A 113,684-nucleotide genomic window follows, 5' to 3' on the forward strand; every position below is an offset into this window, starting at 1 on the left:
GTTCAAGCGCAAGGGGTGATGCAGCCAGCGGCGCAGCAAACGGCTGCCCATGGGGGTCTGGCAATGATCCAGCGTGGAGAACAGGGTTGGGCTGGTTTCACCGCTAATGGTTTCGGTAATTTCCAGATTCTTGCGCGTGACGGCATCCAGCACCAGAAAGTCCGAGCTGTGTTGAACACGGATAGCGGTGATGTGGACCAGGGACTGAGATTGTGTGCTGCCGACATAACGCAGCAGGGCTCCGGCTGCCGCCGTCGCCGCAGGCAGATCGTCCAGACCAAAGCTGGCCAAAGAATCCAGGTCAAAATGGTCCAGCAAGGTTTCGCGTGAACCGTCCTGTGCAAAGTGCCAATCCGGCAGGGTGTGGCAGCTGGCTTGCGGCAGTTCCGGCGCAGGGCGCAGCGATTCGGGATAGACCAGTTCTACAGGGCCGATACGGTTCAGCTCCGTATCCAGCATGTCCGGTTCGCACTGGCTGACCAGAAACTCGCCACTGGCCAGGTTCATCCAGGCCAGCCCCACCATTTCCTGACGTTGCACCTTGATCAGTGTGCAGGCGGCAATCAGGCGGTCTGCCTTGGGAGGCAACAAGGCGTCATCCGTCAGTGTGCCGGGGGTGACCACACGCATGATCTTGCGCTCGACCGGACCTTTGCTGGTCGCCGGGTCACCGACTTGCTCACAGATGGCGACGGACTCGCCCAAGGCCACCAGACGCGCCAGATAACCTTCCATGGCGTGAAAAGGCACACCAGCCATGGGGATAGGCTCGCCGTTGGAGGAACCGCGCTTGGTCAGCGTCAGGTTCAGCAGGCGTGCGCCGCGTTCGGCATCGGCGTAGAACATCTCATAGAAGTCCCCCATCCGATAGAACAGCAGATGCGAGCCAGCCTCCGCTTTGAGCTGAAGGTATTGACGCATCATGGGCGTGTGGGCGGACAGATCGGCAGCAGAAGTCATAGCGCAGTACAGGTCAGGGAATTCAACAACAAGGCCGCCCAGAAGGCGGCTGAGTCGATATTGTAGCGAGGGCAGTCAAGTGGGGGATAGGGAAGCGGCTGATTTAGTCCCGCGTGTTTCTCCTTAAGGTGCAGGGATATCCCGATTTTGAGCATGGAAGTGCTTAATGCAATAATACAAATGATAATCACTTCTATTTTTAACACGGGATATTGAAATGTTCACACGTCGCCTTGCTTTGTCTGTCTTGTCTGCCGCTGTGCTAAGTGCCGGATCTTTTGCCCATGCACAGCCGTCCGAGTCGGTCTCGCTGCCCTTGACGCCGGAGCTGGCGCAAAAGACGTCAATTACGGCAGAAGGGGCTTTACGCAAGGATCTAGCTTACGGGGTTTATCAAACGGTTTACAGCCCGTTTGATAAGTCCTTGTATGTGGCCTCGGCAGAGCGTGCGCCTTCGGTTCGGGGAGGTGTGATCTATAAATTGGACCCGATCACCCTGGATGTGAAGGGGACGATTTATACCGATGAAAGTAACTTCGGCCTGGCGACGAACGCGTCGGGCGACACCCTGTACGTCACCAATAGTCTGGCTGCTGCCGTCTCCAAAGTTGAGCTGAAAGAGGACGGGAGCCTGGAGCGAGTCCGCTTTAGCAATACCAGTTTTGATGACACCAAAATGGGGCCGCGCACGATTCGTCACGACCCCCAGCAAGGCCGTGTATATGTGGGGGCCGTAGGTGCGCCGGCCGTGATCTGGGTGCTGGATGATCGTAATCTGGAACTGATCGACACCATTGAAAACGCAGGAAAATGGGTGACCGGTCTGCTGATAGATTCGGGATCGCATCGTCTGTATGCCGCCAATGGCGACGGCGAAGTGATGGTGATCAATACCCAAACCAACAAGATCGAACAGCGCTGGAAACCGGCTGGCGCCAAACCCGCCTTGCTCTTGAATTTTGCGCTGGATTCCAGGCGCAATCGTCTTTACGTGACCGAGACCAAAGACCAGAAAACCGTGTATGTGCTGGATGCCCGCAACGGCAAATTGCTGCAGGAACTGCCGGTGGGGGATGCCATGGATGTTTTGTATAACGCTGATCGCGACGAGCTGTATTTGACTCACCGCGAGCAAGGCAAAGTGTCTGTGCTGGATGGCGGCAGCTATGCGATCAAGGCGCAATACAACTTGCCTGATAACCCCAACAGCCTGGAGCTGGGCCCGGACAGCCAGTTGTACGTCACCGTTAAAGCTCCTTCCACTCCGCAGTACAAAGCCAGCAAGCGCGAAAGTGTGGTGCGTATTGACCTGAAGAACATCAAGGCTTGATAGGTAATCGTGATGACCAGCTTATTCAAGCCTTGCCTGGGACGCTCTCTTGTCCTGTCTCTGTTTGCTCTTCATTGTCAGGCTCAGGCGCAAGACCAGAGGGATGTTGCCCAGCCGCAGGAGTTGTCCACCATTACCGTTAATGCCAGTGCGGATGCGTCGCGTCAGGGCTTGTTGCCGGAGTATGCGGGCGGTCAGGTCGCCAGCGGCGGGCGAGTGGGGATATTGGGTTCTCTTGAAAACATGGACTCGCCTTTCAGCGTCAATAGCTACACCAGCCGCTATATCGAGCAATTGCAGGCGTCGACCGTAGCCGATGTGGTGCGCCATGATCCTTCCGTGCGCGTGGCCCGTGGTTTTGGCAATTTTCAGGAAAGTTTTTTCATTCGGGGCTTTTTGACGGCGTCCGATGATATTGCCTACAACGGTTTGTTTGGTTTGCTGCCCCGGCAAGCGACGGCTGCCGAACTGGCCGAGCGTATTGAAGTGCTGCATGGCGCAGGTGGCTTTCTGTACGGTGCCGCGCCTTCCGGCGGTGGTATTGGGGGCACGATCAATGTGCTGCCCAAACGGGCTGGCGAGAGCCCGCTGACCAAGGTCGGTGCAGGTTATGGTAGTGGCGGGCAAAGCCAGATCAAGGCGGATATTGCGCGTCGTTTTGCCGATGATGCGGCAGGCATTCGCATCAATGCCATCAAACGCAGTGGTGATACGGCGGTCGACAATGAGCACACCAGTCTGGACCTGTACACGGTAGGGGTGGATTGGCGTGGTGAGCGTGTACGTTTGTCGGCGGACTTGGGCTATCAAGAACATAAGCTGCGTGAAGTCCGGCCTAATGTGGCTTTAAAGGCGGGCTTGTCCGCTTTGCCGGGCTTGCCTTCGCACACGCGCAACTTCGCCCAGCCCTGGACCTACTCTAATGAGAAAACCATTTTTGGGACGGTACGCGGGGAATATGATCTGAATGATTCCATGACCCTGTGGGCTGCTTTCGGTATGAAAGATGGCAAGGAAAAAAATCAGCTTGCGACTCAGACGGTAACGGATGCCGTTTCTGGAAAAACCACCTTCTCGCGTTTCAACAATTCCCGACGTGATGACGTGAAAACAGGCGAGTTGGGTTTGCGAGCCAGTTTTGAGACCGGGCCTGTGTTGCATGAGCTGGTCGCTGCTGCTTCTTTGTATGACCACAAAGAGAAAAATGCCTGGGCTATGGGTAGCGTGCAGGAAAGTAATCTTTATGATCCTGTGAATCACGCCTTGTCACCCTTCGCTTATACCGGGGGAGATTTGGGTTCACCCGCTTTGGTGGGACGCACCAAACTGACCAGTTATACCCTGGGCGACCTGATGTATCTCTGGGACGACAGGCTGGAAGTCATGTTGGGGCTGCGCCATCAAATCATGGAAACGCGCAGCTATGACTATGGCACCCAGGCCTTGCAGCGCAAAGATCGTCAGCAACATACCAGCCCTGCTGCGGGTGTGGTGTTCAAGCTGACTGATGAATGGGCTTTGTACGGCAACTACACGGAAAGCCTGGCGCAAGGCGATCTGGCACCGACTCGCTTTAACAATCAGCCGGTTCAAAACGCCGGGCAGCGCTTGTCGGCCTTTGTGGCCCAGCAAAAAGAGCTGGGAATCAAGTACGACAACGGTTCCTTGGGGGGCGGGCTGACCTTCTTCACCACGACCAAACCGCGTGGTGTGGTGAACGACGATCTGCGTTTTGTGGAAGCGGGCAAGGATCGCCATAACGGGTTGGAGCTGAGCTTCTACGGCCAGTTGACGGACTCCCTGCGCATTCTGGGTGGGGTGACCGCCTTGGACACCAAGCAGAAAAACACGGGTGACCCGCTGAGCGAAGGTCAGCGCGTGATTGGCGTGCCGCGTTGGCAAGGCAGTCTGGGCCTAACCTGGGATGTGCCGCAGGTGACAGGCTTGTCGCTGGATACGCAGTTGCTGGCAACCGGTGCCCGTTACGCGGATTCGGCCAATGCGATCCGTGTGCCAGGTTGGGTGCGTTGGGATCTGGGGGCCAGCTATCAGCGCAAGATTTCCGGTGTGCCCATGACGTTCAGGGCCAGTGTCGAGAATGTGGCCGATACGGCGTATTGGGCTTCGGTCGGTGGCTATCCCAATAATGGCTATCTGGTCTTGTCGCAGCCACGCACGTTCATGCTGAGTGTCTCGGCGGAGTTTTAAGGAAAGGACCGGGCAGGGGGCACAGTCCTGCCTGTTCTCCACCACATAGGGCGTCCAGCAAATGTTTGACGCCCTTATCTCAAGCCCATCGCTATAACTTTTACAAAATAAATGTCCGGAAAGTGGGCTCTCAAACGTCTTTATAAGGAAGGCCTGAAAAAGGACCTCTTGCCCTGTCCGCTTGAATGCACCGTTTAGGTGGGAACCTCCTTGTCTGCTAAGTAGCGTGGAGCCGGTTTTGGTCTAAGCAAGTACCTGCCTTCTTGACCACTTTTGTTTTTTTGATCACCTGCCGCGCATGATACGGCGGGTGCAGATCTACGGTTTTTTGGGATTAGTTATGAAGTCCAATGCAGTAAAGCGCCGCTGGGCGTTGGCCCTGGTGGCGGTGCTGGTGCTGGGGGCGCTTGCCGCACAGGCCGGGCGTTCTTCAGAGCAGTTTGAAACGGTGGCCGTGGAGCAAAGTGATATACGCGCTACCGTTGCTGCGGTGGGAACTTTGAAGCCCAGCCGCTATGTGGACGTGGGTGCGCAGGTGTCCGGGCAGATTACGGCTTTGCCGGTTGCGCCGGGCGATCAGCTTGAGCAGGGCCAGTTGCTGGTGGAAATCGATCCCAGTGTGCAGCAAGCCACCGTCGATGCAGGCCGCGCTTCCTTGGCCGCGTTCCGGGCCCAGTTGGCCGAGCAGCAGGCTCAGCTTTTATTGGCGCGTCAGCAATTGGCTCGCCAGCGTCAACTGGAGCGCCAGCAGGCCAGCCGTCAGGAAGATATTCAGATTGCCCAAGCCAATCTGGCGACTGCGCAGGCTCGGGTAGCGCATGTACAAGCGCAGATGGAGCAGACTCAGGCCACGCTGAAAGCCGATGAGGCACGCTTGGGCTATACGCGCATTTACGCGCCCATGAGTGGCACGGTCATTGGCGTGCAGGCGCGTGAAGGCCAGACGCTGAATGCCACGTATCAAACTCCCAACATTCTGCGCATTGCAGACCTGAGCACCATGACAGTGTGGACCAGCGTGTCCGAGGCCGATATTCGTCGTATCAAGCCCGGTATGACCGTCACCTTCACGACTCTGGGAGAGCAGGGCGAAACGCGGGCGCGTCAATGGCAGGCCAAGGTTCGCCAAATCATGCCTGCGCCAGAGGGCAGCACTCAGGATGAAAGCACGGCGGCGGCACCGACTGCCACACAGGCCATCATGTATACGGTGCTGTTTGATGTGGCCAATGAAGACGGCGAATTGATGCCGCAGATGACGGCGCAGGTGCTGTTTGAGATTGATCGTGCTGACCAGGCCTTACTGGTACCCCTGGTGGCTTTACGCCCAGACCCTGATCGTGGTCCTGATGCTTTTACGGTGCCGGTGCTGGAGCGGGGCAAGGTGCAGGAAAAGCCGGTCGACCTGGGAGTGCGTAATCGTCACCAGGTACAAGTCGTGAACGGGCTGGCTAAAGGGGAGCACGTTGTTCTGGCGGTGCTCACTCCTGAGCGTGGCTGGCGGTGGCTGCAATGGTAGGGGCTGCACCTCCTTTGATTGAGCTCCGGGACATTAACCGTATCTATGGCGGCCCGCCCAGCACTAAGCCTGCTGTGCAGGTTCTGTTCGATGTCAGCTTGAGTATTGAGCCGGGCGAGTTTGTGGCGATTGTGGGGGCCTCGGGGTCCGGTAAATCGACACTGATGAATCTGCTGGGTTGTCTGGATAAGCCCAGCAGCGGCACCTATCTTTTTCAAGGTCGGGATGTCGCGCAGCTCAGTCCTGATGAACTGGCCCAGTTGCGCCGTGAGACCTTTGGTTTTGTCTTTCAGGGCTATCACCTGATTCCGACTGAAAGCGCCAGTGAAAATGTCCAGATGCCTGCCATTTACGCGGGAATGGATGAGGGCGCGCGCGTGGCACGTGCCGCAGAGTTACTCAGTAGCCTAGGTCTGGCGGACAAGCTGGATAACCGGCCCAATCAGTTGTCCGGCGGCCAGCAGCAGCGGGTGTCTATTGCTCGTGCCTTGATGAATGGTGGCCGTGTCATTCTGGCCGACGAACCCACGGGTGCGCTGGACTCGCGTAGTGGTGCAGAAGTGATGGCCTTGCTGCGCAAGCTCTCGAACTCTGGTCACACCATTATCCTGATTACGCACGATCATGAAGTCGCGGCGATGGCAGACCGGATTATTGAAATTCGTGACGGCTGCATTCTCTCGGATAGCCGCCCAGAAACGGCCACCGAGCCCACGCTTGAACAGCCTTTACTACCGCCCGAGCACCGCCGCTCGCCCTGGGTTTCGGAGATCAAGGATGCTACCCGCAGCGCCTTGCGCAGCATGTTCATTAACCGTCATCGCACGGCCTTGACCTTGTTAGGCGTGATCATCGGGGTGGCCTCGGTCATCGTGATGCTGGCGGTGGGCGAAGGTGCCCGCCAACGTGTCATGGATCAGATGGGCACGATGGGGACCACGATCATTTACTTGAGCAGTTCATCACCGCCCAATGGGGTCGCCAAGGGACAGCTGACAGAAGAGGATCTGGAGGCGATTGGCGAGCTGCCGTTGATACGACGTGTCATGCCGGTGATTGGAGATCCGATTACCGTGCGGCGTGGCAGCGTGGACCGCCAGGTGTATGTGTTTGCCGCCAATGAAACCATGCCGGATATTCATCGCTGGCAGCTGGCACAAGGTCGCTACTATACCGATGCCGAGGACCGGGATCTGGCTCCCCTGGTTGTGTTGGGACATCGTGCCGCCAAGCAATTCTTCCCCGATATGGACGTGCCGTTGGGGCAGCAGCTCCTGATCGGCAATTCACCTTTTGAGGTGGTCGGGGTAATGCAGGAGCGCGGTGCCGATTCGGGCGCGCAGGCTTACGACGATATGGTGTTTGTGCCTTATCACGCGGCGCGTGCCCGTGTGTATCAGGCCCAGACGCAGCCCGACTATGTGGTGATTGATGCGCAGGACAGTTCCACCGTTCTGGAAGCGGAACAAGACATGCGTCAGTTGCTGACACAGCGTCATGGCGGGCGAGAAGACTTTTCAATCGGGAATGCAGCGGCTCGCTTGCAGGCTGAAGCGTCCACGCGTCAGGCCATGAGCATGATGCTGGGCCTGATTGCCGCCGTGTCTTTGGTGGTAGGCGGCATTGGTGTCATGAATGTGATGTTGATGACGGTGCGTGAACGTACACGGGAAATTGGCATACGCATGGCAACCGGTGCACGGCAAAGTGACATCATGCGCCAGTTTCTGACTGAGGCGGTTCTGTTGACGATTACAGGCGGCTGCCTGGGCGTGCTGGCTGGTGCTGTGGTGGGTATCGGCCTGATTTTTGGTGGGGTGGATGTGGTGTTTTCCTTGCGGGCGGCCTTGGGCGCCTTTGGCTGCGCCGTGGTGACGGGCATGGTTTTTGGCTATATGCCAGCACGAACGGCGGCCGCGCTGGACCCCGTTCAGGCTTTGGCAGGGGAGTAAGCATGGCTCATTACCGATGGATAGCAGGGGCCATGAGCACGCTTGTGCTGCAAGCGTGCGGCTCCTTGTCCTCTGATCTGGACAAGACCCCGCCGACGCTGCCCCAGGCGTACCAACAGCAAGCCAAGGCGACACCCAGTCCTGTACTGGCCCAGGTAGAGCCGGAGTGGTGGCGTGCTTATAACAGCCCCGCCTTGAACAGCCTGATGCAGGAAGCCTTGAAGGACGTGGCGGTGCTGCGTCAGGCACAGGCCCGGATCTTGCAGGCGCAGGCTCAGGCACGCATGGCCGGAGCCAGTTTGCTGCCGGAATTGCAGGGCAATCTGTCTGCGCAAAGAGATGCGCCGTTTTCTTCCTCGCATGGAGACACTCGCTCGCAATATGTGGCCGGTGTATTCATGAGCTACGAGCTGGATGTGTGGGGGCGCAATCGTGCTCAGGCCGACAGCGCCGTGTTCCTGGCTCAGGCGGCGAATTACGAGCTGGATGTGCTGCGTGTCAGCGTGCAGGCGCAGGTGGTGCATTTAAGCCTGCAAGCCTTGGGCGACAAACAGCGCGTGGCCATTGCCCGTCAAAACCTGGCCGTTGCGCAACGCTTGTTGAGCCTGCTGGAAGCACGCTTGCAGGCGGGGGCGGCTTCGCCTTTGGAGCTGGCACAGCAACGCCAATTGCTGGCTTCGCAACAGCGCAAATTGTTTGTGATTGAAGAACAGGCCATTCGCACGCGGGTGGAGCTGGCGACCTTGTTGGGCCGTACTGAAATCATGCCCGAGCCCCAGGAAGATATTGCCAGCTTGCACGTGCCGGAGCTGGAAGCAGGTCTGCCTTCACAGCTCTTGTCGCAGCGCCCTGATATTGCGCGCATCGAGGCCCAGTTGTCAGCGGCTCATGCCGATGTGCATGTGGCGCGCGCTGCCATGTATCCCAGCCTGACCTTGGGGGCGCGGGCAGGGGCATCGGGCAATCATTGGGAAGAAAGCTTGCGCCATCCGGTCTACAGCCTGATCAGCGGGCTGGTGGCGCCTATCTTCAATGCCGGTCGTCTGGAGGCGGGCAAGGATTTGAGCGACGCCCGTTTGCAGGAATGGCTGGCGCAGTATCGGCAGACCACTGTGCAGGCTTATATGGATGTGGAAGGCGTGCTGGCACAACTGCATAGCCTTGATGCCCAGGCGCAGACTATGGAGCTGGAGTGGGAGCAAGCCAGGCTGGCGTTTGAACTGGCCGAAGCACGTTATCGCTCCGGCTCGGAAACCTTGCTGTCTTTACTGGATGCGCAGCGTACCTTGTACGCCGCTCAGGATGTGCGCGTCAGTTTGATGCAGGCACGTCTGCAATCCCGCGCGGCGCTCTTTCGAGCACTGGGCGGGGGCTGGCAAGCTGGCTCAGGCAGCCTGGCTGATCAGGGGACGGTGGCAGAGGCTGGGGTCTAGCAGGCTGGCAGCCGCCTCATCCAGCAGGATGTGGGTGTTGGCGTGTTGCTTCAAGGCTGTGAAAGGCAGCTCGGGCGTGACACCGCCTTCCTGGTAATTGAGCATGGTGCGAGCCTTGTGCTCGCCGGTGACCACCAGGGCAATTTCACGGGCGCTCAGAATATCGGCAATCCCCATGGTGATGGCCGATGCAGGCACTTCGTCCATGGAATCAAAAAAGCGGCTGTTGTCGATACGGGTGCGCTCGGACAGGGCCACCACATGGGTGCGGCTGTCAAAAGGGGTGCCCGGTTCGTTAAAGCCGATGTGGCCGTTGGTGCCTACGCCCAGCAATTGCAAGGCGACACCACCACTGGCCGCAATCGCGGCGGAGTAGTCCTGGCAGTGCTGCTCCAGCTCTTTGGTCAGGCCATTGGGCAGATGCAAACGGGCAGCCTCAAAAGGCAGTTGGCCGAACAGGTGCTGGCGCATGTAGTAGGCGTAACTTTGCTCGTGCTCTGCCGCCAGACCCACATACTCATCCAGATTGAAGCTGTTGATCTTGGAGACATCCAGCCCATTGGCACGTACGTCCTGTACGAAACGGGCGTAGACGGGTTCCATGGTCCCCCCGGTTGCCAGACCCAGAGTCGCTTGTGGATCCTGACGAATAATTTCCTGAAGACGGGCGCTCAGGTGTGCCGCAATGGCGGCGGAATCGGGGAAGACTAAAAACATAATCTTGTTCTATGTATGGGCTGAATAAGTTGAAAAAAAACTTCGCCGCAAGCACGGCGAAGTTTGATCTTTCGAAATTCTAATGGGACAAAGATGTAACGTCAGTTTTTTTTTGCAAGCAAGTGACACGTTTTAACTATCTTGTTTGCCAGTCTCTCCCAGGAAGCCACCACTTTGACGTGCCCACAAACGAGCATACAAACCACCTTTTTCCAGCAATTCCTGGTGGCTGCCTTGCTCGATGATGCGGCCCTGATCCAGCACAATCAAGCGGTCCAGTGCCGCAATGGTGGACAGGCGGTGGGCAATGGCAATTACCGTCTTGCCGTGCATCAGGGTATTGAGGCTTTCCTGAATGGCGGCTTCCACTTCCGAGTCCAGCGCGCTGGTGGCTTCATCCAGTAACAGGATGGGGGCGTCTTTCAGCATGACGCGGGCAATTGCCACACGCTGACGCTGGCCGCCAGACAGTTTCACACCGCGCTCGCCCACATGTGCCTCCAGGCCCTCACGACCCTGGCGGTCATGCAGTTGCGGGATGAAGTCGGCAGCAGCGGCACGCTCTACCGCCATATGAAGCAGCTCGTCGTTGGCATCCGGGCGGCCATACAAAATGTTGTCGCGCATGGAACGGTGCAGCAAGGAGGTATCCTGCGTCACCATGCCAATGGCGGCACGCAAACTGTCCTGCGTGACATGGGCAATGTCCTGGCCATCAATGCGGATGGTGCCGCTATCCACATCATGGAAACGCAGCAGCAGGTTGACCAGCGTGGACTTGCCCGCGCCAGAACGGCCAATCAGACCAACGCGCTCGCCCGGCTTGATCACCAGATTGAGCTTGTCGATCACCTGACGGCTTTTATCGCGGTAGGCAAAGCTCACGTCCTGGAATTCGATGCGACCTTGCTCGATTTGCAGGGACTTGGCATCGGGAGCATCTACCACCGTGGGTTTTTGCGTCAAGGTATTGATGCCGTCCTGAATCGTGCCTACGTTCTCGAACAGATTGGTCAGCTCCCACATCAGCCAATGGGAATGGCCGGACAGACGCAGTGCCATGGCAATGACGGCCGCCACTACACCGGCTGTGGATTGATCAATCGACCACAAGTACAAGGCCAGGCCTGCCGAACTGATCAGCAAGACAGTAGCCAGCACATGGTTGGTCACTTCAAACATGCTGATCAGACGCATCTGGGCATGGCCGGTTTCCTGGAAGCGGCGCATCGCGTTCTTGGCATGGTCTGCTTCACGGCGTGTGTGGGCAAACAGCTTGACCGTGTTGATATTGGTGTAGGCGTCGGTAATACGGCCCGTCATCAGCGCACGGGCGTCGGCCTGTTCAGCCCCGACTTTGCCCAGACGGGGCACAAAGTACACGCAGGCCAAAGCGTAGCCTACCAGCCAGAGCAGGAAGGGCAGGATCAGCAGGCGGTCAAAGCTGCCCGCCAGAATCAGAATACCGATCAGGTAGGCGCTCATGCCCACGACCACTTCCACGGCCATGAACAGCGTTTCACGCACCGCCAGAGCGGTTTGCATGATCTTGGTGGTGATGCGACCAGCAAACTCGTCCGCGTAAAAGGACATGCTCTGATTCAGCATCAGCTTGTGAAACAGCCAACGCAGGCGCATGGGGAAGTTGATGGCCAGCACCTGGTGCATGACCAGCGTATGCAGGCTGATCAGCACGACGCTGCCCAGCAGAACAGCGGCAATGGTCAACAGCGTGCCACCCTGCTGGCTCCAGAACTGGGCAGGTTCAATCGAGGGCAGCCAGTCCACGATATAGCTGAGCAGGGCAAACAGCATGGCCTCGTAGGCCGACAGGCCAATCGAGGTTACGGTCATCAGGCCAATCCAGCCGCGTGAATTTTTCGTACAGGCCCAGATGAAGGGGAAAAATCCTTTGGGAGGAGGGGCGACGTGTTGTTCGGGATAGGGATCTAATCGACGTTCAAAGAATGACAGCACCGAATGGGCTCCAGCGTACGGCCCTCTGGATGACAGGGCCGTTTAGACAAATAGAAAACCGCTTCCGGGGTATGAAGCGGCAATTTTTGATGGTACAGCAGTCATTCTGTCTGGCTGAAGAAAACCTGATAAAAACACAGTCTTTGTGTTGTAGGAGCGTCAAATAGACTGATAAATAGGTTTTTTACTTCGGACGAAGGTTGTTTGAGAGTGTCGAGCCTCGGATGAGACTAGCCGCTGTATTCTGAAGTTTTGCTCCTGCAGCAAGAGCTTCAGGGATGATTATCTCATTGATAATCGAGATTAGCGTGTTGATGCTAGTAGCTGTTATTTGAAATTGTGCGCTTGAGTATTGGCTCGAGGATATAGGGCCAGTTGGGCTTATATGGAAAGTATGGGCTTTTTTAATTGCAACTTCTAATTTTTTGTTATTTTCCCAGAAATTTTTAGGGAGTGATAAAAGTGTTGTTGGAGAATCTCGCATTGCTGCAACACCAATTTCACTATTCCCATGGCGATAGTAGTAGAGCAATGTATTGCTGTTTCTAGGGCCTTTAAATTTTAGCCCTGAGTCGACTAGAGCTTTATGAATTTTATCGACACCACCAGATTTATCATTATCGGAGAGAGATTTAAGTAAATCTTCTTTTGCTGACATGGATTGCCTCCTATTTGATTTCAGGAACTGGTTTTTAATTCTTATTGTAATTAAAATTATTTTTTTTGCATTCGAGAAGGCGTGGGAAATATTAGATTTTTAGCTGTTATCTGTTCACTTGATAACCTTTAATTAGATAGGGCTGACGTATAGTCAGCCCTAGGGGGTGGAGGGTGTTACTAACTAGTAAGCCACCACCTGACCATCTTTACGTGGGTCGGAGCCGCCCACGTAATGATTGCCCTGACGCAGAATCAGTTGTGCACCGCCAAAGGCGAACACACCGCTGCCGGGTTCAACGACGACTTCATGACCGCGCTCGCGCAAGGCCTGAACCAGCGCCGGATCGAAAGTGGGTTCTACTGCCACCCCACGGCCACCCGTCACGCGCCAGCGTGGGGCATCGGCAGCGGCCTGCGGGTTCTGACCGTACAGCAGAACACGCAGTGCCATTTGCATATGGCCTTGCGACTGGAATGGGCCACCCATCACACCAAAAGACATTTGAGGGGTGCCATCGGCATTCATGGCAAAGGCCGGAATAATGGTGTGCGAAGGGCGCTTGCCACCGGCCACTTCATTCACATGACCGGGGCGCAGGGTAAAGCCATGACCACGGTTCTGCATGCTGATGCCGGTGCCGGGAACGACCACGCCGGAACCAAAACCCATGTAGTTGGACTGGATCAGGGACACCATCATGCCGCTGGAGTCGGCGGCGGTGACATAGACCGTGCCGGAGGGGCCAGGCAGGCCGTGCTTGGGGTCGCCTGCCTTGTCCATCTGAATCAGGGCGGCGCGCTCGCGCAGATAGGCCGGGTCCAGCAAATGCTCGGGATGATGAATCATGTGCTCCAGATCTGCGTGGTGCTCGTACAGATCGGCAAAAGCCAGCTTCATGGCTTCAATGCTCAAATGCACCGTGTCGATATGGTCCAGCGGCTGCTGGCCCACACCAGCTTGTTCCATGATGCCCAAGGCCATCAAGGCCGCCAGACCTTGTCCATTGGGCGGGATTTCGTGAATCACGGACTGGGCAAAAGGATGGCTGATGGTGCCGCACCAGTTCGCGCGGTGCTCGGCCAGATCCTGCTCGTCCATGGCGCCGCCATGCTGGCGGGAGAAGTCGGCAATGCGTTTGGCCAGCTCGCCGGTGTAGAAGTCCTGACCCTGGGTGGCCGCAATGCGTTCCAGCGTATTGGCCTGGTCCTGGTTCTGATACCACTGGCCAGCGACAGGGGCTTTGCCATCACGTAAAAAGGCTTCGGCAAAACCGGGTTGATCGCCCAGACGCTGACGGCCTAGCTCCCACAAGCGCGCGATTACGGGCGAGACCGGGAAGCCTTCTCGGGCGTAATGAATCGCGGGGGCGGCCACTTGCTCCAGACTCAGACGGCCCAGCTTGCTGGATAGCTCGGCCCAGGCAGAGACCGCACCGGGAACGGAGACACTTTCCCAACCCTTGTCGGGGATGGCATCGTGACCTTTGAAACGATCCGGCGACCAGCCACGGGGAGAGCGCCCGGAGGCGTTCAAGCCATGCAGTTCTTTGCCGTCCCAGACGATGGCAAAGGCATCACTGCCTATCCCGCAACCCGTGGGTTCGACCACAGTCAGTGTGATGGCGGCCGCCAGGGCGGCATCGACGGCATTGCCACCAGCCTGCAACATGCGCAGGCCCGCTTGCGCGGCCAAGGGGTGGGAGGTGCTGACCATGTTCTGGCCAAGTACCGCAGAGCGGGCGGACGGGTAGGGGTTGTTCCAGTCCAGACAGGTGTCAGTCTTGTTCATTGAATCTGTATTCCAGTCAGTTGGATCAGGCCTTGCCAGCGTGCGCTGTCCTCGCGGACCAGAGAGATAAACTCTTCTCGGCTGGTGCTGCGGGGTTGGTCCACGCCCAATGTTTGCAGGCGCGAGCGTACTTTGGGGTCCTGAACGGCATGTGAAAAAGCCTCATAAGCCTTGTCACGAATTTCGTCGGGCAAGCCTGCGGGGGCGTACAGGCCAAACCAGGTCACCGACTCATAGCCCGGCAGGCCGGACTCCTGAAAGGTGGGCAAATCGGGTGCCAGCGGCGAGCGCTGCTGGCCGGTTACCGCCAGGGCGCGCAACTGGCCGCTGTTCACATAGGGCATCCCGGTGGGGATGGCGTCCAGTAAAACATGAATGGAGCCGCCCAGCATATCGTTAATGGCCTGACCGGTTCCGCGGTATGGAACGTGGGACATGACGATATTGGCCTGATTCAAAAAGGCTTCGGTGCCCAGGTGCACGATGGTGCCATTGCCACTGCTGGCGTAGTTCAACTCATCAGGATGGGCGCGAGCGTAGTCAATCAGCTCTGGCAGCGTTTGTACGGGTACGGACGGGTTCACCAGCAGGACGCTGGCGGCATCGCCCAAGTGAGCGATAGGGGTGAAGTCTTTTTCTGCATCGTAGGGCAGGGACTTGTACAGGTGCGGAGCAATCGCGTGGGTGCTGCTGGTGGTGAACAGGAGGGTGTAGCCATCGGGCTTGCTGCGAGCGACTTCGCCTGAACCAATTGTGCCGCCCGCGCCCGTGCGGTTGTCCACAATGATGTTGGCGTTCATCGCTTTGGCCGCGCTTTCGGCAATCAGGCGGCTGATGACGTCGGTGGCACCGCCAGTGGGGAAGGGTACGATCAGGCGAATGGGACGATCAGGCCAATCGCTGGCATGGGCCGCCACGCTGCTGACGGCCAGAACAGCACCTAATAAGGTTTGGGCAAGACGCCGCCAGGGGCGACGGGTCGATGGGGGCTGCGCGTTGCTTGCGGCGTTGCTGGGTCTTGTCATGGCTATCTCCTCAATCAAGAGATGATAGGAAAGGCGATGATGCCGAACCAGCAACAAATAAGCAGGTCAGTGTTGCTATTTTGGCAAGGCTAGAGGGTCGACCTCAAGCTGTGGCAGCAACTCGTCCAGAAAGCGGCGAACAATAGAGGGCAAGCGGCGGCCAGCCAGGGCCTGCACTTCAATTTGGCGGTTCAACAGGCCGCGTTCATGAATGAAACTGGCTTGCAGCAAACCTTGCTCAATCAGGTGACGAGCCGAGAGCAAGGCCGACACCGTCACGCCTGCGCCGGACAAGGCAAATTGATGCAGAGACTGCATGTGATTGCTGCTGAATACCGGGTCCAGACTCAGGTTCTGTGCGCTGCAGGCCACATCCATCATTTGCCGCACGGTGGTGTCGGGGCCGGGCAAGGCCAGGGGGTGTGCCAGAAGGCTTTTCAGGCTGATGCGTTCGGTACGGGTTACCGGGTGGCCGGGAACCGCCAGAGCCATGACGGGCGCATCGCGGCGGAACAAGGTCTTGATGTCTTTTTCAGCCGTCTGGGTGAATTTGATGCCTATATCAATCTGGCCGCTTAGCAGCAGCATGGTGATGCGGTGTGGCGGCAGTACGTCCAGTTGAAAACGTATGCCCTGATGCTTTTCACGAAACTGTGCAATGCATTGCGGCAGTAGCTGGGCGGCCAAACCTTCAGAGGAGGCGATGCGTATCAGGCCGGTTTGCAGCCCTTGCAAGGTGGCAATATCGTGCAAGGTTCGCTCGGCATCCATGGCGCTGCGACGAGCATGGGCCAGCAGCAGCTCTCCCGCAGCGGTCAGGTTCATGCCACGGGCATGGCGCTCGAACAAGGCCATACCCAGGTTTTCTTCCAGTCCGCTGATCTGGCGGCTGATGGCCGATGTGGCCACATGCAGATTGCAGGCCGCCTGCGAGATAGAGCCACAACGCGCTACTTCCTGGAAGTAGCGCAGTGCGGTCTCCTGAAGATGGCGTGGGTTCATACCAGACTGCCGCGCAGCTCGGCGGCAATCTCGTAGGAGCGCAAGCGCTTGTTATGGTCAAAGATATTGGCGTTCAGCATCAGTTCGTTGGCGCCGGTCAGTTGAATGAAGCCTTTCATCTGCTCAAGCACTTGTTCCGGATTGCCAATGGCCGTACAGCTGAGCAAGGAGTCCAGCAGATGCTGGGCCGGTGGGCTGCATTGCTCGTAGTAATCACGCACGGGGGGTGGCAACTGGCCTGGACGACCACTGCGCAGGTTCACAAAAGACTGTTGCCAGGAGGAGGCCAGCAGCTTGGCTTCGTCTTCCGTGTCGGCGGCAAAGACGTTGTAGCCCAGCATGACATACGGTTTTTCCAGATGCACGGAAGGCTGGAACTGACGGCGGTAAACCTCAATAGCGTCCATCAATTGAGCAGGTGCAAAATGCGAAGCAAAGGCGTAGGGCAAGCCCAAGGCGGCGGCCAGTTGAGCACCAAACAGGCTGGAGCCCAGAATCCAGACCGGCACATTCAGTCCGCGACCGGGCACGGCCATGATGCGGTTGCGCGGCTCGTCGGACATATAGTCCATCAGTTCCAGCACGTCGCGCGGAAACTGGTCGGGGTCGCTGTTCAGATTGCGGCGCAAGGCGCGGGCGGTTTCGGGGTCGGAGCCAGGGGCACGACCCAGGCCCAAGTCAATACGGCCGGGGTACAGGGAGGCCAGCGTTCCAAACTGCTCAGCAATCACCAAAGGGGAATGGTTGGGCAACATGATGCCGCCCGCGCCCACACGAATGCGGCTGGTTTGACCGGCAATGTGCCCGATCAGAACTGAAGTGGCAGCACTGGCAATACCGGGCATGCCGTGGTGTTCGGCCAGCCAGTAACGGTGATAGCCCCACTGCTCGGCATGACGGGCAATGTCCGCCGAACAGCGAAAGGACTGGGCCGGTGTGGAGCCCTGAACAATAGGGGACAGGTCTAGGACGGAGAGCGGATAGCTTGGTTTCATGGCATCAGATTCAAATTGGACTCAGGATATAGTCGATCCATCGTTAGGCAGCGTCAAGTAAACCCATAGCATAGGCAAGGATGTTCAGATGAAAGAAACCAGTCGTCGCACCGTCAATCATTACCAGGACCATGCGCAGGCTTATCGGGACGGCACGTGGGACCATGATGTCAGCCAGAATCGTGATGCTTTGCTGGCGGCCATCGGCTTGCCGGGGCCCGTGGATATTCTGGATCTGGGCTGTGGACCGGGGCGGGATCTGGTCGCGTTTCAGGCCATGGGCCATCGTCCGGTGGGGCTGGATGGCTGTGCGGTTTTTGTGGAGATGGCTCGTCAGCAAACTGGCTTGCCGGTGCTGCATCAGGACTTTCTGGATTTGAATTTGCCCGCTGCGGCTTTTGATGGCGTGTTTGCCAATGCGGTTCTATTCCATATACCCAGCGCGGAGCTGCCTGCGGTTTTGACTGCTTTGCGACACAGTCTGCGACCGGGCGGCGTGCTGTTCTCCTCCAATCCGCGTGGTCAGGGGCAAGAAGGCTGGAATGGTCAGCGCTATGGTTGTTACTACAGTTGGGAGCAGTGGTCAGAGCGTCTGGAGCAAGCGGGCTTTGAGTATATCGATCACTTTTATCGCCCCACAGACAGGCCGCCGCAGGAGCAGCATTGGCTGGCTTCCCTGTGGCGCGTACCGGCTTGAACAGGTGCAAAATGGTGAATCCCTGACCTGGCTACTTAGGTGATTGTTTTATAAGCCTATTTTTTGCTAATACAGGGGTTTTCCCTATTTTTATGCACATCTTTTGTGGATAAGCCGGTTTTCAACAAGCAAAGGCTTGCCCGAGGAAAAAAATGGTAAAGAATTGTCGATTCTCTGCTCGCCATTTCTAAGTGCTTGATTGCACGGGGATAAGTGCAGTGATTCACGGTTTATCCTGTGACTTGTCCACATTTTATGGGGATAAGCTGGCGTCTGTTTCCGGATTTGGATGTTTTCTGTTCGTGGTTTTCAAGTGGCTGATACTACGGAAGGTTTTTCTGATTTGCCCAGTTTTTCCTATGAGCTATCCACAGTTTTCGGGGATAAGATGGTGGGCTTGCTCAACTTGGGTTCAGACCCGTCCCAAGGCTATGATGCGCACTAGCAATGTTTACCCTTGGCGGCCAGTCCCTTCGGTGCTTTGCCTTTTAATTGAGGAGATTGAAACGTGGAAAAATTGCAAGCCTGGATGACAGAGTTTCCAGCCGTTGTCGCGATTGCGCTCAACGTCGTGATCGCTTTGTTGATTCTGATTATTGGCTGGTGGCTATCGTCCGTCGCTGGTCGTGCCATCAAGCGGATGGCGGCCCGTTCCCCCCGAGTGGATCCGACGATTGTACCCATGGCCCAGTCCGTAACGGTCTGGACAATCCGCATCTTTGTGCTGATTGCCGTGTTGGCCCGTTTTGGTGTGCAGACCGCCAGCATTATCGCGGTACTGGGTGCCGCCGGTTTGGCGGTGGGCTTGGCCTTGCAGAACACACTGCAAAATATCGCCGCCGGCATCATGTTGCTGATGCTGCGTCCTTTGCGTGCGGGCGAGTTTGTGTCGGTTGTTGGTAAAGGTGACGGCACTGTGCAGGAAGTGGGTTTGTTCCTGACCCGCTTTGAGCAAGTGGATGGCATTCAATTCACGCTGCCCAACAGCCTGATCTGGGGCAACCCTATCATCAACTACAGCCGTAACACCACTCGTCGTTTGGACTTCGGGGTGGGCGTACGTTATGGCGATGATCTGGACCTGGCCATCAAGCTGCTGCAAGACCTGCTCAATGAACATCCTCAGGTGCTGAAAGACCCGGCTCCTTTGGTCATGGTCATGGAGTACAAGGACAGCGTAATCACCGTCAATCTGCGTGCGTGGATCAATGCTGCTGACTTCTGGGATGCCCGTTTTGATCTGTTCCGCCGTGCGGTCCAAGTGCTGAATCAGGCTGGTTTGCAGACGCCCGTTCCAGTACGTGAAATCGTGCAAACGGGTGGCGAGAAAAAGGCTGCTTAAGCCTTGGGTTCAGGGCCTGATTTCCAGATCCTGAATACGATTTTGCCGGGTTCAAGCCCGTGCTGTTCTGACCTGACATGGGAATGCCCCAAGCCTTGCTTTTAGCGGCTTGGGGCATTTTTTTCGGGTTAGCCTGCATTGGTCTTACTGCGGGCTTCTCCCATACTGTACTCTTTGCTCTGGCGCTGTTTTTCCACCTGCCCTCACGATGTTTCTGATCGACGAAAAAATCACGGTACGACGCTTGGAAGTTCTGCTGGCTTTTCTGGAAGCTGGCACGATTGCCCGTGCCGCTGAACAATTGGGCACCAGTGCGGTGAGCGTGCATCGGGCCTTGAAAAGCCTGGAGGAAGGGTTGCGCTGCCCGCTGTTCTTGCAGGAGGGCCGCAATCTGGTGCCACAGGAGTCGGCGCGCGAGCTGGCCGAAGCGGCCAAGGAAACCATACGCACCTTGCAGCACGGCATTGATGCTGCCCGCGAAGCCGGGGGGTATTCGTCGGATCAGTTGCGCATAGGTTCCATGTACTCGCTGACGATACGTTTGGTGCCGCGCCTTTTGGTAGAGCTGAAGGTTCACAAGCCTTTATTGCAGATTGATCTGGTGCTGGACTCCAACGAGAAGCTGTTGCAAAAGTTGCGGGGCGGTCATATTGACGCAGCCCTGATCGAGTTGCCACAGGAGCAACCGGATGATCTGGAAGTGCTGCCCATTTTTGATGATGAGCTGATGTTTGCTGCTCCCATGGATTGGCAAGGATCGGACTCGTCCGTGGTGGATCTGGAGCGTTGTTCCAAGGAACGTTTTGTGTCGCTGACCGATGATTTTGCAACGGGGCGGGACATGCAGCGCATGTTGGCCAAAGCCGGGTTTGATGCCGATATTGTGATGCGCACCGGAGACATCTTTTCCTTGATGAGTCTGGTTAGTGGTGGTGTGGGATGCTCCCTTTTACCTGCGCGAGCCAAAGCGGTTTTTTCTGACAAGATTCAGTGGCTGAGCCTGGAGCAGAAGTATCGACATTCACAGCGTATCGGCCTGGTGTGCATGAAGTCGCGCGAGCGCAGCCCGAATGTGTTGAGCTTGTTACGGGCCTGCCGGATCGTGCGTACTCAGTTGGAAAAAGAAGGGCCGACGTCGGGCTGATACGGGTCTGCGCAAGCCGCTGTCTTGCGTTTATCCAGCCCAGCGAGATAGCCAGCGCTGCAAGCCATCCAGGGTTTGGAACTCGTCCACACTGCGCGCAGGAATCTCCGGATAGCGTTGATTCCACATGGTCGCCAGACTGCGGCCCGGACCAATCTCCAGCACCACATTGGGCTGTCGCTCTTCAATCTGTTCCATGCAGGAGTCCCATTGCACAGTTTGCATCAACTGCGCTGATAAGGCCTGGGCAGCGGTAGTGGCGTTATGCACCCATAGACCGGCATTGGTGGGCCAAGGCAAGGTTGGGGCAGTCAGTTCGCTTTGATTCAGTTGCTCTTGAAAGGCCTGGGCCGCGCTGCTCATCCAATGGGTATGGGAGGCAATATTCACGGCCAGGGGTGTGCAACGTGCCCCTTGTTCTTGAGCGAATTTTTCCAGGGCAGCAAGCTTGTCACGTGGTCCCGCACAGACAGCACTATCAGGACCATTGCGTATCGCCAGGGCAGCGCCGTGCGCTTGGCACCATTGCTCAATCGTTCGGATTGAAACCCCACTTATCGCCAGCATGCTGCTGTCCTGTCCGGCCCCGGCTTTATCCATCAAGGCGGCTCTTAGTCCGGCGAGCTGGATGGTATTGCTGGCATATAACACACCCGCTACACAAGCGGCTGCCAGTTCACCAATGCTGTAGCCCGCCACGGCCACCAAAGATCGCCTGGAGGTTTGCAGAGCAGGGACGTGCTCCTGCAATTCCTGCCAAGCGGCCAAGGCGCAAGCTGTCAGCAGAACTTGGGCATGGGCATTGGTGCTGGCCCAACGGGTATCGCGCATGGCAGCGCGCCAATCGGGAACGTGCAACTGTTCCTGCATTTGCAGCAGCGAGGGGTTTGCCGGGTTCATCCAGGGCAGCATGTCTGCGTATTGCATGCCTTGCCCGGAAAACAGCAGGGCGATTTTCATAGTCAGGCTCCAGTAGGGCGACGCTGGCTGGCACTGCCGGGTGCATAGGCTTGCAAGCGATCCAGCCAGCAGCAGGCCGACAAGGTGTCGGCTGCGCCGCCGGGGGACAGGCGACGTTTCATGAAGGCTTGATGCAAGGCTTGCGCGCGCTGCACCGCATCGGGGCTGAACGCACTGCCTGCTTGCAAGTATTGTGTGGCGCAGTGGCGCGCGTAGTGTAGCCCCTCCAGTCCGCCACGATGGGCCAGATTACTATCGTCAAGGACCGCCATAACAGAAAAAAAGGTATGCAAACCCACGGTTTGCAACTGCTCTTCTGCCACTGGTGTGCTGTGCGGAGACAAAGTTTTGACAGCGACTTGCCAGGCGGGCCAGGCCGTTTCAAACAAGGTGGGAAAGCCCTGGGCTGCTTCCTGGTTCGCGCCTTGCAAGCCATAGCGGCGTACCGCCCGTCCGCCCGGCAGTGCGGACGAAGCTTGCAGGCTGCGGGCCTGTAAAGCCGCCCCCCATAATGTTTGAAGTTGGTCCCGAATCGTGGCGGGAGTCAGGGTGCGAAAAGGTAGGCAAGCGCCTGCGGCTGCGCACAACAGACCCAGCATGAAGATGGCGCCACGGTGGGTATTGATGCCCCCGGTTGCCGCCTGCATGCGAGCCTCCGCTGCAATCCCGCGAGTTTGCAGCTGGCTGAATGGAACACGCTGTTGGCCCAGAGCCGCCATGTCAGAAAAATAATGGCGCAGGGCAAACAGACTGCGATAAAAAGTGCTGGCATCCATATCGTCATGGCTGCCGCTGTCGAGCAAGGAAACCAGCCCCGGTTTGGGGGCCAGAATCAGCTCGTCATACAGCGCTAGAACCGCCGCACGGCCTATGGCCGCACAACTCCAGGAACGAGATGGATCCATGAAGTCGGCGGCAGTGGGGCGATGCGCCAATGTTCTGGTTTCAATTGCATCAAGCAGCATGAGAGGACTCCGGAGCAGGAGCGTGCTCGGGCCAGTCCGAGTGCGCCTGAATACGTACACCATGAGTGCGTTTGATCATGACTTTGCTGCTGGCACCGCTGCGCCATTGCTGCCATTCACGCCAGGCAATGGCGGCGTCATCGGGGAACAGCAGCTCGCCATCCAGGCGGGGCAAACCGGACAATTCGCTGATTGCACTTAATAGCTCCACCAGACGATCTGCTTGCGTGGCGCTCTGCACGGGTAGCAGCAAATCCAGGTCTGAACCTTCACGCACATAGCCCTGTCCTGTGATCAGCTCCCAGCCATAACTGCCATAGACCTGAGCCGTGCAGCCATGTGCTTGCATACGCTGACATAAGCTCAGCCAGTCTTGCGCCAAGGAGGCTGGCAATAAGGTTTGGGCTTCATGGGCGGGGGGAAAACTGCCCCAAGACAGGCTCTGGTTTTGGGAAACGATCAGGGACAGACGTTGCCGCCCCCAATCGGTCGGTAAAGGAATGCCCACTTGCAACTGTCCGCTATGCAGTTCGCCTGGCTGACGGCTGACGACCAGCGGCCAGCCTCGAGCCTGCCATTGATGCAGGCTCTGGCAGACGTGGCTGGTCAGCTCCAGATCAGTCAGCACCTGATCCCAGGCTGTGTTGTCCAGCGTGATCAGGTGGTGACGGCGAGCGGGCAGCTGGGCGTTCATCAGGATGCCTGCAAGACCTGTTCAATGATCTGGGCAGCCAGGCGGCGGCCACCACGTTCGGCACCATCGCTGGCGCGGCGATCCTGATCATTGGATTGAGCCAGTGCTGCCCGCAAGGAAGCACGCAGTTGCTCTGGCGAGCTGCTGTCCCAGACAGACTGAATGCCTCCCATGGCCACGTAGTTGCCTACGCCGGGCGCAAAGACCGGATTGGACTGCGCCAGCTCTTCCAGCATGGCTTCGGGCAGCTTGGTCACGCGGGCCATGGCAGGAATGCGCATGACGCGAATTTCGGCTTCGGGCACGGCATAGCAGGCATTGGCAATCAGGCCGGAGGTGATGAAGCCACCGGACAGGGCCTGGTCGTACACCAGCCCAATGACCTTGTGGCCTTTGCGTCGGGCCAGATCCAGGCACATACCCAAGTGAGCCATGGCGCGGTTGATGCCCAGCAGCTCATCGCGGCGGCGCAGTTGCTGGCCCTGGGTATCGACCAAAAGCAGCAGGCTACGGCCAGGATGGTTCTTGATGGTGTCCAGCACGGCCTGTGCCTGGGTCAAGGCCAGGGACACGCCGATGGGGGCGTGTTCCGTCGTGCCGATCACGGCCAAGGTTTCACCATCAAACTCGGCATTGCCTTGCAAGAACAAATCCTGTTCGCTAATGCTGTGCTGCGTATCGAACAGCGATTGCACCAGTGTTTCCCATTTCATGACAGCGCCTCCTGGCTGCGTAATGCTTTGACGGCTGCAGCATCCATCTGCCCGACTTGATCACTTTGTTCCAGCCCCAGTGCTTGCCACAAGGCTTGGGCCTGATTTTCAGTTTGGTCCCATTGCTCCACAGGCAGCAGGGCTGCGCGGTGTGCCAGCAGCTGATGTTCCTGTTCCAGCTCTTCCAGGGTGACGGGACCACGAGCTGGATTCTTCAAGCCTTGTACGGCAGCGGCGCGGAAAGCGGCCACGGTGTCCGGTACAAGGTCGTCGCAATCGGCGGTCAGCCATCGGTGTTTTCCGCCACTGGTTTGCCAGACCAAAGCGCGGTCCTTGGAGTCGTATTCTTCGACTCCGTGGGAGGCTTCAATCACTTCCGGGCCGGACATGGCCAGACGGCCGACGTCGCTCATGATCAGGTGGTTGGTGCAGCGGGCCACAATGCCCATACCCCCAAAGCAACCGTTTTGCCCGCCGACCAAAGCAATTACAGGCACTCCGGCATTACGCGTGTCCAGCAGGGCGCGCATCACTTCCGAGACGGCTATCAAACCGGCGTTAGCTTCGTGCAGACGCACACCACCGGACTCCAGCAGCAGCACTACGCCTGCAGGGCGGTCGATCATGGCTCGACGCAGCAGGCCCACCAGCTTGGCGCCGTGGACTTCGCCCACACCACCGCCCATGAATTCGCCTTCCTGCGCCGCCACATACACGGTCTGCCCCTCCAGCAAGGCACGGCCGATAGCCACGCCATCATCAAAGGAAGAAGGCACTCCCAACTGGGCCAGATGGGGGCTGCTCAAGCGTTGTGCAGGGGGCAGCCATTCGTGAAAGCTGTTGGCGTCAAACAGAGCCTGGACGCGCTGGCGGGCAGAACACTCCAGATAACTGCTCATGACTGTGTTCCTTGTGCTTGGCTGCGTGCCAGGGCTTCGCTGGCGGCCTGGTCCAGACGCAGACTGACCACGGCAGGGGTGGCCCCCATATCGTTAATGTCAAAGTGAATACCGGCCAGCGGATGGCGCTGGTGAAAGTCCCGCACCACCGCATCCCAGATCGTGGAGAAACCACGTGCCGAGGTATGAATATGGATGGTGCATTCGGCGCTCTCCTTGGGCTCGGCCAGCACTTCCAGATTGCCCGAACCTACCACGCCCACCAGCACAGGCTGGAAGGTGCCAATAGGCTCTTGTCCTTTGAAGCTATAGGCCAGAGTTTCCAGGCCGTGAGGAATGTTTGTCATCGTGATCTCCTAATGCAAATAGCGTGGCGGGCCATTACCAGTTACGGAAGCGTGCCGGAGGTTGATACAGCCCGCCGGAGGCTTGAACCAGATCCCGCATGCTGCGTGCGGCCAATAAATTGCGGGTGGCCTGGCGTGGGTCTATGCCCAGATCCTGAGGGCGACGGATGATGCCGCGATCACGCAGGTTCTCCACCATGCGGGCATCTCGGCCCAGGCCCACTTGCGTGTAGCCGGCAACGCCCCGTATGGCTTGTTCGCGCTCTTCGTCGGTACGGCACAGCAAGAGATTGGCGATGCCTTCTTCTGTCAGGATGTGAGTGACATCGTCGCCGTACACCATGATGGGCGGCAGATCCATGCCGGTCTGCTCCTGCAGGGTCCAGGCATCCAGGGTGTCCACAAAGGCGGGCGTCATGTGTTCGCGGAAGGTTTCCACAATCTGCACCACCAGCTTCTGACCACGTGGCGTACCGGCTGCACCTTGGCGTCCTTGGCGTGCCTCTTGCCCGGCTTTCAACCAGGCGGGGCTGGCGTGGCGACGACCGCGAGCATCCGCGCCCATATTGGGTGCGCCACCAAAACCGGCAATACGGCCCAGCGTGGCGGTGGAGCTATTGCCATGCAGGTCGATCTGCAAGGTGGAGCCGATGAACAGGTCACAGGCGTAGTGGCCAGCCGCCTGACAGAACGCGCGGTTGCTGCGCATGCTGCCATCCGGGCCGGTGAAGAACACATCGGAGCGGGCGCGCAGATAGTTTTCCATGCCCAGCTCGGAGCCGAAGGAGTGCACCGATTGCACCCAACCGGCTTCGATGGCCGGGATCAGGGCAGGATGCGGATTCAAGGCCCAGTGCTGGCAAATCTTGCCTTTCAGGCCCAGTGATTCGCCGTAAGTGGGCAGCAACAATTCAATGGCGGCGGTATCAAAACCGATGCCGTGGTTCAGGCGTTGCACACCGTATTCCGCGTAGATGCCCTTGATCGCCATCATGGCCATCAAGACCTGGATTTCGCTGATCTGGGCTGGGTCGCGGGTAAACAGCGGTTCGATAAAGTGCGGGCGGGGAGCGGGCACGACAAAGTTCACCCAGTCGGCGGGAATGTCCACGCGTGGCAGGCGAGTGGTCTTGCTGTCGACCAGCTCGTTGACCTGGGCGATGACAATGCCGCCGGAAAAGGCAGTGGCTTCCACAATAGCCGGGGTATCTTCGGTATTGGGGCCGGTGTACAGATTGCCGTGCTCATCGGCGGCCTGGGCCGCGATGAGCGCGACATTCGGGGTCAAATCTACAAAGTAACGGGCAAACAACTCCAGATAGGTATGAATGGCACCGATGTTCAGTCGTCCTGCCGAGGCCAGCCTGGCCAGGCGCGCACCTTGCGGGCCGGAAAAGCTGAAGTCCAGGCGGTTCGCAATGCCTTTTTCAAACACATCCAGGTGCTGGGGCAAGGCCAGCACGGATTGCACCATGTGCAGGTCATGAATCTGCGCTGGGTCGACGCCCACCAGTGCGTCGGCCAGAAAGTCGGCCTGCTTCTGGTTATTGCCTTCCAGACATACTCGATCTCCTACTTGTAATACGGCTTCCAGCAAGCTGCTGGCTTTATCCGTGCTGCATATCTTGCCTTGCAAAGAGTCTCCCAGTGCGCGGCTGGCACGTTGCAGTCTTTGCTGGCGGGCTTGATTCTTAAGATTCCAGTTGCTGTCCGTCATTGGGTTTCCCTGTCCTACCTCTGTCGATGTGATCCGTTGAGTAAGCTGCCCGACCCTTCAGGATCGGAGTTCAGGCAGCGCGATAGTTAATGTGCCCAGGCGGTGGGCAATGCGGGTGGCCGCTTCCAGTAGCAGGTCATCTTGCCCAGGGCGGGCAGCCACTTGCAGTCCTAAAGGAAGCCCGTGGCTACCAAAGCCGATGGGCAAGTTGATGCATGGAATGCCCAGTGCCGTCCAGGCGCGGCACAGCACGGGATCGCCCGTCGTGTCGCGTGTGGGAGCCTCGCCCAAGGCGGCTGCGCTCAGGATCAGGTCTGCGTCGCCGAAGATCAGCTCGGGTTGGCGCTTGACCTGATTGATCAGGCCTTGAGCCTGAATCAGTTCGGCAGGTTGAGTCTGTGCGCATTTATCCAGATAAGTCTGCAAAGCAGGCGAGAGCAGTTCCAGATGTTGCTGGCGTTCATGGCTTAAATGGATCAGCACTTCAGCCCCCATGACGGCTTGCTGCGCATGGGTCAGTTCACCAAACAGACTGTCCCTGTCGCTAAGCTGAACTTCGAACTGGCCGTCATCCATTTTCAGGTGAGTTACGGTCGCTTCCAGCCGATCACGCAAATCCTCGGCAATGTCCTCCCACCAGGGTGTGTGCAAAAAGCTCAGGCGCAAAGGGGCTTGCTGCAGGACTTGCGATACTTCCGGCGTGCTGCGTAGTGCGTTGAACACAAGGCGAACATCCTCCAGACGCTGGCCCAAAATTCCCAAGGTGTCCAGAGACGGGCTGATGGTTTTCAGGCCGCTGCTGGGCAAGGCGCCGAAGCTGGGTTTGAAGCCATAAATTCCGCAGAACGTGGCGGGGCGCACCACGGACCCCGCTGTCTGGGTGCCCAAAGCTACCGGCACCACATTGGCAGCCACGGCAGCGGCCGAGCCGGACGACGAACCGCCCGGCGTGTGCTCCAGATTCCAGGGGTTGCGTGTCTTGGGTGGGCTGAACAGCGCAAATTCTGTGGTGACGGTTTTGCCAAAAGGCACGGCACCGGCCGCACGCAGGGCCTGCACAATGGCAGCGTCCTGGGTGGGGCGGTTGTCGCGATAAATGGGCGAACCATAGGTGGCTGGAGCGTCCGCCGTATTGATCAAATCCTTGATGCCGATGACCAGCCCCTTCAAGGGGCCGGTGTTGTTCTCCTGCTCTTGGGCGACATGCCGTACCTGCTCCTTGTCCAGATGGGCAAAGGCCTGAATCAGATCCTCGGTTTGCTCGTAGCGGGCAATTGCTGCCTCTGCTGCCTCCTGGCTGGATGTCCTGTTTCGGGTAGCGAAATCATTCACAGACATGGCGCGTCCTTAGATCGTGAAAGGTGCGATAAGAATAGCAATCGTCAAAATGACGGTGCCAATCAGAAAGGCCACCACGGTAAAGCCCATCACTTGTCGTACATTCAGGCGCGCAATGGCCAGCACAGGCAAAAGCCAGAAGGGCTGGATCATATTGGCCACCGCCTCGCCAAAGGCCACGGCCATGGACATCAGGCCCAGGTAGGCAGGGCCGTCCTGACCAATGGCCAGGGCCGATTGCACAGCGATGGGGCCTTGCACACCCCAGTGTCCGCCACCGGAAGGAACAAACAGCGAGATGATGATGGAGGCGATAAAGGTCAGGAAGGGCAGGGTGTATTCATTGGCCCCGGTCACCAGCGCGGAGGACAGGATTTCTTCCAGGGCGCGACCGCCCTCCATGGGGATATAGGCAAGTAGGCCCATGATGCCGCCATACAGCGGGTACTGCAGAATCAGCGGGCCTGCCGTTTTGGCGGACTCGACAAAGGATTTGATAAAGCGGATAGGCGTCCAGTGCAGCAGGGCACCGGTGACGGTAAACAGCATGATCATGGATGAGATGTTCAGCGCAAAACCGCTGCGCACGAAGTAGTACATACCCGCGGCAAAGAACAGCACATTCAGAATCCACAGGTTTTCCAGCTTTTCAGCCGGGGTGCTGGGCTTGGTTTTGGGCAGGTCTTTTTCAATGTCAGCAAAGACGGCGGGGTCAGGCGGCAAGGCGTAGTCAGGCTCCATGCGCCAGATCGTCAGAAACAGCAGGATGATCAGGGCCACAACTGGAATCCAGCTATAGGGCTGGAAAATGGTCAGGCTGAACGGCACCGTCATGCTGGTCAGTTGATGGATGACGTTGATGGGGCTGTTGGGATCAGTATTGGCCAGGGCAATCGAGCTGGACAGACCTTGAGTCCAGAGCAGGTAACCCATATAGCCCGAGGCAATCAGATAACCAAAGTGCACATTGGGCAGACGGCGGGCAACCTGGCGTGCAACCAGGGCACCGGCCACCAGACCCAGGCCCCAGTTCAGCAGGCAGAAGATCGCGCCCACGGCAAAGCACAGCAGGGCACCTTCAACTTGTGTGCGGGCACGGGAGGCCAACCAGATGATGGCGCGTTTCAAGGGTGGTGCTTCGGCCAGGGTGTAGCCCGTCACCAGAATCAGCACCATTTGCAGGGCAAAGGTGAAAATACTTTTGGGGCCCCATACCCCGCGATACCAGGCATCCACCATTCCTCCGGGGGTGGCGCCATCGACAAACAGGGCAATCAGTCCTACAACCAGCAAGCTCAGGATGACGGCGAACAGATACGGGTCCGGCATCCACTTTTCTACGTAACGCACGCAGATATTGGTAAAGCGGGTCAGCAAGTTTGGCCTGGGTTTGGCCGAGAGGGTAGCAGTGGTGTTCATGATGAACTTATCCTTGTTTTTGTCTCCCCGACCTGGCTAGTGGGTCGGCTGATGGATGTGGATGCTGGATACACAGTCCCGCTAGCGCGTACTCCTCGGTAATGACTGTTGCCTGTATCTCGCCTTCCTTTTTTATGGTGTGCCCCTTAGGGGGCTTATCGTTGTGCCCACAAGATAGCGACAGGCTAGTGCGTGGATCAATAAAGCAAATGTTGTTTTATTTACGCGCGGCGAAACGATGACGCGTTAACCCTAGGGGAAAAGGGCGTGCGAATGCTGCGACACGCGGCTTTGGGTATAAAGCCGCTTGTTTTACGGGAGATGGGGATATTTAGCTAAAACGAACTGATTAGAGGATCAGTTTGAGTTGCGGATAGGGCGCTGTTTGAAACGGAACTGCTTTTTTTCATACGCCAACCTGGGGGAGTGCGGCGTGGGAAGGGACTGGGCTTATAGCCAGCGTAGTTTCTCTTTTTTTGACAGGCTGAGCCTGGAGGAGCCACCTGCGTTGATTGGAAAAGCAGACAGAGGGAATGAACTTCGAGACGTAAAAAAGCACACAGGGCAGGCTGTGTGCGGATGAGGGTGTTAACGATCCCGACACCATTCAGGGGGAGAAATCCGCCCAGATTTAAAACTTGTCGGCGACTGAATCCAGCGCGTCGCGCAGCAAACCGGCAATTTCTTTTTGCCGTGGCGCAGGCATGCGCTCGGTAATGGCCGTGACACTCATGGCCAGAATGGGGCGGCCTTTGTGATCGCACAACGCGCAGCCCACACCCAAAGCACCGCGTACGGCGTAGTTGCCTACAACCGAGTAGCCCCGGATACGGGTGTTGGTGACCAACTGGCGCATCTCGCGCTGAGTCATGCCACCGTACTGATCCAGCTGATTGGCATTGCGTTCGATAATCTGCTCGATCGCTTCGTCCCCAAGTGTGGCCAGATAGGCCATGCCACCCGAACCCACGCCCAAAGGCTGACGCTTGCCTACATAAGTGGCCAGAATCTGTACCGGGTAGGGGCCAATTTCGCGCCACAGGCTAACAGAGTCGTCGCCATCGCGGCCCACCAGAAAGACCGCGTCGCCAGTCTGTTGAGCCAGCTCTTGCATGATGGGCTGCATGATGGTGACACGCGGGTCCAGTCCAAACAGGCCCTGATCCTGGCGCGTGGCGCTGTAGCGACGGCTATGGCTGCTGTTCTGGACCAGACCGTGATCGATCAGGGCGGCCAGCAGCCGGTAGATGGTGGGGCGCTGTAATTGCGTGGCGCGCGACAGGTCGGTGACGCTCAGCCCTTTGCCTTGATGATTCTGCAAAGTCTTGAGCACCAGCAGGCCGCGTTGCAAGGTGCGCGGCCCGGCCTGATCCTGCGGTTCTACGGTCTCGGGAGTGTTCATGCTTGAAAACAGCTATTGCTTACCGAAAAAGTAACTCAGTAAGAATATACGCCAGCCAAGAAAGTGTCCACTGTGTGATCGCTCATAAAAGACAATGCCCGCTGGGTGCAGCGGGCAAGAGGGGTTGCGCGTTTGAACGCAGGTTTTAGCGATGTTCCGGGCCTGCCGAGTCGTCTTTACGTTGTTCGGGGATGGGGTGGCCCGCTGTTTTGGCGGTCTTGATCATGGCGGTACACAGGCCGCGCAACATATCCACTTCGTCCAAACTAAGCTGGGCGCGCCCGAACAGGTGCTGCATGCGGGGCACCAGCTTCTTGGGGTGTTTGGGGTCGAGGAACTTGACGCTTTCAATGGCCTGTTCCCAGTGCTGTAGCAAGGCTTGCACTTTGGCTTGGGGAGCCAGCTCCTTGCCAGGGTCTGCCTTGCCATCCGTATGGGGCAGCAGGCTGGCACCGCTTTCAGCCAGCAGCGCGTAGCGCAATTCCCAGGCAGCCAGTTGCAAAGCCTGGGCGACATTCAGGGAACTGTATTCAGGATTGGCCGGAATATGGCAGACGTATTGGCACTGGCTGATGTGATCGTTGGTCAGGCCCACGCGTTCGGTCCCCAGCACAATGGCGACGGTTCCGGCGTGCTGGCGCAGATGCTCACGGCTCAGTTCGGCAGTCTGACGTATATCGGCGGCTGGCGGTCCTAAATAGCGGGGGCGGGCCGTCAGGGCAAAAGCCAGAGTGACCGGTTCCAGTGCATGCGCCAGAGTGGGAACAATAGTTGCTTGCTCCAAAACGTCTACGGCACCGCTGGCCAGCGAGATTGCCTGAGGGTTTTGTGCAACGTCCGGGTCTAGCGGGTCGACCAGGCATAAGTCGCCAAAGCCCATGGTTTTGATCGCTCGCGCTGCTGCGCCGACGTTTCCAGGGTGGCTGGGTTGCACCATAATGAAGCGAACCCGGTGAAAATTATCATCAAATGCCGATGCTTGCGTCTGAGTCATTTAAAATAGCTACTTTGAAGCTACGCTTCCTGTGTCTGCTCACGCGATTTTGCCCTGCAACAGGGCACGCCAGGCAGGCTCAATTATTGTTAAAAAAACGGAATTTCCATGCACCCGATGCTCAATACCGCCATCAAGGCGGCTCGCCGTGCCGGCACCATTATCTCTCGCGCCAGTCTGGACCTCCAGCACCTGTCGGTTGCGCGTAAAGGCCCTAAAGATTATGTCACGGAAGTGGATCGCGCAGCAGAGGAAGCCATCATTGAAGTATTGAGCGAAGCTTACCCCGACCACGGTTTTATCGGCGAGGAAACGGGCGAGCGCCCACCGCTGGAACCCGCAGGCGAAGGTACTCCCGAATACCAGTGGGTCATTGATCCTCTGGATGGCACCACCAACTTTATCCACGGCTTTCCGTGCTACGCAATTTCGATTGCCTTGATGCACCGTGGCCAGGCTGCCCATGCCGTCATTTACGACACTAACCGCAATGAAATGTTCACGGCCAGCCGTGGCGGTGGTGCCTTCCTGAACGACCGTCGTATTCGTGTGTCGGGCCAGACTCGTTACCACGATGCCTTGATCGGTGCACACGTGCCGGATTCGGGTGCAGGCGTGAAACCCACCTCCCCATTTGCCGATATGCTGGCCGAATGTGCTGCCGTGCGTCGCGTGGGTGCAACGGTTTTGGATCTGGCTTATGTGGCTGCAGGTCGTCTGGATGGCTTCTGCGCCGTCAATCTGCAACCTTGGGATCTGGCTGCCGGCACTTTGCTGGTGACCGAAGCCGGCGGTCTGGTGGGCGACTTTGAAGGCGAACAAACCTGGAAAGAGACTGGCAATGTGATTGCCGCCAGTCCGAAGATCTTTATTCAGATGCTGTCGCACCTGCAAGATTAAGAACCTAGACCCCGGCATTGCCGGGGTGTTCTTTTAATCACAGCGCCAAGGAGCTGAGATGGAGTGGTTGATGGACCCGACCGCCTGGGTTGGGTTACTCACACTGGTAGTTCTGGAAATTGTGCTGGGCATCGATAACCTGGTGTTCATTGCAATTTTGGTCGACAAGCTGCCTCCGGCGCAGCGCGACCGGGCTCGTGTGCTGGGCCTGTCACTGGCCTTGCTGATGCGCCTTGGCTTGCTCACGGTCATGTCCCATCTGGTGCAGCTGACCGACCCCTTGATCTCCATATTCAGTCTGGATTTTTCTGGCCGTGATCTGATCATGATCGTGGGTGGTTTTTTCCTGCTGTTCAAGGGCACACTGGAGCTGCACGAACGTATTGAGAACCGCAGCGCTCATGCTTCCGGCTCGCGCATGTATGCCAGCTTCTGGGTCATCGTGGCGCAGATCGTGGTGCTGGATGCCGTGTTCTCCATCGATGCGGTCATTACGGCGGTGGGTATGGTCGAGCACCTGCCCATCATGATGGCGGCGGTGGTCATTGCCATTGGCATCATGCTGGTTGCTTCCAAACCCTTGACGGCTTATATCAATAGTCGCCCCACGGTGGTGATCCTGTGCCTGGGCTTTTTGTTGATGATCGGCTTCTCCTTGCTGGTGGAAGGCTTTGGCGTACATGTACCCAAGGGTTACCTGTATGCGGCCATTTCCTTCTCCATCCTGATCGAAATGTTCAATCAGCTGGCGCGTCGCAAGTTGCGTATGCTGCAGGCAGGTCGTCCCATGCGTGAGCGTACGGCCGAGGCTGTGCTGCGCATGTTGGGCAAGCGTCCCGCTTCCGGTGAAACGGTCATCGGGCCGGATCTGCCCGGTGCAGCGGCGCAAATGGTGTTCGGTCAGGAAGAACGCAATATGGTCAGTGGTGTGCTGACTTTGTCCGAGCGTACCGTGCATTCGGTGATGACGCCGCGCAATGCGATTACCTGGGTGAATGTGCAGGACGATCCTGAGGTCCTGCGCGAAAAGATGACACATGAACCCCATAGCATGGTGCCAGTGTGTCGCGGTTCGCTCGATGAGGTTATTGGCATTGGTCGAAGCAAAGAATTACTGGCAGACCTGCTGATTCATGGTCATATCCGTCTGGACCAATTGCGTCAGCCGGTTTTTGTGTATGAGTCCATCGGGATTTTGGACCTGATGGAAACCATCAAGCAAAGCCGCGGGCAGTTGGTCATGGTGACGGACGAGTTCGGCACTATTGAAGGTTTGGTGACGCCTTTGGATATTTTCGAGGCGATTGCAGGCGACTTCCCCAGCGAGGACGAAACCCCCGATATTGTCCAGGAGTCCCAGGACCACTGGCTCCTGGACGGCTCCACCGACTTGCATCATCTGGAACAGATGCTGGGTGTGGATGGTCTGGTGGATGAAGAGGAAGAATATGCCACCCTGGCCGGTTATCTGCTGACGCGTTTCGGACAATTGCCCAAGGTGGGCGATGTGTGTGTGCTTGAGCAAAGCGATGCGGTGTATCGCTTCAAGGTGGAAGAGCTGGAAGGGCGTCGCATTTCGCAGGTCAGCCTGGAACGTGTGCCATATGATGATGAACAAATCGATCCATTTCTGGCGTCTTAATTTTTATTGGCTTTGATTCGGACAACATGACTGAGCAAACTCTCTATTTGTTGAAAGCCCTGTTTCTGGGGATTGTTGAGGGCATCACGGAATTCATTCCGGTTTCCAGTACGGCGCACTTGCTGATCCTGGGCTCCTGGATTGATTTTTCCTCGGGTGATGCCAAGGTCTTCGAGGTTGTCATTCAGTTTGGTTCGATTCTGGCCGTGATCTGGATTTTTCGCGCCCGTTTGATTCAGCTGATCACCGGGGTCTTGCGCGGAGATCGTACCGAGCTGATGTTCACTCGCAATCTGCTGATTGCCTTTTTGCCCGCTGCCGTTATTGGTGCTTTGACGATTCAGTACGTCAAAGCCTTGTTCCATCACCAGATTGTGTTTGTGTTCACGCTGGTATTGGGTGGTTTGTTGATGCTGTGGGTCGAGCGCAAACCGCAGTACGCGAAGAACACGTCGGAGCTGGATCAGGGTGAAACCGCCACCTCGCAAAAGGCTACCGCCTTTGCCTTGGAAGAGATCACCTGGAAGCAGGCTTTGGTGGTTGGGTTTGCCCAGTGCATTGCCATGGTGCCAGGTACTTCACGTTCGGGCGCCACTATTATCGGCGGCATGCTGGCCGGTATTCAGCGCAAGACCGCCACGGAGTTTTCTTTCTTCCTGGCCATGCCAACCATGCTGGCTGCTACGGTTTACGACCTGTATCGCAACGGTGCGTCCTTGAGTGCAGATCAAAGTACCGCGATTATGGTGGGCTTTGTTGCTGCTTTCTTTAGCGCCTTGTTCCTGGTGAAGGCCGTGCTGCGCTTTGTGTCCAGTCGCACCTATCGTCCTTTTGCCTGGTATCGGATTGCGTTGGGCGGAGTATTGTTTGTGTGGCTGATGACTTAGACCTTTGCCGCCTAAGATGTTTTGAAATCCCCGCTTGCTTGATCTGCCAGCGGGGATTTTTCTTTTCAGGGAGGCTCGGTAAATGTCGTCTTTTCACGCACATACTCTACCTACCTATCTATCTATTTATCTGTCTAGCTGTCTATCCGTCTGTCTGTCCGCGTATCTAGCGATGTACCAATTTGGTAGGCACTTTTTTGGTGATTATTGTGTGCAAGGGTTTGTTGGCAAATAGCAGGTTTGTCGCCCGTCATTTGGTCTGGCTTGGCTTCGATACGCTGCTGCTTATTGAAGGGAGCTTGGTCTCAGCAAGACGCCTCTCGGTTCGTCTGCCCCGGTATCCGGGCGGTTCAGACTGCTTGCCGCAGGCGGTGTTCGGATACGGGGTGCAAGCGCCCTTCTGTTTGAGCGGGGCGCTTGTGTCTTGTCCGGTGGACAAGACACCCCGCGAGTTAAGGGCGCGCCCGTATCCGAACACCGACCAGGGTACCGGTGCGCAGCACCGGCAAGTAGTCAGCCCGGATACCGGGGCAGACGAACCGAGAGGCTCACAGTGAGGAAGGGACAAGCAGCCTTGCTGCTCATGGCGCCAAGAGTCGGTGGTCGGGCACGAGACCAGCCTTCGGTGGTCCGCTTTGGTTGCCGCGAGCGAAAGTATCTTGTTGGCAAAAATCACGGTCTTTTTTGCGTTTTTGAGGGGGCAATTGGGCTCGACGGGCGAGTCAGGGCTCTGGCCGCAGGCTCTTGCAGTATCCAGGATGCAAGCCCTGTGCTGTTTGAGCGGGGCGCTTGTGGTTCGTCCGGGGGACGAGCCACCCCGCGAGTTCACAGGGCGCCTGGATACTGCAAGAGACCAGGGAACCCGTGCGCAGCACGGGCCGGAGACCCGCCAAGTCGAGCCCAATTGCCCCCTCAAAAATGCTTATGCAGCCACCTTGATTCGTGCCACCAGCACCGTGTGAAGAAAAACAGGTTTTATCGCAAGAAGGAATAAAAAGGCGTGGAGCTTAAACCTAGCTGGCTGTAGATGAAGTCACTCTTACTGGGGTCCCAGTGTCTGACACTGATCCTCTTGCCCCCACTGATGCAGACAGAGCTGTACACCTTCAATGCTGATATAGCCGCCCCGTCGTCCTCCTTCCGAGGAGTCAGATTCCCAATCCGGGAGTACCCAGCGGCGTACCGGCTCAAAGCCGGGAATGTCATGTACTGCAGGGCGATGTGTATGGCCATGAACCATGGCCTGCACAGGATGCGCCTCGCAGGCTGCCACAATAGCTGCAGGCTGCACATCCATGATGTCTTTGGACTTGTATTGCTTGCCGCGCTGGCTACCGGCGCGGGCTGAATCGGCAATACGCTGACGCAAGCTTAAAGGGCAGGCCAGATAGAGTTTCTGGAGCCAGGGTTTGCGTACCCAATGGCGAAAGCGTTGATAGGCCAGATCGTCCAGGCAGTACTCGTCGCCGTGCGACATCAGAATTAGGCCGGCAGAAGTGTCCAGAACGACTTGATCGGGCAATAGCGTGGCGTGAACATGGCGGGCGTAGGTTTGGCCCAGCAGGAAATCGCGATTGCCGCGCATCAGATACAGCGGATGCTGCTGCGCGAATGTGCGCAGCGCCTCACTGACTTGAGCAAGCCAGGGAGCAGGGTGGGCGATTTGATCGTCACCAATCCAGGCATTGAAAATATCACCGCCCAGGATCAAGGCATGAGCTTGATGCTGGGCGGAGTGCAGAAACTGCAGGAAATCCTGAACGGTGTCTGGATTGTCCGGACCCAGATGCAGGTCCGCAGCAATCCAGATGTTGCCCGCAAGCGTGAGCTTATTCGACAAGCGTGGCTTTTTCCAGAACGACGTCCTCAACGGGCACGTCTTGGTGGAAGCCCTTGTTGCCGGTGCGCACGGTCTTGATCTTGTCGACCACGTCCATGCCTTCGATCACGCGGCCAAATACGGCGTAGCCCCAGCCATTGGCGGTAGGAGCGGTGAAGTTCAGGAAGTCGTTGTCAGCCACGTTGATGAAGAACTGAGCCGTAGCCGAGTGTGGGTCGGAGGTGCGAGCCATGGCCAGGGTGTACTTGTCGTTCTTCAAACCGTTGTCGGCTTCGTTCTTGACAGGAGCGTTGGTGGCTTTTTGCTTCATGTCGGCCTCAAAGCCGCCGCCCTGGATCATGAAGTTGTTGATCACACGGTGAAACACGGTGCCGTCGTAAAAACCGCTGGACACGTAGTCCACAAAGTTGGCTACGGTGTTGGGGGCTTTTTCTGCGTTCAGTTCGATCAGGATGGTGCCCTGGTTCGTCTGCAGTTGGACGCGTGGAGAGGTGCTCATAGAAGTGCCTTCAGAAGAAGTGGAAGAATCTGCTGCCATAGCCGGACTGCTCATCATAGGCATAGCCATACAGGCAGCAATAAGCAGGGTGCGCAAGCTGCGAGCCTGATCACACCATTGAAATGTGCTTGCAAACATAAGATAGGGACAACCCAGTCAAGGAAAAATCTTATTGTTGCAGAATTTGGCCAGTTTGTTGCGCACGCTGGGCTGCTTTGGGCACACCACTGGCGGCGGCCTGACGGTAGGTGTCATTGGCCAGCATCAGTTGGACTTCACCCATATTGGCGCGGGCCAGTGCATAGGAGGGATCGGCGGTCAAAGCCATTTTCAGGGCTTCCAGGGCCAGGTCCAGCTTGTCCTGCGCAATGTACTCGGCCGCCAGATTATTCCAGGGCTCGGGCAACTCCGGGTAATAGGTGGTCATGTTCTGGTAAAGGCTGATGGCGCCATTGTGGTCACCACTGGCCGACAGGGCGCGTGCCTTCAAAAACAGCAACTGCACATTGGCACCGGGCTCGCCCCGGTCCTTGCGTTGCTCCAGCTGTTTTTCGATCGCCTGCAAGGCGTCGGCATGACGGCCCTGGGCAATCAAGGTGCTGATGCGCTGGCTGACTTCAGCGGCGCTAAGCGGCAAAGAGGTATCGACGCTGGGGGCCAGCACGTCCAGAGCACGGGCCAGACCCTTCCAGCCACGTTCAGGTTCGGGAGCGATATCCAGCAAGGGATCGTTCACCCGCGCACTGGGCGGGGGCAAATCGGGCAGGGATTGGGCGCTCACGTTTTGACCCAGGGCCAGAAAAAGGGCCAGGGTGCAAGGAGCGAGAAACCGAGTCCGTCTAGGTGTACTGAACACAGAGGGGGCGCCTATAAAATCTGGCTTGAAGACCAGGAAGGTTGGTAGATTGCTGCCTTTAACGAGGTCTGCTTGCTATACTTATTGACCATCATTCTAACCTTGCCTCTTGCCGGGCGGGAAATACGGAACCTGATCCAAGGGCAATTGTTCTGGCACAAGGTTCCGATTTTATGACGATTACAGGCCATGTTGCGCATTTATAACTCGTTGTCACGCTCTAAAGAGGTGTTTTCTCCGGTTGAACCGGGCCACGTGCGTATGTACGTCTGTGGCATGACGGTGTACGACTTCTGTCACCTGGGGCACGCTCGTATGCTGGTCAGCTTTGACATCGTGCAGCGCTGGTTGCGAGCAAGCGGCTATCGCGTCTCCTATGTGCGCAATATTACCGATATTGATGACAAGATCATCCGCCGTGCCGTCGAGCGCAAGCAACTGATGTCTCAGGTAACGGACTTCTATATTGCCGCCATGCATGCCGACGAAAAGGCCCTGGGTGTGCAAAGCCCTGACTCGGAACCACGCGCCACGCAGCACGTGCCCGATATGCTGGGCATTATTGCCAAGCTGGAAGAAAACGGCCTGGCCTATCAGTCCGAAGACGGTGATGTGAACTACGCCGTGCGTCAGTTCCCCGGCTACGGCAAATTGTCGGGTCGCTCTTTGGATGATCTGCGTGCCGGTGAGCGTGTTGCCCTGAACTCGGCCAAGCGTGACCCTCTGGATTTTGTGCTGTGGAAGTCGGCTAAAGAAGACGAACCCGCCGAATCCAAATGGGAATCCTCGTACGGCCTGGGCCGTCCGGGCTGGCACATCGAATGTTCGGCCATGAGCAAGGCGCTGCTGGGCCTGCCCCTGGATATTCACGGCGGTGGCCCGGACTTGAAGTTCCCTCACCACGAAAACGAAATTGCCCAAACGGAAGGCGCCTTTGGCGGCCAGTTGGCCAATGTCTGGATGCACTGCGGTCCCCTGATGGTGGACTCGGAGAAAATGTCCAAGTCCCTGGGCAACTTCCGTCGCATCCGCGATACCGTGGCGCCCGAAGGTCTGGCCGACGAAGAAAGCAGCTACATCGCCAATCCGCGTGAAGCTGAAATGCTGCGCTTCTTTATTGTGCGCAATCATTACCGCAGCTTGCAAAACTACGCGCCAGATAATCTGCGCGATGCTCAGCAGGCTTTGGACCGTCTGTACCAGACCCTTCAACACGTTCCTGCCGCCGACGTCCAAATTGACTGGACTCAAGGCCCCGCTTTGGCTTTTGCCGAAGCCATGAATGACGATTTCAATACTGCCGGTGCTATTGCCGTTCTGTTTGAGCTGGCTGGCCAAGCCAACCGCGACAAGGATGCGCAGGCCGCTGGTTTGATGCGTGCTCTGGGTGGCGTGATTGGTCTTTTGCAGGTGGACCCCGCCGTCTACTGGCGCGCCAGCACACGCTTTGGTCAGGCGGCCAGCGTGGCCGGTGCCGACTCCTTGAGCGACGCCCAGATTGACGAGCTTCTGGCGGAACGCGGCCAGGCTAAACAGAATCGCGACTTTGCGCGCGCCGACGCCATCCGTGAGCAGCTTAAAGAGCAGGGCGTAGAGCTGGAAGATCGGCCAGGTGGAGCAACACAATGGCGCAGGGCCTAAGCGGCGTTCAATCCGGCCCTCAAGTTCGTTTGGTGGGCAAACCTGATTACTGGGACGACGCGTGCGCCCAGCTGATGAAGCGCGATCGTATCTTGCGCAAGCTCATCCCCCAGCATGGCGACTACTGGCTACAACATCAGGCTCCGGCTTTCACCACTTTGGTGCGTTCCATTGTGGGCCAGCAACTGGCCTCGCGTACGGCGGACCAGCTGTGGCGCAAGCTGCTGGACGGTTGCGGCCAGCCACTCTCGCCTGAACTTATTTTGGAACTGGGTTACGAGGCCCTGCATGGTTTGGGCTTGCCCAAACGCAAGGCCGAATACATTGTTGATTTGGCGACTCACTTTGATGCTCGTAAAATCGACCCCCAGGCATGGCAGTCCCTGTCTGACGAAGCCGTTATTGCAGACCTGTGCGCCATTCGTGGCGTAGGTCGCTGGACGGCAGATATGTTTCTGATTTTCAACTTGCACAGACCCGATGTTCTCCCCTTGGATGATGCGGGCCTGCTCAAGGCAATCTCTCAGCACTATTTCAGCGGCGAGCCGGTATCCCGGTTCGAGGCGCGTGAAGTTGCCCAAGCGTGGGCACCGTGGTGCACGGTGGCTACCTGGCATCTGTGGCGCAGTCTGAACACAGTTGCGGTACGATATTAAATTAGGCCTAAACCTTAAGAACCGACATGCGAAATACATTCCTGGAATTTGAGCAGCCTTTGGCCGAGCTCGAAGGCAAAATCGAAGAGCTCCGCTATGTGCAATCTGATTCCGCTGTGGATATTTCAGAGGAACTCAGCCGTCTGCAGCAAAAAAGCCAGACGCTGGCCAAGAACATTTACGCCAAGCTCACGCCTTGGCAAACGGCCCTGGTTGCTCGCCATCCACAACGTCCATATACGCTGGACTATGTAAACCAGATCTTCTCGGACTTCCACGAGCTGCATGGCGATCGCATGTATGCGGACGACCTGGCAATTGTGGGTGGTCTGGCTCGTTTCAACGGCACTCCTTGCATGGTGATTGGTCACCAGAAAGGTCGTGACACCAAAGAGCGCGCCCGTCGCAACTTTGGCATGCCGCGCCCCGAAGGCTACCGTAAAGCCCTGCGCTTGATGAGGTTGGCGGAAAAATTTGGTATCCCTGTCTTTACCTTCATTGATACTCCCGGCGCCTACCCTGGTATTGGCGCTGAAGAGCGTGGCCAGTCCGAGGCAATCGGTCACAACCTGTTTGCCATGGCCAAACTGCGTGTACCTATCATCTCCACCATTATTGGTGAAGGCGGTTCGGGTGGTGCGTTGGCGATTGCCGTGGGTGACGTGGTCTCCATGCTGCAATACTCCACCTACGCCGTGATCTCGCCCGAAGGTTGTGCCTCGATTCTGTGGCGTAGTGCGGACAAGGCGCCCGTGGCGGCTGAGGCCCTGGCCATTACCGCTCCCCGTCTGAAAGAACTGGGCCTGGTCGATCGCGTGATCAACGAGCCCATTGGTGGCGCACATCGCGATCCCACCATGATGGCGCGCCAATTGGGCCGTGCCCTGGCTGATGCCTTGCGTCAGGTCTCGGGCCTGAGCACCGAACAACTGCTGGCGCAGCGTATGGAACGTCTCCTGGCCTACGGCCGTTATCAGGAAGTTCGTGCCTGATCCATTGCCTTCCAGTCAGCTGGGGGGCTTTAGCCCCTCACCCCCGCTGCTGGAGGCGCTTAACCATCACCTAAGTTTTAAAAGCGGCGATAGCGTCGCTGTCGCCTTAAGTGGTGGTGCGGACTCGGCAATGCTGGCGGTACATACCCATCTTTGGGCCAGCCGCCGCAAAGTCACACTTCATTTTTTCCATATTCATCACGGCCTGCAAGCCATTGCCGATCAGTGGCAAGCGCATGTGCATGACTTGGCTGCGCGTTTGCAGCGACCCTGTCACAGCTTGCGGGTCCAGGTACAGTCCCGCCGTCTAAGCGCAGATGGCATGGAATCCGCCGCGCGAGATGCCCGCTATCAAGGCCTGGCTGAACTGGCGCACTTTGTTGGCTTGCAGCATGTGCTGCTGGCTCATCATCAAGATGATCAGGCCGAAACGGTTCTGATGCGTTTGCTGCGAGGCACGGGTACAACCGGTCTGGGGGCGATGGCACCCCGTATGCAGCGCGATCAATTGCAGTACTGGCGACCCTGGCTGGAGCAGCCCAGGGCACTTATTCTTCAAGCCAGTGATGCGTTTGCCGCAGCCACGGGCTGGCATGCGGTACAAGATCCCACCAATATCAATCCTGATTACACCCGTGGCGCAGTGCGCGATTTGCTCACGCCTGTACTCGACGCGCGCTGGCCGGGCTGGCAAAGCCGTTTGCAGCGTCAAGCCCAGCTAAGCCGCGAAACGCAGGAAGTATTGGATAGTGTGGCCAGCCAGGACTGGCAGACACTGGAACCTGATGAAACAGGACGCAGTTTCAGTTTGGTGGCGTGGCGTAGCCTGGAGCCAGCGCGGCAAAGCTTGGTGCTCCGTTATTGGTTGCAGGAGCAGGGAGCTGGCTTGCCTACGCAAGCGCGTCTGGCAGAACTGCTCAAGCAACTGCGCGGGCTGCATGCCCGGGGGCACGACAGAAATTTGATGTGGAAGCATGGACAGAACCTGGTGCGCTGTGTGCGAGGCCGGGTGCAGATCGAATCTGCCGGTCCAGGCGACCAGCAAGCAGGCCTGGTGGCCGATCAAGCAAGTAAGTAGTTTGGGGTGGCCTGTGGCAGGAGCGTGGGCTATGGTGTTGAGTCGACAAAGTATGTGTTTTTTTGCGTGTGTATGTGGTAGAGCCTGCGCTTGGGGCACAGAAAGTCGTTAGAATAGTTGGGTTTTGTGTCTATCCCAGACCTTAGCCCTTTGATGCAGAGTAAAAGATGTCCCTGATCGTACATAAATATGGCGGCACGTCGATGGGCTCGATCGAGCGCATCCAGAATGTGGCGCGTCGGGTTGCCAAATGGCATGCCGCCGGGCACCAAGTTGTGGTGGTTCCTTCGGCCATGTCCGGTGAAACCAACCGTTTGCTAGGCCTGGCCAAAGAACTGAGCATTCAGCCTGATCCGCGCGAGCTGGATATGCTGGCCGCTACGGGCGAACAAGCCAGTAGCGCTTTGTTGGCCATGGCCTTGGCTGCCCAGGGCGTTCCCGCCCGCAGCTATGCCGGTTGGCAAGTTCCCGTCAAGACCGACAATGCCTACACCCGTGCCCGCATTAGTTCTATTGATGACACCCGCATTCGCCAGGATCTGGACGCAGGCCGTGTGGTCGTTGTGACCGGCTTCCAGGGTGTGGATGATGAAGGCAATATCACGACCCTGGGTCGTGGTGGCTCGGATACTTCCGCGGTGGCTGTTGCCGCTGCCATGAAGGCCAGCGAATGCCTGATCTTTACCGATGTGGATGGTGTCTACACCACCGACCCGCGCGTCGTGCCCGAAGCACGTCGCATGAAAGTGCTGTCCTTTGAAGAAATGCTGGAAATGGCCTCTTTGGGCTCCAAAGTTCTTCAAATCCGGTCTGTGGAATTTGCTGGCAAGTACAAGGTGCCTGTGCGCGTCTTGTCCTCCATGACCGACCCCATGATTTCGCTCGAAGAAGAAATGTCTTCGGGTACGCTGATTACTTTCGAGGAAGACCAAAAAATGGAAGCTGCCGTTGTCTCTGGCATCGCCTTCAGCCGTGATGAAGCCAAGTTCACCCTGCGTGCCGTTCCTGACACCCCCGGCGTGGCCTATTCCATTCTGGGCCCGATCGCAGCGGCCAACATCGAAGTCGACATGATTTTGCAGAACCTGTCGGTTCAGGGCACCACAGACTTTTCCTTTACCGTCAGCCGCAATGACGCGCTGCGTACCAAGGAACTGCTGATGAACCAGGTCGGCCCGGCTGTGGGTGCTGGCGAAATCGTGTTTGACGAAGCCGTGTGCAAAGTGTCCATCGTCGGTATTGGCATGCGTAACCACGCTGGTATTGCCAGCTCCATGTTCCGCGCCTTGTCCGAAGAGGGCATCAACATCCAGATGATCAGCACCAGCGAGATCAAGACCTCGGTGATTATTGCCGACAAGTACATGGAATTGGCGGTGCGTGCTCTGCACAAGACGTTCGAGCTGGATCAGGAAAAATAATCCCTTTAGCTATTTGCATTGGTTTTTTAAAAATGCTATAGTTACTTCTTTCCTAGAGCTGGAGACGTGGCCGAGAGGTTGAAGGTACTCCCCTGCTAAGGGAGCATACGGCTTATACCCGTATCGAGGGTTCGAATCCCTCCGTCTCCGCCAGCTGGAATTAAATCAAGCCCTTGTTTTCAAGGGCTTTTTTTATTGTCTGTCGCATAGCGCCGCCCGTGTTCGGACCCGCGCTCAAGTTTGGCTTTGTGCAAACCTGGCTCTGGTTCAGGCAGCAAGAGCGACAACAAGACGGCATCACGCCTTTCCAAACACAAGAAAAAAAATAATTGTTACTTTTTTATTTTTGCCAATTCAGGCAAAGTGAAATCGTAGAGAGTCCTTGGCGGCAGCGTTTCAAACAGCATGAATTTTTAAAGTGCAAGACTTTTCAACCCAAGGCGGTAGAGGATTGAAAAGGCTGTGTCGTTTTTGGCACAGACAAAGAAAAGCAGTCATTCCCGTGCTTACAATCGACGAATGTGTTTTACGTCGTTCAAGACGGGTGGTCTTGTTTTTTAGGGCGAGCGATGATTAAACGAGTCCTCTGTATCTGTAGCATGGCCTTGATGGGCCTGCCTTTTTTGGCATCGTCAACTGAGCTGGCATTGGATGACCAGGTTGTGACTCGTTATGTGCAAAGCCTGGGTGAGATCTTGCCGGTGCTGCAAACCGTAGAGCGTAGCGAACCGGTTTGGGATGGCGGGCTGCCAGACGGTTTCCCACCCATGCTGGAGGTGGATCAGGTCGAGCGCGGTTCGGACATTTACCGTCAATTGAACAGCCTGACGCAAAAGTATGGCTTTGCCGGACTGGAGCAATGGGATAGCGTGGGACGCCATATCTGGCTGACTCGTCTCTATATCCAGGAGCGCGAAGATCTGGACTCGGTTTACGAGCAGCTGGATGCGCTGGAAGCGGCCTTGCGCGATAACGCACGCCAATACTCTACGGCTGAACTGGAGCAGTTGATGCGCACCTTCCAGATCAGTAAAAACCATATCCTGCGTCTGGTTGCAACCCGTAGCGATGTGCCGCCGGTACAGGCTCATCTGGCTGAACTGGACGCTGCCCTGGCTTCCCTAGAATAAGCAACTAATCCGCTTTTTCCATTTTCTCGGGCGTCGCAATGGCGTCTGTTCAAGATTTGTTACCAGCAATACTGTCCATTTGTCATATTTTGACGCTTCTTTTCTGAGCGTGACAGAGGGAATCGGGGATAATTGCGCTCTGATTGAAATCTAGTGGGAAGACTGAAGCGTCATGCGTATCATCTTGATTTTGTTGGGGGCCGCTGTGCTGGCCTACCTGATTGCCAAAGGCATACGGCAACTGATGGTGGAACGTCGTCAATTAAAAGACCAGACGCGTCAGCCACATAAAGGAAGCCGTGATGAGCACTGATAAAAATCCATTTACTAAACTGGCCGCTAAAACAAAGCCAGAAGGTGGCCCTGCCAATTACTCCAAGGGACTGAGTTTCCTGGGGGCGGCGGTTGTTATTTTCCTGATCCTGATCGTGGCCTCCATGGGCTCGTTCTTGCAGGTGGACCAGGGTGAACGTGGCGTGGTGCTGCGTAACGGTAAGCTGGTTCGCGTGGCCGAACCTGGTCTGGACTTCAAGGTTCCGTTCTTTGACACGGTACGTACCATTTCGGTACGTGATCACACGGTTCGCATGCAGCTTGAGGCGTACAGTTTTGACCAGCAGTCCGCTTCCATGGTGGCTTCGGTAACATACCGCGTGCCTGAAACTGATGTGGCTCAGCTGTATTCCGAGTACGGTTCACTCGATGCCCTGGAAGCTCGCTTGCTGGAACGCAAGGCTCTGGATGTGATCAAGAACGTGTTTGGTAAGTACACTGCTGCTCAGTCGATTCAGAATCGTGAAAAGCTGGGTGCTGACATCAACGAAGCCATGCGCGTGACCCTGGAGTCCGCTCCTTTGCAAATGATGGGCGTGCAGGTTGAGGAAGTGTCGTTCTCCAAAGCCTATGAGCAATCGATTGAAAACCGCATGTTGGCCCAGGTTCAAATTGAAACCACCCGCCAGCAAAAAGAAACTGCTTCCATTCAGGCTGAAATCAAAGTGGTTCAGGCTGAAGCAGAAGCCCGCGCTCAGCGCGAACGCTACATGGCCGAAGCTGACGGTATTCGTCTGCGTGGTGACGCCGAAGCCAAGGCCATTTCTGCCAGGGCCCAGGCATTGGCCCAGAATACCAATCTGGTCAATTTGAATGCTGTGGAAAAATGGGACGGTAAGTTGCCAGAAAGTCTGGTTCCCGGTTCCGCCATGCCATTTATTGGACTGCGTTAATCTCCAGGCAGTCACTGACCTGAACAGGTTTTCTTCGGTAGCGTTACGGGATAGGTAACGCTACCGTTTATTTTTCCAAGGAGTTACGGATGAATGAGGAAAGGAACCCGGTCCCACAAGGCGACGGTACAAACCAGTTGGTCAGTCTGCGTAATCTGACTCTGATCAATTACGCGCTGTACATCTTGTCCATGTTTGGCGGCATCACCGCCCTGGTCGCCATCATCATCAACTACATCAAGCGCGATGAAGTGCGCGGCACCTATCTGGAGTCGCACTTTGATTGGCAAATCCGTACGTTCTGGTGGGGATTGCTTGGTGTGGCGCTGTCTTTCTTGTTGATGGCGATTCTGGTCGGTTTCGTGACCATCGTGATTGTCAGCGTGTGGATTCTGTACCGTCTGATCAAGGGCCTGCTGGCTCTGAATGACGGCAAGGCGATTGCCTGATCGCCGGATCGCCGGATCGCCGGATCGCCGGACCGCCGGATCAGATAGGCATCGTGTTTGTTTGGACCTGGGCCCGCATACTTTCGCGGGCCTCTTTAGGCGGCACACCAAAGCGCTGCCGAAATGCCCGGCTGAAATGGGCAGAGCTGCTGAAGCCCCAGTGATACGCAATTTCAGTGATGGTCTTGTGGTGATGGGCTAGACGGCGCAAATCCTGTTCAGCGCCTTGCAGGCGCATGGACCAAATCCAGTTTGTCAGTGAATCGGTCTCGCCTTCCCAGGCGCGATGCACAGTGCTGGCTGTCAGGCCCAGGCGTTTGGCAATCTTGCCTATATTCAGCTCGGGGTCGCGCAGATTCTCCAATACATAGGTTTTGATCCGGTCGCGCCGCACGGATCCCGTATCGTCCTTTAAGGACGGGCTGCCCAGATTCTCGGCCAGCGCTGCCACCAGAATACCGACCAGGCTGTCGGCAAGTGATAGATCCACAATAGGCCCGCCGGTTGGCGGGCATGCCATCAGCTCGCTCACCATATAGGAGAGCAGTCGTGCCGTGCCGGATTGGGCGCTGGTTATTTTGCAGGCTGTCATATCTTCGGCATTGCGCAAACGCTTGCGCAGGATGGAGCCGGGCATAGACAGGACATACTGCTCAAAGTCCTGGTCAAACAGGAGTTGATAGGGGCGTGTGGAGTCGTACAGGGCCAGATCGCCGGGTTTCAGTGTAGCGGTCTTTTCATCCTGAATTAGTTGTCCCGCTCCTGCCACTTGAATACTGAGCAGAAAAATATCCTCGGACGCTCTGGAAATTTGCAGCGGCGTGCGCAGCACGGTCTGGGTGGTCGAGGAGATGCGAGATAGGCTGACCTCTGCCAGTTCCCGTCGCGTAATGGCCCCGAAGAAAGGGGTAGCGGAACGGGAGGGGACGGCGCACTCCAGCTGCACATAAGCTTTGTTGACGGCCTCCATCCAATAGGGGGCGCGCCGGGTAGCGGGAACTGCCGTGGTGGACCATTGCTCCATTGATGATCTCTCCGTCTTGGGTCCGAAGGCTGACAGCAGGGACCGCGGTCAACTGGACTGACTAAGTATCAGGCAAGATCTCTGGTTTGAGCCAGACCAGAAAGAGTGGCAGGGGTCGATAATTTCAGACCAGGACGACGCGGATGCAGGACTGGGGAGCAGAAGGAGTCACGGCCCGGGCAAGCTGTCCGGGCCTTGTCATCTCTTGGGATCAGGACGGCTCTTGCACTAGCAGTGCGTCCGAGTCCTGGGGATGGCTGATAGCGAATGAGGTAATCGTACTTTGCACACCTGGCTCGGGAGCCTCCGCCTTGGTCACGCTTTTGGAGTGCACTCGAGTCATAGGGTCGCGGTGCCCCAAGTCCAGCACCAGACGGGTGGCTTCAGGTTTGGAATAGTGGCCCACGGGGTCATTGATCGCCTTGGCGAAGGCAATCTCCTCCATATTCAGATCGGCAATGATCAAGCCTTCGGCATCGTGAGGCAGGTAGGGAGCCAGAGTACGCCCGTCCGGTGCAAAAATCATGGAGCTGCCACCGCCCACTTTCAGCAAAGAGGCGTTGTGCTCACCCACTTCCAGCATGTCCAGCGTCTCTTGAGTAACCACACTGCTGGCGGCGATGGTAAAGCACTGGCCTTCCACCGAATAGATTTGCGAGGCGGCCATGTTCACCTTGGCACTGAGGGCGTGGGCCTGTTCGCTGTATAGCGAAAACGACGGCCAGGCAGCAATGTGAATGGCTTCATGCTGGGAGTACAGCGCGTACTTGCTCAAGGGCGACAAATGCTCCCAGCAGCATAGAGCGCCGACGCGTCCCAGTTCTGTGTCGGACACAATCAGATCGCGGGCATAACCCTCACCAAATACGGTGCGCTCTACATGCGTGGGTTTGAGTTTGCGGCGTGACCATAGCATCTCGCCTTTGTCATCGATCAGGCATTGGCCCAGATACAGGCTGCCACCGCTGCGTTCGCTATAGCCCAATGCGATGAAAATGCCCAAGGTTCGCGCAGCCTGGGCAATGCGCTGAAACTCTGCGCTGTCCAGCGAGAGCGAATTGGCATAGTAACGAGCGCTGTATTTCAGTGACCAGGCCGGTGCACCTAGCCAGACGTGGAAGGGATAGCCTGGCAACCAGGTTTCACCAAATACGATCAGGTCGCAGCCTTCATCACGCGCTTGTCGAGCCAGTTCAATGGTTTTATCAACACCTGCTGCCAGGTCGTAGTTGGGAGAGGCGGCCTGTACGGCGGCTGCCCGGACGATTTTCCTTGTCTGCATACATCCTCCTTGTCGCGGTATCCGCGATCTTGATCGCCAGGCCGTGCTGCTTACAGAGCCCGGCCATCCTGTTTTGTGTCAGTTTAGGAGGGGAGGACAGTGCTGAATTGACTGACAGGCGCAGAAGGCTTGACTGGGAGTCGCAGACGTGCGGGCAGGAAGCCCCCAATCCTGACCCGGATGTCCGTGCAGTGAACGAGAAAAGTGCGGCCCGTCTGGTTTAAAGTGCGAAACTGTATTGCACTGTCAGCCCCAGGCCCACGACCCACAAAATCAGGGGGATAGGGCGCATCAGCAGGCCGGGAATGGCACGCAGGATAAAGCCGATCAGGCGGGTGAACAACCAGAGCAGGGGCGGCGATTGATCTTTTTCCTTCATATAGATGATGCCTTGCGACAGCAAAAAGGACTGCGACAAGTAGGCGGCGTAAAACACCATGCCCAGGGAAAAGGCCAGCCAGTAATACAACATGCTCATAGGATGCAAAAAGAAAGAGTACGGCGCATTATATCGGTCTGCAGCAGCTATGATCGTATTTTTGGCCGGACCTTGTGCCGGCTGTGGGTGCAGGCTTTTTGTACGAGGCAGGTATGCAAAATATTTATTCTATTGATGGGCTGGTGCCAGTGGTTCACCCCACGGCCTATGTTCATCCTACCGCTGTACTGATTGGTGACGTCATTATTGGCGAGGGCGTGTATATCGGTCCTTCGGCCAGTTTGCGCGGGGACTTCGGGCGCATCATCATGAAGGCCGGTTCCAATATTCAGGATACCTGTGTGATTCACGGTACGCCTTACCAAGACACAGTGGTGCATGAGGACGGTCATGTCGGACATGGAGCAGTGCTGCACGGCTGCGTGATCGGTCGTAACGTGCTGGTGGGCATGAATGCCGTGGTGATGGATGCTGCCGACATCGGTGCAGACAGCATTATCGGCGCCATGGCCTTTGTGAAGAAAGGTATGCAAGTGCCACCACGCAGTCTGGTGGCTGGGTCTCCGGCCACGGTGGTCAAGGAACTGGATCAGAAAGCCATTGATGGCAAGTTTTTCGGCACACGCATGTATCAGCGTCTGGCCCAGCGTTCACTGGCTACGATGCAGCGTGTGGAGCCTTTGACCGAAGTGGAAGCCAATCGCCCACGCCTGCGTGAAGATCAGATTTATCCAGTGGATAAGTAAGGCAGCTCGGTCTTTCTCCAGGATTGTTGCTTGCCGAGCGCAACGCAGTTTCGGAGCCGGTCTGAAAGTGCTTGGAATATGTCACCAAGCAGTCGTTTTTGCTCACGTATTTCAGGCAATAAAAAACCCCTTTAGGGCCGGAGGAGAATCCAGCATCAAGGGGTTTTTCCATTCAGTGCGGACCAGCAGGCGGGTGGGGCAGGCCCACCACGCATTGCTATTGCGCTCTGAATTTCTCCGGCTTATTTGCCAGCTGCAGCCAAAGCCTGTTTCCAGGCTTCGATGACCGTTTCGTACTCGGCAGCAGCCTTCAAAGGATCGATGTTGGCCACTTTGATCTGATCCAGGTTAGGCAACTTGGTCAGCTCGGCCACATTGATGTCGCTGCGAGTAGGACGGCGGAAGTTCTCCACCAGCTCGGCTTCCTGTACTTCTTTGGAGAGCAGAACGTCGACCAGTTTGCGAGCCGCTTCCTGGCCGTTCTTGGGGTTCTTGATTACGGCTACGCCTTCAGGAGCGATGAAGGTACCGTCTTCAGGGTAGATCAGCTCAATGCCTTTCTGACCACCGGCCACGTAGGCGTAGGCCGCGTATTCCATGGTCACGCCCAAGGGGTACTCGCCGTTAGCCACGCTTTTGTAGACCTGGCCCGAGCTCTTGGACACGATCACGTTGGCTGCCAGCTTTTGCAGGCCTTCTGCACCGTACAGTTGGTAGATGCCATAAACCTGGTCGTAGGCACTGCCCGATGATGCGGGGTCACCAATAATGACCTTGCCTTTCCACTGAGGATCGAACAGATCGGACCAGGTTTTTGGAGCGGCCTGGCCTTTCAGTTGGCGCTCGTTGGCCATGATGACCATGACGTGGGCGTTGGAGCTGGTCCACAGGCTGTCCTTGCCGTGGAAGGCTTCAGGAATGGCCTTGTTCTCGGGCGATTCGTAGGCTTCAAAGTTCTGCTGGAAAGCCGCCATGGTGCCGTAGCCAGTGCCCCAGACCACGTCACCCAGCGGGTTCTGTGCTTCGGCTTCGATACGCTTCATCAAGGCACCAGCGCCCGAGGTCACTTGTTGAATGGACAGGTCAGACGCGGTCTTGCGAGCAATTTCCAGCGCCGTATCAATGGTTTGCACATTATTGGGCGTGTACATCACGGCATTGGCGGCCAGGGCGGCACCGGACAGGGACAGGGCGCCGACACTGAGGGAGAGTGCCAGACCAGTTTTCAGAAAACGTGTAGTCAGCATAGTGAGCCTTTTTAGATTAGCGGCTGGAAAACAGATCCAGCTTGAGAAAACGGATAGCCAGATAAATCGGCACCAGAATCACGACCATCAAGATCACCCCATAGGCCGAAGCGCGGGCCAGGAAGCCAGCGTCGATCTGACGGAACATCTGGATGGGCATGGTCTCCATGCCACCGTAATACAGCACGATAGTGGCGGAAATTTCAGCCAGCGAAGTGACCCACATCAGGATGGCCGCACCCAGAATGGCGGGCTTCATCAAGGGCAGAACCACTTTGAAGAAACTCTGGAAGGGGCTGACACCCAGATTGATGGAGGCCTCTTCGATAGAGTCGGGAATGTTGTAGAGCGAGGCCGAGGCCGAGCGAATGGAGAAGGGCACTTTACGCACAAAGTACGCACCGGCCATGATCACCCAGGTGCCAGTCAGCACCAGCATGCCGCTGTTGTAGGTCTGGATCAGGGCAATACCCAGCACGGTGCCGGAAATGGCCAAAGGCAGCATCACCATATAGTCCAGCGCGGTTACCACGAACAGGCGCTTTTTCACGATCAGGTAACTGCAGATCGTGGCAAAGCAGGTGCCTGCAATAGTGGCGACACTGGCCAGCATCAGCGAGTTCAAAATGGGCTCGGGAGCGTAGCGCAGGGCACGCTCCATATTGTCCAGCGTGAAGGTTCCGTATTGCATGACCGGGCCGCTGGCTTTGGTGAAGGCACCAATCAGCACGATAAAGGCCGGAATCAGCGAGAAGGTCACAAACAGTACGGCACCGATGGTCAGCAAGATGCCGGCCAGCCCTTGAGCACGAACCGGACGCGGGGCGCGGCCTTGCTGCATCTGGAAGGTCTTGCGCTCCAGGACCCGCTTCTGGATGAACAACACCGCACCGACCAGAATCACGGACACCACGGCCAGCACACCTTGCATGGTGGGGTTGCCGCTCATCTCGGACAGAAAGGTGGTGTAGGTCAGCGAGGACAGCACATCGACCTGACCACCCAGAATCATGGGAATGGAGAAGTTGTCCACGGCCAGCGTGAACACAATCATGGCATTGACCAGCAGGGCAGGCATCAGCACCGGGAAGGTGACGCTGAGCGCGCGCTTGAAATTGCTGGCGCCCAGGTTCACGGCGGCTTCTTCCAGCGTGCCGTCAATGGCCTTGAGCGCAGCCAGCATGCCGATATACACATAGGTGTAATCGTTCAGGATCAGCACATAGGACATGCCAAACCAGCCGTAGAAACTGGGCAGGTCAATACCAATGCTTTCCAGGGCCAGACGCACCACACCGTTATTGCCCAGCAGCATCAGCCAGGCCTGCGAGACGATGATGTCCGGCAGCACAATGGTGGTCAAAGGCAGAATCGCCACGATGGCCTTGCCGGGGAAGTCGTAGCGGGCCACTACATAGGCCAGCGGCGCACCCAGCAGCAGCGTTCCTATCGTGGAGATCAACCCCAGCTTGATGGTGTTGAAGAAGGCCTCAACATAGCGTGCGTCGCTAAAGAAGGTCTCAAAGCCGTGCAGGCTGGGCATGCCTGTTGCCGGGTCGATCACGCTTTGATAGAACAGGGAGGCGAGTGGCCAGACAACCCAGAACACCAGCACCACCAGACAGACCAGGGCGGGCAGGAACCAGGGAGAACGAAGGGCCAGGGGTCTTGCAGCAATAGCCATGGGTCTTACGCCTCGACCAGACGACATTCAGGGCTAAAGCTCAGGTTCACCGAAGCACCTGCAGACAGATGCGGGTCCTGGGCAGCGGCAACGTCGGCAATAATTTGCTTGCCGTCGTTCAGCTTCAGGCTGTAGGCCGTTTTGGTTCCCAGATACTGGCGAGCCACGACTTGAGCCGGAATGCTGCTAGCCTGAGCCTCGGTATGCAGGGTGATGTTTTCGGGGCGCACTGCCAGCAGCACTTGGCCGACAGGGGGCGGGTTGTTCACCAGAATGTGCCCACCCGCAATGCTGACGGTGGTGTGACCGTCCTCCACATGCACGCCCAGGGTGTCGATCAGATTGGCTGCGCCAATAAAGTCGGCGGCATAGGCAGTGCGTGGTGTGGAGTACATGGCTTCGGGGGTATCGAGCTGGTCGATACGGCCCTGGCGCAGCAAGGCAATACGGTCCGACATGGACAGGGCTTCTTCCTGATCATGCGTCACGAAAATAGCGGTGATATTGGATTCCTGCTGCAATTCGCGGATGACCTGGCGCATTTGAATACGCAGCTTGGCATCCAGGTTGGACAAAGGCTCGTCCATCAGCAGAACACGGGGTTCAATCACCAGGGCGCGGGCCAGGGCTACACGCTGGCGTTGGCCTCCGGACAGCTCAGCTGGGTAACGCTCGCCCATGCCACCCAGTTCCACACGCTCCAGAATGTAGGCGACTTTTTTCTTGATCTCGCTGCTGCTGACTTTGCGTACCCGCAAGCCGTAAGCCACATTGTCAAACACGGTTTTATCGGGGAACAGCGCGTAGTCCTGGAACACCATGCCGGTCTCACGCTTGTGCGCGGGCAGGTAGGTAATGTCTTCCTTGTCCAGAAACAGGCGGCCTTCATCAGGAATGATGAAACCGGCAATCATGCGCAGCAAGGTTGTTTTGCCGCAGCCGCTGGGCCCTAATAAAGTGAAGAACTCGCCATGCCGGATTTGCAGGCTCAGTTCATTGATGATGGTATTGCTGCCGTAGCGTTTCACTACGTGATCGATGTGGATGTCTGCCATGGGGATAGATCAGCCTGGGACTGAGTAGTGCAGGTAAACCGCGCATCAAGGGGGCGGTTGCCTAGGCTTTGAAAAGAAGTGGTTCAGCGGCCAGTAGCGACGCAAACATCACCGGGGCGTGAACACGAACATTAATTACAAGTTAGTGACAAGTTTTATAGGAAGTTGCTATCTTAGCAGCAGGCCAATGCTTGTAGTTTTAATTATCAGGCGTCTAAGTCCGTAGCAAAGGCTGATCTACTCAGTGTTACCCAGTGGGCAAGAAAAAAAAATTCCGTCGAACAGGCATCATATTGCGATAATCAGGTGGTAGTAATGTGTCTTGCTTTTTCGTCTAAAGCGGTCTAGTGCGGGTCGGGGTTTCTTGTGTCAAATAAAGGCCCTTATAGTGAGTTCAAAAAGAATGACAGTTTCCTGCAAGGGGCAGGAGTGGGAGAGGGACACTAAAGGGTAGGTTTCTATCCTGTTCAGGCCGGTCTTCACCAGGCCTGTTTTTTGCACATCCGAATTTATAGATGGTGTTCCGGTGTTGAGGGCAAACACACACCGGGCCGGAGAGGTTGTTGGGTCGTGTCCACGTGGTGACAGACTCACCCATCCGGGTACTGCACGTCGTCAGAGATCGTAGAAGTTAGTTAATTAACTGGAGATTGAAGATGCGACTGGGTGTACTAAGCCCCCGGGGGACCGGGGAAAAGAGGGTAGCGGCCACGCCCGATACCATCAAGGCTTACCGCAAGGCGGGCCATGATGTGATTATCGAGGCGGGCGCCGGACAGGGGATTGCCAGCTCGGATGCCGATTACGAGGCAGCAGGGGCAACGATAGGAGATCCCTATCAAGCCACCGTGCTGCTGGTAGTGGGCCCGGCTGATGTTGATTCGGCGCGTTTGCGTGCCGAGCATGTGGTCGTCGGTATGCTGGACCCTTACGAAAGTCAGGGTCTGGACAGGCTGGCTTCTTCGGGCTGCCAGGCGTTCGCCCTGGAGCTGATCCCGCGTACCACGCGGGCGCAAAGCATGGACGTTCTGTCCTCGCAGGCCAATATCGCGGGTTATGCCGCTGTGCTGAAAGCAGCCACCTTATATCCCCGGTTCTTTCCCATGATGATGACCGCGGCGGGTACCGTCAAAGCGGCCCGTGTCGTGGTGCTGGGCGCGGGTGTGGCCGGTTTGCAGGCGATTGCCACGGCACGTCGTCTGGGGGCGGTGGTAGAAGCCTCTGATGTGCGTCCTGCCGCGCGTGAGCAGATCGAGTCCTTGGGCGGCAAGTTTATTGATGTGCCCTATGAGACCGATGAAGAGCGCGAAGCGGCACAAGGGGTAGGCGGTTATGCCCGTCCCATGCCTGCCTCCTGGTTGCAACGGCAGGCGGCGGTGGTGGCGGCACGTTGTGCCCAGGCCGACGTCATCATTACTACGGCCTTGATTCCGGGGCGGCCCGCCCCGCGTCTGATTGCCGAGGAAGTGGTGCAGTCCATGCGGGCAGGTTCGGTCATTGTTGACCTGGCTGCGGCCCGTGGCGGCAACTGCGCCTTGACCGAAGCCGACCAGATTGTGGAGAAATATGGCGTGACCCTGGTGGGCGAGACCAACTTCCCGGCCCGTGTGGCTGCGGATGCGTCTGCCTTGTATGCACGCAATATTCAACAGTTCCTGGGCTTGATGCTCAAGGATCAGTCTGACGAGCTGCATATCCCTGCGGACGACGACATTGTGAATGCCAGCCGTGTTGTACAGGGTGGCAAACGACTCTTTCCACAGCAGGGAGCCTGACGCCATGGATATTATTTCTCCCCTGGTCATTAACCTGATCATCTTTGTGCTGGCCATTTACGTGGGTTACCACGTGGTCTGGACAGTGACGCCCGCTTTGCACACGCCCTTGATGGCGGTGACCAACGCGATTTCGGCCATCATTATTGTGGGCGGGATGCTGGCAGCGGCCCTGACCGAAAGCCCTTGGGCGCAGGCGATGGGCATTATTGCCACCGCGCTGGCCTCGGTAAACGTGTTTGGTGGTTTCCTGGTAACCCGCCGCATGTTGGAAATGTTCAAAAAGAAGGGCGCTAAAAATACGCCCAAGGAAGGGCAGTCATGATTTCCATGAATACCGTTACCTTGTGCTATTTGTTGGCCTCGGTGTGTTTCATTCAGGCCCTGAAAGGCTTGTCGCATCCAGCCAGTTCGCGTCGTGGCAACTTGTTTGGCATGGTGGGGATGGCCTTGGCCATTGCGACCACAGCCGTGCTGATTTATAGCCTGGCCCCTGAAGGCAAAGAGCTCTCTGGTCTGCTGCGGGTTCTGATTGGTCTGGTGATTGGTGGCGTGCTGGGTACCGTCATGGCACGCCGTGTCGAGATGACCAAGATGCCGGAACTGGTGGCCTTCATGCACAGCATGATTGGTCTGGCGGCGGTAGCCATTGCGATTGCCGTGGTGCTGGAGCCGGTGGCCTTCGGCATTGGCTCGGCCGAGGTGGCTCTGCCCATGGGTAACCGTGTGGAGCTGGCTTTGGGCGCGCTGGTCGGTGCCATTACCTTCTCCGGTTCGGTGATCGCGTTTGGCAAGCTGTCGGGCAAGTACAAGTTCCGACTGTTCCAGGGCGCACCCGTTACCTTCAAAGGTCAGCACATGCTGAACCTGCTGCTGGGTCTGCTGGCCCTGGCTTGCGGCGTGATCTTCGTGATGACCCAGGCATGGTGGGCCTTTGGTGTGCTGCTGGCCTTGTCCTTCCTGCTGGGCGTGATGCTGATCATCCCGATTGGCGGCGCAGACATGCCCGTGGTGGTGTCCATGCTGAACAGCTATTCGGGCTGGGCAGCAGCAGGGATTGGTTTTTCCCTGAACAACTCCATGCTGATCATTGCCGGTTCGCTGGTGGGTTCCTCCGGTGCGATTCTGTCTTACATCATGTGCAAGGCCATGAACCGCGCCTTCTTCAACGTGATTCTGGGCGGTTTTGGTGCCAATCCGGAAGCGGCTGCGGGTGGTGCAGATCAGGGTAATCGTTCGGTGAAATCCGGCAGTGCTGAAGATGCCGCGTTCATGATGAGCAATGCCGAGTCCGTGGTGATTGTGCCTGGTTATGGTTTGGCCGTGGCCCGTGCTCAACACGCCTTGAAAGAGCTGTCGGACAAGCTGACCAGCCAGGGTGTGAATGTGCGCTACGCCATTCACCCGGTCGCCGGTCGTATGCCTGGCCATATGAACGTCTTGCTGGCCGAGGCCGAAATGCCTTACGAGCAGGTCTTTGAAATGGACGACATCAATAGCGAGTTTGCTCAGACCGATGTGGTGCTGGTGTTGGGGGCCAACGACGTGGTCAACCCGGCCGCCAAGAACGATCCGGCTTCGCCGATTGCGGGCATGCCGATTCTGGAAGCCTACAAAGCTCGCACCGTGATCGTGAACAAGCGCTCCATGGCTGCTGGTTATGCTGGTCTGGATAACGAGCTGTTCTATATGGACAAGACCATGATGGTGTTTGGCGATGCCAAAAAGACCATCGAAGATATGGTCAAAGCGCTGTAAGACAAGTCCGTCTTCGCGCTGGCAGTAAAAAGCGCTCTGGTTCCTTGCGGGCCAGAGCGCTTTCTTGTTGAGTAGAGCGAATTTAGAACTTGGGGCCGGAGCGCAATTGCTCGCACATCTGCTTGCGCTGCTCGGCAGTGGCTTTTTGCAGATCCTGACGGCCACGGTCCAGGCCTTGCTCAAAGGCTTTATCAAAGTCCTCGTCGTTCAGGCCCATGCTTTGAATGGAAGACTTCTGCTGTTTTTTCATCTCATCAAGCTGGGTCTGGCTGTAGTCACCGCAAACTTCGGCGGCAGCGTGCATGGCTCCGCCCATTTGCGCCAGCTGAATGGCAGGGCCGCTATCCTGGGCGTAGCTATTGGCGCTGGCCAGAAGGAGGGCCGCTAAAGGCAAAAGAAGTTTTGTGCGCTCAAACATGGTCAATCCTGTCGATTAAGAGGAGGTCCGCGCAGACTCTGTGGTCTAACAAGAGCAGGCAGGCTCTGTCTGGGCGGAAGTCGCTACTTTACACCGCTTGTCCCTTTACGGTTGAGGCCGTAGGGGCGGGAAAGTGCAACAGACATTGTGCCCGGTCTGCAGTCGTGGAGTTTTGATCTGTTTGCAGGTAAGCGGCGGTATGCAGGGTAAAAGCAGCAGGCAAAGAAAAAGCCCTGATGACGATGTCATCAGGGCTGATCTTTTCAGAGTCTCATCCATTGGGTTTGACCCCACGAGTTCTAACTCTGGTCGCTGATTTCCGTGAGGAAACCAACTTGAATATGGCGCGGCTGGCAAGATTCGAACTCACGACCCCTTGGTTCGTAGCCAAGTACTCTATCCAACTGAGCTACAGCCGCTAAAGAAGTGAAACTATAGCAGACTATTTATCAGCGTGACAAGCCTAAAAAGCATTTTTCTTGAAATAAGTGCGAAATTTTTCTGAAAACACGGGAAAATAAGGCTTTGGAGTGGTGTGCGGGGCAGGGGGCTGCGGATTTAACCCGGCACTTTGTAGTGTTTTTAAGCCAGGGTATGGATGACCTTGCCGATGCAAGAGTGACTTGCTGCTTGGGGAGTGGGGCCATTACTCTTTGTGCGGTTGCGTCAGAATCGAACGTGATGATGCGGCTGTCACCAGTTAATTAGCAGCAGTTTAGCTGCATCAGGAGTTACAGGCATGGTTCCATTCGGCTTGAGTCCGGCACAGTTTCAGCAGCGTTATAAACGGTGTTTGGAGCGCGCCTCAAAGCATTTTATTGCTGAACTGCGTACCTTGTTTGCCTTGTCTGTGCCAGATAGTGTCGCGGATGCCGAGGTGCAAATCTTCTTTGGTGAAGACGGCCTGGAAACTCCGTCGGCATGGATTTACTACCGTGGTGACAATAATAAAGTAGACAGCAACGACCCTTCCATTTTCCCCGGTAGGGCCATGGAGCTTTCTCTGGGTTTGGGCAAGATGGACGCCTTCCACGAAGACTATTTCCTGGATGACGAGTTTGATGGCTTGAGTATTGCCGCCAATACTATCCAAGCGTGGTTTGCAGAGTGCTGGTGGAAAGCGGGTGGGTGGAGCTATGCCGTCCCCGTGGCAGCATGGGTGCACGATGGCTTTGGTGACGGTGCGGGTATTGAGTTGTCTGAAAGGCGATAAGGCCTCGTAGCAATAGAGTTCCTAACTATATAAAGCCATAACCGCTATTGCTCGTTCTATTTCTTCGTTCAAGCCTGCTCGTATTGCTTATTGTTATTGTGGGTGCAGGTTTGAGCGACGCTCGGCAGTGTAGTGGTGCCGTCTGATATCCGAGTAGAAAGCAAAAAAGCCATTTCCGAAGAAATGGCTTTTTTACTGAATATGGCGCGGCTGGCAGGATTCGAACCCACGACCCCTTGGTTCGTAGCCAAGTACTCTATCCAACTGAGCTACAGCCGCTAAAGAAGTAGAAATATAGCACGGCTATTTTTACTTGTCACCAAAATATCAACAAATTTTACTGAAATCGTCTTTTTTTATGTTTTTCGGGGTCGGCTGGCAGGCTGTAAAGCCAGAGATGGCAAGGCGTGCAGCGGGACAACAGTGAATCTCTTTATTTTTGGTCTTGGGGGCTCGTCTTGGTGGTCCTTTAGGCGCGCCAGACAGAAACTTCGAACAGTCTGCCCCGGATGACTTGCCCCGCAGGGCACAAAGTCGCATTATTACGCCATTGTTTTGGAGCCCAATGTAATGGATCTGTCGAAAATTACCTGCACTGAAGATTTCCGCCTGGCGGCCAAACGCCGCGTGCCCAAGATGTTTTATGACTACGCCGACTCCGGCTCCTGGACGCAGGGCACGTATCATGCGAACGAGCAGGATTTTCACAAACTGAAATTCAAACAGCGTGTGGCCGTGGACATTGACCATCGCAGTCTGAAGACCAAGCTTCTGGGCCAGGATGTTGCCATGCCCGTGGCTATTGCTCCTACCGGCCTGACCGGCATGCAGCACGCCGATGGTGAAATGCTGGCGGCTTTGGCCGCACGGGATTTTGGTATTCCTTTCACTCTGTCCACCATGAGTGTGTGCTCGCTGGAGGACGTGGCCCAGGCTACCCGTGCCCCGTTCTGGTTTCAGCTTTATGTGATGCGTGATCGCAGCTTTATTGAAAACCTGATTGCGCGTGCCAAAGCGGCCAACTGCTCGGCCCTGGTGTTGACTCTTGACTTGCAGGTCTTGGGCCAGCGTCACAAGGACATCAAGAATGGCTTGACCACGCCTCCACGCCTGACTATTCCTAATTTGCTGAATCTGGCGACCAAGCCGTACTGGTGCCGCAATATGCTGCGCACGCATCGTCGCAGCTTTGGCAACATCGTCGGCCACGCCAAGGGAGTATCGGATCTGCGCTCCTTGTCTACCTGGACGGCCGAGCAGTTCGACCCGAGCCTGAACTGGAAAGATATCGAGTGGATCAAGAATGCCTGGGGCGGGAAGCTGATTGTTAAAGGCATTATGGATGCCGACGATGCACGTTATGCCGTGGATAGCGGTGCCGATGCCTTGATCGTGTCCAATCACGGTGGCCGTCAGCTGGACGGCGCACCATCCTCAATTTCCTGCCTGCCTGCGATCAGCAAGGCGGTGGGTGACAAGATTGAAGTACTGGTCGACGGTGGTATTCGCAGCGGTCAGGATGTGCTGCGCGCCCGAGCCCTGGGTGCTCAAGGTGCCATGATTGGCCGTGCTTTCCTGTATGCCCTGGGTGCAGCAGGTCAGGCCGGTGTAGCCCGCCTGCTGAAACTGATGGCGAATGAGCTGGACGTGTCCATGGCTTTTTGCGGTCGTACCGATATCAATCAGGTAGACCGCTCCATCTTGCTCAATCCCGATATTTTCGATCGCCCCGGTTACTGAAGACCGATATGCAAGGGCCCTGGCTGGACGGGTAAATGACCTCGTCCGTGGGGCCCGTTCAGATCCAGCACCGGGCCAGCCGGCACAATACCCGTCGGGTTCAGATGGCGGTGACTGCTGTAGTAATGGGTCTTGATGTGATCCAGGCTGACCGTGCTGGCCACGCCAGGCATTTGGTACAGCTCCAGCATGTAATTCCACAGATTCGGATAATCAATCAGACGGCGCAGATTGCATTTGAAATGGCCAACATAGACCGGATCAAAGCGAATCAGGGTAGTGAACAAGCGCCAGTCGGCCTCGGTCAGTTGCGTGCCAGTCAGGTAGCGCTGCTGGCTCAGGCGAGCCTCCAGCCCGTCCAGGCTGTCAAACAGGGCATGAACTGCTGTGTCGTAGGCGGCTTGTGAGCGGGCAAAACCTGCTTTGTAGACCCCGTTATTGACGGTGTCATACACATGGGCATTGATCTGGTTGATTTCCCCCAATAGCTCGGCAGGCGCCATATCCAGGTTGCGCGCGCCCAAAGTGTCAAAGGCGCTGTTGAAAATACGCATGATCTCGGCCGACTCGTTATTGATGATTGTGCCGCGCTGCTTGTCCCACAGTACGGGCACGGTAATGCGCCCTGTGAATTTCGGGTCCGCCTTGGCATAGAGCTGATGCAGGAACTGCGCATCCATGACTGGGTCCGGCACCACGCCCTCAGCCGGTTCAAAGGTCCAGCCCTGATCGCCCATGATGGGGTTTACCACCGACACTGAAATCAGCTTTTGCAGCCCCTTTAATTCACGCATGATCAGGGTGCGATGCGCCCAGGGGCAGGCCAGCGAGACATATAGGTGATAGCGATTGGCCTGGGCAGGCTGCGCCGCCTGACCGTTCGGGCCGGGGCCGCCGTCGGCGGTAATCCAGTCCCGGAAGGCAGACTGGGCACGTTGAAATGTATCGGACTGGGTGCTGCTGACAGGCTCTTTGCTATGCCATTGTCCATCTATCATCATGCCCATCTGTGTACTCCGTTTTAGCCTTTCAGCTTGATTGCAATTTCAGCGATATGACGGCCCTGGTAGCGGGCGCCGTCCAGCTCGTTCTGGCTGGGCTGACGTGAACCGTCGCCACCGGCAATGGTGGATGCGCCGTAGGGGCTGCCGCCAGTGACTTCATTCAGCAGGGTCTGGCCCGCAAAGCTGTAGGGCAGGCCCACCACGATCATGCCAAAGTGCATCAGGTTATGAATAATGGACAGTAGCGTCAGCTCCTGTCCGCCGTGTTGGGTGGCGGTAGAGGTAAAGGCGCCGCCTACCTTGCCATTGAGTGCGCCGCGCGCCCACAGGCCACCGGCCTGATCCAGAAAACTGGCCATTTGCGAGCTGATGCGCCCGAAACGGGTGCCGGTGCCGACAATGATGGCGTCATAGTTTTCAAGGTCAGCAATGGTGGCGACGGGCGCGGCTTGATCCAGCTTGAAATTCGCTTTCTGGGCCACCGCTTCCGGGACCAGTTCGGGGACACGCTTGATGTCCACCGTTGCGCCGGCGCTTTGTGCACCTTCGGCAACCGCTTGGGCCATTTTTTCTACGTGGCCATAGGCGGAGTAATAGAGAACCAGGACTTTTGCCATTTGAACTTCTCCAGAAAAGCGATCAACAAGGAATCGGACGGGGCAGCGGCCACAGGGCTAAGCCGGGGCGTAGCTGCTATGACGATGATAGTCGTGCCACGCCCGCTCTGCCAAACCCCTGGACGGATTGTTTTGTGTCAGAGTCTGTCTTGCAAAGCGGGTGGCCGTCCCGGGGAGCATCAGCCTGGCAGCAGGGCGTAGGTGGTGGTGGCGTGGGCGGCCAGTCGACCTTGCTCGTCCAGCAGCTTGATGTCGCCAAAGACCATGCTTTTGCCACGTTTCAGCACTTGGGCGTGTACCAGCACATCCCCCTGGCTAACCGGGCGTACAAAGCTGGTGTTCAGTGAAACTGTAGTCATGGGGCGAAACTCCCCCAGGCTTTGACTGACAGCCAGCACCATGGCGGTATCGGCTGCCGCCATATACACCTGACCGCAGACCACACCGGCCACGTGCGTCAATTGATCTGAAAAAGGCAGGCGTAGAACCACGCCGTCTTCATTCATGCTTTCTACACGCAATTTCAGGGCTTGCACCCAAGGGGCAAATAGCGTGTCCAGCAGGTGTTGGCTTTGCTCGTGAGTCATTGGGGATCAGCCGCAGTAAACAGAGGTAATTTTGTTTTGTTCGTCCACGCGGATGTTCAAACGGGTGGGATCGTAGTCCGTGGTGTACATGCGGTCCGGAGCCAGGACGCGGGCTTTTGCCGCACCGGCCTGCTTGACCAGACGTTCAACTTGGCTTTGGCTGGCGGTTTGACCGGCTGGACTCAAGGCGTCCGCATTGCACAGACCACCAGAAGAGTCGCTGAACGAAGAAGTCGAACTTGTTTGTGCGCTATTGCCCGTGGCCGTGCAAGCAGCCAGCAAAACGGCGGGAAGGACGCTAAGTAGTACGGAGAGTCGCATGGGAAATCCTTAAAAGCAGCTGGGAAGCATTCAGCTTGAAGGATTAATAATACCTGTTCTAGGCGGGGCGTTTAAGGCCTTTGACACTGCGTTTTGTGGTGGTTTTGCCCGGCTTGACGGACACCTCGGGATGCTGGGCAATCGAGTAGCGCAAGGGGGCCTTGGCCCAGGCGCCCGCGTACTCTACGCCGATGCGTGGGCTGATCAGAATTTGCTCTGGCGGCAGGGCGGGGGCGTCCAGCCAATGCATGGCAGGGGCGCAGGCATCTGCACCGTTATAAGCTTTGTCTATACCCAGCCCTTTGCACAAGCGTCCGGGGCCTGACAGGGACGGGCCATCCTCAGGCGACGTCCATTGCGCCGCCCGCAGCAAGACCGCCGTACCATCGCCTTCAACACCGCTGACGATATTCATGCAGTGGTGCAGGCCGTAGATCAAATACACATAGGCGTAGCCTGCCGGGCCGAACATCAGTCGCGTGCGCTCGGTGATACCGCGTCGGCTGTGGGCGGCCTGATCCTGGGGACCCAGATAGGCTTCGGTTTCTACAATGGTGGCGCAGCGCTGCCCGCGCTCGTCATTCAAAACCAGGGTTTTGCCCAGCAATTCCAGGGCAACGTAACGCGGATCACGGGCAAAGAACGCACGTGGAAGGTACAGCGCGGATTCAGTCATTTCCGGGAATCTGCTCCAGCTTGTTCAACCAAGCCTGCTTTTGCTCCTTGGGTAAAAAGGAGGAGCGCAAGCTATTGGCTGCCAGAGTGCGTAAATCGGCCTCCCGCAGATTCAGGGCCTGGGCGGTTTGCAGGTAGTTGTCCAGCAGATAGCCGCCAAAATAGGCTGGGTCGTCCGAGTTCACGCAGACATTCAGGCCGCGATCCAGCAAATGCTTCAGATTGTGCTGGTGCAGGCTATCAAAAACCTTGAGCTTGATGTTGGACAGCGGACAGACCGTCAAGGAAATGGCGTGGTCGGCCAAATACTGCATCAGGGCCGGGTCGTCCTGGCTGCGCACGCCATGGTCGATGCGTTCTACTTTCAGAAGCTGAAGGGCATCGCGTACATAGCTGGCCGGGCCTTCCTCACCCGCGTGGGCGACCAGTCGGAAACCCAGCTCTCGGCAACGGGCATAAACCTTCTCGAATTTGGCGGGCGGGTTGCCCTTTTCCGAGGAGTCCAGGCCAATTGCAATCCACAGGTCGGAATACTGATTGCGCAAGGGCAAGGCGGCTTCCAGGGTGTCAAACGCCTCGGCTTCGCTCAGGTGGCGCAGGAAGCTCAAGATCAGATAGCTGCTGATCCCCAACTCGGATCTGGCCTGGCGGGCGGCGCGGGCAATCCCGGCAAACACGGTTTCCATGGCGATCCCGCGTGCCGTGTGCGTCTGCGGGTCAAACATGATTTCCGTGTGGACAATGCCATCGGCCTGGGCGCGCAGAAAGTAGGCCCAGGTCATGTCAAAGAAATCCTGCTCGGTGATCAGAACCCCCGCCCCGGCGTAGTACAGGTCCAGAAAGGACTGCAAGTCGGTGAACTGATAGGCGGCGTGCAGGCTGGCCTGATCGGGGTAGGGCAGCGTAATGTGATTGCGCTGGGCCAGCTTGAAAATCAAGTCCGGTTCCAGCGTGCCTTCGATGTGAAGGTGCAGTTCAGCCTTGGGCAGTTGGCGGGTAAATTCGCGTAGGGAAAAGGCGGAATCAGACACGGGGCGCTCCTGGTAGGCAGAATATGCGCCCCATTATACGAAGGCAAAGGCCTGGGGTCAGGCGTCCTTGCCACGCAGGGCGGCAATGGCCAGAAAGAGCCAGGCCAGAATCATGGCTACTCCGCCAATAGGGGTAATCGCGCCCAGCCATTTCACGCCGCTAAGCACCAGAATGTACAGGCTGCCGCTGAAAATCAGTACGCCAGCCAGCATCAGAATTGCGCTGCGCGACTGCCAGGTCGCATTCAATTGCGAGCCCAACGCGGCAATCAGCAGCAAGCCCAGACCATGCAGCAATTGATACAGTACGGCCGTGTGCCAGGTTGCCAATGCCGAAGCGTCAACCATGGCGCGCAGGGCGTGGGCACCAAACGCGCCCAGGCCTACGCCCAAGGCCATAATCAGTGTGCCCAGGCACAGAATGGATCGTGATTTCATGTCGTTCCTTGCAAGTCGCTGCGGTCGCAGCGCGGAGGGAGGCCAGTGCTATTATCGAACAAAAAAATTGGCTTTGTCTGCAAGGAGACAGCATGCAAGAAATAGCTCCGGTCGCCCCTGATGCACAAGACGTTGTGGTGGCCGCGTATCGCTATCAGTCTGGCCAGCCAGCACAGGCTTTGGATATTCATCACCTGCCTGTACACGATCCCTTGAAGGACGGCTTTATCTGGATTGGTTTGAAAGACCCCAGCGAGGCGACCTTGCGCGAAGTAGGGGCGCAACTGGGTCTGCCAGACAATGCCGTTGAAGAATTGATTGCCCCTCATCGTCGTCCCAAATTGCTGGAGTTCAGCAATTGCCTGATTGTGGTGGCGGTAACCTTGGGCCTGAAAGATCTGCGCCCACTTTTTGGTACTACGCAGATTCTGATTGCCCACGGCTTGTTGCTGACGGTGCGGCGTGGTTCCAACAGCAGCTATTTAGAGCTGCGTGCCCGGCTGGAAAGCACACCGGCCTTGCTGGAACGGGGTAGTGATTTTGTCGCCTCGGAGTTGCTGGATCTGATTGTGGACCAGTATCAGACTTGTCTGGAACAAACCGAAAAGGCCGTAGAAGCCATTGAGCAGCAATTTCTGATTCGGGGCTTCAAGGAAAACGATGTACGGCGTATTTACCGTTTACGGCGCGATTTGCTGCGCGTGTATAACGCGGTAACGCCATTGGCGGAGCTAAGCCGTCGTTTGTCGCGCATCGAGCTGGCGTATGTGGATGCGGAAAGTCGGGCATATTTCGGTGAAGTGGCAGACCGCATTGCCCGCACTTCCGAATTTATTAACAGCCTGCGGCAAGCCCTGGCCTTCGCCTTTGAAGGTGGCTTGATGATAGGGCAGATGCAGCAGACTGACACTACCCGCAAGCTGGCGGCCTGGGCGGCCATTTTGGCCGTGCCGACCGCGGTGGCGGGGATTTACGGCATGAACTTCAAATTCATGCCCGAGCTGGAATGGACGCTGGGCTACCCCCTGGCCTTGGGCCTGATGGGCAGCGTGTGCGGATTTTTGTACTGGAAATTCAAAAAGGCCAAATGGCTCTAGATTAAGAGACGGGGCAAGACGGCCGGAATCAAGGAGGCGAGATGGGTCTGGAACAGCAGTTACAGAATCAGGTGCCGGATTTGATGAATGACGATCTGTTTGGCGAAGATCCGGCTTTACAACATTGGCAAAGCAAGCTGGCCTCCCAGGAGGCTCGGCAAGCGCTGGCGGACTACGGCCAGAAACTGGGCTCTGCCCATTGGCGCGAGCAAGGTGCCTTGGCTAATCGCCAGCCGCCGCAATGGCGAGGCTGGTCTGCCCAAGGGCAACGAGTTGATCAGGTGGATTTTCATCCCGCCTGGCATCAATTGATGAGCCTGGGCATGGAGCAGGGCCTGCATATCTGGCCCCATCAGTCCGAACCTGGCCAGCACCTGCAACGAGCCATGGGCTTTTACATGCATGGTCAGATTGAGGCGGGCACCTTGTGTCCCTTGACCATGACGCGCGCCGCTGCGCCCTTACTGCAGGCTGATCCGTTTCAGGAATGGGCGGCCAAGCTGGACATCAATCAGTACGATTCTTCTGATCAGTTGATGACAGAAAAAAGCAGCGTGCTGCTGGGTATGGGCATGACGGAAATGCAGGGCGGCTCTGATCTGCGCGGCTGCACCACTGAAGCGCATCCCCAGGCTCAGGCGTTTCGTCTTTACGGGCACAAATGGTTTTTCTCCGTGCCGCAGGCGGACGGGCATCTGGTACTGGCGCGTGAGCACGAGCAGTTTTCTTGTTTCCTGATGCCGCGCTATACCGAATATGGCTTGAATCGCCGGTATATACGCAGGCTGAAAGACAAATTGGGCAACCGCTCCAACGCCAGTGCCGAAATTGATTTTGATGGTGCACTGGCCTGGCGCGTGGGCCAAGCCGGTCGCGGTATTGCTCTGCTGGCCGGAATGGCGGCCCGTACCCGTATTGATTGCGTGCTGGGCAGTGCCGCCCTGATGCGGCAGGCCCTGGTGCAGTCCCTGCATTACTGTCAGCATCGACGCTGCTTTGGCAAACAGTTGATCGATCAGCCCTTGATGCAGGCGGTATTGCTGGATATGAGCCTGGAAAGTGAAGCGGCCACCCATCTGGCCCTGTTCCTGGTGGACTTGCAGGAGCGGGCTGATGATCCCGTGGCGCAGGCAGTGCTACGCGTGCTGGCCCCGGCTGCCAAGTTCTGGGTATGTCGTCGGGCCATCGCCCTGTGTGCCGAAGCCATGGAAACCTGGGGCGGCAACGGTTATATCGAGGATGGCCCCATGCCACGCTTGCTGCGCGAAGCTCCTGTCAATTCTATTTGGGAAGGTTCAGGCAATGTGATGTGCCTGGATGTGCAGCGCGCCTTGAGTCAGGAAGGTGTCCTGGAGGCCTTGCAGGCAGACTTGCGTGCCCGTACGGGAGATGATGCGGAACTGGGTCAGGTTGCACAGGATTTGTTGAGCACGGTTTCCCAGGCGGGAGGCCGTGTCTGGACGCAGAAACTGGCCCTGCTGTACCAAGCCTGCCTGATGCGCCAGGTGGCTCCCGATGCCGTCGCGGATCTGTTCGCGACCCATCGTCTGCAACAAGGTCCGGCTACCGTATTCGGGCTGGAAGGTGTGGAGCAGGCTTCCTGGTATTTGCATCGCATCTGGCCCCGCCTGCAGGCGTCTTGACGCAGGCCTGCCTACTAGGGACATTGCTCTGGACAGGCGGTGCGCAGTATCTATAATTTGTTAGCCTAGTTTCTGCTACCCGCCTGGAGTGTTGTCCGCATCATGACTGTGTTTTCCTTGTCCAGCTTTTCTTCTTTGACGCGGCGCACAGCCGTTTGTGCTGGCTTGACGGCTGTGATGGCTGTCTGGGCCTTGCCTGTTCAGGCTCAAGACTTCGAGCTGACAGGGCGCGTGGTGCGGGTGGCCGACGGCGATACGCTGACGATTTTGCCCAGCAATAACAGGCAGATGCGCGTGCGTCTGGCCAGTATCGATGCTCCCGAAACCACCAAAGACAGCCGTCGGCCCGGCCAGCCCTTTGCGGTGGCCTCGCGGCGCTTCCTGTCGGATTTGGTTTCCGGTAAACATTTGACCCTGTCTTGCTATGAGCGCGACCGCCACGGTCGCGCTGTATGCGATGTGCCCTTGGCCGATGGCGAAACCGCCAACCAGAAACTGGTACGGGCTGGAATGGCCATGGCCAATCGTGAAAAACGCGGCCGCTTCCTGCGCGACCCTCGTATTGATCAGCTGGAGCGCGAAGCCAAGGAAGCCGGTGTAGGCATCTGGTCAGAGCCCAGTCCTGTCCCGCCATGGAAATGGCGTTATGACTGCTGGCAGCAAGGGCAATGCTAAGCCCTTTGCGGCGGATGGGGCTGGCCCTGTTGTGCGTCGGATTGGCAGCTTGCTCCAAACCCGTTAACAGCCCTTATCAGGAAGGCAGCGCAGCAGAAAACACGCTCTACAGCGCGTTCACGACCCGCTCCCCCAATCACCTGGACCCGGCTTTGTCCTACTCCGGTGACGAGACACCGTTTACGTATTCGATTTATGAGCCGCTGTACGGCTATCACTATCTGGACCGTCCCTACCGCCTGATTCCCAAGGCGGCGGCCGAGCTGGTAGAGCCTGTATACCTTGATGAGCAGGGTAATCGTTTGCCTGCTGATGTGCCGGGCGAACAGGTGGCAGTCAGCCGTTACGATATTCCCATCAAGCAAGGCATTCGCTTTCAGCCGCATCCGGCCTTTGCCCTGGATGAACAGGGCGAGTACCGCTATTACCCCATGCGGGCGCCGGACCTGAACGATGCTTTCAGCATTACCGACTTCGCCCATACCGGCTCACGCGAGCTGACGGCTCACGATTACGTTTACGCCTTCAAGCGTTTGGCCAGCCCGCGCTTGGCCTCTCCTGTGCTGGGTGTGATGGCCGAGCATATCCGGGGCTTCAAGGAGTTCAGCGAAGAACTGGCCCGTATCGACAAGCAGGAGCCGCGTCCACAATGGCTGGATTTGCGGCCCTACACCTTGCCGGGTGTGCGAGCGCTGGATAAACACACCTTGCGCATCGAGGTGAATGGCAAGTACCCACAGTTCAAGTACTGGCTGGCCATGACCTTTACCGCGCCCATGGCCTGGGAGGCCGAGCGCTTTTATAGCCAGCCGCGCATGGCGCAGCACAATCTGACACTGGATAGCTGGCCCGTGGGTACAGGCCCATTCATGCTGACGGAATCCCTGACCAATCGTCGTCACGTTCTGAGCCGTAACCCCAATTACCGGGGGGAGCCATACCCTTGTGTGGGCGAGCCCGGCGACCAGGCTGCTGGTTTACTGGAAGATTGCGGCAAACCCATGCCTTTTCTGGACAAAGTGGTGTTCTCTCTGGAAAAAGAGGGCGTCCCCTTGATGGGCAAGTTCCTGCAGGGCTATTACGACATTCCGCAGGTGGAGCGGGGCGAGTACGGTGTCGCCATGACAGTGGCCGCGCAGGACTCGGTCGACAAAGCCAATCTGTATCAGGAGCGCGGCCTGCAATTGCGCACGGCACCTGAAGCGCAATTGTTTTATATGGGCTTTAACTGGCACGACCCGGTGGTCGGCCAGGGCGATACGCCCGAGCAGTTCGAGAAAAACCGCAAGCTGCGCCTGGCCATCAGCATTGTGTTCGACTGGGAGCAGTACGTTTCCATTTTCATGAATGACCAAGGGGAAGCCGCGCATAGTCCTTTGCCGCCTGGCGTGCCGGGCTATCAGCCGCTGCCCCAAGGTGCCAACCCTTATGTCTACACCAAGGACAATGGCGTGGTGAAACGCCGCAGTCTGGACGAAGCGCGTGATTTGCTGCGACAGGCGGGCTATCCCGATGGACGGGACAGCCGTACCGGCAAGCCCCTGATTCTGTATTACGACTCCATGATGGGTATGGGCTCGGATGCCACGGTGGACTGGATGCGCCGTCAGCTGGCCCAGGTAGGCTTGCAGCTGGAGGTGCGCGCTACCGATTACAACCGCTTTCAGGACAAGATGAAGCGGGGCGCGGCACAGCTATTTCTGTGGGGCTGGGTAGCCGACTACCCGGATGCCGAAAACTTCTTCACCTTGCTTTATGGCCCCCAGGCCAAGAAGGATTTTGGTGGTGAGAACGCCGCCAATTACCAAAGCGCGGAGTTTGATCGCCTGTACGAGCAAATGCGCTTTCTGAACGACGGCCCGGACAAGCAGGCGGTGGTGCAGCAGATGATCCATCTGGTCCAGCATGATGCCCCCTGGATGTTTGGCTATGTGCCCAATGCGGGTGGAGCCTACCAAAGCTGGGTGCGCAATGCCAAGCCGTCCATGATGGTGCGCGACAGCATCCAGTATTACCGTATCGACCCCGAACAGCGTGTGGAGCGCATTGATCGCTGGAACCGCCCCGTCTGGTGGCCCGCCATTCCGCTGGGCTTGCTGGCCTTGATTCTGGTGTGGGTGGTGCGCTCGCAGGCTCAGGCGCGTCGTCGCCATGTGGCTCTGCGCAAGGAGAAAGACTGATGTTTTCCTATATGCTGCGGCGCATTCTGTATGGCGTGCTGATTCTGATAGGGGTCAATCTGCTGACCTTTGTGCTGTTCTTTGCCGTGAACACGCCTGACGATATGGCCCGTTTGTCCATTGGTGGGCAGCGCGTCAGCCAGACGGCCATTGAAAACTGGAAGGCAGAGCGCGGTTATAACAAGCCGTTGTTTTATAACGCGCAAGCGGAAGGCTCCAAAACCTTTACCGACACGATTTTCTACGAGCGCTCGGTTCCTTTGTTGCGCCTGGATTTTGGCTTGTCCGACCAGGGGCAGGATATTGCCTATCAGATCAAGCAACGCATGGGGCCCAGTTTGGCGCTGGCCTTGCCCACCTTCTTTTTGGGCTTATGGGTGTGCATCAGTTTTGCCTTGCTGATGGTGTTCTTTCGGGGAACCCGACTGGATTTTTCAGCCGTTGTGCTGTGCGTCGTGTTGATGTCCATTTCGGGCCTGTTCTACATCATTGCCGGGCAATGGCTGTTTGCACGGGTGCTGCGCTGGGTGCCGTTTTCGGGCTGGGTGGAAGGGATGGATAACTGGCGCTTTCTGGTCTTGCCGGTGCTGGTGGGGATTTTGTCGCGCATCGGCGCAGAATCCCGCTTTTACCGCAGCCTGTTCCTGGAAGAGGCCAGCCGTGATTATGTGCGTACGGCGCGCTCCAAGGGGCTGGCGGAATCTACCGTTTTGTTCCGCCATGTCTTGCCCAATGCGCTCTTGCCCATTCTGACGGGCACCGTATCGGCTTTGCCCCTGCTGTTCATGGGCAGCCTGATTTCGGAGTCTTTTTTTGGTATTCCGGGTCTGGGCAGCTTCACCATTGATGCCATCAATGCCCAGGACTTCTCCATTGTGCGTGCCATGGTGTTTTTAGGATCAATGCTTTATATCGCCGGTTTGATTCTGGCCGATATCTCCTACACCCTGGTTGACCCCCGCATTCGTTTTAGTTGAGCCCGCCATGCCACAGTTCGTCTTTCTCTGGACCGATACCTTTGTGCTGGCACTGTTTCTGGCCATGGCGCTCTACACCTGGCGCGTCGTCAAGCGGCCTGCCTTGCGCTCGGCCTGGGCCAGTGTGGCACGTACGCCCTCGGCCATGTGCGCTGCTGTTTTTCTGGTCTTTTTCCTGCTGATCGGTTTACTGGACTCCATTCACTACCGGCCTTTATTGCCGGCTGCCCCTGGGCAGGAAGCCAGCACAGCCAGCTATGCCCCCGTTGCCCGCTCTGCGCTGGACGATATTCTGAAGAAAGCCGGGCTGGCCGAGGTGGAAAAAACCTATTCTGCTCCCTTGGCCCGCTTTCAACTGACCAAAGAAAGCATGCTGATAGATGGCAAGCCCGTGCGGGACTTTCCGCGTCTGGTCAATGCCGGGGTGGGTATGGATACGCCTGCCGCGCATAGATACGATATTTTGCAGCTAGGCGCCAAAGGTTTGGCCTGGGGGGTGCTGGTCAGTGTGCTACTGGCTGTTCTGCTGACGCTTTGGGGGCGCAAGCAATCCATGGAATCGGGTTGGGGCGCGGCCTGGCGTTATTGGTGGCAAGGGCAGGGCTTGGTGAATTGGCGACTGGTCTGGTTCAGTGCCAGCGTGCTGGTGATACTGCTATGCCTGGTGCTGAGCCTGAGCGCGAATTACTACGTGCTGGGCACGGATCGCACGGGTAACGACATCATCTGGCAAGCCTTGAAAAGCGTGCGCACGGCTTTGGTGATTGGCACCTTGACCACCTTCGCCATGCTGCCACCTGCCATCATTCTGGGCTTGGCCGCTGGATACTTCCGGGGCTGGGTGGATGATGTCATTCAATACATTTACACCACGCTGACTTCCATCCCTGGCGTGCTGCTGATCGCCGCTTGCGTGTTGATGATGCAGGTCTATATCGACACCCATCCCGACAGCTTCGACACCGTGGCCGCTCGCGCAGATCTGCGCTTGTTCATGCTGTGCCTGATTCTGGGGTTAACCGGCTGGGCGGGCCTGTGCCGCCTGCTGCGGGCCGAGGTGTTGAAGCTGCGCGAGCTGGACTACGTTCAGGCAGCCCAAGCCTTTGGTGTCGGTCATCTGCGCATCATGTTCCGTCACCTGCTGCCTAACGTCATGCACATTGTGCTGATCACCCTGATTCTGGAGTTCTCCGGCCTGGTGCTGTACGAAGCTGTGCTGTCTTATCTGGGTATTGGTGTGGACCCCAGCATGCCATCCTTTGGGCGCATGATTGATGCGGCCCGTAGCGAGCTGTCCCGCGACCCGATCATCTGGTGGGGCCTGGCCGGGGCTTTTGTGATGATGCTGGGTTTGGTACTGTCTGCGAACATTTTTGCCGATGCGGTGCAAACGGCGTTTGACCCTCGTACTCGTCGCTTCAAGGCTTTGCGAGTACGTCGTCCAGGAGGAGCCAAGGTATGAGCGAGCTTGAAAATGTCTCCGCCGTGAAGCCCGCTGCAACGCCTGCCGTGCTGAGTATCGAGGGTCTGGAACTGCGTGTGCAGTCCGATGCCGGTGTGCAAAGTGTGGTGCGTAATCTGTCTTTGGCCGTGCAGCGCGGTGAAACCTTTGCCTTGGTGGGGGAGTCCGGCTGCGGCAAAAGCATGACGGCCATGGCGATCCTACGCCTCTTGCCTGAAGCGGCCTGGATGCAGTCCGGTCAAATTGCCTTGGACGGGTTGGAACTGCCACCTTTGCCCGAGCAGCAAATGCAGGATGTGCGCGGTAAACGCATCAGCGTGATTTTTCAGGAGCCGTCCACCAGCCTGAATCCGGTCATGTCCATTGGCCGGCAGATCAGCGAGGTGATTCGTCGTCATGGTGTGGCTCCTGCGGGGCAGGAAAGGGCAAGGGCCATCAAATGGCTGGAACGTGTCGGCATCCCCGGTGCCGCACAGCGTTACGATGACTTTCCATTCCAGTTCTCCGGCGGCCAGAAGCAACGCATCATGATTGCCATTGCCTTGGCGGCGGAACCTGATTTGCTGGTGGCTGACGAGCCAACTACCGCGCTGGATGTAACGGTTCAGGCGCAGATTCTGCAGTTGTTAGCCGATATACAGAAAGAGATGGGCCTGGCTATCTTGCTGATTACGCACGATTTGCTGCTGGTCAAACAGTATGCCGACTATGTGGCCTTGATGCGGCACGGACAAATAGTGGAAGCCGGGCTGGCAAGCCAGTTCTTTTTGCGCCCTAGCCATCCTTATGCTCGTGAATTGCTCAATGCCATTCCCACTTTTGAGAAACGTGGGCGTCCCTTGTCCCGTGCCCCTGCGCCCATTGAAGCAGTCCCACCGCGCAATAGCGGCAAAGAGCTGGTGCTGGATATTCAGGGCTTGTCTGTTTCCTATAAGCAGGCTGGCTCCTGGTGGCGACGCCTGCCTGTCATTCCCGTGGTCAAAGACTTGAGCCTGCAACTGCACAAGGGCGAAACCCTGGCTTTGGTCGGCGAGTCGGGCTGCGGTAAAAGCACGGTCGCACGTACTTTGATGCGCTTGCTGGATCATCAGGCTGAGATCAGCGGGCAGGTGCAGATGCAGGGGCAGAACGTCTTGCAAGTGAAAGGCAAGGCCTTGCGGCAACTGCGCTCACGTTTGCAGATCATTTTTCAGGATCCCTATGGGTCGCTGGATCCGCGCATGATGGTGGGGGATATTCTCCTGGAAGGCCTGACCGCGCTGCGTCCCGAGCTGGACACCAAGGCGCGTCGTAAACGAATTGAAACTTTAGTGGACCAAGTCGGTCTACCCAAGAACGCCCTGGATCGTTACGCACATGAGTTTTCCGGCGGGCAACGTCAGCGCATCGCTATTGCCCGTGCCTTGGCGGTAGAGCCCGCCGTTCTGATTTGCGATGAACCTACCTCGGCCCTGGACGTGTCCGTACAAGCGCAGATTCTGGATTTGATGCGTGAGTTACAAATGGAACTGGGTCTGGCTTATTTGTTCATTACTCATAATTTCGGGGTTGTGGAGTATCTGGCCGATCGAATTGCTATCATGGCCAAGGGACGCATCGTGGAGCAGGGCAGCGCACAGCACGTTCTGTTCCATCCGCAGGAAGAGTTGACGCAGCGTCTGCTGGCCGCTGTTCCCCGTTAAGCCGCGCCACATGCCGGACTTGCCATATTTAGTCCGGCACTTCTATGTCACAATACGGCGGTCTGTCCGCCCATTGATAAACACATTATGAGTCTGAAGGTTTTTGATCTTGAATGCGAACACGGCCATGTGTTCGAGGGTTGGTTTAGCTCACGCGAAAGTTACGATGAGCAGATCAGTCGCGGGCTTTTGTGTTGCCCCGTCTGCGACAGCCACGAGGTCAAACGCAAACTTTCGGCTCCACGTATCAATGTAGGTGCGCAGGAAAGCCTTGGCGCCCCTGCCAGTGCTCCAGTTCCGCCTCCCTTGCCTTCAACCATGCCTACCGAAGCGCAAATGCGGGCGATTCAAGGTCAGCTTTTACAAGAGCTGCGTTCGGTGATACGCAAGTCAGACGATGTGGGCACCCAGTTTGCCCAGGAAGCACGGCGCATGCACGAGGGCGACATTGAGCCGCGCGCAATCCGTGGTCAGGCCACGGTGCAGGAGTATCAGGAACTGGCCGACGACGGCATTATTGCCATGCCGATTCCGGACTTTCTGGATGATGACCGCCTGCAGTAAATAACTGCGACATCTCTTTCAGCCTGCGGTGCAAGGTACTGCGATGCAGTCCCAAGGCGCGTGCCGCCTGTGAAATATTTCCCTGATGCTGTTTCAAAGCCTGCTGCACGGCAGCGTATTCCTGTTCCTTCAGGGTTTGTGGCCTTGGGGAGTCAAGGGAGCTGGTTTCCGTAATGCTCCGGACCTCCGGGATGGCAGGTTCTTGAGCCAGCACCGGGTGTTCTGCATTCAAGCACGGCAAGGCAGGCAGGTCCTGGGCCAACCAGAGCCGCCCCGGAGAATCTTGCACAATGATTTGCAGCAGCACCGATCGCAACTGACGGTAATTGCCCGGCCAGTCGTAGTCCTGCAGTATTTGCAGGGCTTCGGGATGTAGCTGTGGAGCAGCCTGGCCTTGTGCCAGAATAGCCAGTTCTTTGGAAATATAGTCGCCCAGATCGCTGCGTTCCCTAAGGCTGGGGACTGTGCAGATATAGTCTTGCAGTCGGAAGTACAGGTCGGCACGGAAGCGGCCATCACGCACCAGTTTTTCCAGCGGTTGATGGCTGGCGCTGATCAGCTGGAAGTCCAGCCTGTGTGTGCGTTCCGAACCTAGTGCCTGCACCTCGCGCTCTTGCAGAACCCGTAGCAGACGGCTTTGCAAACCCACTGGCATATCGCCAATTTCATCCAGAAACAGCACTCCGCCATGGGCCTGACGCAATTTGCCTGCATAGCCCTGACGGCGCGCACCCGTAAACGCACCGGCCTCATACCCGAACAACTCGGCTTCGATCAGGGTTTCGGGCAGGGCGGCGCAGTTAATCGCCACAAAAGGGCCGGACTGCGACTTGTGACGGCGATGCAGCTCACGCGCCATACGCTCTTTGCCCGAGCCGCTGGGGCCGCTGAGCAAGATGGACAGGCCCATTTGCATGGCTCGCAACGCCGGTTCCAGCGCCCTTTCCTGTTGAGGGGACAGTAGTTGTGTTGCTTCTGCTGTCTCGGTCCGAGCCTGTACCGCGCGGGCTGGAGCCGGAGTTTTAGCCGCTGTGCTCAGGTGGAGCGTTACAGGTCGACTCGTGCTTTTCGCCTGTTCCAGTACCGAACTTAAGTCCTGGCCGGGTAGCTCCTGCCAGTCCTGGCGCAACATGCGGGCGGCCAACTCATCGGCCGCCACAATGGTGTCATCCTCCAGAATCAGTCGCCCACTAAAAGCACTGTTGAGCAGGCTGGGGTCTGTATGCAGATGCAGCAGACGGCGCGATGGCGTGCACAGTGACTCCAGCATCTGGCGGCTGATCTGGCGGGCGTACAGTTGTGCCAAATCCAGCGCGTAGTGATGTTCCAGTTCTGAAGGCCCGGAGATATCCAGCACTCCAATAATCTGGCCGTAAGGGTCGTAAATGGGGGCGGCGTGGCAGCTAAGAATCCGGTTGTCAGGCAAATAGTGCTGGCTGCCGTGAATCTTGATGGGCTGTGCGCAGACCAGAGCTGTGCCAATAGCATTGGTGCCGCGATGGTTCTCCGCCCAACTCACACCCGCACGCAAGGCAACCTGTTCGGCCCGCTGCAGAAAGTGCGGGTCCCCCGCCTGTTGCAACACCGTGCCTTGTGCGTCGCACAATAAAACCAGACTGCGATGCGGGTGCACCAGCGCCGCCAGATCCTGTACCGCCGCCGAGGAGTGATGCAACAGGTGATGCTGTTGTTCCAGCAACTGTCGCAGCGCACCTTGGCTCATGTCTCTGGGTTCCGCGCTTAACTCCGACTCCATCGTCTGACAGCGTTCCCAGGACTGACGCCACATGGTTTCGTTGGTCTGCGGGCAAAACGAGTGTAGAGAAGTCATGAGTGTGCTCCGGGAGGGGTGTCGCATTCTGCGACAGTGCTCGCGTTTTGCGACAGTAGCTGTCGCAGCCTGCGACTGGAGGTCGTTTCATTATGGAGGCGGGCGAGCTCAGGATCGAGTCGGGACAATCGCTAGGTAGTTTGGCACGTTATTTGCTTTAGTTAAAACAGGATAAAGGCACCCCTAACCTTTCCCTGCGGTGCACGCCTTGTGACACCGAACTAAATCAATAAGGAGACATCATGAATCTGTCCGATCTCAAATCCATGGGCCTGGATCTGGAATTCCCGTTCAAATCCCGTTACGACAACTACATTGGTGGACGTTGGGTGCCGCCGGTCGAAGGCGAGTATTTTGATAACGTCTCGCCCGTCACCGGGCAGGTTTTTTGCCAGGTAGCCCGCTCGGGTGCAGCGGACATTGACCTGGCTCTGGACGCCGCGCACAAGGTGCGCCACCAGTGGGCCAATACCCCGCCTGCCGAGCGCTCCGCTGTGCTGTTGCGCATTGCTGACCGTATCGAACAAAACCTGGAACGTCTGGCGGTTGCCGAAACGATCGACAATGGCAAACCCATCCGTGAAACCCGCGCGGCTGACTTGCCTTTGGCCGTCGACCATTTCCGCTACTTTGCCGGTTGCCTGCGCGCCCAAGAGGGCAGCATCTCGGATGTGGACAGCACCACGGTTGCTTACCACTTCCACGAGCCTATCGGCGTCGTCGGCCAGATCATCCCCTGGAACTTCCCGCTGCTGATGGCCGCCTGGAAACTGGCCCCCGCCCTGGCTGCCGGTTGCCCCATCGTCCTGAAACCCGCCGAGCAAACTCCCGCTTCCATTTTGCTGCTGATGGAAATCATCGGCGATCTGCTGCCCGCTGGCGTACTGAACGTCGTCACTGGCTACGGTAAAGAAGCAGGCCATGCCTTGGCCAACTCCAAGCGCATCGCCAAAATCGCCTTCACTGGCTCCACCCCCGTCGGCCGAGAAATCCTGCACGCCGCAGCTGATCGCCTGATCCCCGCTACGGTAGAGCTGGGCGGCAAGAGCCCCAACATCTTCTTTGAAGACGTGATGCAGGCTGATGATGCCTTCCTGGACAAAGCCCTGGAAGGTTTGAGCATGTTTGCCCTGAACCAGGGCGAGATTTGCACATGCCCATCGCGTATCCTGATTCAGGAATCCATCTACGAGCGCTTTATCGAGCGTGCCGTGGAGCGAGTCAAACGTATTCAGACCGGCAACCCGCTCAATGCCGGGACAATGGTGGGCGCGCAGGTGTCCGAGAAACAGATGGAGCGCATCCTGGGCTACATCAATATCGGTCGAGAAGAGGGCGCACAAGCCTTGACTGGCGGCGAACGCAATCGTCTGGGTGAAGGCCTGGATAATGGCTACTACATCAGCCCAACCATGCTGCTGGGTAAAAACAGCATGCGTACCTTCCAGGAAGAAATCTTCGGACCGGTGGCCGCTGTGACCACCTTCAAGGACGAAGAAGAAGCCATTGCCATCGCCAACGACACCGAGTTTGGCCTGGGTGCTGGAGTCTGGAGCCGCGACGGCTCGCGTGCCTACCGCGTAGGCCGTGGCGTTGAAGCTGGCCGAGTTTGGACCAACTGCTATCACCTGTATCCTGCTCACGCCGCTTTCGGTGGCTACAAGCAATCCGGTATCGGCCGCGAAACCCATAAGATGGCCCTCAATAACTACCAGCAAACCAAGTGCTTGCTGGTCAGCTACAGCCCGAACGCCCTGGGCTTCTTCTGATCCTTTGATCTATTCGTAGTGTTGTCAGACCTCCCCCCATGCAATATGGGGGGATGCCCTCCTTGCGCGCTTGCTATGTGTTTATCCCAGAGGGCCGCAAGGAATTTCTTCGATCATTAATAAGGAATACGCACCATGACAGTCTCGGAATTCTTTATCCCCTCGCACAATATTCTTGGCCCCGGCGCACTGGATCAGGCCATGCCCATTGTCGGGAAAATGGGCTTCAAAAAAGCTCTGATCATTACTGATGCCGATTTGGCCAAGCTGGGTATGGCGAAACTGGTGGCTGACAAGCTGATTGCACAAGGCATCAATACCGCGATTTTTGATCAGGTGCAGCCTAATCCTACAGTCGGTAACGTGAATGCCGGCTTGGACGCCTTGAAAGCACACGGCGCAGATCTGATTGTTTCCTTGGGCGGCGGTTCATCGCATGACTGTGCCAAAGGCGTAGCCCTGGTCGCCAGCAACGGCGGCAAGATCGCTGACTACGAAGGCGTAGATAAATCCGCCAAACCGCAACTGCCACTGCTGGCTATCAACACCACAGCAGGCACCGCGTCGGAAATGACGCGCTTCACCATCATTACTGATGAAACCCGCCACGTAAAAATGGCAATCATCGACCGCCACATCACCCCGTTCCTGTCAGTGAACGACTCCGACCTGATGGAAGGCATGCCCGCATCGCTAACTGCTGCTACTGGCATGGATGCACTGACCCACGCAGTTGAAGCCTACGTTTCCACAATCGCCACCCCCATCACCGACGCCTGTGCGGTGAAAGTGGTAGAGCTGATCGCCAAATACCTGCCCGTTGCTGTGCGTGAGCCGCATAACAAGAAAGCCCGTGAACAAATGGCCTATGCGCAGTTTCTGGCAGGGATGGCATTCAATAACGCGTCACTGGGCTATGTCCACGCCATGGCGCACCAGCTAGGCGGTTTCTACGATCTGCCCCACGGTGTCTGTAATGCCCTGCTGCTGCCGCATGTGCAGGCTTTCAATATGCAGGTGGCAGGGGAGCGCCTGAATGAAATCGGCAAGCTGCTATCAGATAACAATCCAGATCTGAAAGGCCTGGATGTCATCGCAGCGATTAAAAAGCTGGCGGATATTGTGGGGATTCCGAAGTCGCTGGAAGAGCTGGGCGTGAAGCGGGAAGATTTCCCGGTTCTGGCCGATAACGCGCTCAAGGATGTGTGCGGTGCAACTAATCCGATTCAGACGGATAAGAAGACGATTATGGGGATTTTTGAAGAGGCGTTTGGGGTGAGGTAATGCTGTGCTAAGAGCAAGGGGCAGATATGTATTTTGGTGTTAAGTTAATACTGCCTCTTTCTCGGTTGCACAGTATTTTTAGTAAAATGGCAGGCAGGAAAAAGGGGCTGTAAAAACAGCCCCTTTTTTGCGCGTACCGCACTGGGCGGCACGACGTCTTTCTTACATCACGCGGCTGCGGTATTCGCCAGTGCGGGTGTCGATTTCGATCTTGTCACCGATATTGCAGAACAAAGGCACGCTGATTTCGGTGCCCGTGTTGATCTTGGCAGGCTTCAGCACTTTACCGGAGGTATCGCCTTTCACGGCAGGTTCGGTGTAGGTGATTTCGCGCACGATGATGGTGGGAAGTTCAACCGAGATAGCACGACCTTCGTAGAAAACGGCCTCAACGGACATGTTTTCTTCCAGGTAGTCCAGGGCGTCGCCCATGCTTTCAGCTTCGATTTCGTACTGGTTGTACTCTTCGTCCATGAAGACGTACATGGGGTCAGCAAAGTATGAGTAAGTGCATTCGCGCTTTTCCAGCTGAACCACTTCAAATTTTTCGTCAGCTTTGTGCACGGCTTCGCTGTTCGAGCCGGTCAGCAGGTTCTTGAACTTCAATTTGACAACGGCGGAGTTGCGACCGGATTTGTTGTATTCCGTTTTCTGAACGACCAGAGGGTCGCCATTAACCATAGCGACGTTACCAACGCGCAGTTCTTGTGCGGTTTTCATTAAAAAAACTCCGAATGGGACAGGCTCCGCCAAACGCAGTGTCAGGGAGCTTTTAAGAGGTAATCCGTTATTTTAGCGTTTTCGGGCGACTTGGGTGTAAAAACTCAGCAAACTGCTGGCCAAATCGGCTTGTGCAGCCAGTTTTTCACTATAAGCACGGGCTTCTTGTTGCCATAGACGCAACACCTGGGGTTCCAGGCAGCGGCTCAAGGCAGTGGCGGCACCGGCCTGATCGGCACTGCTCCAGGCCAGATGCAGGGCTTGAACCGGCTCGGGCAAATTGCCGGTATCCAGCCAGGCTTGCAGCTTGTCCAGATGGGCCTGTTCTTCCTGTACGTAAGGCTGCCACAGCATGGGCTGAGCGGCCCAGATGGCGCGTACCAGGGAGTCCTCGCCACGTACAATATTCAGTGCGCTACGCCAGAGCAGGGCATCAAAATCGGCCTGATTCACGGCGGGGATGCGCTGAACTTGCAAGTGGCCTTGCTCCAGATCCGGGATACCTTGGGCAACAGACTCGGGCACCAGCAGCAGGGTTTTCTGCTTTAGCGTGGATAGCACTTCGGGCAGAGCCAGGACGGGCGCATCGGGATAGCAGAACAGGAACATTTGCTGCATCTCGCCCTGGAGCAGGGCTTGAATGTGCTCCTGCGCCACGCCCAGACGACTCAGCATGGCCTGGTAGGCGACATCGTCCTGTTGAAAGGCATCGCGACGGGCCAGCAGATCGCTTTCACGCAGCAGCCCCCCTGTTTGCGGGACAAAGCCGGGAAAGAAAAAATATTTGTTCGCACCACCGGCTTGTGGGGAGGGCAGGCCGTGGCAGCCCTGTACCCAGGGTTCGGCGCTCAGGTAATCCAGATTGATCCACACATGGCTATCTGCCGTCAGTTGCCGTGTCATGGCTTCGGGCGGTTCGCAGGCAAAGGCCTCGATCACGAAGGGATGTGCTGCGGGGTATTCTTGGCGCGCGTCGTGCCAATGCTCAATATCTACGCCCTGCAGTTGCTGGCTTTGCCGTTCGCTTTGAATTTCGGACTGGATACGGCTGAAGCTGTGCAGATCATCTACCCACAGGCGTAGCTGGGCGACCTCGGGTTTGGCAGCTAACTGACGGGCCAGCCGCCAGCACACGCCTATATCCCCCAGATTGTCGATAACACGGCAAAACAGGTCTATGGATACAGGTTGGGAAGCAGTAGCGGTGTTCAATTTAGTGCAGCTGTACGGGGTCCAGATCGATTTCGTCCGGCAGTTCCGGGTGCTGCATCTCGCCGTTGATGTCCGGGAAGAAGGGCGCGTTGCAATCGTCGCAGGTCTCGGTGGAGTGCAGGCCGGGCAGGCGCTGAATCTGGACCAGACCCAGGGTGCTGAGCAGGGCGGCAATCACGTCCGGAATGTCGATATGGTCGTCGCTGTGGAAAGAGGACTCGGCCTCTTCCTGGCTCAATACAGGCCAGATACAGCCATAAATCACGGTGGGCGAGGAAATGGTGCTAAAGCCCACGCGATATTCTTCCACTTGTTCTTCACCGCAAGCAACGATGACCGCACGCAAATGGTCGGGCGAGAGCTTCACGGCTGTTTGCAGCCAGGTGATACCGGCCTTCAGGGCCAGTGGGCGAATCTCGCGGTCCGACTCGCGGTTATTGACGTAATAAGCGTTGGGAGCCAGGAACTGCAGCTGGCAGCCGGTAAATAACGGTGTGACGATGGCGGAGTAACGCTCCACCCATTGCTCTACCCAGCGCAGATGGTCGGCTTGCAGATTGTCGCTGGATTGCTGCCAGCGAAACAGGGGCTGACCGACCGGAGCCATAACCACACCAACCAGAAAGCGGGCGTCGGCCAACAGGCTGCTGGCTTCTTCGGGTTTGTTCAGTGGAGCAGGCTCCTGGCTGCGGCCCAGGGCTTGCGCGGTCAGGCTGCGCGTCCAGGCGTAAGCCTGCTGGTAGGTCTGCGGCATCTCGTCGTAATTGACCAGATTGGGCAGCAGAGCGCACATCGTGCCTTCGGCCAGAACTGTGGCGCGCAAGGCCTCTTCCAGTTCCTTGTGTTGCTGGGGTTTCAATACTCCCTGGGGCAGTTGATAGCGTGTCCAGGCGGTCAGCGGGGCTGAAAACAGCAGGGCGTCGTACAGCACGCCGTCATGCTCGATTTGCTGGCATTCGGCGTGGGACTCGGCCAGCTCCATCAGGATTTCGTAATGCTGGTTTTGTTGCTGGCTGCCCAGCAGTTCCAGTGTCTGTTCAACCGCTGTATTGCGGCGTCCGCTATAGAGCTTGTCCAGCAATTGAGCAGTCAGCCCTTGCCAATAGCGATCTTCGATCTGCGAGCCGGAACGTACCAGTGCGTCGGTGTAATTGATCAGACGCTGGATTTCTTTGGGTTGTTGGGCGAGCAGTTTGGAATTGAGTTGCGACATGGACATACAAAACCGAGAGAGGGACAAGCTAGTTTACCCTTTGCCACGACCGGGGTGTGTGAATGAGGGTAGCCCCTAGGGGATGGCTGGTAGAGTTCTGGTGCTTGCAAAATAGAGGCTGGCGATAATTTGTGACTTATCAGGCATGTACGCGAGGGGCCGCCTCCATGCACCCGGCGCCTCCCCTGTGATAGCGGGGGAGGTGTCGGGCCCGGTCCGATGTTGGCAGGTTGCGATCAGTACAACACGCTAGGTAGCCACAGGCCGATGCCGGGGAACAGATACAGGATGATGATCGCCAGGATCTGGATACCCATGAAGGGCATCATGCCCAGGAAAATCTGGTTCAGGGTGACATGGGGTGGCGAGACGCCCTTCAGGTAGAAAGCCGACATGGCAACCGGTGGTGACAGGAATGCGGTTTGCAGGTTCAGGGCGACGAGCAGGCCGAAGAACAGGGGGTCGATCTGATAGTGCGCCAGCAGTGGCAGGAAGATGGGCATGAAGATGATGATGATCTCTGTCCATTCCAGCGGCCAACCCAGCAGGAAAATAACAATCTGCGCCAGGATCATGAACTGGATGGGTGTCAGATCCATGGACAGCACCCAGCCATTGATCAGTTCCTGACCACCCAGCAGGGCGAAGGCGGCCGAGAAAATACTGGAACCGACGAACAGCCAGCAGACCATGGCACTGGTCTTGGCGCTGAGGTACACCGATTCGCGCACCATGGAGAAATTCAAGCGGCGATAGGCGAAGGCCAGCAGGATGCCGCCCAAGGCACCCAAGGCCGCCGCTTCGGTGGGAGTGCACAGGCCAGCGATAATACTGCCCAGCACGGCAAGGATCAGCATGGTCAGCGGAAAGAAGGAGCTGAGCAGCATCTTGAAGATTTCCAGCCGTGCGAAGTTCAGCATGGCGTAGTAGCACAACAAGGCCAGACAGCCCACGACCAGAAAGATCCAGAATGTCATTGGTGCGGCCTGACGTTCTGCTGTAGTGGTTTCTTCGGCTGCCTCTGCTGCAGCTGCGGGAGCTTCTGCGCCCGGTTCGCTGGCACCCAGCGCCACGAGAGGCTCGCTGCCTTCAGGTTCGGATAAACCGCCAGCACCCGGAGGTTCTGCCAGCCCACCGCCACTGTAGTCACTGTCGAAGTTATTGAAACCGCCGCCCATTTCCTGCAGCTCGTAGTGCTCGGCTACTTTGGGTGCAGTGACCGACTGATAGCTAAAGCCCATGACAGCGATGAAGATCACAGCGGGCAGCAAGGCCACGGCCAGATTCTTGACCAGCAGCTTCATGGGCACGTCGACGTTGCGAGGCCCCTTCATGGCGTTGATCAGGCCGGGTACAGCACGGTCTGTAATGGTCTCCTTGATGGTTTGTGCGAAGGCTGGCAGAGGCACGATCCGGTCTTCCGCGGAAAGCGGAGGCGCGACACTGGGCTTGAGCCTGGCCAGAATGATGACGTACACCACGTACAGGACAGCCAGCATCAGGCCGGGGAAAAAGGCCCCGGCATACAGTTTCACGACCGAGACACCCGCGACGGCGCCGTACAGGATCAGGAGTACGGAGGGGGGCAGCAAAATGCCCAGGCAGCCCCCAGCGGTAATGGAGCCAGCCGTTAGCTGCACGCTGTAACCCGCCCGCAGCATGGCGGGCATGGCCAGTAGCCCCATCAGAGTCACCACGGCCCCCACAATGCCCGTGGCCGTGGCAAAGATGGCACAGGTGGCAATGGTGGCTACAGCCAGCGAACCTGGAATTCGTGCCATGGCCAGGTGCATGCCCTGGAACAGGCTCTGGATCAGGTTGGCGCGTTCAACCAGGTAACCCATGAAGATGAACAGAGGCACCGCAATCAGTACGTCGTTGGTCATGACGGCGTAGGTGCGCAGAACCATCAGGTCCAGGGTCTGCTGGATTGCTTGCTGCGTGCCCATGTCGCGATAGGCCAGCCAGGTAAAGATCACCCCCATCCCCATCAGGGTGAAGGCGGTGGGAAAGCCCAGCATGATGGTGACGACAATCAGCGCCAGCATGAGCAGGCCCAAATGGCCGTTGCTCATGTCTGCTGGCGCTGGCATGAGGATGGCAATGCTCAGGACGATGCTGATCAGTAGGGTGAGCCCGAACCAGATTTCTTTTCTCATGTTGGACTCCCTTTCTTGCCGTCGCCTGTGACAAAGGCATCCAGTTTCTCAATGTCATCGCTTTTGACGTCCACCATATCCATGAGCTTGTCGACATCGACTTCCTCAACGTCCTTGTCGCGCGAAGGCCATTTCCCGTCTCGCAGGCAGCGTACGCAATACACCATTTCCACGAAGCTTTGCAGCAGAAGGCAGAAACCGGCCAGCGGGATGATGGCCTTGAACGGGTAGATGGGCGGTCCGTTGGCCGTGATATTGGAGTGCTCCGTGATGGCCCAGGACTCGGCTGCGAAGTAGTAACCGGCCCAGAACATGGCGACCACACCAGGGATGAAGAACAGGATGTACAGGATCAGATCCAGGGCTGCCTGAAGGCGGGGTGGAAAAAAGCCGTACAGCACATCCCCGCGCACATGGCCGTTCTTGGAGAGCGTGTAGGCACCGGCCATCATGAACAGGCCACCGTACAGCATGTTCATCATGTCAAAGGCCCAGGCGTGCGGGTTGGAGAGTACGTATCGAGAGAAGACCTCGAAGGAAACGAACAGGGTCAATGCCAGGACTAGCCAGCCGAACAACTGGCCTATCCACGTATTGAACCGGTCGATAAAGACCAGAATTTTCTGCATGGTAGGTTCACCTTGCTAGCGCGGAAAGGGTCTGATGCGTGTCGGCTGCGGCTTGGGGCGCGGCCGGCCTGGAGTGGGGAAGGAGACGTCATCCACATCCGGCTGGACGGGATGACGCAGTGCAATTGCCGTTAGGGGTCAGCTCTTGGCTTGGGGAGCCTTGCGACCGAAGTAGTGGTTGTAGGCCATACGGCGGTTATTGTTGGTGTCCATGTCCCACGCCATGGCGCGTGCCGCGAACGCTCGTTGCGATGCGTCGATTTCCTTGAAAAGGGGGTTGGTCTCGGCCTTCTTGGCAACGATCTGGTCCCACACGACCAGCTGTTGCTGCAGAATGGTGTCGGGCGTTTTGTAGAATTTGACGCCGTCTTCCTTTTGCAGGCGTTGGTAGTCCTGCGAGTAACGGTCAACTGCTTTCCAGGACATGTCGGCCGATGCGGCCTCCACGGCGTTGTCGACGATGGCCTTCAGCTGTGTCGGCAAGGCGTTGTACTTGTCCTTGTTGAACATGATCTCGAAGGTTTCTGAAGCCTGGTGAAAGCTTTGCAACATGCAGACCTTGGACACGTCCGGAAAGCCCAGAGCGCGGTCCGAGGCGGCGTTGTTGAACTCCGCACCATCGAGCAGGCCGCGGTCCAGTGCCGGAACAATTTCACCGCCCGGCAAAGCATTGACGGCCGCGCCCATTTCAGTGAACAGGTCGATAGCCAGGCCATTGGTGCGGAACTTCAAACCCTTGAGATCTTCAGTCTTGGTGATAGGTTTTTTGAACCAGCCGAACGGTTGCGTGGGCATCGGGCCGGTCAGGAAGGAGACGACATTGCCACCGATGGCATCGTACAGCTTGGCCAGTAGCTCCTTGCCACCGCCATACTTGTGCCATGCCAGGACCATATTGGCGTCCATGCCGAAGGCCGGTCCTGACGAAAACAAGGCCAGGGCGTTCTGCTTGCCGTAGTTGTAACCCAGCACGCCGTGGCCCCCGTCCAGCGTTCCCTTGGAGACGGCATCCAGCAGGCCAAAGGCCGGTACAACAGCCCCTGCGGGCAAAACTTCGATTTTCAGATCTCCACCGGTCATGTCGTTGATCTTCTTGGCGAAATCAAGAGCGAATTCGTGGAAGATGTCGACGGTGGGCCAAGTGCTTTGGAAGCGGAAGTTGATGGGACCCTGCGCGCGAGCGATGGCAGGAAAGCCCATCGTTGCTGCAGCCGCGGTGCCGGCTGCAGCACCGCTCAGGAACTTGCGCCGGGATGCGCCAGTTTGTGCTTGAGGCGCGGTGCTTTTTTTGATCCTGTTTCTCATTGGGTGTGTCTCCGAAGTGGCTGTGAGCGTTCGAGAGCAAACTGCAGCAATCTGATTTTTCAGCGTTATTTCAGTTTTCTTTCAGTTTGCTTTCAGCTTTATATGCGATTCGAACACTGGCCGTACATAAGGAGTAACCACAATGATGATAGGGGTATACCCGTGGGCAGATAAGCGTGAGTGAGTGCACCTTTAGCGACGGGTGGGCTGTGCTGAACAGGCTTTTTACAGGCCTCTTGAGAGGGAAGTCATTTCAAACAGGCAAAGAAAAACGCCTTCGCCGCATGAAGCGGCGAAGGCGTTTTTTGCAAGCGCTAGGGCTTACAGACCTACGGAGTCAGCAATTTCCTTGAACTCTTCGATCTGGTCGAAGTTCATGTAGCGATAGATGTCTTCGCTATTGGCTTGCAGAACGCCCATGTCGGCCAGGTACTCTTCGCGGGTCGGGATGCGGCCCAGACGCGAGCAGATGGCAGCCAGTTCAGCCGAACCCAGGAACACGTTGGTGTTCTTGCCCAGACGGTTGGGGAAGTTACGGGTGCTGGTGGACATGACGGTGGCGCCTTCGCGAACCTGTGCCTGGTTACCCATGCACAGCGAGCAACCGGGCATTTCCATACGAGCACCAGCTACGCCCAGAACGCCGTAGTGGCCTTCTTCGCTCAGCTGTTGCTGGTCCATCTTGGTCGGAGGAGCGACCCACAGACGGGTTGGAATGTCGCGCTTGCCTTCCAGCAGCTTGGAAGCGGCACGGAAGTGACCGATGTTGGTCATGCAGCTACCGATAAACACTTCGTCGATCACGGTGCCGGACACGTCGGACAGCGTCTTCACGTCGTCCGGGTCGTTCGGGCAAGCCACGATAGGTTCGTGAATTTCAGCCAGATCGATGTCGATCACAGCAGCGTATTCAGCGTCTGCATCGGGCTCCAGCAGTTCCGGGTTGGCCAGCCAGGCTTCCATGCCCTTGATACGACGGGAGATAGTGCGCTCGTCTTCGTAGCCATTGGCAATCATCCACTTGAGCAGCGTGATGTTGCTGTTCAGGTATTCGATGATGGGCTCTTTGCTCAGGCGCACGGTACATGCAGCAGCGGAGCGCTCGGCCGAAGCGTCGGACAGCTCGAAAGCCTGTTCGATCTTCAGGTTGGGCAGACCTTCGATTTCCAGAATGCGACCGGAGAAGATGTTCTTCTTGCCGGCTTTTTCCACGGTCAGCAAGCCTTGCTTGATGGCGTACAGAGGAATGGCGTTAACCAGGTCACGCAGGGTGACGCCGGGCTGCATTTCGCCCTTGAAGCGCACCAGCACGGATTCTGGCATGTCCAGAGGCATCACGCCGGTAGCAGCGGCAAAGGCCACCAGACCGGAACCAGCGGGGAAGCTGATGCCGATAGGGAAACGGGTGTGCGAGTCGCCGCCAGTGCCCACGGTATCGGGCAACAACATGCGGTTCAGCCAGGAGTGGATGATACCGTCGCCTGGACGCAGGGAAACACCACCGCGTGTGCTGATGAAAGCAGGCAGTTCGTGGTGAGTCTTAACGTCAACAGGTTTGGGGTAAGCGGCGGTGTGGCAGAAGGACTGCATTACCAGATCGGACGAAAAGCCCAGGCAAGCCAGGTCTTTCAGTTCGTCGCGAGTCATTGGGCCAGTCGTGTCCTGGCTACCAACGGTAGTCATGCGTGGTTCGCAGTAAGTACCGGGACGCACGCCCTGGCCTTCAGGCAGACCGCAAGCACGGCCAACCATCTTCTGGGCCAGGGAGAAGCCTTTACCGGAATCGGCAGGGCTTTGTGGCAGGCGGAACAGGGTGGTTGGGGGCAGACCCAGTGCTTCGCGAGCACGGGTGGTCAGGCCACGGCCAATGATCAGGGGAATACGGCCACCGGCACGCACTTCGTCAAACAGGACGTCGGACTTGACCTGGAATTCGGAGATCAGTTCGCCATTCTTGAAGGCCTTGCCTTCGTAGGGACGCAGTTCCACCACGTCGCCCATTTCCATTTTGGAAACGTCCAGTTCGATAGGCAAAGCGCCGGCATCTTCCATGGTGTTGTAGAAGATAGGAGCAATCTTGCTGCCCAGACACACGCCACCAAAGCGCTTGTTGGGAACGAAAGGAATGTCTTCGCCGGTGAACCACAACACGGAGTTGGTGGCCGATTTACGCGAAGAACCGGTACCGACCACGTCGCCCACGTAGGCAACCAGGTGGCCCTTTTCTTTCAGGGATTCGATAAAGCTGACTGGACCTTTCTTGCCGGGCTCTTCAGGTTCGATACCTGGGCGCGGGTTCTTCAGCATGGCCAGAGCGTGCAGCGGAATGTCCGGGCGGCTCCAGGCGTCAGGGGCGGGGGACAGATCGTCCGTGTTGGTCTCGCCGGTGACTTTGAAAACGGTCACGGTCAGGCTTTCTGGAACTTCAGGACGGCTGGTGAACCACTCGCCGTCGGCCCAGCTTTGCAGCACTTCTTTTGCAAAGGCATTGCCCTTTTCGGCTTTTTCCTGAACGTCGTGGAAAGAGTCAAACATCAACAGGGTGTTTTTCAGGCCGTTGGCGGCGATCTGACCCAGTTCAGGCGAATCCAGCAGATCGATCAGCGGGCTGATGTTGTAGCCACCCAGCATGGTTCCCAGCAGCTCAGTGGCACGCTCGCGGCTGATCAAAGCACAGGTTTCTGTGCCCAGCGCGATGGCGGCCAGGTAGGAGGCTTTCACTTTGGCAGCATCGTCCACACCGGCGGGGACGCGGTGCGTCAGCAGGTCGACCAGAAATGCTTCCTCACCGGCAGGTGGGTTCTTGATGAGCTCGATCAGCTCGGCGGTCTGCTGAGCCGACAAAGGCAGCGGGGGAATGCCCAGAGCAGCGCGCTCGGCAACATGTTCGCGGTAAGAGTCCAGCATAGTGCGGGTGCCTATCGGTAAATGGTTGATATGAAAATGCAATAAATCGCGTGTTGCCCCAATTGTAATTTGAAGCGCGCAGCGAAGCAATGGTCTTATATCTTATATAAGACTTACGAGAAGCTGACTGTTATCGGGCTCAGGCCAGCAAGTCGGCGTATTCAGGGTGACGGCGTAAATAGACCACGGCATAGCTGCAAACAGGGCGTACTTTCCACTGTTGGTTTTTTGCTGTTTCCAATGCGAAGCGGGTCAGTTGCCCCGCAATGCCGCGGCCTTCCAGCTCGGGCGGCACACGGGTGTGGGTGATGCTCATGACAGCATCGTCCAGTTCGTATTCGATCACGCTGCGGCGGTTTTCAATGTCGCAGTAAAACAGACGCGCTTGCGGGTCGTGGTGGATCTCGGTAGTCATGGCAGGCTCCTTCAAGTGGGGTTGGAGTGCAGGGCGATCAGAATCCAAACAGCCAGCATGGCGATCATGCCCAGAAAGCAGCCGCCCCACAGTCCCATCAGGGGCCATTTGACGCCCATGGGAACGTCGTCGGGCTGTACGTGCTTGAGCAGACGATTGGCATTGCCAAACAGCGAGCTTTGGCGTTTGGGGAAATTCAGACGTAAAAAATAATCCAGCAGTACGCCTGCCTTCAGCGAAAAACTGAGTTTTTCCCAGGGGTACTGATCCAGATAGGGATGACGCAACACCTGGTTGCTGCGGCGCAGATTGAAAAGCAGTAAATACGCACCGGAGACCAGACTGGTCAAGGCACAGGCAATCATCAAGGTGCCGGCCAGCGGCAGGGCGTAGCGTACAAATTCAGAGAGCATGGAAGTCACCAGCAAGACGGCCCCGCGTGCGCAATGCAGCGGGGCCGTGGGTTAGATCACAGGCAAATAATAGCCCAGGATCTGTGACTTATGGGCGCTGGTCCAGAGGCACAAAGCTCTGGTTTTCAGGGCCAATGTAGTTGGCGGTAGGACGAATAATCTTGTTGTCCACGCGCTGCTCAATGATGTGAGCCGCCCAGCCAGCCGTACGCGCGATCACGAACAAAGGCGTGAACATGGCAGTAGGCACACCCATGGTGTGATAGGACACGGCCGAGAACCAGTCCAGATTGGGGAACATTTTCTTCACTTCCCACATCACGCTTTCCAGACGCTCGGCAATGTCGAACATGCGAGTGTTGCCATCGGCCACGGCCAGCTCTTTGGCCACCGATTTGATCACTTCGTTGCGTGGGTCGGAGATGGTGTAGACGGGGTGACCGAAGCCAATAATGACTTCCTTGTTTTCCACGCGCTTGCGGATGTCTTCTTCTGCCTGGTCGGGGTTCTCGTAGCGCTTCTGGATTTCAAAAGCCACTTCGTTGGCACCGCCGTGCTTGGGGCCGCGCAGGGCACCGATCGCACCGGCAATCGCGGAATAGAAGTCCGAACCTGTACCGGCGATAACGCGGCTGGTAAAGGTGGAGGCGTTGAACTCATGCTCGGCGTACAGGTTCAGCGAGACGTGCATGGCTTTTTCCCACTCGGCCGATGGCTTCTCACCATGCAGCAGGTGCAGGAAGTGCGCGCCGATACTGTCGTCGTCGGTCTGTACGTCAATCATCTCGCCGTTGTGGCTGTAGTGGTACCAGTACAGCAGGGCCGAACCCAGGCAAGCCATCAGACGGTCGGCGATGTCGCGTGCGTCGGGCAGGTTGTGGTCGTCTTTTTCAGGCAGCACGCAGCCCAGAACCGACACGGCAGTACGCATCACGTCCATGGGGTGGCTGTGGGCAGGCAGGGTTTCCAGAGCGGTTTGCAGGGCTAGAGGCAGGCCACGCAGACGCTTGAGCTTTTGCTTGTACGCGCGCAGCTCGTCGCGGTTGGGCAGTTTGCCGTGGATCAGCAAATGAGCCACTTCTTCAAATTCGCAAGCCTGGGCCAGGTCCAAGATATCGTAGCCGCGGTAGTGCAGATCATTGCCACTGCGACCGACCGTGCACAAGGCGGTATTGCCTGCAACAACGCCAGACAGGGCAACAGATTTCTTGGGCTTGAAGCCAGTGCTAGGGGTGTTCTCAGTACTGCTCATAAAGGTCTCCTGGTTGCTGGGCAGCCAGCACGAGGCTGGCTGCTGAATGGGGTTTTACCCGCGCGACGGCCCTGATCACGGGCCGGGCGGGAGCCTGTGGTGGCTCAGGACTTCTTGTTTTTCTGGAACAGCTTGTCGAGGCTTTGCTCGTAAGCATGGTAGCCGATACGATCGTACAGTTCTTCACGAGTCTGCATCAAATCGATGACATTTTTTTGATGTCCGTCACGACGGATCGCCTGGTAGACAGTTTCGGCGGCCTTGTTCATGGCGCGGAAAGCGGACAGGGGGTAGAGCACCATGGCCACATTGGCCGAAGCCAGTTCTTCCACCGTGAACAGCGGGGTTTGACCGAACTCGGTAATGTTGGCCAGCACGGGCACATCCAGCGTTTCGGTAAAGCGACGGTAGGTGTCCAGGTCGTAGCAGGCTTCAGCAAAAATGCCGTCTGCACCCGCTTCCACGCAAGCCTGGGCACGTTCCAGAGCAGCGTCCACGCCTTCGACGGCAATCGCGTCTGTACGAGCCATGATGAAGAATTCTGGATCGGTACGTGCGTCAACAGCGGCTTTCACGCGGTCGGCCATTTCACCAGTGCTGACGATTTCTTTGCCGGGGCGGTGACCGCAACGCTTGGCACCCACCTGGTCTTCAATGTGGCAAGCGGCAGCGCCGAACTTGATCAGGCTTTTGATCGTGCGGGCAATGTTGAAGGCCGAAGCGCCAAAGCCGGTATCAATGTCCACCATCAAAGGCAGATCGCACACATCGGTAATGCGACGAATGTCGGTCAGCACGTCGTCCAGCGTGTTGATGCCCAGATCAGGCAAGCCCAAAGAGCCAGCCGCGACACCGCCACCCGACAAGTAGATGGCGCGGTAGCCGGCGCGTTGGGCCAGCAAAGCGTGGTTGGCGTTGATGGCGCCGATGATTTGCAAAGGCTGTTCTTCACGCAGGGCCTGGCGGAAACGGGCGCCTGCCGATGTCAGTTGGTTTTGGCTCATTTGGGGCTCCAGATCACAAGATATAAAAATGTCGTCAGCGTAGTGCTGCGATGGGTTGCTTCTACTAAAGCAAATGCTGTGCCAAGTTCATATATGGGGGCGATGAAAAGCCTGAACCCAGAGGAGGCGGGGATTTCTCGCGTGGAGCGATGTCGTCGCTCCCTTCCAGGAATATTGTCTTTTTCTGTTTTGTGTTTCAATATTGAAACGTAATTTGAAACAATGTCGCATTATTGAAGCCCGGGTGAAACCATATGCCTTATCCTTCCTCCCCGCCTGCGCGTCTGCGTCTGGTAGCTTTTGGCTTGCATGGACTGCGTTCTCTATTGGAAGAGCTGGTGCCGCAGTTTCGCGCTCAGGCCGAAATACTGATTGTGGACAAAGCCTATGGCGAGGCCGTGGAGGCCGTGCAGGTTTTGCGACAAACAGGCGAAATCGACGTGCTGGTGTCCGCCGGTTCCAACGGCAGTTATTTGCGCGAACATCTGGACTTGCCGGTGGTGTTGGTCCATCCCGGTGGCTTCGACATTATGGGCAGCCTGGCCTCGGCACAGGCAGAGCGCAAAGCGGTGGTGACCTATGGTGAAATGCCGCTGGAGCTGATGGAGTTCGTGCAGCGTTTTGATCTGCCTGTGGAGTTACGCAGCTATCGCAGCGAGGCTGATGCACGTAGCTGTGTCCAGGATTTGAAAGAGTTGGGCGTGGAGTGGGTGCTGGCACCCGGTCTTGTGGTGGATCTGGCGCGCGAGAATCAGATGGAAGGCGTGCTGCTGTATTCACAAGGAGCGGTGCGACAGGCCCTGGAATCCGCTATCGAACTGGCTCGTGTGGCTCGCGCTGAGGCTGCTCGCCGGGATCGCTTGAATACGATTCTGGCGCAGTTGCGTGACGGCGTGGTGTCAGTGGACAGGGACGAGCGGATTGAAACCGTCAACCCGGCGATGGAAGCCTGGTTGGGCCAACCGGCTCAAGCCATGATTGGCCGTCGTTTGGGTTCCTTGTATCCCGAGCTGGATCTGGCTGGCACGCTGCGCAGTCTGGAAGTGCAACTGGATACCGTGCAACAAGTGGGTGGCCGTACCGCGATTGTGACCCGCATGCCGATTCTGGAGCAGGGGCGTTTGAGTGGTGCTGTGTTGCTGTGCCAGGACCCGGCAGCGATTCAACGACTGGACCGCAGCTTGCGTTCACGCAGTCAGCAAGCCGCATCGCGTCATGCCCGTTACGAGCTATCTGATCTGGTGGGGCAAAGCTCGCCCATGCGCAAGCTGCGTGCTCAGGCCCAGGCTTGCGCCCAAAGTACAGCCACAACCTTGATTATTGGTGAAAGCGGCACAGGCAAGGAATTGCTGGCTCAAGGCATTCACAGCGCCAGCGCCAGACGCGCGCAACCCTTTGTGGCCGTGAACTGCGCGGCTTTCCCGGACAGCCTGTTGGAAAGCGAGCTGTTCGGGTATGTGGAGGGGGCATTTACCGGCTCCAGTCGAGGTGGCAAGGTGGGGCTGGTGGAAGCGGCCCACACCGGCACCCTGTTTCTGGACGAGATTGGCGAAATGCCCTTGCCGCTACAAACCCGTTTGCTGCGTGTGCTGCAAGAAAAAGAAGTGCTGCGTATCGGGGCTATTGAGCCAACGCCGGTGGATGTGCGCGTGATTGCGGCTACTCACCGCGATCTGGCCGCGCAGGTTAAAGAAGGCGTGTTCCGCCAGGATCTGTTTTATCGACTGAACATTCTGGTGCTGCGTTTGCCGCCTTTGCGTCTGCGCACACAGGACTTGCCGGAGTTGGTGGAGCATTTACTGGCCAAGGTTGCCCAACGTCTGGGTGGTGCAAGCATGCTCAACCCGCAGTGGATGGCGGAGTTGCTTGAACTAGGCCGCCACTACATATGGCCCGGCAATATCCGCGAGCTGGAAAACCTGATCGAACGCTTGATGGTCCTGGGCACAGTGCAAGGCGATCAGGCTGTGGTGCTGGAAGATATTGCGCCTGAGTTGCGGGCCGTGGTGAGCGAGCCCGCCTTGCCAGCCTTGCGTGATCAGCAGGAGCGCAATGAACAAGAGCATCTGGCCAAAGTACTGGAAGAGTGTGGTGGCAACCGCGCCTTGGCGGCACAGCAGTTGGGAATTAGTCGTAGTACCTTGTGGCGGAAGTTGCGTAAAGGCTGATGGTATTTGGCTGTATTCAGCTCGCTTAAATGAAGCCAATGAGCAGACTTCCACCAGTTAAGGCTTATTTCTAGTGTTGGCTGGTTCTGCTTAACGCCAGTAATAGCAAACTGATCAGCAGAGCAGCAGCCATGTTATAGAGCATGCCCATTGCAAAGGCAGAGATATATTGTTCTGCAATGGTTGAGGTGGCGCTGTCTGAAGTGCGCCCGTTATTAAAGAGCAGGCCGACCACGGCAATCCCCAGGGCTGCGCCGACTTGTTGGGTGCTGGAGATTACACCTGAGGCCATGCCTGCTTGCGTTTCATCGACGAAGCCTAGAACCAGATTCAGCAAGGGCGTCATGATTAGACCTTGGCTGGCTCCCAGAAGAGTCAGGGCGGGAATCAGGTATGTGGGAGTCAACTCTGTACCGCTTGACGCAATTTGAGCAATCAGCCAGGCAAAAGAGAGGGCGTAGAGGAAAGAACCAACGGTAATGGCTCGGGTGCCGTAGCGGGCGACGAGGCGGGGAGCACTCAGGGATGCGGCCACAAAACCCACACTAGCAGGGGCAAAGATGCTGCCCGCATACAGAGGGCTTAAGCCCAAGCCACTTTGCAGCAACAGGGCAAAGCAGAGAAAGAAAGAACTGGCGGTGGAGTACACCAACAACACCAATAGAGTCCCTAAAGCAAAGCGCGGCTGGGTTAGAAGCTGCATGTCCACTAAAGGAGCGTGACCTGTGCAGCGCCGTTTTTCTTGGTGCAGATAGAAGACCCCTAGGAAGGCAGCAGCGGCGGCAAGGCTGGCCAGGCTGGATGGGGGCCACCCATGCTCGGCGCTTTGGATGAGAGGGATGAGCAAAAGGCTCAGTGCCAGGCTGATCAACATGACGCCAGCACCATCCAGGCTGCTGCTTTGGTCAGCACGGGTTTCAGGGATGTAGCGGGCGGCGGCAACTGCCAGCAATCCGATTGGAATATTGATTAAAAAGATGCTGCGCCAGCCCAACTGGAATAAATCGGCGTGAACCATCCAGCCCCCCAGTATTTGCCCAGCGATGGCGGCCAGCCCCAGCGTCATACCTAAAAGCCCAAACGCTCGGCGGCTGTTGTCTCCGTCAAAATTGACTCGGATGGAGGCATAAACTTGGGGAAAGAGTAGGGCTGCTGCCAGTCCTTGTGCTACTCGGGCCACAATAAGCAGTGGAGCATTGGGGGCAACACCACACAGAGCCGAGGCTGCGGTGAAGCTGGTCATGCCGATAATGAAAAGTCGGCGCCTGCCGAATAGATCGCCCAAGCGGCCGCCTGTAATCAGCAGTACGCCAAAGGCTAGTTCATAAGCCGCCACAATGAAGCCAATCTCGGTAAAGCTGGCCCCCAGCTGGTCTTGAATACTGGGGATGGCGATATTGACGACGAATAAATCAAAAATTGTGACGAATCCGGCCAGAAGCAGGACGGCAAGGCCGAGCCAGGGCGGGTTGTTTGCTGCGTGTGAGCAAGGGGTAGAGCAGAAGGAATTCGAGTTCATGATGCTTGTCTGAGGTGAAAACATCTGTATTCTTGAATTCTTTTTAAGCGATTACAATTTAACTGTTTATGCTATTACTGAAAGTAATGGGGGTTTGATTAGTGAGAACGCTGGAACGAACGCGGCCCGATTTGTCCGCTTTTTTGCGCACCTGTCGTGAACGCCTTTTGCCTCAGGATGTAGGCTTGCCTAGCGGTGGCCGACGTCGTACTCCCGGATTGCGGCGCGAGGAGGTTGCTGCTCTGGCCGGAGTGGGGTTGACCTGGTATACCTGGCTGGAGCAAGGCCGTGACATCGGGGTCTCAGCCAGCTTTCTGGATAATTTGGCTCGCGTTTTGAAGCTGGACGCGGCCGAGCGACGTCATCTGTTTTTGCTGGCTCACGAGCGGCTGCCAGCTGAGCCGGGTATCACCTGGTGTGTCTTGCCTCCTCTGGTGCGACGCTTGATGCACGATTTGCCCCATCCTGCTTTTGTTCTGAATCTCCGTTGGGATGTCTTGGGCTTCAATGACATGGCCGATGAATTGCTGGGCTTTGGCGCTCATCAGCCAGGACAGCGTAATTTGCTCTGGCAGATGTTTACGGATCCGGTGCTGCATACGCGTTTTGCATCTTGGGAACAGCAGGCAGCAGAAATGTTGTCCGGCTTTCGGCGGGATTTCGCACGTGCGACAGAGGGTACGGATATGCAGGAGCTGGTCAATGAGCTCAAGCGGGTCTCACCGGAGTTCAAGCAGTACTGGGATCAACATGATGTGCATTTGCCCTGTAGTGGCCTGCGTAGTCTGGTCCTGGATGGGCAACTGCGCGAGTTCGAGCAGACTTCGCTCATTATTGATGAAAGCCGCCATTTGCGGATGGTGGTCTATGCACTGTCTTTGCAGGATGAGGCGAACGTAGACGCGGTGTAGCGTCTGATCAGCGCTCTGTCTTGGGTTTTTAGGCAGGGATGGCGGGTTGCGCTATCTGCAACTCGGCCTTTGGCATGCAGCGCCCGGCACTTCTTTGTGGTCTGCAAAAAAAATCCCCGCCGTTCAGGCGGGGATTTTGCAGACTAGCGGGTCAATTAACCCAGCAGGTCTTTCACACCGTCACGCTCTTCCAGCAGCTCGTTCAGGGTGTGGTCCATGCGCTCACGCGAGAAGGCGTCGATTTCCAGCCCTTCAACACGCTTGTACTCACCGTTTTCGGTGGTCACAGGCACGCCGTAGATGATGCCTTCAGGAATGCCGTAGGAGCCGTCCGAAGGAACACCCATGGTGACCCATTTGCCGTTCGAACCCAGCACCCAGTCGCGCACGTGGTCGATGGCGGCGTTGGCAGCCGAAGCAGCCGAGGACAGGCCACGGGCTTCGATGATGGCGGCGCCACGTTTGCCCACGGTGGGGATGAAGGTTTCGCGGTTCCAGGCCTGATCGTTGATGATCGCGTCGATCTTCTCGCCGTTCACGGTAGCGAAACGGGTGTCAGGGTACATGGTGGGCGAGTGGTTGCCCCAAACGATCAGGTTCTCGATGTCAGCAACAGCCTTGCCGGACTTGGTGGCCAACTGCGACAGGGCGCGGTTGTGGTCCAGGCGCAGCATGGCAGTGAAGTTCTTCGCTGGCAGATCAGGAGCGGACTTCATGGCAATGTAGGCGTTGGTGTTGGCAGGGTTGCCGACCACCAGCACTTTCACGTCACGGCTGGCCACTTTGTTCAGGGCACGGCCTTGTGCTGTGAAGATCTGGGCGTTGAAGGCCAGCAGATCTTTACGCTCCATGCCTGGGCCACGAGGACGGGCACCGACCAGCAGGGCGATATCAGCATCTTTGAAGGCGGTTTCAGGATCGCTGTGGGCGGACATGCCTTGCAGCAGCGGGAAGGCGCAGTCGTCCAGTTCCATCATGACGCCCTTCAGGGCCTTTTGGGCTTTCTCGTCGGCGAGTTCCAGCAGCTGCAGGATTACAGGCTGGTCTTTGCCCAGCATTTCGCCGGAAGCGATGCGAAACAGCAGGGCGTAGCCAATCTGGCCAGCAGCGCCGGTAACGGCGACGCGCATTGCGGGTTTGGACATGAGAGTAAGACTCCGTTTTTGGGTTTGAAGACGGTGACGAAAAACACAGTTTAAATCTTTTGCAGACCGGGCGGCTGGCGTGGAAAACGGTTTTTCGCAAGAGGAAAAGCCTCTTTTTTCACTGCGCAGACTAGACCAAAACGATAGCGGCGTCAAACGTCTTATATCTTATATAAGACATAAGAGCGTTAGACATTCGGGGCCGGTCATGCGAAAATTAGTGCACTGTCTATTTTATGAACAAATGCGCGTTTCAAGCTGTATCTGCCGCGCATTTTTTATGAGCCCCATGTCTGATAACGTGCCGCCGCTACGCACCCAGGAAATCGAAAAATCCGCTCCTAGCGCGGCCTATAGCCCTCTGTATCAACAGATCAAGGCTTTGTTGCTGCAGGGGCTGGATCGTGGCGAGTGGAAGCCCGGCGAAGCCATCCCCAGTGAACTGGAGCTGGCTGCCCGCTTTCAGGTCAGCCAGGGCACGGTGCGCAAGGCCATTGATGAGCTGGCCGCCGACAACCTCCTGATCCGTCGTCAAGGCAAGGGTACCTTTGTGGCCACCCATCACGAAGCTCGTGTGCGCTTTCGTTTCCTGCGCCTGGCCCCGGATGATGGCAAGCCTGTGGCTTCCCAGAGCCGTATTCTGGATGTGCGTCGAATGAAAGCGCCTACGGATGTTGCCGTGCTGCTGGATTTGCGCACCTCCGACATGGTGGTGAACCTGCGCCGGGTTTTGTCCTTTGATCAGGTCCCGACCATTTATGACGATATCTGGCTGCCTGGCTCCGTCTTCAAGGGTTTGACCCTGGAGGCCGTCGAGCAGAACAAGGGCCCGATGTACGCCTGGTTCGAGAGCAAATTCGGCGTGAGCATGGTGCGCGCCGATGAAAAGATTGGTGCTGTCAGTGCCACCGAAGAGGCCGCCTCGGTCTTGCAGGTCGCTGCCGGTTCGCCGCTCCTGCACGTGGAACGCGTGTCCTATACCTATGGTGATCGACCGATGGAGTTGCGCCGGGGCTTGTACCTGACTGAGCGCTTCCATTACCGAAACACGCTCAGCTAGTTCGGCGGCATACGGTATTTGATACTGCGCCGTAGTGTCAAATAGGTGAAAATACCAAGGTTAAAAATTTTATGACTTTTTTTTATCTACTTCGAGGCCATCATGTCTGATACCGCACCCAAGCAGCGTCCGCAGTATCGCAATATCAGCGTGCCGCAGATATTGAGCTACCGCTTGCCCCTGGCTGCAAAATCGTCGATTTTGCATCGTGTCAGTGGTGCATTGCTGTTTCTTTGCCTGCCGCTCGTTCTATTGCCACTGTTCTCTTTGAGCGTCAGCTCTCCAGAGTCCTTCGAGACCTTGCGCAGCTACGTCGACAACCCTGTCTGTAAGCTGATCCTTCTGGTCCTGATCTGGGGCTACCTGCACCACTTCTGTGCCGGCATCCGCTATCTGGCACTGGACCTGCACCTGGGTAACGACAAAGAGTCCGCCAAGAAGTCGGCCGGTATGGTGTTCGGGGTCAGCCTGGCGCTGACCGTTGTGTTTGGTTTGAAACTGTTTGGGGTGTGGTAATGGCAAATCGTGAGCGCATTGGCGCAAACCGCCTGGTAGTGGGTGCCCACTACGGTACCTTGGACTTTCTGGCACAGCGTGTCACCGCAGTCATCATGGCCATCTACACCTTGGTCATCATCGGCGGCATCCTGTTTAGCAGTGAACTGAATTTCGAGACCTGGCGCGGCCTGTTCTCGTTCACGGTCGGCTCCCTGCCTTTGGGTCAGTTGCTGGCAACCTTGTTCTTCCTGTCTTTGTCCTGGCACGCCTGGATTGGTGTGCGTGACATCTGGATGGACTACGTCAAGCCCGCTGGTCTGCGCTTGTTCCTGCAAGTGTTGACCTTGCTGTGGCTGGTTGCCAGTGTCGTCTTTTTTGCAAAAATTATCTGGAGTCTCTAAACCGTGGCTTCCATCACAAAATCTTTGCCCCGCCGTCAGTTTGACGTAGTGGTGGTCGGTGCCGGTGGCGCCGGTATGCGTTGTTCCCTGCAATTGGCTCAGGCTGGCTTGTCCGTGGCCGTGCTCAGCAAGGTGTTCCCAACCCGCTCCCACACCGTGGCTGCTCAAGGTGGCGTCAGTGCTTCCCTGGGTAACATGAGCGAGGATCACTGGTACTGGCACATGTACGACACCGTCAAGGGTTCGGACTGGCTGGGCGACCAGGACGCCATCGAATTCATGTGCCGTGAAGCTCCACACGCTGTGTACGAGCTCGAGCACTTCGGTATGCCGTTTGACCGTAACCAGGACGGTACGATTTACCAGCGTCCATTTGGTGGTCACACTGCCAACTTTGGTGAAAAACCTGTTCAACGTGCCTGTGCCGCTGCTGACCGTACCGGCCACGCCATGTTGCACACCCTGTACCAGCGTAACGTAGCTGCCCGCACCCAGTTCTTCGTGGAATGGATGGCGCTGGACTTGCTGCGTAACGAAGCGGGTGACGTTCTGGGCGTAACCGCTCTGGAAATGGAAACCGGCGAAATCTACGTTCTGGAAGGCAAGCGCGTGGTGCTGGCTACCGGTGGTGCTGGTCGTATCTGGGCTGCTTCCACCAACGCCTTCATCAACACCGGTGACGGCCTGGGTATGGCTGCTCGTGCCGGTCTGCCTTTGCAAGACATGGAATTCTGGCAATTCCACCCCACTGGCGTAGCCGGTGCTGGCGTGCTGATTACCGAAGGCGTGCGTGGTGAAGGCGGTATCTTGCTCAATAAAGACGGCGAGCGCTTCATGGAGCGTTACGCTCCCACCCTGAAAGACTTGGCCCCACGTGACTTCGTGTCCCGTTCCATGGACCAGGAAATCAAGGAAGGTCGTGGTTGTGGCGACGGCAGCTACGTGGTTCTGAAACTGGATCACCTGGGCGCTGACGTCATCAAGAAACGTCTGCCTTCGATTCGCGAAATCGCGATCAAGTTCGGTAACGTGGACCCGATCAAGGATCCGATCCCTGTGGTTCCAACCATCCACTACCAGATGGGCGGTATCCCCACGAACTACTACGGTCAGGTTGTGACCCAAACGCCAACGGGCGAGAACAAGATCGTCAACGGTCTGTACGCCATCGGCGAGTGTGCCGCTACCTCTGTGCACGGTGCTAACCGTCTGGGTACGAACTCCCTGCTGGACCTGATCGTGTTCGGTCGCGCTGCCGGCAACCACATTGTGGATTCGCACCCCGAGAAAACGCACGCGCACCAGGAAATCAACGAGTCCTCCATCGAGTACTCGCTGGACCGCGTCAACCGTCTGGAATCCCGTACATCGGGCGAAAAGGCACAGGACGTTGGCAACAAGATTCGTGTGGCCATGCAGGCTCACTGCGGCGTGTTCCGTACCCTGGATCTGTTGCACAAGGGTGTCGACCAGATCGAATCCCTGGTTCCCGAAGTCAAGGATATTTACTTTAAAGACAAGTCCAAGGTGTTCAATACCGCCCGTATTGAAGCTCTGGAAGTGGCCAACATGATCGAAGTGGCTCGCGCTACGACGAAGTCGGCCGCCAATCGTACTGAAAGTCGCGGTGCTCATGCCCTGAACGACCACCCAGAACGTGACGACGAAAACTGGCTGCGTCACACCTTGTGGTTCTCGGAAGGCAGCCGTCTGGAGTACAAGCCTGTCCAGATGAAGCCTCTGACAGCCGAAACGATTCCGCCCAAGGCCCGGACTTTCTAAGCAGGATACTGACATGAGCCAAAAACGTAAGGTCAAATTTGAAATCTACCGCTACGATCCTGACAAGGACGAGCGTCCCTACATGCAGAAGATCGAAGTCGAGCTGGAGCCCACCGACAAGATGCTGCTCGATGCGATCCTGCGCATTAAAAACGACATGGACGACAGCCTGGCGCTGCGTCGCTCCTGCCGTGAAGGTGTGTGCGGTTCCGATGCCATGAACATCAATGGCAAGAACGGACTGGCCTGCACCACCAATATGCGCGACTTGAAAGAGCCTGTGGTTCTGCGCCCACTGCCAGGTCTGCCGGTTATCCGTGACCTGATCGTGGACATGACCCACTTCTTCGATCAGTACCATTCGGTCAAGCCGTTCCTGATCAACGATGCTCCTCCTCCAGAGAAAGAGCGTTTGCAAACGCCCGAAGCCCGTGAGGAGCTCGATGGTCTGTACGAGTGCATTCTGTGCGCCTGCTGCTCGACCTCTTGCCCATCGTTCTGGTGGAACCCCGACAAGTTCGTCGGTCCTGCTGGTTTGTTGCAAGCCTATCGTTTCATTGCCGACTCGCGTGACGAAGCAACGGGCGAGCGTCTGGACAATCTGGAAGATCCATACCGCTTGTTCCGCTGCCACACGATCATGAATTGCACGGACGTCTGTCCAAAAGGACTGAACCCGTCGCATGCCATCGGCAAGATCAAAGAAATGCTGGTGCGTCGCAGTATCTAAAAAGGTGGGTATGTACCGATGAGAACATTGACGGAATTGGAGCGTGCGCGCCTGCGCTGGCGTGCGCGCCGGGGCTTGCTTGAAAACGACTTGATGATCACCCGTTTTCTGGATCAATACGAAAACGAGCTGACTGATCAGGACGTCTCGGCCCTGACCCGCTTGTTCGAAATGGACGATACAGTTTTGCTGGATGTCCTTCTGGCTCGCTCCGAGCCGGAAGGGCAGTACGCCACACCGGACATTCAGCGACTAGTAGACATTATGCGAAAGCTATAACCATTGAGGAAAAAAGTGATGGAATTGTCAGATAAAAAAGCCACGCTATCCTTCTCCGACGGTAGCCCTTCGGTTGAGTTCCCTGTACACAAGGGCACCGTAGGTCCGGACGTGATCGATATCCGTAAGCTCTACGGTCAGACAGGTATGTTTACCTATGACCCGGGCTTTATGGCAACGGCGGCTTGCGAATCCGGTATCACCTACATTGACGGCGACAAGGGCCAGTTGATGTACCGTGGTTACCCGATCGACCAGTTGGCACAAAAGTGCGATTTCATGGATGTGTGCTACCTGATCCTGAACGGCGAGTTGCCCAACGCAGATCAGAAGCAGGAATTTGACTCCCTGGTCACGAACCACACCATGGTTCAGGAACAGATGCAGCACTTCCTGCGCGGCTTCCGTCCGGACGCTCACCCCATGGCAATACTGACCGGCCTGGTCGGTGCCCTGTCGGCGTTCTACCATGATTCCACGGACATCACGAATCCTCATCACCGTCATGTGTCGGCTATCCGCTTGATCGCCAAGCTGCCTACTCTGGTTGCGATGGCGTACAAGTATTCTTTGGGACAGCCTTTCATCTATCCCAAGAATGATTTGTCCTACACCGGCAACTTCTTGCGCATGATGTTCGCTACCCCTTGCGAAGACTACAAGGTCAACGAAGTGGTTGAGCGCGCTCTGGACCGTATCTTCATCCTGCATGCAGATCACGAACAAAACGCCTCCACCTCCACCGTGCGTCTGTGCGGTTCGTCGGGTACCAATCCTTTCGCTGCGATCGCTGCGGGTGTTGCTTGCTTGTGGGGCCCTGCCCACGGTGGTGCAAACGAAGCTTGCCTGAACATGCTGGAAGAGTTGCAAGCCAACGGCGGCATCGACAAGGTTGGCGAGTTCATGGAGAAGGTCAAGGACAAGAACTCGGGCGTGCGCCTGATGGGCTTTGGTCACCGTGTCTACAAGAACTACGACCCACGCGCCAAGCTGATGCAAGAAACCTGCAAGGAAGTTCTGGAAGCCCTGGGCCTGGAGAACGATCCTCTGTTCAAGCTGGCCATGGAACTGGAGCGTATTGCTCTGGAAGATCCATACTTCGTCGAACGCAAGCTGTACCCCAACGTAGACTTCTACTCGGGTATCGTTCAGCGCGCTATCGGCATCCCGACGTCCTTGTTCACCGCTATCTTCGCCCTGGCTCGTACCGTAGGCTGGATTGCCCAGTGGAACGAAATGCTGTCCGATCCAGATTACAAGATCGGCCGTCCACGTCAGCTGTACGTGGGCCCAACTCAGCGCGACGTACCTGCTCAACGTTAATGCTTTCGGGCTGCGATCCCTGGGGCGTGCCCCGGGTGTTCATGTAGCCCGTAGCGTTATGAAGCAGTAGCTGGAAGGTCAAGTGCACCATTGGGTGCACTTTTTTTTGCCCGTTATTTTTTTATTGCTATGGCTACAGCCACAGCCACAGCCACAGCCACAGCCACAGCCACAGCGATCACCAACACTGCCCGCACCGCCAGAGTCGCCGGCATTGTCGCTGGCATTGTCATCACCCTATGCACGTCAACATGCAGCAGCCCCAATGTCTGACAGGCTAGGCTTCAAGGCTGAGACAGGTGGTTGTTGAAGCGGAAAATCCGCTGTTCACGAGCTTTGTTCTCTTCAGAAAATCGGACTTTGGCCTGGACATGATCCAGGTGGTGCCCGATCAGCTCGCGAGCCCGTTCTGCATCACCATCCAAAATAGCTTTCATGACTCCCGCGTGCTGCTCGGTCAAAATTTCCACTTCCCGTGCATTGTCGAACTCGAACATGGCGCGCCGGTTCTCTTTCACTGTAGAGAACACTAACTGGAACAAGCCATTCATCAGTTGCACCAGCACGACATTATGAGAGGCCATGGCAATTGCCAGATGAAATTGGGCGTCTGCACGTGCCGAAAGGTCTGCATCCTGGTTTTGTTGATGCCGAACCATCACTTGGAAACACTGTTCAATGCGCTTTTTGTCCGCATCTGTTGCTCGTTGTGCCGCATGCCAGGCTGTGCTGGCTTCCAAGGCCCGACGTGCCTCCAGAACATCATAGCGATACAAGGGGTCTTCATTGATCAGCTCCTCCAGAGGCGCAATGCTCTGGGCTGGCCAGTTGATCAACTCGCTATCTTGAACATAAGTACCACCACCACGGCGGGTAACCAGCAAGCCTTCAGAGCTTAGCGAGCGCAAGGCCTCCCGTATCGGTACACGCGACACATCCAGCCGTTCAGCCAATTGACGCTCGGACGGGATTCGGTCACCGGGTTGCAACTGTTCATCCTGTATAAGTTGCCGGATTTTTTCAGCAACCAGGTCCGATAGGCGAGTGCTGGGATTCATAGTCATATAGGACGCTTTTTTAAATTTGGTATTACCACTTTCTTGGTTTTTTAATCGTATTAAGGCCATGAGGCGCCAAACTAGTCAGGGTTTCTGCTGGTAATGCAAAGGTGGTAATACCGCTATGATGCTCAAAAATACAAAACGGGAAGTGGTTGCGCTGCCCAGGGCCGGGCTCATAGCCGCATTTGTTCACCAACAAAACCTCTTCCTCCTATACGTGCAGTCACACAAAGGAGAATCCGGGATGAGTCTTTTATACACCTTGTTGGCTCTGACGCCATTATTGGTTGTTTTTCTATTGATGGTGGTGATGGGGCGATCAGCCAAACTATCGATGGGGGCCGCGTATCTGGTTACGGCGATTCTCGCTTTATTTGTATGGGGGAGCCAGGCCGAAGTTATTGCTGCAGCCACGATCAACGGTATTGTTACCGCATTGACCCTGCTGTTCATTGTATTTGGTGCCGTGCTGCTTTTGAATACGCTCAAGGTGGGCGGAGCATTAAGTGCGATTCGCCAGGGCTTTATGGATGTATCGCCGGATCGTCGCATTCAGGTCATTATTGTTGCCTGGCTGTTCGGCTCCCTGATCGAGGGCTCGTCGGGTTTCGGTACGCCTTCCGCTGTTGGGGCTCCCTTGCTGCTGGCGCTGGGCTTTCCAGCCATGGCAGCGGTGATGGCTGTGTTGGTTATCCAGTCCACGCCTGTGTCTTTCGGGGCGGTTGGTACGCCCATGCTGGTTGGAGTGCGTTCAGGTATTGATAACAAGGTTGATGTTGCAGCTGCCATTTCGCCCTTGCAGCCGCTTGAGTATTTGCAGCAGATCGTCGAGAACGTCGCCTTGATTCATGCCATGACCGGCTTTGTGATTCCACTGTTGCTCTGCGGTTTGTTGACTCGCTTTTTCGGTGAACGCCGCTCCTTTGCCGAGGGGCTGGGGGCATGGAAGTTTGCTTTGTTTGCCGGTTTGGCCTTTACCGTTCCGTACTACCTGATTGCCATTACCCTGGGCCCTGAGTTCCCCTCCATGCTGGGTTCGATGGTCGGACTGGTAATCGTGGTGAGCGCAGCTCGAAAGGGCTGGTTTGCACCTCGCAAAACCTTTGATTTCCCGGATCGCAGTCAATGGCCGTCCCACTGGCTGGGCACAGTGGCGATGGATAACACGGAATCGCAGCAACGCTTTTCGGTATTGCGGGCTTTCTCGCCGTATGTGCTGGTGGTTGCACTTTTGATCTTTACTCGTACTGTTCCTGCCGTAAAAGCCTGGTTGACGGGGCCTTCGGCCACAATCAAGGTGGAAGGTATTTTGGGTACTGGTATTTCTACATCGGCTCAGTTGCTTTTCTCGCCCGGGGCCATCTTGATTCTGGTCTCACTGGCCTGCATTGCGATTTTTCGCATGAACAGTCAGCAGTATGTCGTCGGTGTGAAAGCATCGCTGCGTACCATGGGCAGCGCAGCTCCTGCTTTGTTGTTGGCCGTGCCTATGGTGCAGGTGTTTATCAACTCGGCAGCGGCTGATGGTTCCATTGCCAGCATGCCGCTGGTGCTGGCTCAAGGGGCCGCGTCGGCGGTTGGGCAGGCATGGCCTACGGTTTCACCCTGGGTGGGTAGTTTGGGGGCATTTATTGCGGGCTCCAATACTGTCAGCAACATGATGTTTTCGTACTTCCAGTTCTCTACCGCTCAGCAAATTGGCTTGAGTGTGGACCAGTCCGCTATTGTGGTTGCATTGCAGGCGGTAGGTGGAGCGGCTGGCAATATGATTTGCGTCCATAACGTGGTGGCTGCCGGTGCGGTTGTCGGCATGTTGGGACGTGAGGGCGAGATTGTTCGCAAGACCTTGATACCCATGGTGTATTACGTCATTCAGGCAGGCCTGATCGGCCAGGCCTTGATTACTGGTGCCATGGGCTGGTGGATAGCTGCCGCAGTCTTCCTGGCACTGACCATAGGGGGCTTGAGCCTGTCCCGAGGCCGTCAGATGACGCCGGCCATGGCTTGAACATTTCGCTCTGTTTATTTGCGGCTTAAAGGAGTCGTTGTACAATTTCTTCCTGGAGATGACGTTCCTCCTTTAACCGCCGTTTCGTTCTGAAGCAGCTGATGACGTCTACAGCGACCTGACCACCGTCGGGGCTGTAGGCGTCTGCGTTTACATCTTCTGTTTGTGGTCAGCCCGATTCCATTGAGCTTACGACCCATGAACAGACTCAAAACCTCACTCTCGCTAAACCTGCTGGCCTATTACGGCAAATGGTTTGTGCTCGCTTGCCTGATTGCCGTGCTGGCAGGCAGCGCTTCCGCTTTTTTCCTTTTTTCACTCGAGCAGGCTACCTCCTGGCGGATGCACCATGCCTGGCTGATCTGGCTACTGCCGCTGGCAGGCTTGGCCGTAGGCTGGGTGTATGAACGCGTAGGGCAGTCTGTTAGTGCAGGTAATAACCTGCTGATCGAGGAAATTCACGATCCCAAGAAAGTGGTGCCTTTGCGCATGGCGCCTTTGGTGCTTGGTGGAACCGTGATTTCCCATTTGTTCGGTGCATCGGTAGGCCGAGAGGGCACCGCCGTACAAATGGGTGCCGCCTTGTCGGACCAGCTAACCCATGTGTTTCGCTTGGACCGGGACGATCGACGCATTCTGTTGATGGCAGGTATGAGTGCCGGCTTTTCATCTGTCTTTGGCACGCCTTTAGCCGGAGCCGTGTTTGGCATGGAAGTGCTGGCGATAGGCCGTATGCGCTACAACGCCTTGTTCCCTTGCCTGATCGCAGCGATTGCTGCCGACCAGGTGGGCCTGGTCTGGGGGGTGCAGCATACCCATTACGTCGTTGAGCACGTCGTGTCACTAGACGGCTGGAGCATGCTGGCTGTGCTGATCGCCGGGGTTCTGTTCGGCCTGATCGGCATGTTGTTCGCCATGCTGACTCACCAGCTTTCCGCCTGGATGAAAAAGAGCATCAAGTATGCACCCATGCGACCCTTCTGGGGCGGGCTGGTGGTGGCGATCGCTGTCTGGGCGTTGGATGCCTACCAGTACATTGGCCTGGGTGTTCCGGAAATAGTGCGCGCTTTCCACGAGCCTATGCAGCCATGGGATTTTCTGGGCAAGCTGGGGTTTACTGTCCTGTCTTTAGGCTCCGGTTTTAAAGGAGGGGAGGTCACGCCCTTGTTCTACATAGGGGCGACTCTGGGTAATGCCTTGGCTCCCTTGCTGCACATGCCTTTTTCAATGATGGCGGGCTTGGGCTTTGTGGCCGTCTTTGCCGGCGCAGCCAATGTACCGATTGCGTGCACACTGATGGCGATGGAGCTGTTTGGTGCAGAACTGGGGCCTTTGGCGGCGATCGCTTGTGTAGCAGCCTATGTGTTCTCGGGGCATGCAGGGATCTATCATGCGCAACGTGTGGGTCATCGCAAGTTCAAACTTCGTCGGCCTGTTTGAGCTGGGTCAGCCGGTCAGTCAGTCAGTCAGTCAGTCAGTCAGTCAGTCAGTCGGCCACTCGGTGAGCGAGTGGCTAGGGATGCCTCATGTGCCTGCTTAAAAATAGTCTCTTTGTTACGCTGGTTTCCAGGCTCCGCGTTTAGCAAACTACTATATGGCTTGATATCAAGAGACAAAGGTGAAGCGATGGCAGACTCCCAGTTCAAAGATCACTTCTCCCAAGTTGCAGCCGACTATGCCAGTTACCGCCCCAGCTATCCGCAAAAGCTGGCGGATGTGTTGGCCGAACTGAGCCCCGCACAGGATAGGGCGCTGGATTGTGCCTGCGGAACTGGGCAGCTTTCTGTGTTGCTGGCCAAGCGATTCAAGGAAGTGATCGCCACGGACGGCAGTGCCGATCAGATTGCTCAGGCGCAGCCGCAAGAGGGTGTGAGCTATCGCACGGCTTTGGCTGACAACAGCGGTCTGGCTGATAACAGCGTGGATTTGATCACCGTCGCGCAAGCGGCTCATTGGCTGGATCTGGAACCTTTCTATGCCGAGGTTCAGCGTATCGCTCGCCCCGATGCCTTGCTGGCCTTGATCACCTATGGCGTCTTGCATGTGGAGGGTGAAGTGGATAGCGTCATGCAGCATTTCTACTATGAAACCATCGGCGCTTACTGGCCACCGGAGCGCCGTCATGTGGAGGAGGGGTATCGCAGCCTGGCCTTTCCTTTTCAGGACCTGAGCTTGCCGCCTTTGGCCATGGAGGTGGACTGGGATTTGTCCCAGCTCCTGGGATACATCAGAACCTGGTCGGCTGTGAAAGCGGCTGAAAAAGCGCTGGGCGCCAGTCCCTTGAGCGCAGTGGAAGTAGAGCTGCGCAAGCAGTGGGGGGATCCTGACCATCACCGCCGAATCAGCTGGCCTTTGTCTGTGCGGGCAGGGCGGGTGCGGAAATAGGCCGCTCTTGGAGTGTGATGTCTGCTCATCCGGTTCGGACACTTCACGGCTGACGGAGCGAGCTTGCACAAGATTCCGGGCACCCGCCAACCCTGAGAGAGGATACGCGGCTGTGTTGTATCCATTGTGGCTAAATGAGCTGGATCCTGAGCACCGATACTCTGTTGAATCAGGCGACAGCTTTGTTCAGCGAAACTGGGTGCCAAAGTCATCATTAAAAAAAAACCGGATGCCGCTTTACGCTGCATCCGGTTTTTATTCAGCTAAACAGGATTAGCTGTTTTGCTGGGCTTCTTGCTGTGCATCCACAACAGCCAGGGCTGTCATGTTGATGATGCGACGCACCGTAGCGCTGGTGGTCAGGATGTGGATGGGGCGAGCCGCACCCAGCAGGATGGGGCCCATGGCCACACCGTTGCTGCCTGTCATCTTCAGCATGTTGTAGGTGATGTTGCCGGCGTCCAGGTTAGGAGTAATCAGCAGATTGGCCGAACCGCGCAGCGTGCTGTCGGGGAAGGCTTTCAGGCGGATTTTCTCGGACAGGGCGGAGTCAGCGTGCATTTCGCCGTCCACTTCCAGGTCGGGAGCGCGTTCAGCCAGGATCTGACGAGCCTTGGCCATCTTGCGGGACGACTCGGTCTGGCGGCTGCCAAAGTTCGAGTGCGACAGGAGAGCCACGCGAGGCACCACACCAAAACGACGAACTTCCTCGGCGGCCTGGATCGTCATGTCGGCGATCTGTTCGGCAGTGGGGTTCTCGTTGACGTGGGTGTCGCACACAAACAGAGTTTGTGTAGGCAGCATCAGTACGTTCATGGCGGCGAAAGTCTGGGCTTCTTTCTTCAGGCCAATGACTTGCTCAACATAGTGCAGCTGGCTGTCGTAGTTGCTGGCCACGCCGCAGATCATGCCGTCAGCATCACCACGTTGCAGCAGCATCACGCCGATCAGCGAGTTGTGCTTGCGTATCATGGCTTTGGCGATGTCTGGAGTCACGCCTTCACGTGCCTTGAGCTTGTAGTAGGCAGTCCAGGTCTCGGTGAAGCGATCGTCGTCTTCAGGATCAACGATTTGCACGTTCTTGCCCGCTTCCAGACGCAGGCCAGCTTTCTTGACGCGCATGTCGATCACGCTGGGGCGACCCACCAGAATAGGCTGGGCCAGCTTCTCGTCCACGACGGTTTGCACGGCACGCAATACGCGCTCGTCTTCGCCATCAGCGTAAATGATGCGCTTGGGCGCAGCCTTGGCCTGCATGTACAACGGACGCATCAGCGGGCCGGTGTGGTAGGTCATGGCGATCAGTTTCTGACGGTAGGCGTCCATGTCTTCGATAGGACGGGCGGCAACGCCGGAGTCCATCGCAGCTTGGGCCACGGCAGGTGCGATCTGAACGATCAGACGGGAGTCGAACGGTTTGGGGATGATGTACTCAGGACCAAAACGCAGATCTTCGCCGCCGTAAGCAGTGGCCATATCGTCGCTTTGCTCGACCTGGGCCAGATCGGCAATGGCTTTCACGCAAGCCAGCTTCATTTCTTCGTTGATCACG

Annotated in this window: 100 protein-coding genes, 3 tRNA genes and 1 riboswitch (2 of these 104 cut by a window edge); of the genes, 49 read left to right on the forward strand and 54 right to left on the reverse strand. The window is 57.0% G+C overall.

Annotated elements, in window-relative coordinates; translation table 11 throughout:
• Nucleotides 1-960, reverse strand: the 5' portion of a protein-coding gene (gene mutS, locus NBV64_RS05230; protein ID WP_250756814.1) for a DNA mismatch repair protein MutS. Its footprint begins 1,677 nt before the window's first position; only the first 960 of its 2,637 coding nucleotides appear in the window; the start codon lies at nt 958-960; the stop codon falls past the left edge of the window.
• 217 nt (nt 961-1,177) lie between these two features.
• Between mutS and NBV64_RS05235 the strand changes: the two genes are divergently transcribed.
• The 5 genes from NBV64_RS05235 (at nt 1,178) to NBV64_RS05255 (ending at nt 9,402) form a co-directional block, all read left to right on the forward strand.
• The gene (locus NBV64_RS05235) at nt 1,178-2,290 is read left to right on the forward strand and encodes a YncE family protein (protein WP_250756815.1); all 1,113 of its coding nucleotides are present in this window, start codon (nt 1,178-1,180) and stop codon (nt 2,288-2,290) included.
• A gap of 12 nt (nt 2,291-2,302) precedes the next feature.
• Nucleotides 2,303-4,498, forward strand: a complete 2,196-nt coding sequence (locus tag NBV64_RS05240; RefSeq protein WP_250756816.1) for a TonB-dependent receptor — start codon at nt 2,303-2,305, stop codon at nt 4,496-4,498.
• Nucleotides 4,499-4,838: 340 nt separating this feature from the next.
• Complete coding sequence (locus NBV64_RS05245) at nt 4,839-6,017, forward strand: efflux RND transporter periplasmic adaptor subunit (protein WP_250756817.1); 1,179 nt, start codon at nt 4,839-4,841, stop codon at nt 6,015-6,017.
• Entirely contained in the window at nt 6,011-7,969 is a 1,959-nt protein-coding gene (locus NBV64_RS05250; RefSeq protein ID WP_250756818.1) for an ABC transporter permease, read from the forward strand. The genes NBV64_RS05245 and NBV64_RS05250 overlap by 7 nt, the downstream gene beginning before the upstream one ends.
• 32 nt (nt 7,970-8,001) lie before the next feature.
• Nucleotides 8,002-9,402, forward strand: coding sequence for an efflux transporter outer membrane subunit (locus NBV64_RS05255; protein ID WP_250756819.1), 1,401 nt, complete (start codon nt 8,002-8,004; stop codon nt 9,400-9,402).
• Here the strand turns inward: NBV64_RS05255 and NBV64_RS05260 are convergent.
• From NBV64_RS05260 to NBV64_RS05290, 7 genes are all read right to left on the reverse strand, one after another.
• Nucleotides 9,355-10,119, reverse strand: coding sequence for a glucosamine-6-phosphate deaminase (locus NBV64_RS05260; protein ID WP_250756820.1), 765 nt, complete (start codon nt 10,117-10,119; stop codon nt 9,355-9,357). The two genes, NBV64_RS05255 and NBV64_RS05260, sit on opposite strands and share 48 nt — an antisense overlap.
• A 132-nt stretch (nt 10,120-10,251) precedes the next feature.
• Nucleotides 10,252-12,096 carry an ABC transporter ATP-binding protein gene (locus NBV64_RS05265; protein WP_203145018.1) on the reverse strand — a complete coding sequence of 615 codons (1,845 nt, stop codon included), beginning with the start codon at nt 12,094-12,096 and terminating at the stop codon, nt 10,252-10,254.
• A 184-nt stretch (nt 12,097-12,280) separates the two neighbouring features.
• Complete coding sequence (locus tag NBV64_RS05270) at nt 12,281-12,754, reverse strand: hypothetical protein (protein ID WP_250756821.1); 474 nt, start codon at nt 12,752-12,754, stop codon at nt 12,281-12,283.
• A 183-nt stretch (nt 12,755-12,937) separates the two neighbouring features.
• The gene (locus NBV64_RS05275; RefSeq protein WP_009457854.1) at nt 12,938-14,545 is read right to left on the reverse strand and encodes a gamma-glutamyltransferase family protein; all 1,608 of its coding nucleotides are present in this window, start codon (nt 14,543-14,545) and stop codon (nt 12,938-12,940) included.
• Nucleotides 14,542-15,570 carry a Bug family tripartite tricarboxylate transporter substrate binding protein gene (locus NBV64_RS05280; RefSeq protein ID WP_250756822.1) on the reverse strand — a complete coding sequence of 343 codons (1,029 nt, stop codon included), beginning with the start codon at nt 15,568-15,570 and terminating at the stop codon, nt 14,542-14,544. The genes NBV64_RS05275 and NBV64_RS05280 overlap by 4 nt, the downstream gene beginning before the upstream one ends.
• Before the next feature lie 75 nt (nt 15,571-15,645).
• Nucleotides 15,646-16,572, reverse strand: coding sequence for a LysR substrate-binding domain-containing protein (locus tag NBV64_RS05285; protein ID WP_250756823.1), 927 nt, complete (start codon nt 16,570-16,572; stop codon nt 15,646-15,648).
• The gene (locus NBV64_RS05290) at nt 16,569-17,567 is read right to left on the reverse strand and encodes an LLM class flavin-dependent oxidoreductase (RefSeq protein ID WP_026484230.1); all 999 of its coding nucleotides are present in this window, start codon (nt 17,565-17,567) and stop codon (nt 16,569-16,571) included. The genes NBV64_RS05285 and NBV64_RS05290 overlap by 4 nt, the downstream gene beginning before the upstream one ends.
• Before the next feature lie 88 nt (nt 17,568-17,655).
• On the opposite strand from NBV64_RS05290, the gene NBV64_RS05295 reads away from it, so the two are divergent.
• The 3 genes from NBV64_RS05295 (at nt 17,656) to NBV64_RS05305 (ending at nt 20,750) form a co-directional block, all read left to right on the forward strand.
• Complete coding sequence (locus NBV64_RS05295; protein WP_250756824.1) at nt 17,656-18,264, forward strand: class I SAM-dependent DNA methyltransferase; 609 nt, start codon at nt 17,656-17,658, stop codon at nt 18,262-18,264.
• Between the two features lie 529 nt (nt 18,265-18,793).
• On the forward strand, nt 18,794-19,606 hold the full coding sequence (locus tag NBV64_RS05300; RefSeq protein ID WP_031233007.1) for a mechanosensitive ion channel family protein: 813 nt from the start codon (nt 18,794-18,796) through the stop codon (nt 19,604-19,606).
• A gap of 208 nt (nt 19,607-19,814) precedes the next feature.
• The gene (locus NBV64_RS05305; RefSeq protein WP_250756825.1) at nt 19,815-20,750 is read left to right on the forward strand and encodes a LysR substrate-binding domain-containing protein; all 936 of its coding nucleotides are present in this window, start codon (nt 19,815-19,817) and stop codon (nt 20,748-20,750) included.
• A gap of 30 nt (nt 20,751-20,780) precedes the next feature.
• Here NBV64_RS05305 and NBV64_RS05310 read toward each other — a convergent pair whose 3' ends face one another.
• From NBV64_RS05310 to NBV64_RS05360, 11 genes are all read right to left on the reverse strand, one after another.
• Nucleotides 20,781-21,710 carry an acyltransferase domain-containing protein gene (locus NBV64_RS05310; protein ID WP_009457837.1) on the reverse strand — a complete coding sequence of 310 codons (930 nt, stop codon included), beginning with the start codon at nt 21,708-21,710 and terminating at the stop codon, nt 20,781-20,783.
• A gap of 2 nt (nt 21,711-21,712) precedes the next feature.
• Nucleotides 21,713-22,675, reverse strand: coding sequence for a triphosphoribosyl-dephospho-CoA synthase (locus NBV64_RS05315; RefSeq protein WP_250756826.1), 963 nt, complete (start codon nt 22,673-22,675; stop codon nt 21,713-21,715).
• Nucleotides 22,665-23,369 carry a malonate decarboxylase holo-[acyl-carrier-protein] synthase gene (gene mdcG, locus NBV64_RS05320; protein WP_009457835.1) on the reverse strand — a complete coding sequence of 235 codons (705 nt, stop codon included), beginning with the start codon at nt 23,367-23,369 and terminating at the stop codon, nt 22,665-22,667. The genes NBV64_RS05315 and mdcG overlap by 11 nt, the downstream gene beginning before the upstream one ends.
• Nucleotides 23,369-24,082 carry a biotin-independent malonate decarboxylase subunit gamma gene (mdcE, locus tag NBV64_RS05325; RefSeq protein WP_250756827.1) on the reverse strand — a complete coding sequence of 238 codons (714 nt, stop codon included), beginning with the start codon at nt 24,080-24,082 and terminating at the stop codon, nt 23,369-23,371. The genes mdcG and mdcE overlap by 1 nt, the downstream gene beginning before the upstream one ends.
• Nucleotides 24,079-24,981 carry a biotin-independent malonate decarboxylase subunit beta gene (locus NBV64_RS05330; protein WP_060185684.1) on the reverse strand — a complete coding sequence of 301 codons (903 nt, stop codon included), beginning with the start codon at nt 24,979-24,981 and terminating at the stop codon, nt 24,079-24,081. Before NBV64_RS05330 ends, mdcE begins: the two co-directional genes overlap by 4 nt.
• Complete coding sequence (gene mdcC / locus NBV64_RS05335; RefSeq protein ID WP_250756828.1) at nt 24,978-25,328, reverse strand: malonate decarboxylase acyl carrier protein; 351 nt, start codon at nt 25,326-25,328, stop codon at nt 24,978-24,980. The genes NBV64_RS05330 and mdcC overlap by 4 nt, the downstream gene beginning before the upstream one ends.
• A gap of 34 nt (nt 25,329-25,362) precedes the next feature.
• Nucleotides 25,363-27,045 carry a malonate decarboxylase subunit alpha gene (gene mdcA / locus NBV64_RS05340; protein WP_009457830.1) on the reverse strand — a complete coding sequence of 561 codons (1,683 nt, stop codon included), beginning with the start codon at nt 27,043-27,045 and terminating at the stop codon, nt 25,363-25,365.
• Between the two features lie 57 nt (nt 27,046-27,102).
• Nucleotides 27,103-28,383: an amidase gene (locus NBV64_RS05345; RefSeq protein WP_250756829.1), complete on the reverse strand. Its 1,281-nt coding sequence runs from the start codon at nt 28,381-28,383 to the stop codon at nt 27,103-27,105.
• Nucleotides 28,384-28,392: 9 nt separating this feature from the next.
• Nucleotides 28,393-29,802 carry a short-chain fatty acid transporter gene (locus NBV64_RS05350; protein WP_035270901.1) on the reverse strand — a complete coding sequence of 470 codons (1,410 nt, stop codon included), beginning with the start codon at nt 29,800-29,802 and terminating at the stop codon, nt 28,393-28,395.
• 631 nt (nt 29,803-30,433) lie between these two features.
• A complete protein-coding gene (locus NBV64_RS05355) occupies nt 30,434-31,204 on the reverse strand; it encodes an IclR family transcriptional regulator (RefSeq protein ID WP_022983524.1) in 771 nt (256 codons plus the stop codon).
• A gap of 145 nt (nt 31,205-31,349) precedes the next feature.
• Entirely contained in the window at nt 31,350-32,198 is an 849-nt protein-coding gene (locus tag NBV64_RS05360) for an RNA methyltransferase (protein ID WP_250756830.1), read from the reverse strand.
• A gap of 108 nt (nt 32,199-32,306) precedes the next feature.
• On the opposite strand from NBV64_RS05360, the gene NBV64_RS05365 reads away from it, so the two are divergent.
• From NBV64_RS05365 to NBV64_RS05375, 3 genes are read left to right on the forward strand one after another with little or no spacing between them, the layout of a single operon-like run.
• Nucleotides 32,307-33,098: an inositol monophosphatase family protein gene (locus tag NBV64_RS05365; RefSeq protein ID WP_009457824.1), complete on the forward strand. Its 792-nt coding sequence runs from the start codon at nt 32,307-32,309 to the stop codon at nt 33,096-33,098.
• A 58-nt stretch (nt 33,099-33,156) separates the two neighbouring features.
• Nucleotides 33,157-34,740 (forward strand): TerC family protein, encoded by a 1,584-nt coding sequence (locus tag NBV64_RS05370; RefSeq protein ID WP_250756831.1) that lies wholly within the window; start codon nt 33,157-33,159, stop codon nt 34,738-34,740.
• 26 nt (nt 34,741-34,766) lie between these two features.
• A complete protein-coding gene (locus NBV64_RS05375; RefSeq protein ID WP_250756832.1) occupies nt 34,767-35,627 on the forward strand; it encodes an undecaprenyl-diphosphate phosphatase in 861 nt (286 codons plus the stop codon).
• Nucleotides 35,628-36,666: 1,039 nt separating this feature from the next.
• Here the strand turns inward: NBV64_RS05375 and NBV64_RS05380 are convergent.
• From NBV64_RS05380 to NBV64_RS05390, 3 genes are all read right to left on the reverse strand, one after another.
• Nucleotides 36,667-37,467: a UDP-2,3-diacylglucosamine diphosphatase gene (locus NBV64_RS05380; RefSeq protein WP_009457818.1), complete on the reverse strand. Its 801-nt coding sequence runs from the start codon at nt 37,465-37,467 to the stop codon at nt 36,667-36,669.
• Complete coding sequence (locus tag NBV64_RS05385) at nt 37,457-37,966, reverse strand: peptidylprolyl isomerase (RefSeq protein ID WP_045931048.1); 510 nt, start codon at nt 37,964-37,966, stop codon at nt 37,457-37,459. Before NBV64_RS05385 ends, NBV64_RS05380 begins: the two co-directional genes overlap by 11 nt.
• Nucleotides 37,967-38,135: 169 nt before the next feature.
• Entirely contained in the window at nt 38,136-38,747 is a 612-nt protein-coding gene (locus tag NBV64_RS05390; protein ID WP_226348582.1) for a tetratricopeptide repeat protein, read from the reverse strand.
• A gap of 264 nt (nt 38,748-39,011) precedes the next feature.
• On the opposite strand from NBV64_RS05390, the gene cysS reads away from it, so the two are divergent.
• The 10 genes from cysS to NBV64_RS05440 all read left to right on the forward strand — a co-directional run bounded on the left by cysS (nt 39,012) and on the right by NBV64_RS05440 (nt 47,415).
• The gene (cysS, locus tag NBV64_RS05395) at nt 39,012-40,463 is read left to right on the forward strand and encodes a cysteine--tRNA ligase (protein WP_035270889.1); all 1,452 of its coding nucleotides are present in this window, start codon (nt 39,012-39,014) and stop codon (nt 40,461-40,463) included.
• Nucleotides 40,448-41,119 (forward strand): DNA-3-methyladenine glycosylase family protein, encoded by a 672-nt coding sequence (locus tag NBV64_RS05400; RefSeq protein ID WP_250756833.1) that lies wholly within the window; start codon nt 40,448-40,450, stop codon nt 41,117-41,119. The genes cysS and NBV64_RS05400 overlap by 16 nt, the downstream gene beginning before the upstream one ends.
• Before the next feature lie 26 nt (nt 41,120-41,145).
• Nucleotides 41,146-42,111: an acetyl-CoA carboxylase carboxyltransferase subunit alpha gene (locus tag NBV64_RS05405; protein WP_022983527.1), complete on the forward strand. Its 966-nt coding sequence runs from the start codon at nt 41,146-41,148 to the stop codon at nt 42,109-42,111.
• A gap of 130 nt (nt 42,112-42,241) precedes the next feature.
• On the forward strand, nt 42,242-43,189 hold the full coding sequence (gene tilS, locus NBV64_RS05410; protein ID WP_041202996.1) for a tRNA lysidine(34) synthetase TilS: 948 nt from the start codon (nt 42,242-42,244) through the stop codon (nt 43,187-43,189).
• Between the two features lie 167 nt (nt 43,190-43,356).
• Nucleotides 43,357-44,610, forward strand: a complete 1,254-nt coding sequence (locus tag NBV64_RS05415; RefSeq protein WP_022983529.1) for an aspartate kinase — start codon at nt 43,357-43,359, stop codon at nt 44,608-44,610.
• A 60-nt stretch (nt 44,611-44,670) separates the two neighbouring features.
• Nucleotides 44,671-44,763 (forward strand) — tRNA-Ser (locus NBV64_RS05420).
• Between the two features lie 416 nt (nt 44,764-45,179).
• Nucleotides 45,180-45,740 carry a hypothetical protein gene (locus tag NBV64_RS05425; RefSeq protein WP_230940584.1) on the forward strand — a complete coding sequence of 187 codons (561 nt, stop codon included), beginning with the start codon at nt 45,180-45,182 and terminating at the stop codon, nt 45,738-45,740.
• A gap of 172 nt (nt 45,741-45,912) precedes the next feature.
• Nucleotides 45,913-46,053 carry a hypothetical protein gene (locus tag NBV64_RS05430; RefSeq protein WP_022983530.1) on the forward strand — a complete coding sequence of 47 codons (141 nt, stop codon included), beginning with the start codon at nt 45,913-45,915 and terminating at the stop codon, nt 46,051-46,053.
• A complete protein-coding gene (locus tag NBV64_RS05435; protein WP_009457801.1) occupies nt 46,043-46,966 on the forward strand; it encodes a prohibitin family protein in 924 nt (307 codons plus the stop codon). The genes NBV64_RS05430 and NBV64_RS05435 overlap by 11 nt, the downstream gene beginning before the upstream one ends.
• Nucleotides 46,967-47,055: 89 nt before the next feature.
• The gene (locus tag NBV64_RS05440) at nt 47,056-47,415 is read left to right on the forward strand and encodes a DUF4870 family protein (RefSeq protein ID WP_009457799.1); all 360 of its coding nucleotides are present in this window, start codon (nt 47,056-47,058) and stop codon (nt 47,413-47,415) included.
• A 40-nt stretch (nt 47,416-47,455) separates the two neighbouring features.
• On the opposite strand, the gene NBV64_RS05445 is transcribed toward NBV64_RS05440, so the two are convergent.
• The 3 genes from NBV64_RS05445 to NBV64_RS05455 form a co-directional block, all read right to left on the reverse strand.
• Nucleotides 47,456-48,439, reverse strand: coding sequence for an AraC-like ligand-binding domain-containing protein (locus tag NBV64_RS05445; RefSeq protein WP_250756834.1), 984 nt, complete (start codon nt 48,437-48,439; stop codon nt 47,456-47,458).
• Nucleotides 48,440-48,650: 211 nt separating this feature from the next.
• A complete protein-coding gene (locus NBV64_RS05450) occupies nt 48,651-49,721 on the reverse strand; it encodes a nitrilase (protein WP_009457793.1) in 1,071 nt (356 codons plus the stop codon).
• Between the two features lie 220 nt (nt 49,722-49,941).
• Complete coding sequence (locus NBV64_RS05455) at nt 49,942-50,199, reverse strand: hypothetical protein (RefSeq protein ID WP_022983531.1); 258 nt, start codon at nt 50,197-50,199, stop codon at nt 49,942-49,944.
• Nucleotides 50,200-50,312: 113 nt separating this feature from the next.
• On the opposite strand from NBV64_RS05455, the gene NBV64_RS05460 reads away from it, so the two are divergent.
• Nucleotides 50,313-50,906, forward strand: a complete 594-nt coding sequence (locus NBV64_RS05460; protein WP_250756835.1) for a phenylacetic acid degradation protein PaaY — start codon at nt 50,313-50,315, stop codon at nt 50,904-50,906.
• A 242-nt stretch (nt 50,907-51,148) separates the two neighbouring features.
• On the opposite strand, the gene NBV64_RS05465 is transcribed toward NBV64_RS05460, so the two are convergent.
• The 3 genes from NBV64_RS05465 to NBV64_RS05475 are packed head-to-tail and all read right to left on the reverse strand — an operon-like array spanning nt 51,149 to nt 54,892.
• Nucleotides 51,149-52,153, reverse strand: coding sequence for an extracellular solute-binding protein (locus tag NBV64_RS05465; RefSeq protein ID WP_250756836.1), 1,005 nt, complete (start codon nt 52,151-52,153; stop codon nt 51,149-51,151).
• A 16-nt stretch (nt 52,154-52,169) separates the two neighbouring features.
• The gene (locus NBV64_RS05470) at nt 52,170-53,837 is read right to left on the reverse strand and encodes an ABC transporter permease (RefSeq protein ID WP_250756837.1); all 1,668 of its coding nucleotides are present in this window, start codon (nt 53,835-53,837) and stop codon (nt 52,170-52,172) included.
• A 5-nt stretch (nt 53,838-53,842) separates the two neighbouring features.
• A complete protein-coding gene (locus tag NBV64_RS05475; RefSeq protein WP_022983533.1) occupies nt 53,843-54,892 on the reverse strand; it encodes an ABC transporter ATP-binding protein in 1,050 nt (349 codons plus the stop codon).
• Nucleotides 54,893-55,548: 656 nt separating this feature from the next.
• Between NBV64_RS05475 and NBV64_RS05480 the strand changes: the two genes are divergently transcribed.
• From NBV64_RS05480 to NBV64_RS05490, 3 genes are read left to right on the forward strand one after another with little or no spacing between them, the layout of a single operon-like run.
• Nucleotides 55,549-56,667: an NAD(P) transhydrogenase subunit alpha gene (locus NBV64_RS05480; protein ID WP_026484257.1), complete on the forward strand. Its 1,119-nt coding sequence runs from the start codon at nt 55,549-55,551 to the stop codon at nt 56,665-56,667.
• 4 nt (nt 56,668-56,671) lie between these two features.
• Nucleotides 56,672-56,992 (forward strand): NAD(P) transhydrogenase subunit alpha part 2, encoded by a 321-nt coding sequence (locus NBV64_RS05485; RefSeq protein WP_009457776.1) that lies wholly within the window; start codon nt 56,672-56,674, stop codon nt 56,990-56,992.
• The gene (locus NBV64_RS05490; RefSeq protein ID WP_009457774.1) at nt 56,989-58,425 is read left to right on the forward strand and encodes an NAD(P)(+) transhydrogenase (Re/Si-specific) subunit beta; all 1,437 of its coding nucleotides are present in this window, start codon (nt 56,989-56,991) and stop codon (nt 58,423-58,425) included. Before NBV64_RS05485 ends, NBV64_RS05490 begins: the two co-directional genes overlap by 4 nt.
• 82 nt (nt 58,426-58,507) lie before the next feature.
• On the opposite strand, the gene NBV64_RS05495 is transcribed toward NBV64_RS05490, so the two are convergent.
• Both NBV64_RS05495 and NBV64_RS05500 read right to left on the reverse strand, forming a co-directional pair.
• Nucleotides 58,508-58,843: a hypothetical protein gene (locus tag NBV64_RS05495; protein WP_035270874.1), complete on the reverse strand. Its 336-nt coding sequence runs from the start codon at nt 58,841-58,843 to the stop codon at nt 58,508-58,510.
• A 342-nt stretch (nt 58,844-59,185) separates the two neighbouring features.
• Nucleotides 59,186-59,262, reverse strand: a tRNA-Arg gene (locus tag NBV64_RS05500).
• Between the two features lie 320 nt (nt 59,263-59,582).
• Here NBV64_RS05500 and NBV64_RS05505 point away from each other — a divergent pair.
• A complete protein-coding gene (locus NBV64_RS05505) occupies nt 59,583-60,056 on the forward strand; it encodes a hypothetical protein (RefSeq protein WP_250756838.1) in 474 nt (157 codons plus the stop codon).
• 202 nt (nt 60,057-60,258) lie between these two features.
• Here the strand turns inward: NBV64_RS05505 and NBV64_RS05510 are convergent.
• Nucleotides 60,259-60,335 (reverse strand) — tRNA-Arg (locus tag NBV64_RS05510).
• A gap of 291 nt (nt 60,336-60,626) precedes the next feature.
• Here NBV64_RS05510 and NBV64_RS05515 point away from each other — a divergent pair.
• Entirely contained in the window at nt 60,627-61,796 is a 1,170-nt protein-coding gene (locus NBV64_RS05515; RefSeq protein WP_009457768.1) for an alpha-hydroxy acid oxidase, read from the forward strand.
• Here NBV64_RS05515 and NBV64_RS05520 read toward each other — a convergent pair.
• From NBV64_RS05520 to NBV64_RS05550, 7 genes are all read right to left on the reverse strand, one after another.
• Nucleotides 61,790-62,803, reverse strand: a complete 1,014-nt coding sequence (locus NBV64_RS05520) for a glutathione S-transferase family protein (RefSeq protein WP_250756839.1) — start codon at nt 62,801-62,803, stop codon at nt 61,790-61,792. The two genes, NBV64_RS05515 and NBV64_RS05520, sit on opposite strands and share 7 nt — an antisense overlap.
• Before the next feature lie 14 nt (nt 62,804-62,817).
• Nucleotides 62,818-63,417: an NAD(P)H:quinone oxidoreductase gene (gene wrbA, locus NBV64_RS05525; RefSeq protein WP_250756840.1), complete on the reverse strand. Its 600-nt coding sequence runs from the start codon at nt 63,415-63,417 to the stop codon at nt 62,818-62,820.
• Nucleotides 63,418-63,596: 179 nt separating this feature from the next.
• The gene (locus tag NBV64_RS05530) at nt 63,597-64,004 is read right to left on the reverse strand and encodes a PaaI family thioesterase (RefSeq protein WP_250756841.1); all 408 of its coding nucleotides are present in this window, start codon (nt 64,002-64,004) and stop codon (nt 63,597-63,599) included.
• A gap of 6 nt (nt 64,005-64,010) precedes the next feature.
• Nucleotides 64,011-64,325 (reverse strand): I78 family peptidase inhibitor, encoded by a 315-nt coding sequence (locus NBV64_RS05535; RefSeq protein ID WP_250756842.1) that lies wholly within the window; start codon nt 64,323-64,325, stop codon nt 64,011-64,013.
• Nucleotides 64,326-64,383: 58 nt separating this feature from the next.
• Complete coding sequence (locus tag NBV64_RS05540) at nt 64,384-65,001, reverse strand: DNA-3-methyladenine glycosylase (protein WP_035270859.1); 618 nt, start codon at nt 64,999-65,001, stop codon at nt 64,384-64,386.
• A complete protein-coding gene (locus NBV64_RS05545; protein ID WP_060185702.1) occupies nt 64,994-66,031 on the reverse strand; it encodes an adenosine deaminase in 1,038 nt (345 codons plus the stop codon). The genes NBV64_RS05540 and NBV64_RS05545 overlap by 8 nt, the downstream gene beginning before the upstream one ends.
• A gap of 57 nt (nt 66,032-66,088) precedes the next feature.
• Nucleotides 66,089-66,469 carry a DUF423 domain-containing protein gene (locus NBV64_RS05550; RefSeq protein WP_009457750.1) on the reverse strand — a complete coding sequence of 127 codons (381 nt, stop codon included), beginning with the start codon at nt 66,467-66,469 and terminating at the stop codon, nt 66,089-66,091.
• A 92-nt stretch (nt 66,470-66,561) separates the two neighbouring features.
• Here NBV64_RS05550 and NBV64_RS05555 point away from each other — a divergent pair, with 92 nt between their 5' ends.
• From NBV64_RS05555 to NBV64_RS05590, 8 genes are all read left to right on the forward strand, one after another.
• On the forward strand, nt 66,562-67,566 hold the full coding sequence (locus tag NBV64_RS05555; RefSeq protein WP_083054029.1) for a magnesium and cobalt transport protein CorA: 1,005 nt from the start codon (nt 66,562-66,564) through the stop codon (nt 67,564-67,566).
• A gap of 41 nt (nt 67,567-67,607) precedes the next feature.
• A complete protein-coding gene (locus NBV64_RS05560; protein WP_250756843.1) occupies nt 67,608-69,209 on the forward strand; it encodes an acyl-CoA dehydrogenase family protein in 1,602 nt (533 codons plus the stop codon).
• 102 nt (nt 69,210-69,311) lie between these two features.
• Nucleotides 69,312-69,884 carry a thermonuclease family protein gene (locus NBV64_RS05565; protein ID WP_250756844.1) on the forward strand — a complete coding sequence of 191 codons (573 nt, stop codon included), beginning with the start codon at nt 69,312-69,314 and terminating at the stop codon, nt 69,882-69,884.
• Nucleotides 69,878-72,064 carry an ABC transporter substrate-binding protein gene (locus tag NBV64_RS05570; RefSeq protein WP_031233016.1) on the forward strand — a complete coding sequence of 729 codons (2,187 nt, stop codon included), beginning with the start codon at nt 69,878-69,880 and terminating at the stop codon, nt 72,062-72,064. Before NBV64_RS05565 ends, NBV64_RS05570 begins: the two co-directional genes overlap by 7 nt.
• Nucleotides 72,064-73,041, forward strand: coding sequence for an ABC transporter permease (locus NBV64_RS05575; protein ID WP_009457740.1), 978 nt, complete (start codon nt 72,064-72,066; stop codon nt 73,039-73,041). Before NBV64_RS05570 ends, NBV64_RS05575 begins: the two co-directional genes overlap by 1 nt.
• A 7-nt stretch (nt 73,042-73,048) precedes the next feature.
• The gene (locus tag NBV64_RS05580) at nt 73,049-74,503 is read left to right on the forward strand and encodes an ABC transporter permease (protein WP_250756845.1); all 1,455 of its coding nucleotides are present in this window, start codon (nt 73,049-73,051) and stop codon (nt 74,501-74,503) included.
• Nucleotides 74,500-76,185 (forward strand): ABC transporter ATP-binding protein, encoded by a 1,686-nt coding sequence (locus NBV64_RS05585; RefSeq protein ID WP_250756846.1) that lies wholly within the window; start codon nt 74,500-74,502, stop codon nt 76,183-76,185. The genes NBV64_RS05580 and NBV64_RS05585 overlap by 4 nt, the downstream gene beginning before the upstream one ends.
• 87 nt (nt 76,186-76,272) lie before the next feature.
• Complete coding sequence (locus NBV64_RS05590; protein WP_022983538.1) at nt 76,273-76,749, forward strand: DUF1178 family protein; 477 nt, start codon at nt 76,273-76,275, stop codon at nt 76,747-76,749.
• On the opposite strand, the gene NBV64_RS05595 is transcribed toward NBV64_RS05590, so the two are convergent.
• A complete protein-coding gene (locus tag NBV64_RS05595) occupies nt 76,700-78,580 on the reverse strand; it encodes a sigma-54-dependent Fis family transcriptional regulator (RefSeq protein ID WP_250756847.1) in 1,881 nt (626 codons plus the stop codon). The two genes, NBV64_RS05590 and NBV64_RS05595, sit on opposite strands and share 50 nt — an antisense overlap.
• Before the next feature lie 242 nt (nt 78,581-78,822).
• Here NBV64_RS05595 and exaC point away from each other — a divergent pair, with 242 nt between their 5' ends.
• Nucleotides 78,823-80,349, forward strand: coding sequence for an acetaldehyde dehydrogenase ExaC (exaC, locus tag NBV64_RS05600; protein WP_009457732.1), 1,527 nt, complete (start codon nt 78,823-78,825; stop codon nt 80,347-80,349).
• A gap of 135 nt (nt 80,350-80,484) precedes the next feature.
• Nucleotides 80,485-81,633 (forward strand): iron-containing alcohol dehydrogenase, encoded by a 1,149-nt coding sequence (locus tag NBV64_RS05605; protein WP_022983539.1) that lies wholly within the window; start codon nt 80,485-80,487, stop codon nt 81,631-81,633.
• A 162-nt stretch (nt 81,634-81,795) separates the two neighbouring features.
• Here NBV64_RS05605 and efp read toward each other — a convergent pair whose 3' ends face one another.
• The 11 genes from efp to prpB form a co-directional block, all read right to left on the reverse strand.
• Nucleotides 81,796-82,353 carry an elongation factor P gene (gene efp, locus NBV64_RS05610; RefSeq protein ID WP_003802564.1) on the reverse strand — a complete coding sequence of 186 codons (558 nt, stop codon included), beginning with the start codon at nt 82,351-82,353 and terminating at the stop codon, nt 81,796-81,798.
• Nucleotides 82,354-82,425: 72 nt separating this feature from the next.
• Nucleotides 82,426-83,565 carry an elongation factor P maturation arginine rhamnosyltransferase EarP gene (gene earP / locus NBV64_RS05615; RefSeq protein ID WP_250756848.1) on the reverse strand — a complete coding sequence of 380 codons (1,140 nt, stop codon included), beginning with the start codon at nt 83,563-83,565 and terminating at the stop codon, nt 82,426-82,428.
• Nucleotide 83,566: 1 nt separating this feature from the next.
• On the reverse strand, nt 83,567-84,778 hold the full coding sequence (locus NBV64_RS05620; RefSeq protein ID WP_250756849.1) for a DUF2863 family protein: 1,212 nt from the start codon (nt 84,776-84,778) through the stop codon (nt 83,567-83,569).
• 236 nt (nt 84,779-85,014) lie between these two features.
• On the reverse strand, nt 85,015-86,937 hold the full coding sequence (locus NBV64_RS05625) for a TRAP transporter large permease (protein WP_250756850.1): 1,923 nt from the start codon (nt 86,935-86,937) through the stop codon (nt 85,015-85,017).
• Complete coding sequence (locus NBV64_RS05630) at nt 86,934-87,566, reverse strand: TRAP transporter small permease subunit (protein WP_009457722.1); 633 nt, start codon at nt 87,564-87,566, stop codon at nt 86,934-86,936. Before NBV64_RS05630 ends, NBV64_RS05625 begins: the two co-directional genes overlap by 4 nt.
• Nucleotides 87,567-87,704: 138 nt before the next feature.
• Entirely contained in the window at nt 87,705-88,871 is a 1,167-nt protein-coding gene (locus NBV64_RS05635) for a TRAP transporter substrate-binding protein (protein ID WP_009457721.1), read from the reverse strand.
• A 321-nt stretch (nt 88,872-89,192) separates the two neighbouring features.
• Nucleotides 89,193-91,778, reverse strand: coding sequence for a bifunctional aconitate hydratase 2/2-methylisocitrate dehydratase (gene acnB / locus NBV64_RS05640; protein WP_022983544.1), 2,586 nt, complete (start codon nt 91,776-91,778; stop codon nt 89,193-89,195).
• A gap of 139 nt (nt 91,779-91,917) precedes the next feature.
• A complete protein-coding gene (locus NBV64_RS05645) occupies nt 91,918-92,193 on the reverse strand; it encodes a GNAT family N-acetyltransferase (protein ID WP_250756851.1) in 276 nt (91 codons plus the stop codon).
• An 11-nt stretch (nt 92,194-92,204) separates the two neighbouring features.
• Nucleotides 92,205-92,606, reverse strand: a complete 402-nt coding sequence (locus NBV64_RS05650) for a hypothetical protein (protein ID WP_009457714.1) — start codon at nt 92,604-92,606, stop codon at nt 92,205-92,207.
• An 88-nt stretch (nt 92,607-92,694) separates the two neighbouring features.
• On the reverse strand, nt 92,695-93,858 hold the full coding sequence (gene prpC / locus NBV64_RS05655) for a bifunctional 2-methylcitrate synthase/citrate synthase (protein ID WP_009457712.1): 1,164 nt from the start codon (nt 93,856-93,858) through the stop codon (nt 92,695-92,697).
• A gap of 104 nt (nt 93,859-93,962) precedes the next feature.
• Entirely contained in the window at nt 93,963-94,862 is a 900-nt protein-coding gene (prpB, locus tag NBV64_RS05660) for a methylisocitrate lyase (protein WP_083054012.1), read from the reverse strand.
• Nucleotides 94,863-95,116: 254 nt separating this feature from the next.
• On the opposite strand from prpB, the gene prpR reads away from it, so the two are divergent.
• Entirely contained in the window at nt 95,117-97,030 is a 1,914-nt protein-coding gene (gene prpR / locus NBV64_RS05665) for a propionate catabolism operon regulatory protein PrpR (protein WP_009457709.1), read from the forward strand.
• A 70-nt stretch (nt 97,031-97,100) separates the two neighbouring features.
• On the opposite strand, the gene NBV64_RS05670 is transcribed toward prpR, so the two are convergent.
• A complete protein-coding gene (locus tag NBV64_RS05670; protein ID WP_250756852.1) occupies nt 97,101-98,549 on the reverse strand; it encodes an MFS transporter in 1,449 nt (482 codons plus the stop codon).
• A 131-nt stretch (nt 98,550-98,680) separates the two neighbouring features.
• On the opposite strand from NBV64_RS05670, the gene NBV64_RS05675 reads away from it, so the two are divergent.
• Nucleotides 98,681-99,460, forward strand: coding sequence for a helix-turn-helix transcriptional regulator (locus tag NBV64_RS05675; protein WP_250756853.1), 780 nt, complete (start codon nt 98,681-98,683; stop codon nt 99,458-99,460).
• Nucleotides 99,461-99,615: 155 nt separating this feature from the next.
• On the opposite strand, the gene NBV64_RS05680 is transcribed toward NBV64_RS05675, so the two are convergent.
• On the reverse strand, nt 99,616-100,605 hold the full coding sequence (locus NBV64_RS05680) for a malate dehydrogenase (RefSeq protein WP_022983546.1): 990 nt from the start codon (nt 100,603-100,605) through the stop codon (nt 99,616-99,618).
• A gap of 289 nt (nt 100,606-100,894) precedes the next feature.
• Between NBV64_RS05680 and NBV64_RS05685 the strand changes: the two genes are divergently transcribed.
• From NBV64_RS05685 to gltA, 7 genes are all read left to right on the forward strand, one after another.
• Nucleotides 100,895-101,665: a GntR family transcriptional regulator gene (locus tag NBV64_RS05685; RefSeq protein ID WP_009457695.1), complete on the forward strand. Its 771-nt coding sequence runs from the start codon at nt 100,895-100,897 to the stop codon at nt 101,663-101,665.
• Between the two features lie 102 nt (nt 101,666-101,767).
• Complete coding sequence (gene sdhC / locus NBV64_RS05690; RefSeq protein WP_009457694.1) at nt 101,768-102,181, forward strand: succinate dehydrogenase, cytochrome b556 subunit; 414 nt, start codon at nt 101,768-101,770, stop codon at nt 102,179-102,181.
• Nucleotides 102,181-102,564, forward strand: coding sequence for a succinate dehydrogenase, hydrophobic membrane anchor protein (sdhD, locus tag NBV64_RS05695; protein WP_003802535.1), 384 nt, complete (start codon nt 102,181-102,183; stop codon nt 102,562-102,564). Before sdhC ends, sdhD begins: the two co-directional genes overlap by 1 nt.
• Before the next feature lie 3 nt (nt 102,565-102,567).
• Nucleotides 102,568-104,346: a succinate dehydrogenase flavoprotein subunit gene (gene sdhA / locus NBV64_RS05700; RefSeq protein WP_022983547.1), complete on the forward strand. Its 1,779-nt coding sequence runs from the start codon at nt 102,568-102,570 to the stop codon at nt 104,344-104,346.
• A gap of 13 nt (nt 104,347-104,359) precedes the next feature.
• Nucleotides 104,360-105,076, forward strand: coding sequence for a succinate dehydrogenase iron-sulfur subunit (locus NBV64_RS05705; RefSeq protein WP_003802530.1), 717 nt, complete (start codon nt 104,360-104,362; stop codon nt 105,074-105,076).
• 18 nt (nt 105,077-105,094) lie between these two features.
• A complete protein-coding gene (locus NBV64_RS05710; protein ID WP_003802528.1) occupies nt 105,095-105,355 on the forward strand; it encodes an FAD assembly factor SdhE in 261 nt (86 codons plus the stop codon).
• Nucleotides 105,356-105,373: 18 nt separating this feature from the next.
• A complete protein-coding gene (gene gltA, locus NBV64_RS05715) occupies nt 105,374-106,678 on the forward strand; it encodes a citrate synthase (RefSeq protein ID WP_022983549.1) in 1,305 nt (434 codons plus the stop codon).
• 284 nt (nt 106,679-106,962) lie between these two features.
• Here gltA and lldR read toward each other — a convergent pair whose 3' ends face one another.
• Nucleotides 106,963-107,742, reverse strand: coding sequence for a transcriptional regulator LldR (gene lldR, locus NBV64_RS05720; RefSeq protein WP_026484289.1), 780 nt, complete (start codon nt 107,740-107,742; stop codon nt 106,963-106,965).
• A gap of 241 nt (nt 107,743-107,983) precedes the next feature.
• Here lldR and NBV64_RS05725 point away from each other — a divergent pair, with 241 nt between their 5' ends.
• The 3 genes from NBV64_RS05725 to NBV64_RS05735 all read left to right on the forward strand — a co-directional run bounded on the left by NBV64_RS05725 (nt 107,984) and on the right by NBV64_RS05735 (nt 112,132).
• Nucleotides 107,984-109,747, forward strand: a complete 1,764-nt coding sequence (locus NBV64_RS05725) for an L-lactate permease (RefSeq protein WP_137431269.1) — start codon at nt 107,984-107,986, stop codon at nt 109,745-109,747.
• Between the two features lie 45 nt (nt 109,748-109,792).
• Nucleotides 109,793-109,865, forward strand: a riboswitch (Fluoride riboswitch).
• A gap of 80 nt (nt 109,866-109,945) precedes the next feature.
• A complete protein-coding gene (locus tag NBV64_RS05730; RefSeq protein WP_250756854.1) occupies nt 109,946-111,187 on the forward strand; it encodes a voltage-gated chloride channel family protein in 1,242 nt (413 codons plus the stop codon).
• A gap of 186 nt (nt 111,188-111,373) precedes the next feature.
• On the forward strand, nt 111,374-112,132 hold the full coding sequence (locus tag NBV64_RS05735) for a class I SAM-dependent methyltransferase (protein WP_250756855.1): 759 nt from the start codon (nt 111,374-111,376) through the stop codon (nt 112,130-112,132).
• Between the two features lie 273 nt (nt 112,133-112,405).
• On the opposite strand, the gene NBV64_RS05740 is transcribed toward NBV64_RS05735, so the two are convergent.
• On the reverse strand, nt 112,406-113,684 hold the 3' portion of the coding sequence (locus NBV64_RS05740) for an NADP-dependent malic enzyme (RefSeq protein ID WP_250756856.1). 1,016 nt of this gene lie beyond the right edge of the window; only the last 1,279 of its 2,295 coding nucleotides appear in the window; its start codon lies beyond the right edge, outside the window — the gene reads right to left on this strand; its stop codon occupies nt 112,406-112,408.

The sequence above is a fragment of the Alcaligenes sp. DN25 genome (assembly GCF_023674485.1).
Taxonomy (GTDB): Bacteria; Pseudomonadota; Gammaproteobacteria; order Burkholderiales; family Burkholderiaceae_B; genus Alcaligenes; species Alcaligenes phenolicus.

Excerpts from the sequence above, each read along its gene's own strand:
- prpB (WP_083054012.1), bottom strand. The coding sequence starts at position 94,862 with ATGAGCCAAAACCAACTGACATCGGCAGGCGCCCGTTTCCGCCAGGCC.
- NBV64_RS05605 (WP_022983539.1), top strand. The coding sequence starts at position 80,485 with ATGACAGTCTCGGAATTCTTTATCCCCTCGCACAATATTCTTGGCCCC.
- NBV64_RS05540 (WP_035270859.1), bottom strand. The coding sequence starts at position 65,001 with ATGACTGAATCCGCGCTGTACCTTCCACGTGCGTTCTTTGCCCGTGAT.
- NBV64_RS05480 (WP_026484257.1), top strand. The coding sequence starts at position 55,549 with ATGCGACTGGGTGTACTAAGCCCCCGGGGGACCGGGGAAAAGAGGGTA.
- mdcG (WP_009457835.1), bottom strand. The coding sequence starts at position 23,369 with ATGAACGCCCAGCTGCCCGCTCGCCGTCACCACCTGATCACGCTGGAC.
- NBV64_RS05360 (WP_250756830.1), bottom strand. The coding sequence starts at position 32,198 with ATGACTCAGACGCAAGCATCGGCATTTGATGATAATTTTCACCGGGTT.
- NBV64_RS05365 (WP_009457824.1), top strand. The coding sequence starts at position 32,307 with ATGCACCCGATGCTCAATACCGCCATCAAGGCGGCTCGCCGTGCCGGC.
- NBV64_RS05535 (WP_250756842.1), bottom strand. The coding sequence starts at position 64,325 with ATGCGACTCTCCGTACTACTTAGCGTCCTTCCCGCCGTTTTGCTGGCT.
- sdhD (WP_003802535.1), top strand. The coding sequence starts at position 102,181 with ATGGCAAATCGTGAGCGCATTGGCGCAAACCGCCTGGTAGTGGGTGCC.
- NBV64_RS05245 (WP_250756817.1), top strand. The coding sequence starts at position 4,839 with ATGAAGTCCAATGCAGTAAAGCGCCGCTGGGCGTTGGCCCTGGTGGCG.
- NBV64_RS05635 (WP_009457721.1), bottom strand. The coding sequence starts at position 88,871 with ATGAGAAACAGGATCAAAAAAAGCACCGCGCCTCAAGCACAAACTGGC.
- NBV64_RS05515 (WP_009457768.1), top strand. The coding sequence starts at position 60,627 with ATGGATCTGTCGAAAATTACCTGCACTGAAGATTTCCGCCTGGCGGCC.
- exaC (WP_009457732.1), top strand. The coding sequence starts at position 78,823 with ATGAATCTGTCCGATCTCAAATCCATGGGCCTGGATCTGGAATTCCCG.
- NBV64_RS05625 (WP_250756850.1), bottom strand. The coding sequence starts at position 86,937 with ATGAGAAAAGAAATCTGGTTCGGGCTCACCCTACTGATCAGCATCGTC.
- mdcC (WP_250756828.1), bottom strand. The coding sequence starts at position 25,328 with ATGACAAACATTCCTCACGGCCTGGAAACTCTGGCCTATAGCTTCAAA.
- NBV64_RS05255 (WP_250756819.1), top strand. The coding sequence starts at position 8,002 with ATGAGCACGCTTGTGCTGCAAGCGTGCGGCTCCTTGTCCTCTGATCTG.
- NBV64_RS05300 (WP_031233007.1), top strand. The coding sequence starts at position 18,794 with ATGACAGAGTTTCCAGCCGTTGTCGCGATTGCGCTCAACGTCGTGATC.
- cysS (WP_035270889.1), top strand. The coding sequence starts at position 39,012 with ATGTTGCGCATTTATAACTCGTTGTCACGCTCTAAAGAGGTGTTTTCT.
- NBV64_RS05235 (WP_250756815.1), top strand. The coding sequence starts at position 1,178 with ATGTTCACACGTCGCCTTGCTTTGTCTGTCTTGTCTGCCGCTGTGCTA.
- NBV64_RS05270 (WP_250756821.1), bottom strand. The coding sequence starts at position 12,754 with ATGTCAGCAAAAGAAGATTTACTTAAATCTCTCTCCGATAATGATAAA.
- NBV64_RS05370 (WP_250756831.1), top strand. The coding sequence starts at position 33,157 with ATGGAGTGGTTGATGGACCCGACCGCCTGGGTTGGGTTACTCACACTG.
- NBV64_RS05400 (WP_250756833.1), top strand. The coding sequence starts at position 40,448 with ATGGCGCAGGGCCTAAGCGGCGTTCAATCCGGCCCTCAAGTTCGTTTG.
- NBV64_RS05650 (WP_009457714.1), bottom strand. The coding sequence starts at position 92,606 with ATGCTCTCTGAATTTGTACGCTACGCCCTGCCGCTGGCCGGCACCTTG.
- NBV64_RS05530 (WP_250756841.1), bottom strand. The coding sequence starts at position 64,004 with ATGACTCACGAGCAAAGCCAACACCTGCTGGACACGCTATTTGCCCCT.
- NBV64_RS05485 (WP_009457776.1), top strand. The coding sequence starts at position 56,672 with ATGGATATTATTTCTCCCCTGGTCATTAACCTGATCATCTTTGTGCTG.
- NBV64_RS05440 (WP_009457799.1), top strand. The coding sequence starts at position 47,056 with ATGAATGAGGAAAGGAACCCGGTCCCACAAGGCGACGGTACAAACCAG.
- NBV64_RS05285 (WP_250756823.1), bottom strand. The coding sequence starts at position 16,572 with ATGAACCCACGCCATCTTCAGGAGACCGCACTGCGCTACTTCCAGGAA.
- NBV64_RS05295 (WP_250756824.1), top strand. The coding sequence starts at position 17,656 with ATGAAAGAAACCAGTCGTCGCACCGTCAATCATTACCAGGACCATGCG.
- NBV64_RS05465 (WP_250756836.1), bottom strand. The coding sequence starts at position 52,153 with ATGCTGACTACACGTTTTCTGAAAACTGGTCTGGCACTCTCCCTCAGT.
- wrbA (WP_250756840.1), bottom strand. The coding sequence starts at position 63,417 with ATGGCAAAAGTCCTGGTTCTCTATTACTCCGCCTATGGCCACGTAGAA.
- lldR (WP_026484289.1), bottom strand. The coding sequence starts at position 107,742 with ATGACTATGAATCCCAGCACTCGCCTATCGGACCTGGTTGCTGAAAAA.
- NBV64_RS05415 (WP_022983529.1), top strand. The coding sequence starts at position 43,357 with ATGTCCCTGATCGTACATAAATATGGCGGCACGTCGATGGGCTCGATC.
- efp (WP_003802564.1), bottom strand. The coding sequence starts at position 82,353 with ATGAAAACCGCACAAGAACTGCGCGTTGGTAACGTCGCTATGGTTAAT.
- NBV64_RS05490 (WP_009457774.1), top strand. The coding sequence starts at position 56,989 with ATGATTTCCATGAATACCGTTACCTTGTGCTATTTGTTGGCCTCGGTG.
- NBV64_RS05630 (WP_009457722.1), bottom strand. The coding sequence starts at position 87,566 with ATGCAGAAAATTCTGGTCTTTATCGACCGGTTCAATACGTGGATAGGC.
- NBV64_RS05570 (WP_031233016.1), top strand. The coding sequence starts at position 69,878 with ATGCTAAGCCCTTTGCGGCGGATGGGGCTGGCCCTGTTGTGCGTCGGA.
- NBV64_RS05450 (WP_009457793.1), bottom strand. The coding sequence starts at position 49,721 with ATGCAGACAAGGAAAATCGTCCGGGCAGCCGCCGTACAGGCCGCCTCT.
- NBV64_RS05250 (WP_250756818.1), top strand. The coding sequence starts at position 6,011 with ATGGTAGGGGCTGCACCTCCTTTGATTGAGCTCCGGGACATTAACCGT.
- NBV64_RS05310 (WP_009457837.1), bottom strand. The coding sequence starts at position 21,710 with ATGAAAATCGCCCTGCTGTTTTCCGGGCAAGGCATGCAATACGCAGAC.
- NBV64_RS05705 (WP_003802530.1), top strand. The coding sequence starts at position 104,360 with ATGAGCCAAAAACGTAAGGTCAAATTTGAAATCTACCGCTACGATCCT.
- tilS (WP_041202996.1), top strand. The coding sequence starts at position 42,242 with ATGCTGGCGGTACATACCCATCTTTGGGCCAGCCGCCGCAAAGTCACA.
- NBV64_RS05375 (WP_250756832.1), top strand. The coding sequence starts at position 34,767 with ATGACTGAGCAAACTCTCTATTTGTTGAAAGCCCTGTTTCTGGGGATT.
- NBV64_RS05735 (WP_250756855.1), top strand. The coding sequence starts at position 111,374 with ATGGCAGACTCCCAGTTCAAAGATCACTTCTCCCAAGTTGCAGCCGAC.
- NBV64_RS05460 (WP_250756835.1), top strand. The coding sequence starts at position 50,313 with ATGCAAAATATTTATTCTATTGATGGGCTGGTGCCAGTGGTTCACCCC.
- NBV64_RS05585 (WP_250756846.1), top strand. The coding sequence starts at position 74,500 with ATGAGCGAGCTTGAAAATGTCTCCGCCGTGAAGCCCGCTGCAACGCCT.
- NBV64_RS05670 (WP_250756852.1), bottom strand. The coding sequence starts at position 98,549 with ATGAACTCGAATTCCTTCTGCTCTACCCCTTGCTCACACGCAGCAAAC.
- NBV64_RS05240 (WP_250756816.1), top strand. The coding sequence starts at position 2,303 with ATGACCAGCTTATTCAAGCCTTGCCTGGGACGCTCTCTTGTCCTGTCT.
- NBV64_RS05560 (WP_250756843.1), top strand. The coding sequence starts at position 67,608 with ATGGGTCTGGAACAGCAGTTACAGAATCAGGTGCCGGATTTGATGAAT.
- NBV64_RS05435 (WP_009457801.1), top strand. The coding sequence starts at position 46,043 with ATGAGCACTGATAAAAATCCATTTACTAAACTGGCCGCTAAAACAAAG.
- mdcA (WP_009457830.1), bottom strand. The coding sequence starts at position 27,045 with ATGACGGACAGCAACTGGAATCTTAAGAATCAAGCCCGCCAGCAAAGA.
- NBV64_RS05710 (WP_003802528.1), top strand. The coding sequence starts at position 105,095 with ATGAGAACATTGACGGAATTGGAGCGTGCGCGCCTGCGCTGGCGTGCG.
- NBV64_RS05345 (WP_250756829.1), bottom strand. The coding sequence starts at position 28,383 with ATGTCTGTGAATGATTTCGCTACCCGAAACAGGACATCCAGCCAGGAG.
- NBV64_RS05505 (WP_250756838.1), top strand. The coding sequence starts at position 59,583 with ATGGTTCCATTCGGCTTGAGTCCGGCACAGTTTCAGCAGCGTTATAAA.
- NBV64_RS05290 (WP_026484230.1), bottom strand. The coding sequence starts at position 17,567 with ATGAAACCAAGCTATCCGCTCTCCGTCCTAGACCTGTCCCCTATTGTT.
- NBV64_RS05260 (WP_250756820.1), bottom strand. The coding sequence starts at position 10,119 with ATGTTTTTAGTCTTCCCCGATTCCGCCGCCATTGCGGCACACCTGAGC.
- NBV64_RS05455 (WP_022983531.1), bottom strand. The coding sequence starts at position 50,199 with ATGAGCATGTTGTATTACTGGCTGGCCTTTTCCCTGGGCATGGTGTTT.
- NBV64_RS05350 (WP_035270901.1), bottom strand. The coding sequence starts at position 29,802 with ATGAACACCACTGCTACCCTCTCGGCCAAACCCAGGCCAAACTTGCTG.
- NBV64_RS05555 (WP_083054029.1), top strand. The coding sequence starts at position 66,562 with ATGCAAGAAATAGCTCCGGTCGCCCCTGATGCACAAGACGTTGTGGTG.
- NBV64_RS05565 (WP_250756844.1), top strand. The coding sequence starts at position 69,312 with ATGACTGTGTTTTCCTTGTCCAGCTTTTCTTCTTTGACGCGGCGCACA.
- NBV64_RS05330 (WP_060185684.1), bottom strand. The coding sequence starts at position 24,981 with ATGAGCAGTTATCTGGAGTGTTCTGCCCGCCAGCGCGTCCAGGCTCTG.
- NBV64_RS05385 (WP_045931048.1), bottom strand. The coding sequence starts at position 37,966 with ATGAGCACCTCTCCACGCGTCCAACTGCAGACGAACCAGGGCACCATC.
- NBV64_RS05595 (WP_250756847.1), bottom strand. The coding sequence starts at position 78,580 with ATGACTTCTCTACACTCGTTTTGCCCGCAGACCAACGAAACCATGTGG.
- mdcE (WP_250756827.1), bottom strand. The coding sequence starts at position 24,082 with ATGAAATGGGAAACACTGGTGCAATCGCTGTTCGATACGCAGCACAGC.
- NBV64_RS05405 (WP_022983527.1), top strand. The coding sequence starts at position 41,146 with ATGCGAAATACATTCCTGGAATTTGAGCAGCCTTTGGCCGAGCTCGAA.
- NBV64_RS05520 (WP_250756839.1), bottom strand. The coding sequence starts at position 62,803 with ATGGGCATGATGATAGATGGACAATGGCATAGCAAAGAGCCTGTCAGC.
- NBV64_RS05550 (WP_009457750.1), bottom strand. The coding sequence starts at position 66,469 with ATGAAATCACGATCCATTCTGTGCCTGGGCACACTGATTATGGCCTTG.
- NBV64_RS05275 (WP_009457854.1), bottom strand. The coding sequence starts at position 14,545 with ATGAACAAGACTGACACCTGTCTGGACTGGAACAACCCCTACCCGTCC.
- NBV64_RS05280 (WP_250756822.1), bottom strand. The coding sequence starts at position 15,570 with ATGACAAGACCCAGCAACGCCGCAAGCAACGCGCAGCCCCCATCGACC.
- NBV64_RS05470 (WP_250756837.1), bottom strand. The coding sequence starts at position 53,837 with ATGGCTATTGCTGCAAGACCCCTGGCCCTTCGTTCTCCCTGGTTCCTG.
- NBV64_RS05575 (WP_009457740.1), top strand. The coding sequence starts at position 72,064 with ATGTTTTCCTATATGCTGCGGCGCATTCTGTATGGCGTGCTGATTCTG.
- NBV64_RS05680 (WP_022983546.1), bottom strand. The coding sequence starts at position 100,605 with ATGTCCAAACCCGCAATGCGCGTCGCCGTTACCGGCGCTGCTGGCCAG.
- prpR (WP_009457709.1), top strand. The coding sequence starts at position 95,117 with ATGCCTTATCCTTCCTCCCCGCCTGCGCGTCTGCGTCTGGTAGCTTTT.
- sdhC (WP_009457694.1), top strand. The coding sequence starts at position 101,768 with ATGTCTGATACCGCACCCAAGCAGCGTCCGCAGTATCGCAATATCAGC.
- NBV64_RS05645 (WP_250756851.1), bottom strand. The coding sequence starts at position 92,193 with ATGACTACCGAGATCCACCACGACCCGCAAGCGCGTCTGTTTTACTGC.
- NBV64_RS05445 (WP_250756834.1), bottom strand. The coding sequence starts at position 48,439 with ATGGAGCAATGGTCCACCACGGCAGTTCCCGCTACCCGGCGCGCCCCC.
- NBV64_RS05305 (WP_250756825.1), top strand. The coding sequence starts at position 19,815 with ATGTTTCTGATCGACGAAAAAATCACGGTACGACGCTTGGAAGTTCTG.
- NBV64_RS05590 (WP_022983538.1), top strand. The coding sequence starts at position 76,273 with ATGAGTCTGAAGGTTTTTGATCTTGAATGCGAACACGGCCATGTGTTC.
- NBV64_RS05620 (WP_250756849.1), bottom strand. The coding sequence starts at position 84,778 with ATGTCGCAACTCAATTCCAAACTGCTCGCCCAACAACCCAAAGAAATC.
- NBV64_RS05730 (WP_250756854.1), top strand. The coding sequence starts at position 109,946 with ATGAACAGACTCAAAACCTCACTCTCGCTAAACCTGCTGGCCTATTAC.
- prpC (WP_009457712.1), bottom strand. The coding sequence starts at position 93,858 with ATGAGCAGTACTGAGAACACCCCTAGCACTGGCTTCAAGCCCAAGAAA.
- NBV64_RS05580 (WP_250756845.1), top strand. The coding sequence starts at position 73,049 with ATGCCACAGTTCGTCTTTCTCTGGACCGATACCTTTGTGCTGGCACTG.
- NBV64_RS05355 (WP_022983524.1), bottom strand. The coding sequence starts at position 31,204 with ATGAACACTCCCGAGACCGTAGAACCGCAGGATCAGGCCGGGCCGCGC.
- NBV64_RS05725 (WP_137431269.1), top strand. The coding sequence starts at position 107,984 with ATGAGTCTTTTATACACCTTGTTGGCTCTGACGCCATTATTGGTTGTT.
- NBV64_RS05495 (WP_035270874.1), bottom strand. The coding sequence starts at position 58,843 with ATGTTTGAGCGCACAAAACTTCTTTTGCCTTTAGCGGCCCTCCTTCTG.
- acnB (WP_022983544.1), bottom strand. The coding sequence starts at position 91,778 with ATGCTGGACTCTTACCGCGAACATGTTGCCGAGCGCGCTGCTCTGGGC.
- NBV64_RS05315 (WP_250756826.1), bottom strand. The coding sequence starts at position 22,675 with ATGCTGCTTGATGCAATTGAAACCAGAACATTGGCGCATCGCCCCACT.
- NBV64_RS05425 (WP_230940584.1), top strand. The coding sequence starts at position 45,180 with ATGATTAAACGAGTCCTCTGTATCTGTAGCATGGCCTTGATGGGCCTG.
- gltA (WP_022983549.1), top strand. The coding sequence starts at position 105,374 with ATGGAATTGTCAGATAAAAAAGCCACGCTATCCTTCTCCGACGGTAGC.
- NBV64_RS05685 (WP_009457695.1), top strand. The coding sequence starts at position 100,895 with ATGTCTGATAACGTGCCGCCGCTACGCACCCAGGAAATCGAAAAATCC.
- NBV64_RS05475 (WP_022983533.1), bottom strand. The coding sequence starts at position 54,892 with ATGGCAGACATCCACATCGATCACGTAGTGAAACGCTACGGCAGCAAT.
- NBV64_RS05430 (WP_022983530.1), top strand. The coding sequence starts at position 45,913 with ATGCGTATCATCTTGATTTTGTTGGGGGCCGCTGTGCTGGCCTACCTG.